The organism is Photorhabdus sp. P32 (assembly GCF_038085095.1).
Taxonomy (GTDB): domain Bacteria; phylum Pseudomonadota; class Gammaproteobacteria; order Enterobacterales; family Enterobacteriaceae; genus Photorhabdus; species Photorhabdus luminescens.
In genome coordinates, this window is the sequence record NZ_JAZGJN010000289.1 from 1 (window position 1) to 115,343 (window position 115,343).

At 40.5% G+C, this 115,343-nt stretch carries 94 protein-coding genes and 7 pseudogenes; 48 read left to right on the plus strand and 53 right to left on the minus strand.

Annotated features, from left to right (window positions below):
• Positions 1 to 449 precede the first annotated feature (449 nt).
• From V2H77_RS19435 to V2H77_RS19445, 3 genes and pseudogenes are all read left to right on the plus strand, one after another.
• A pseudogene (locus V2H77_RS19435) lies at positions 450 to 1,310 on the plus strand (AMP-binding protein); the annotation flags it as partial.
• 158 nt (positions 1,311 to 1,468) lie between these two features.
• A complete protein-coding gene (locus V2H77_RS19440) occupies positions 1,469 to 1,624 on the plus strand; it encodes a hypothetical protein (protein WP_341500125.1) in 156 nt (51 codons plus the stop codon).
• Between the two features lies 1 nt (position 1,625).
• Positions 1,626 to 2,414, plus strand: a complete 789-nt coding sequence (locus tag V2H77_RS19445) for an SDR family NAD(P)-dependent oxidoreductase (RefSeq protein WP_341500126.1) — start codon at positions 1,626 to 1,628, stop codon at positions 2,412 to 2,414.
• Positions 2,415 to 2,513: 99 nt separating this feature from the next.
• Here the strand turns inward: V2H77_RS19445 and V2H77_RS19450 are convergent, their stop codons facing one another.
• Complete coding sequence (locus V2H77_RS19450; RefSeq protein ID WP_341500127.1) at positions 2,514 to 4,274, minus strand: acyl-CoA dehydrogenase family protein; 1,761 nt, start codon at positions 4,272 to 4,274, stop codon at positions 2,514 to 2,516.
• Between the two features lie 439 nt (positions 4,275 to 4,713).
• Here V2H77_RS19450 and V2H77_RS19455 point away from each other — a divergent pair, with 439 nt between their 5' ends.
• Positions 4,714 to 4,899 (plus strand): Tc toxin subunit A-related protein, encoded by a 186-nt coding sequence (locus V2H77_RS19455; protein ID WP_341500210.1) that lies wholly within the window; start codon positions 4,714 to 4,716, stop codon positions 4,897 to 4,899.
• Positions 4,900 to 5,238: 339 nt separating this feature from the next.
• Positions 5,239 to 5,553 (plus strand): hypothetical protein, encoded by a 315-nt coding sequence (locus tag V2H77_RS19460; RefSeq protein ID WP_341500128.1) that lies wholly within the window; start codon positions 5,239 to 5,241, stop codon positions 5,551 to 5,553.
• Positions 5,554 to 5,708: 155 nt separating this feature from the next.
• Here the strand turns inward: V2H77_RS19460 and V2H77_RS19465 are convergent, their stop codons facing one another.
• The 8 genes and pseudogenes from V2H77_RS19465 to V2H77_RS19500 all read right to left on the minus strand — a co-directional run bounded on the left by V2H77_RS19465 (position 5,709) and on the right by V2H77_RS19500 (position 12,828).
• A complete protein-coding gene (locus V2H77_RS19465; protein WP_049581534.1) occupies positions 5,709 to 6,149 on the minus strand; it encodes an OsmC family protein in 441 nt (146 codons plus the stop codon).
• A gap of 158 nt (positions 6,150 to 6,307) precedes the next feature.
• Positions 6,308 to 6,583: a type II toxin-antitoxin system RelE/ParE family toxin gene (locus V2H77_RS19470; protein WP_265378873.1), complete on the minus strand. Its 276-nt coding sequence runs from the start codon at positions 6,581 to 6,583 to the stop codon at positions 6,308 to 6,310.
• A complete protein-coding gene (locus tag V2H77_RS19475) occupies positions 6,583 to 6,849 on the minus strand; it encodes a CopG family ribbon-helix-helix protein (RefSeq protein WP_265378874.1) in 267 nt (88 codons plus the stop codon). The genes V2H77_RS19470 and V2H77_RS19475 overlap by 1 nt, the downstream gene beginning before the upstream one ends.
• A gap of 123 nt (positions 6,850 to 6,972) precedes the next feature.
• A pseudogene (locus V2H77_RS19480) lies at positions 6,973 to 7,191 on the minus strand (zinc ribbon domain-containing protein); the annotation flags it as partial.
• 325 nt (positions 7,192 to 7,516) lie between these two features.
• Positions 7,517 to 7,951: a DUF29 domain-containing protein gene (locus V2H77_RS19485; protein WP_341500129.1), complete on the minus strand. Its 435-nt coding sequence runs from the start codon at positions 7,949 to 7,951 to the stop codon at positions 7,517 to 7,519.
• A 232-nt stretch (positions 7,952 to 8,183) separates the two neighbouring features.
• Complete coding sequence (gene tyrP, locus V2H77_RS19490) at positions 8,184 to 9,392, minus strand: tyrosine transporter TyrP (RefSeq protein ID WP_341500130.1); 1,209 nt, start codon at positions 9,390 to 9,392, stop codon at positions 8,184 to 8,186.
• Between the two features lie 45 nt (positions 9,393 to 9,437).
• A complete protein-coding gene (locus tag V2H77_RS19495) occupies positions 9,438 to 11,357 on the minus strand; it encodes a pyridoxal phosphate-dependent decarboxylase family protein (protein ID WP_445935600.1) in 1,920 nt (639 codons plus the stop codon).
• Between the two features lie 454 nt (positions 11,358 to 11,811).
• A complete protein-coding gene (locus tag V2H77_RS19500; protein WP_341500132.1) occupies positions 11,812 to 12,828 on the minus strand; it encodes an NAD(P)H-quinone oxidoreductase in 1,017 nt (338 codons plus the stop codon).
• A gap of 331 nt (positions 12,829 to 13,159) precedes the next feature.
• Between V2H77_RS19500 and V2H77_RS23700 the strand changes: the two genes are divergently transcribed.
• On the plus strand, positions 13,160 to 13,315 hold the full coding sequence (locus V2H77_RS23700) for a hypothetical protein (RefSeq protein WP_445935602.1): 156 nt from the start codon (positions 13,160 to 13,162) through the stop codon (positions 13,313 to 13,315).
• 281 nt (positions 13,316 to 13,596) lie between these two features.
• Positions 13,597 to 14,280, plus strand: a complete 684-nt coding sequence (locus V2H77_RS19510; protein WP_341500133.1) for a hypothetical protein — start codon at positions 13,597 to 13,599, stop codon at positions 14,278 to 14,280.
• 90 nt (positions 14,281 to 14,370) lie between these two features.
• Here the strand turns inward: V2H77_RS19510 and V2H77_RS19515 are convergent, their stop codons facing one another.
• On the minus strand, positions 14,371 to 15,141 hold the full coding sequence (locus V2H77_RS19515) for a glucose 1-dehydrogenase (RefSeq protein ID WP_341500134.1): 771 nt from the start codon (positions 15,139 to 15,141) through the stop codon (positions 14,371 to 14,373).
• 428 nt (positions 15,142 to 15,569) lie between these two features.
• Here V2H77_RS19515 and V2H77_RS23705 point away from each other — a divergent pair, with 428 nt between their 5' ends.
• Together V2H77_RS23705 and V2H77_RS19520 are read left to right on the plus strand one after the other, a co-directional pair.
• Positions 15,570 to 15,710 (plus strand): DUF6012 family protein, encoded by a 141-nt coding sequence (locus V2H77_RS23705; RefSeq protein ID WP_445935611.1) that lies wholly within the window; start codon positions 15,570 to 15,572, stop codon positions 15,708 to 15,710.
• Positions 15,711 to 15,720: 10 nt separating this feature from the next.
• Positions 15,721 to 18,789: a non-ribosomal peptide synthetase gene (locus V2H77_RS19520; protein ID WP_341500135.1), complete on the plus strand. Its 3,069-nt coding sequence runs from the start codon at positions 15,721 to 15,723 to the stop codon at positions 18,787 to 18,789.
• 124 nt (positions 18,790 to 18,913) lie between these two features.
• Here the strand turns inward: V2H77_RS19520 and V2H77_RS19525 are convergent.
• From V2H77_RS19525 to V2H77_RS19535, 3 genes and pseudogenes are all read right to left on the minus strand, one after another.
• A pseudogene (locus V2H77_RS19525) lies at positions 18,914 to 19,021 on the minus strand (hypothetical protein); the annotation flags it as partial.
• A 62-nt stretch (positions 19,022 to 19,083) separates the two neighbouring features.
• Complete coding sequence (locus tag V2H77_RS19530; protein WP_341500136.1) at positions 19,084 to 20,406, minus strand: M60 family metallopeptidase; 1,323 nt, start codon at positions 20,404 to 20,406, stop codon at positions 19,084 to 19,086.
• 403 nt (positions 20,407 to 20,809) lie between these two features.
• Positions 20,810 to 23,218, minus strand: coding sequence for a DMSO/selenate family reductase complex A subunit (locus V2H77_RS19535; protein ID WP_341500137.1), 2,409 nt, complete (start codon positions 23,216 to 23,218; stop codon positions 20,810 to 20,812).
• A 519-nt stretch (positions 23,219 to 23,737) separates the two neighbouring features.
• Here V2H77_RS19535 and V2H77_RS19540 point away from each other — a divergent pair.
• From V2H77_RS19540 to bla, 4 genes are all read left to right on the plus strand, one after another.
• A complete protein-coding gene (locus tag V2H77_RS19540) occupies positions 23,738 to 25,345 on the plus strand; it encodes an ABC transporter substrate-binding protein (RefSeq protein WP_341500138.1) in 1,608 nt (535 codons plus the stop codon).
• A gap of 566 nt (positions 25,346 to 25,911) precedes the next feature.
• A complete protein-coding gene (locus V2H77_RS19545; protein ID WP_341500139.1) occupies positions 25,912 to 26,514 on the plus strand; it encodes a lytic polysaccharide monooxygenase in 603 nt (200 codons plus the stop codon).
• 654 nt (positions 26,515 to 27,168) lie between these two features.
• Entirely contained in the window at positions 27,169 to 28,902 is a 1,734-nt protein-coding gene (locus tag V2H77_RS19550; RefSeq protein ID WP_341500140.1) for an amidohydrolase, read from the plus strand.
• Between the two features lie 401 nt (positions 28,903 to 29,303).
• Entirely contained in the window at positions 29,304 to 30,173 is an 870-nt protein-coding gene (gene bla / locus V2H77_RS19555; protein WP_341500141.1) for a class A beta-lactamase, read from the plus strand.
• A gap of 148 nt (positions 30,174 to 30,321) precedes the next feature.
• Here the strand turns inward: bla and V2H77_RS19560 are convergent, their stop codons facing one another.
• Positions 30,322 to 31,434, minus strand: a complete 1,113-nt coding sequence (locus tag V2H77_RS19560; protein WP_341500142.1) for a class II histone deacetylase — start codon at positions 31,432 to 31,434, stop codon at positions 30,322 to 30,324.
• Between the two features lie 279 nt (positions 31,435 to 31,713).
• Between V2H77_RS19560 and tus the strand changes: the two genes are divergently transcribed.
• Genes tus through V2H77_RS19575 form a run of 3 tightly spaced genes read left to right on the plus strand, consistent with a single transcriptional unit; the run spans position 31,714 to position 33,611 of the window.
• Positions 31,714 to 32,643 carry a DNA replication terminus site-binding protein gene (gene tus, locus V2H77_RS19565; RefSeq protein ID WP_341500143.1) on the plus strand — a complete coding sequence of 310 codons (930 nt, stop codon included), beginning with the start codon at positions 31,714 to 31,716 and terminating at the stop codon, positions 32,641 to 32,643.
• A gap of 54 nt (positions 32,644 to 32,697) precedes the next feature.
• Entirely contained in the window at positions 32,698 to 33,144 is a 447-nt protein-coding gene (gene xre / locus V2H77_RS19570) for a type II toxin-antitoxin system antitoxin Xre (RefSeq protein ID WP_265514071.1), read from the plus strand.
• Entirely contained in the window at positions 33,141 to 33,611 is a 471-nt protein-coding gene (locus V2H77_RS19575; RefSeq protein WP_341500144.1) for an RES family NAD+ phosphorylase, read from the plus strand. Before xre ends, V2H77_RS19575 begins: the two co-directional genes overlap by 4 nt.
• A gap of 191 nt (positions 33,612 to 33,802) precedes the next feature.
• Here the strand turns inward: V2H77_RS19575 and fumC are convergent, their stop codons facing one another.
• Entirely contained in the window at positions 33,803 to 35,197 is a 1,395-nt protein-coding gene (gene fumC, locus V2H77_RS19580) for a class II fumarate hydratase (protein WP_341500145.1), read from the minus strand.
• Positions 35,198 to 35,376: 179 nt separating this feature from the next.
• Here fumC and manA point away from each other — a divergent pair, with 179 nt between their 5' ends.
• The 4 genes from manA to V2H77_RS19600 all read left to right on the plus strand — a co-directional run bounded on the left by manA (position 35,377) and on the right by V2H77_RS19600 (position 39,873).
• Entirely contained in the window at positions 35,377 to 36,549 is a 1,173-nt protein-coding gene (manA, locus tag V2H77_RS19585) for a mannose-6-phosphate isomerase (RefSeq protein ID WP_341500146.1), read from the plus strand.
• 139 nt (positions 36,550 to 36,688) lie between these two features.
• On the plus strand, positions 36,689 to 38,239 hold the full coding sequence (locus tag V2H77_RS19590; protein WP_341500147.1) for a YdgA family protein: 1,551 nt from the start codon (positions 36,689 to 36,691) through the stop codon (positions 38,237 to 38,239).
• Positions 38,240 to 38,317: 78 nt separating this feature from the next.
• Positions 38,318 to 39,319: an adenosine deaminase gene (gene add, locus V2H77_RS19595; protein WP_341500148.1), complete on the plus strand. Its 1,002-nt coding sequence runs from the start codon at positions 38,318 to 38,320 to the stop codon at positions 39,317 to 39,319.
• 317 nt (positions 39,320 to 39,636) lie between these two features.
• Positions 39,637 to 39,873, plus strand: coding sequence for a hypothetical protein (locus V2H77_RS19600; protein ID WP_341500149.1), 237 nt, complete (start codon positions 39,637 to 39,639; stop codon positions 39,871 to 39,873).
• Between the two features lie 82 nt (positions 39,874 to 39,955).
• Here the strand turns inward: V2H77_RS19600 and V2H77_RS19605 are convergent, their stop codons facing one another.
• The 11 genes from V2H77_RS19605 to V2H77_RS19655 form a co-directional block, all read right to left on the minus strand.
• Entirely contained in the window at positions 39,956 to 40,813 is an 858-nt protein-coding gene (locus V2H77_RS19605; protein ID WP_341500150.1) for a glycosyltransferase family 2 protein, read from the minus strand.
• A 7-nt stretch (positions 40,814 to 40,820) separates the two neighbouring features.
• Positions 40,821 to 41,762 (minus strand): glycosyltransferase family A protein, encoded by a 942-nt coding sequence (locus tag V2H77_RS19610; protein WP_341500151.1) that lies wholly within the window; start codon positions 41,760 to 41,762, stop codon positions 40,821 to 40,823.
• A gap of 33 nt (positions 41,763 to 41,795) precedes the next feature.
• Positions 41,796 to 42,383, minus strand: coding sequence for a DegT/DnrJ/EryC1/StrS family aminotransferase (locus V2H77_RS19615; protein ID WP_341500152.1), 588 nt, complete (start codon positions 42,381 to 42,383; stop codon positions 41,796 to 41,798).
• Between the two features lie 8 nt (positions 42,384 to 42,391).
• Complete coding sequence (locus V2H77_RS19620) at positions 42,392 to 44,347, minus strand: carbamoyltransferase family protein (protein ID WP_049581502.1); 1,956 nt, start codon at positions 44,345 to 44,347, stop codon at positions 42,392 to 42,394.
• On the minus strand, positions 44,344 to 45,087 hold the full coding sequence (locus V2H77_RS19625) for a Gfo/Idh/MocA family oxidoreductase (RefSeq protein ID WP_341500153.1): 744 nt from the start codon (positions 45,085 to 45,087) through the stop codon (positions 44,344 to 44,346). Before V2H77_RS19625 ends, V2H77_RS19620 begins: the two co-directional genes overlap by 4 nt.
• Positions 45,088 to 45,156: 69 nt before the next feature.
• Positions 45,157 to 45,378, minus strand: a complete 222-nt coding sequence (locus V2H77_RS19630) for a galactosyltransferase-related protein (RefSeq protein WP_341500154.1) — start codon at positions 45,376 to 45,378, stop codon at positions 45,157 to 45,159.
• 136 nt (positions 45,379 to 45,514) lie between these two features.
• Positions 45,515 to 45,814, minus strand: coding sequence for a type II toxin-antitoxin system RelE/ParE family toxin (locus tag V2H77_RS19635; RefSeq protein ID WP_341500155.1), 300 nt, complete (start codon positions 45,812 to 45,814; stop codon positions 45,515 to 45,517).
• Complete coding sequence (locus tag V2H77_RS19640; protein WP_053093412.1) at positions 45,804 to 46,064, minus strand: type II toxin-antitoxin system ParD family antitoxin; 261 nt, start codon at positions 46,062 to 46,064, stop codon at positions 45,804 to 45,806. The genes V2H77_RS19635 and V2H77_RS19640 overlap by 11 nt, the downstream gene beginning before the upstream one ends.
• A gap of 525 nt (positions 46,065 to 46,589) precedes the next feature.
• A complete protein-coding gene (locus tag V2H77_RS19645; protein ID WP_445935604.1) occupies positions 46,590 to 46,760 on the minus strand; it encodes a hypothetical protein in 171 nt (56 codons plus the stop codon).
• 125 nt (positions 46,761 to 46,885) lie between these two features.
• Positions 46,886 to 47,863, minus strand: coding sequence for a bile acid:sodium symporter family protein (locus tag V2H77_RS19650; protein ID WP_341500156.1), 978 nt, complete (start codon positions 47,861 to 47,863; stop codon positions 46,886 to 46,888).
• Positions 47,864 to 47,924: 61 nt separating this feature from the next.
• Positions 47,925 to 48,962 (minus strand): oxidoreductase, encoded by a 1,038-nt coding sequence (locus V2H77_RS19655; RefSeq protein WP_341500157.1) that lies wholly within the window; start codon positions 48,960 to 48,962, stop codon positions 47,925 to 47,927.
• Positions 48,963 to 49,146: 184 nt separating this feature from the next.
• Here V2H77_RS19655 and V2H77_RS19660 point away from each other — a divergent pair, with 184 nt between their 5' ends.
• From V2H77_RS19660 to V2H77_RS19700, 9 genes are all read left to right on the plus strand, one after another.
• A complete protein-coding gene (locus tag V2H77_RS19660; RefSeq protein ID WP_341500158.1) occupies positions 49,147 to 49,587 on the plus strand; it encodes a DUF2569 domain-containing protein in 441 nt (146 codons plus the stop codon).
• A gap of 106 nt (positions 49,588 to 49,693) precedes the next feature.
• A complete protein-coding gene (rsxA, locus tag V2H77_RS19665; RefSeq protein WP_341500159.1) occupies positions 49,694 to 50,275 on the plus strand; it encodes an electron transport complex subunit RsxA in 582 nt (193 codons plus the stop codon).
• Positions 50,275 to 50,907, plus strand: coding sequence for an electron transport complex subunit RsxB (gene rsxB, locus V2H77_RS19670; RefSeq protein WP_341500160.1), 633 nt, complete (start codon positions 50,275 to 50,277; stop codon positions 50,905 to 50,907). Before rsxA ends, rsxB begins: the two co-directional genes overlap by 1 nt.
• Complete coding sequence (gene rsxC, locus V2H77_RS19675; RefSeq protein WP_341500161.1) at positions 50,900 to 53,125, plus strand: electron transport complex subunit RsxC; 2,226 nt, start codon at positions 50,900 to 50,902, stop codon at positions 53,123 to 53,125. Before rsxB ends, rsxC begins: the two co-directional genes overlap by 8 nt.
• Before the next feature lie 12 nt (positions 53,126 to 53,137).
• Complete coding sequence (gene rsxD, locus V2H77_RS19680) at positions 53,138 to 54,217, plus strand: electron transport complex subunit RsxD (protein WP_341500162.1); 1,080 nt, start codon at positions 53,138 to 53,140, stop codon at positions 54,215 to 54,217.
• A gap of 9 nt (positions 54,218 to 54,226) precedes the next feature.
• Positions 54,227 to 54,856 (plus strand): electron transport complex subunit RsxG, encoded by a 630-nt coding sequence (rsxG, locus tag V2H77_RS19685; RefSeq protein ID WP_341500163.1) that lies wholly within the window; start codon positions 54,227 to 54,229, stop codon positions 54,854 to 54,856.
• On the plus strand, positions 54,853 to 55,551 hold the full coding sequence (locus tag V2H77_RS19690; protein ID WP_341500164.1) for an electron transport complex subunit E: 699 nt from the start codon (positions 54,853 to 54,855) through the stop codon (positions 55,549 to 55,551). The genes rsxG and V2H77_RS19690 overlap by 4 nt, the downstream gene beginning before the upstream one ends.
• Position 55,552: 1 nt before the next feature.
• A complete protein-coding gene (gene nth / locus V2H77_RS19695; RefSeq protein WP_341500165.1) occupies positions 55,553 to 56,191 on the plus strand; it encodes an endonuclease III in 639 nt (212 codons plus the stop codon).
• A gap of 138 nt (positions 56,192 to 56,329) precedes the next feature.
• Complete coding sequence (locus V2H77_RS19700) at positions 56,330 to 58,273, plus strand: exoribonuclease II (protein WP_341500166.1); 1,944 nt, start codon at positions 56,330 to 56,332, stop codon at positions 58,271 to 58,273.
• A 224-nt stretch (positions 58,274 to 58,497) separates the two neighbouring features.
• Here the strand turns inward: V2H77_RS19700 and V2H77_RS19705 are convergent, their stop codons facing one another.
• From V2H77_RS19705 to V2H77_RS19715, 3 genes are all read right to left on the minus strand, one after another.
• Complete coding sequence (locus V2H77_RS19705) at positions 58,498 to 58,767, minus strand: AbrB/MazE/SpoVT family DNA-binding domain-containing protein (protein WP_341500167.1); 270 nt, start codon at positions 58,765 to 58,767, stop codon at positions 58,498 to 58,500.
• Positions 58,768 to 58,895: 128 nt separating this feature from the next.
• Positions 58,896 to 59,069, minus strand: coding sequence for a hypothetical protein (locus V2H77_RS19710; protein WP_341500168.1), 174 nt, complete (start codon positions 59,067 to 59,069; stop codon positions 58,896 to 58,898).
• 83 nt (positions 59,070 to 59,152) lie between these two features.
• Positions 59,153 to 61,156 carry an alkyl/aryl-sulfatase gene (locus V2H77_RS19715; protein WP_341500169.1) on the minus strand — a complete coding sequence of 668 codons (2,004 nt, stop codon included), beginning with the start codon at positions 61,154 to 61,156 and terminating at the stop codon, positions 59,153 to 59,155.
• A gap of 610 nt (positions 61,157 to 61,766) precedes the next feature.
• Between V2H77_RS19715 and V2H77_RS19720 the strand changes: the two are divergent.
• The 10 genes and pseudogenes from V2H77_RS19720 to V2H77_RS19765 all read left to right on the plus strand — a co-directional run.
• A pseudogene (locus tag V2H77_RS19720) lies at positions 61,767 to 61,919 on the plus strand (DUF4255 domain-containing protein); the annotation flags it as partial.
• 87 nt (positions 61,920 to 62,006) lie between these two features.
• The gene (locus V2H77_RS19725) at positions 62,007 to 62,132 is read left to right on the plus strand and encodes a hypothetical protein (protein WP_341500170.1); all 126 of its coding nucleotides are present in this window, start codon (positions 62,007 to 62,009) and stop codon (positions 62,130 to 62,132) included.
• A gap of 311 nt (positions 62,133 to 62,443) precedes the next feature.
• Positions 62,444 to 62,590: pseudogene (locus tag V2H77_RS19730) on the plus strand (IS1595 family transposase); the annotation flags it as partial.
• Between the two features lie 134 nt (positions 62,591 to 62,724).
• On the plus strand, positions 62,725 to 63,279 hold the full coding sequence (locus V2H77_RS19735) for a hypothetical protein (RefSeq protein WP_341500171.1): 555 nt from the start codon (positions 62,725 to 62,727) through the stop codon (positions 63,277 to 63,279).
• Positions 63,280 to 63,357: 78 nt separating this feature from the next.
• Positions 63,358 to 63,756 (plus strand): hypothetical protein, encoded by a 399-nt coding sequence (locus tag V2H77_RS19740; RefSeq protein ID WP_341500172.1) that lies wholly within the window; start codon positions 63,358 to 63,360, stop codon positions 63,754 to 63,756.
• 472 nt (positions 63,757 to 64,228) lie between these two features.
• The gene (locus V2H77_RS19745) at positions 64,229 to 67,021 is read left to right on the plus strand and encodes an RHS repeat-associated core domain-containing protein (RefSeq protein WP_341500173.1); all 2,793 of its coding nucleotides are present in this window, start codon (positions 64,229 to 64,231) and stop codon (positions 67,019 to 67,021) included.
• A gap of 959 nt (positions 67,022 to 67,980) precedes the next feature.
• On the plus strand, positions 67,981 to 72,876 hold the full coding sequence (locus tag V2H77_RS19750; protein WP_341500174.1) for a putative adhesin: 4,896 nt from the start codon (positions 67,981 to 67,983) through the stop codon (positions 72,874 to 72,876).
• 152 nt (positions 72,877 to 73,028) lie between these two features.
• Positions 73,029 to 73,292, plus strand: coding sequence for a type II toxin-antitoxin system CcdA family antitoxin (locus V2H77_RS19755; protein WP_341500211.1), 264 nt, complete (start codon positions 73,029 to 73,031; stop codon positions 73,290 to 73,292).
• Between the two features lie 459 nt (positions 73,293 to 73,751).
• Positions 73,752 to 73,940 carry a hypothetical protein gene (locus tag V2H77_RS19760; protein ID WP_254921166.1) on the plus strand — a complete coding sequence of 63 codons (189 nt, stop codon included), beginning with the start codon at positions 73,752 to 73,754 and terminating at the stop codon, positions 73,938 to 73,940.
• The gene (locus V2H77_RS19765) at positions 73,937 to 75,217 is read left to right on the plus strand and encodes a type II toxin-antitoxin system HipA family toxin (protein WP_341500175.1); all 1,281 of its coding nucleotides are present in this window, start codon (positions 73,937 to 73,939) and stop codon (positions 75,215 to 75,217) included. Before V2H77_RS19760 ends, V2H77_RS19765 begins: the two co-directional genes overlap by 4 nt.
• 88 nt (positions 75,218 to 75,305) lie before the next feature.
• Here V2H77_RS19765 and V2H77_RS19770 read toward each other — a convergent pair whose 3' ends face one another.
• The 7 genes from V2H77_RS19770 to pgpB form a co-directional block, all read right to left on the minus strand.
• Complete coding sequence (locus V2H77_RS19770) at positions 75,306 to 75,785, minus strand: nuclear transport factor 2 family protein (protein ID WP_341500176.1); 480 nt, start codon at positions 75,783 to 75,785, stop codon at positions 75,306 to 75,308.
• A gap of 34 nt (positions 75,786 to 75,819) precedes the next feature.
• Positions 75,820 to 76,425, minus strand: a complete 606-nt coding sequence (locus tag V2H77_RS19775; RefSeq protein ID WP_341500177.1) for a TetR/AcrR family transcriptional regulator — start codon at positions 76,423 to 76,425, stop codon at positions 75,820 to 75,822.
• Between the two features lie 398 nt (positions 76,426 to 76,823).
• Entirely contained in the window at positions 76,824 to 77,150 is a 327-nt protein-coding gene (gene yciH / locus V2H77_RS19780) for a stress response translation initiation inhibitor YciH (protein ID WP_265377630.1), read from the minus strand.
• On the minus strand, positions 77,140 to 77,886 hold the full coding sequence (pyrF, locus tag V2H77_RS19785; RefSeq protein ID WP_341500178.1) for an orotidine-5'-phosphate decarboxylase: 747 nt from the start codon (positions 77,884 to 77,886) through the stop codon (positions 77,140 to 77,142). The genes yciH and pyrF overlap by 11 nt, the downstream gene beginning before the upstream one ends.
• Before the next feature lie 44 nt (positions 77,887 to 77,930).
• On the minus strand, positions 77,931 to 79,100 hold the full coding sequence (gene lapB, locus V2H77_RS19790) for a lipopolysaccharide assembly protein LapB (RefSeq protein WP_341500179.1): 1,170 nt from the start codon (positions 79,098 to 79,100) through the stop codon (positions 77,931 to 77,933).
• A gap of 6 nt (positions 79,101 to 79,106) precedes the next feature.
• Entirely contained in the window at positions 79,107 to 79,418 is a 312-nt protein-coding gene (locus tag V2H77_RS19795) for a LapA family protein (protein WP_341500180.1), read from the minus strand.
• Positions 79,419 to 79,579: 161 nt separating this feature from the next.
• Positions 79,580 to 80,341, minus strand: coding sequence for a phosphatidylglycerophosphatase B (gene pgpB, locus V2H77_RS19800; RefSeq protein WP_341500181.1), 762 nt, complete (start codon positions 80,339 to 80,341; stop codon positions 79,580 to 79,582).
• Positions 80,342 to 80,551: 210 nt separating this feature from the next.
• Between pgpB and ribA the strand changes: the two genes are divergently transcribed.
• Positions 80,552 to 81,160: a GTP cyclohydrolase II gene (gene ribA / locus V2H77_RS19805; protein WP_341500182.1), complete on the plus strand. Its 609-nt coding sequence runs from the start codon at positions 80,552 to 80,554 to the stop codon at positions 81,158 to 81,160.
• Between the two features lie 71 nt (positions 81,161 to 81,231).
• Here ribA and acnA read toward each other — a convergent pair whose 3' ends face one another.
• Positions 81,232 to 83,907 carry an aconitate hydratase AcnA gene (gene acnA / locus V2H77_RS19810; RefSeq protein ID WP_341500183.1) on the minus strand — a complete coding sequence of 892 codons (2,676 nt, stop codon included), beginning with the start codon at positions 83,905 to 83,907 and terminating at the stop codon, positions 81,232 to 81,234.
• Positions 83,908 to 84,159: 252 nt separating this feature from the next.
• On the opposite strand from acnA, the gene V2H77_RS19815 reads away from it, so the two are divergent.
• On the plus strand, positions 84,160 to 84,993 hold the full coding sequence (locus tag V2H77_RS19815; RefSeq protein WP_341500184.1) for a hypothetical protein: 834 nt from the start codon (positions 84,160 to 84,162) through the stop codon (positions 84,991 to 84,993).
• A 42-nt stretch (positions 84,994 to 85,035) separates the two neighbouring features.
• Here V2H77_RS19815 and cysB read toward each other — a convergent pair whose 3' ends face one another.
• Positions 85,036 to 86,010, minus strand: coding sequence for an HTH-type transcriptional regulator CysB (cysB, locus tag V2H77_RS19820; RefSeq protein WP_139656613.1), 975 nt, complete (start codon positions 86,008 to 86,010; stop codon positions 85,036 to 85,038).
• Positions 86,011 to 86,332: 322 nt separating this feature from the next.
• The gene (gene topA, locus V2H77_RS19825; RefSeq protein WP_341500185.1) at positions 86,333 to 88,933 is read right to left on the minus strand and encodes a type I DNA topoisomerase; all 2,601 of its coding nucleotides are present in this window, start codon (positions 88,931 to 88,933) and stop codon (positions 86,333 to 86,335) included.
• 188 nt (positions 88,934 to 89,121) lie between these two features.
• Here topA and V2H77_RS19830 point away from each other — a divergent pair, with 188 nt between their 5' ends.
• Both V2H77_RS19830 and V2H77_RS19835 read left to right on the plus strand, forming a co-directional pair.
• Entirely contained in the window at positions 89,122 to 89,271 is a 150-nt protein-coding gene (locus tag V2H77_RS19830; protein WP_341500186.1) for a hypothetical protein, read from the plus strand.
• Between the two features lie 18 nt (positions 89,272 to 89,289).
• Positions 89,290 to 89,483 (plus strand): annotated as a pseudogene (locus V2H77_RS19835) (DUF2498 family protein).
• 105 nt (positions 89,484 to 89,588) lie between these two features.
• On the opposite strand, the gene V2H77_RS19840 reads toward V2H77_RS19835, so the two are convergent.
• Entirely contained in the window at positions 89,589 to 90,419 is an 831-nt protein-coding gene (locus V2H77_RS19840; RefSeq protein WP_341500187.1) for an alpha/beta fold hydrolase, read from the minus strand.
• Positions 90,420 to 90,527: 108 nt separating this feature from the next.
• Between V2H77_RS19840 and V2H77_RS19845 the strand changes: the two genes are divergently transcribed.
• The gene (locus tag V2H77_RS19845) at positions 90,528 to 90,659 is read left to right on the plus strand and encodes a hypothetical protein (RefSeq protein ID WP_341500188.1); all 132 of its coding nucleotides are present in this window, start codon (positions 90,528 to 90,530) and stop codon (positions 90,657 to 90,659) included.
• A 174-nt stretch (positions 90,660 to 90,833) separates the two neighbouring features.
• Here V2H77_RS19845 and sohB read toward each other — a convergent pair whose 3' ends face one another.
• The 5 genes from sohB to catA form a co-directional block, all read right to left on the minus strand.
• Complete coding sequence (gene sohB / locus V2H77_RS19850) at positions 90,834 to 91,880, minus strand: protease SohB (RefSeq protein WP_341500189.1); 1,047 nt, start codon at positions 91,878 to 91,880, stop codon at positions 90,834 to 90,836.
• A 266-nt stretch (positions 91,881 to 92,146) separates the two neighbouring features.
• Positions 92,147 to 93,043: a phage tail protein gene (locus tag V2H77_RS19855; protein WP_341500190.1), complete on the minus strand. Its 897-nt coding sequence runs from the start codon at positions 93,041 to 93,043 to the stop codon at positions 92,147 to 92,149.
• 316 nt (positions 93,044 to 93,359) lie between these two features.
• Positions 93,360 to 94,085, minus strand: coding sequence for a hypothetical protein (locus tag V2H77_RS19860; protein WP_341500191.1), 726 nt, complete (start codon positions 94,083 to 94,085; stop codon positions 93,360 to 93,362).
• 11 nt (positions 94,086 to 94,096) lie between these two features.
• On the minus strand, positions 94,097 to 94,447 hold the full coding sequence (locus tag V2H77_RS19865) for a hypothetical protein (protein WP_341500192.1): 351 nt from the start codon (positions 94,445 to 94,447) through the stop codon (positions 94,097 to 94,099).
• Positions 94,448 to 94,773: 326 nt separating this feature from the next.
• A complete protein-coding gene (catA, locus tag V2H77_RS19870) occupies positions 94,774 to 95,412 on the minus strand; it encodes a type A chloramphenicol O-acetyltransferase (protein WP_341500193.1) in 639 nt (212 codons plus the stop codon).
• A gap of 357 nt (positions 95,413 to 95,769) precedes the next feature.
• On the opposite strand from catA, the gene V2H77_RS19875 reads away from it, so the two are divergent.
• From V2H77_RS19875 to cobO, 3 genes are all read left to right on the plus strand, one after another.
• On the plus strand, positions 95,770 to 95,919 hold the full coding sequence (locus tag V2H77_RS19875) for a hypothetical protein (protein WP_341500194.1): 150 nt from the start codon (positions 95,770 to 95,772) through the stop codon (positions 95,917 to 95,919).
• 226 nt (positions 95,920 to 96,145) lie between these two features.
• Entirely contained in the window at positions 96,146 to 96,910 is a 765-nt protein-coding gene (locus V2H77_RS19880; RefSeq protein WP_341500195.1) for a YciK family oxidoreductase, read from the plus strand.
• Positions 96,910 to 97,506 carry a cob(I)yrinic acid a,c-diamide adenosyltransferase gene (cobO, locus tag V2H77_RS19885; protein WP_445935609.1) on the plus strand — a complete coding sequence of 199 codons (597 nt, stop codon included), beginning with the start codon at positions 96,910 to 96,912 and terminating at the stop codon, positions 97,504 to 97,506. The genes V2H77_RS19880 and cobO overlap by 1 nt, the downstream gene beginning before the upstream one ends.
• 33 nt (positions 97,507 to 97,539) lie before the next feature.
• On the opposite strand, the gene rluB is transcribed toward cobO, so the two are convergent.
• Positions 97,540 to 98,472 carry a 23S rRNA pseudouridine(2605) synthase RluB gene (gene rluB, locus V2H77_RS19890; protein ID WP_049581445.1) on the minus strand — a complete coding sequence of 311 codons (933 nt, stop codon included), beginning with the start codon at positions 98,470 to 98,472 and terminating at the stop codon, positions 97,540 to 97,542.
• Between the two features lie 689 nt (positions 98,473 to 99,161).
• Positions 99,162 to 101,006, minus strand: coding sequence for a hypothetical protein (locus V2H77_RS19895; protein ID WP_341500196.1), 1,845 nt, complete (start codon positions 101,004 to 101,006; stop codon positions 99,162 to 99,164).
• A 727-nt stretch (positions 101,007 to 101,733) separates the two neighbouring features.
• Between V2H77_RS19895 and V2H77_RS19900 the strand changes: the two are divergent.
• Positions 101,734 to 102,481 (plus strand): annotated as a pseudogene (locus V2H77_RS19900) (Tn3 family transposase); the annotation flags it as partial.
• A gap of 80 nt (positions 102,482 to 102,561) precedes the next feature.
• On the opposite strand, the gene V2H77_RS19905 reads toward V2H77_RS19900, so the two are convergent.
• The 6 genes from V2H77_RS19905 to V2H77_RS19930 form a co-directional block, all read right to left on the minus strand.
• Positions 102,562 to 103,710, minus strand: a complete 1,149-nt coding sequence (locus V2H77_RS19905) for a C2 family cysteine protease (RefSeq protein WP_341500198.1) — start codon at positions 103,708 to 103,710, stop codon at positions 102,562 to 102,564.
• A 318-nt stretch (positions 103,711 to 104,028) separates the two neighbouring features.
• Positions 104,029 to 104,649, minus strand: a complete 621-nt coding sequence (locus tag V2H77_RS19910) for an L-threonylcarbamoyladenylate synthase (protein WP_036805745.1) — start codon at positions 104,647 to 104,649, stop codon at positions 104,029 to 104,031.
• Between the two features lie 27 nt (positions 104,650 to 104,676).
• Positions 104,677 to 105,537, minus strand: a complete 861-nt coding sequence (gene rnm / locus V2H77_RS19915) for an RNase RNM (protein ID WP_341500199.1) — start codon at positions 105,535 to 105,537, stop codon at positions 104,677 to 104,679.
• 170 nt (positions 105,538 to 105,707) lie between these two features.
• Positions 105,708 to 107,600, minus strand: a complete 1,893-nt coding sequence (locus tag V2H77_RS19920) for a glycoside hydrolase family 18 protein (protein ID WP_341500200.1) — start codon at positions 107,598 to 107,600, stop codon at positions 105,708 to 105,710.
• A gap of 124 nt (positions 107,601 to 107,724) precedes the next feature.
• On the minus strand, positions 107,725 to 111,807 hold the full coding sequence (locus V2H77_RS19925; RefSeq protein WP_341500201.1) for a Tc toxin subunit A-related protein: 4,083 nt from the start codon (positions 111,805 to 111,807) through the stop codon (positions 107,725 to 107,727).
• Entirely contained in the window at positions 111,800 to 115,336 is a 3,537-nt protein-coding gene (locus tag V2H77_RS19930; protein WP_341500202.1) for a Tc toxin subunit A, read from the minus strand. Before V2H77_RS19930 ends, V2H77_RS19925 begins: the two co-directional genes overlap by 8 nt.
• Between the last annotated feature and the right edge of the window lie 7 nt (positions 115,337 to 115,343).

The following is a 115,343-nucleotide window of genomic DNA, read 5'->3' on the forward strand; positions in this document are numbered from 1 at the left end:
GTACAAATATATTTTTGGCTATTCACCGTCAATTTTAAGGTCATGGTTTAACCGCGATTAATATACATAATATAACCATTATTTATATATTTAAAATGGAAAGATCTATCCCTTTTTCTATTTTAAGGTGCAGTGCTTACGCTGTCTGGAAAAGTGATGAAACGAGAATTACATCCATTTAATCAATCAGTTAATGAAGGTGTTCTGACGATTTCAGCCTATCGTTTTCGTTCCACTAGTCCTCAAACTCTTTGAAAGCTTAAATATGTACAACACCTTACATATTCTTAAGTGTCATTCTAAATTAAAGAACATGGAATCATCAGCGCGGGCTTCACTACAAGGTTAATCAATGAACACCATTTGTCAAATGATTGAAAAAAGAGCATCGGAAAATGCCCACGAGTTAATTTTTTAGTTCCTTTCCGACGGAGAAAGATGAAGAAGAACAATTAAGCTGGAAGAATTTACATCGAGGTCAAAAAAGTATCGCTTATTATTTACAGCAATACTGTCAGCCTGGCGATCGGGTAATAGTTATGTTGCCTTCCGGTCTGCTCTTTGTTCAGACAATGGCCGCGTGCTTATACTCAAGTGTGGTCGCGGTACCAGTGAATAGCGCCCGCCCTGAGGGAAGAGGTTGGGATACTATTCTGAAAATTATAATGGATAGTGGCGCCCGATTAGTTATCACGACCTCAAAACAGAGTGAGAAAATAAAAGAAGTATTTGCAAAAGAAAGCGGCTTTAATGAAGTAAAGGTAATATCAGCAAATGAATTAATAGCGGCGCAGGAAGATGTATCTTACCGGGGCGGATCAGATCTGGCATTGCTCCAATATACCTCAGGTTCAACCGGTGAGCCTAAAGGCGTCATGGTTGGTTATGAAAATTTAATCAATAATCTGGAGGCGATAAAAAATAGGTTTTCATGTTCAGAAGATGCCTGTGGCGTCATTTGGCTTCCGCCCTATCATGATATGGGCTTATTAGGCGGTATACTCCAGCCTTTCTATAGCGGTGTTCCGGTTGTATTGATGCCGCCTACCGCAGTAATTCAGCAACCCGCACTGTGGTTAAAAGCCATTTCAAAATATAAAGCGACCATTTCCGGCGGACCTAACTTTATCTATGAACAAAGTGTTGAAAGAATAAGTGATAAGGATTTGGAGTCTATCGATCTTTCAAATTGGAAGAATGCATTTAGCGGAGCAGAGCCAATCAGAGCGGATATCCTGCAACGTTTTTCCGAACGATTTAGCTCTTACGGTTTTACAATAATAAATTTAATAAACTCAACCGGATTATAATAAAATTATCCGATGGTTTTCTGTCAAAAAAGAGATATGGTTTGATGTCAGCGATTAGAAGTGATATCAAATCTTTCCTACCCGGCATTAATGATGAAAACTTTTCTAAAAATAAGGCGTATTGTCACGAACGTAATAAAATCCAGCTTGAATGAAGCATGGTTTTACCGATTATTATCGGTGAGTTTTGTAAAAGAGGATTTTTCGAAACGAGTTATCAGGGATATCCGGAACTAAAAGCAGGTATTACTATCAGACCTGTGAAGGGTGTTAATGGTGTTTGGCGGTGTCTGGCTGATGATGAGGGAGTATAAAATGAATTTGGCAGGAAAAAACATCTGGGTCATTGGTGCATCTATGGGAATTGGGCATGCCTTAATTAAGGAGCTTAACTCTTATACGACAAACCTGGTCATTTCTAGCCGGAAAGAAGATTTACTGAAAAAATTGGCAACGGAAATTAATCTTCCGGAGGAAAATGTTATCCCTTTCGACATTACTCATCATGACGAAGCAAAAGAAGCGGTGCATAAAGTGCTTCAACTGATGGGGAATATTGACTGTATCATTTTTACTGCTGGCGTCAGTCAACGTTCTTTAATCACTGATACACAGCTCTTTGTCTATGACAAATTGATGAATTTAAATTTTTTATCTATTGTTAACATAGCATTAACGGTACTGCCTTCGATGATTGAGAAAAAGAGCGGACATTTTGTGGTTCTCTCCAGCGTGGCAGGTAAGTTTGGTACTCCGAATCACTCTGGCTATGCAGCATCGAAGAATGCATTGCATGGTTTTTTTGAATCTCTGCGTGCTGAACATACGAAAGACAATATTAATGTTACGCTTGTTTGCCCCGGTTTTATTAATACCGATATTACTATGAGATCCCTCACTGGAAATGGCGAACCTTATCAAAGCATTGATAGTGAACTGGAACACGGCATTCCAGTCGATTTATGCGCCAGAAAAATTATTAAGGCAATGATTAAAGAGAAAAGAGAGATATATCCCGGAGGTAATAGAGAAGTCATTGGGGTATACCTTAATCGATTTTTCCCACGATTATTACAGTCTATTGTTGCATTAAAAGAAAAATAATATAAATAATCACCATTTAATTAACGGTGACCTTTTAGCTGGTCACCGAACTTTTCTATATATTCACGACAATGTCTCGTATTTAGACTTGTTTTATGATTAATTAATTTTTATTTGATGGTGATTATCTGCATACCAGGAGATATAATCATTACTTGATATTGGCGTTTCAATTCCAGCCTTATCCATGTCAAAACTAGAAATATAATCATTTATTCTGTCTGCATGCTTACGTATATATTCGATGCGCCTCTCCTCTACTTTTTGAGATTGCTGTAAGTTAATCACTTCACTTCTCAGAAGGTTGCTCATAGTACGATGAACCCAATCGAGGAGATAACCTTCGATGATCATATCAAAATCATCATCAGTATGATGATACGTATCAATAGTTGTCGTCACCACGGATAAAACTGCATATGTCTGGCTTAGTTCTAGAAAGTCTCCACTATGCTTATTAAGCATATTAAGATTTGTTTTTTTATTGTCACTCGCCATGAATATGCTTAGTTTTCTATATAAGAAGTTCATATAGTCATTTAAAATGGAAAATAATTCATGTTGGGCAGATATTTTATGGGTGTTTTTTGTTTTATTGGCAATAATCATTCCGCCAGCTTTTAGTGATAACACAAGATTGTCCCCTTCTGAAGTAATCGCACCAAAATTAGATATTAAATAAGGAGATATCTTGTTAAGCGTAAATAAGCCCTGTGCGCCGCAGCGTTCACGACAATTGATTAATATTTCTTGTGTGCGCCATGTGCATAGGGACTTAGCGGTAATGATTTCAATAAGCAGTTCATCTTTAAATTTAAAGTTTTTAACTGATTCTGATAATATAATTGAAACTTTTCTTGTTAATTTTTTTAAGTATAACGCGTGAATAATCGTACTCAGAGTATCCCAGGCAATACCCTCTTTGAAATGAGGATAATTAATTATTGGCATGGCACCTGAATAACCGAATGTTTTTCGTTTATTTCCATATGTGCTGGTTATATGAAGAGCTGATTTGGCTGCTGCAACTGAGATTACTGCCATGCATAACTTACCTGAATGTATTTTATCTGTAATTAATGAGAATCTTTCTCTTAATTCTTTAATATGCAATGATATTTTACCATCTCTGGTCAGCGTTATCATATTGCCGGCAAGGAGTCCTTCAAAAGGAATTTCAACATTATCAAATGAAGTGATTGCGTTATCTAAATAAAATCCTGGCTTATCACCAAGTGGAGTAATTTTAACGCCAGGAGTTAATTTACCATTAACGGATAGCGGGAAAATAAAAGGGAAAATACCATATTTCTTTCCTGATACATTTAACTGGGCTAAAACTATAGCTACTTTTGGTAGTTCACAAAGTGTGGTATTAGGCATAAATTTATATGCATTGGGACCGGGTGAATTCAATATAAATACGCCTTTTTCCGGCAGATAATTAGCCTGTGTTTCGATTGCTATTAGATCATTCCCATGAGCCAGTTCAGTCGCCAGATAGACTCCAATAGCACGACCTGAACAAAGTTTTTGGTAGAGATCTTCCATATATGGCGTTTGCGCTCCTAAGTTAGCGATAGTACCTATGGTTAAATTAAAATGAATTGACATCATAGAAACTACAGCAGGATCATGTGGGGCTACAAGCTCATGAAGAGCGACTAACTCCTTAAATGATGCCATATGAATATGATTATTTTGAATATATCTAAGCAGTTCTATAAACTTTTTTACTGGTGATGGGTAACTACCACAACTATTTTTAAGTATTTCCAAAAGATTATCAGATATCCCTATATCTCCTATGGATAAATAAGATTTTAATTTTGACTCTGAATTGCATAATGATTTATTCATATATTGACGAAACCTTTACTAGAATAACAATATCTATGTTAACTATCTGCATATACCCAATGGATTTCAAGATGCATCGCGACGGCAAGGGAGCGAATCCCCGGGAGCATAGCTAACTCTGTGACCGGGGTGAGCAAGTGCAGCCAACAAAGAGGCAACTTGAAAGATAACGGGTATATTAGTTATCTAATAGTGTAATGGGATACGCTGTAAACATATACTTTTAATTTAAGAAAGTTATTAACGGAGGTGACTGTCAAAAACTTTCTTTATTAAATCCCATACTTTATAAACTAATAATAATGGTTACGTGTTACAGTTTAATGTGAAAATTACTACAGGTGTTCTGTTTTATTCAGACAAGGAGTAATAAAAATATCAAAACCAATTTACGTACACAGATGGTCGGGTAGCAACAGAAAATTGGCTATGCACTTTGATGTTTGATGATGGTTGTTATCTGCCGTTTGAAGGAACTGGCGCTATTTCGACTTGGAACCTAAAATTCCCTGATAAACAAGTTATCGATCAGGTGCTGAAAAACGCGGATGGTAGTTGGAAATTAAAGGATATTATTATTCATTTGCATTATACCGCGCTAGATGGTGGTAATCAGTTTCGCTGATAAATTAGCAGAATAGAAAAATAGATCTGCAATGTAATATTGATTTCTTAAACGTTTGAGTTATTAAACATTTTAGTTTAACAATAAAATCCTCTACTTTATTGTGGAGGATTTTTTATTAATTTGAATAATACGATTTATGTCATTATTGCTATCTTATTCTCTATAAAAAGAGAATTATCATAAAAACATAGCATTAATTTCTAGCATAAAAACATCCAGACATTATTTATCAGACAGAACACCTTTTATATTGACATGAAGTTGGTGCAAAGATTATTTTCATAATTTACACTTCAAATGCGTCAAATTTTCTTTATTATTAACTAGGAGTAGAACATGAAAAAATTGATATCTATGTTATTTATTTTCATTGGTATGATTAGCGCCCCTGCATTCTCAGCAGAAACGAATAGCGGCATTGTTAGAGTCGCAGAAATTAAAGCTGATTGGGACAATACTGCACATTATTTTTATACATTCAGCGGGAGCTTAGCCGGTAACTGTGGAAAGCCAGGTTATATTTGGTCAGGATCTAGCTCTGAAAATATTAATAGGCTATTAAGCCAAGCCTATGCACAGGGTTTGAATATTAAAGTTGGTATAGAAAACGTAAGTTGTAATATCACTACGGTTTACGTTATTAAACAATAGTCATTATTTCTTATGTTTTTATCAATGGGATAAAAGATAGATAAACATTGATTTTCCTAATTTTATAATAAAATCCTCTACTTCAATGTAGAGGATTTCTTAGATTGATTCAAACAACGTTTTCTTTATGAAATTATCTCGGTGCAATATCTATTTTATTCACAATATATTTCAGTGACAAAACTTGGCGCATTCTCAATGGTATCGTGAACTGGGCAGGTTTTATTAATAAAATCGACAAAGGCATGAATTTCTTCTTCACTATTATCAGCTTTAATATGAAATTTTGTCACTATTTTAGAGAAACCTAATTTCGCTTGTTTATTTCTACCAGTGAAACCATCAGTATCAAGCTCACCTTCCAGATCAACGTGAATATCAATTAAGTTAATTTTGTGCAGTTTAGCAAAAGCCTTTGCTACGATACATTTACAGGCACCGAGGGAACAGAGTAAAGCTTCAACTGGATTCATCCCCTGATCAGTGCCGCCTAAATTACGTGGTTCATCCAAATAAAAGGAGAAATCTCTTGAGGTACATTCAACTTTCAATCCAGCTACAGATTTTACTGTGGCAGTAAATAATTCTTTCGCCATGATTTAACTCCTTATAATTAATATTAGTTTTTTGTAGGGTTAGCAGAGATAGTTATCATAACTTTTAATTTTTCTCCATTTTGTTTTTAAAGTGCTTATCCTTTAATTGTTCTTTCCCGGCTTGTTCCTTATGTGACTTAGCTAATGTTTTCATAGAATTATCTATCTTCGCGGGTATGCCAAAGACGTAGTATGTATATGATTGAGCCTTGAATCTCGTAACGCATTTCATAGCCACCAACAAGCAACCGCCTGACTTCTCGTGGATCGAACGCATAAAGCTGTTCGCCCAGGCGTGGATTCGTCAATAAGACTGCCGGGGCTTTGGTCAGTGATTGAACTACTTGAGCAGAGGCTTGTTTGTTTATTGGGGCCATGAATTCATATAAGCGCTCCAAATCTGAAAGCGCCTTGCTTGTCCACTTCAGATCCATCAGCTAGGCACTCGTAGAGGCTTGTCAGTATCTAGACTTTCAGCCCACTTCAGTACTACCTGGTGATCAACTATGTTGCCGGCATCCACGTCAGCAAGAGCTTCACGAGTCAGTCTTTCGCGCTCTTCTTCTTGAGAAACCCATGCAGTAATCGCCTGTTTTATGATCCAGTTGCGTGAACGCTCCAGCCGTTCCGCGAGTTGATCAACTCTTTCGGCAAGAAGACACGGAACATGAGCTGTCAAAACTTTTGTTTGATTATTCATATAGATACCTTTGATTAATAACGATTCGGTTTGAATCATTATTAATCATATAGATTGAACCTGAATAAATCAATCCGGTCAGGCTTGCTTGATTTATTGACATGTGACTACTCCCCGTCCTACCTATCGGGCGAAGCTTCCTTGTTGCTCGTACTTGATGAGTCTGACACAAGCCTCTCCTCTGTGGGCAGAAATGGCAAGTCTTGCCGCCTTTAATTCGTCTATGCCCTGTTGTTTGACTTTAATGCTGCGTTGATATTTCTATCATGTTCAACACCACATTCAGGGCATTTCTGGCATTTTATAACCGCAACAATGACAGGTTTTCGAGCTGGCGTACCACTAGTTGAGTTTAACGATAGCGCGGTATTGTTATTGACGATTCTACGCTCGACTGTTAGGTAATTTTAGGTAGCCATTGTGGATGTTAGGGAGTGATTTTTTCTGGGTATTTTCATAGTCAGAATGCACGGTCAGTAACGATTCCAGCCATTGTCGCTCCGGAAAATGAATTTAGCATGACGGGGATATGCATATTTGGAGTTATAAATCGAAGCAGGAGGCACCACTATGTTCACGTCTCTATTGTTTCAAAGAGAACAAACCGTCACTGAATATCTCCCGCTCAGAAATGGACATATTAGTGACGGCTTAACCAGAACTCAGGTTAATCAGGATAAAACTCAGAAGACAAGATCTGAGACATACTCCAAATGCATACATCAGGAAATACGTCCAAACCGGTTTCATTCATTGCTGAGGCAACGGCTTTAGACCAGACAACATCAACCCAGTCTGAATCATTTAACTTTGTCTTTAAGCTCGGCGATTCTTTTAAACCATAAAGAATCTCTTTTCTTTGCGCTTTAATTGTTTTCTCCCAACTTGTTCCTCTATGGCTTGACTGGTATTGCCATTTTAATAAGTGAGCAATTAATACTGCCATGCTGCTAGCCAACTCACGCTGTTCACTCTTGCCTACGTCTTCAATCTCCTCAGCAATATTGGTTATATCAATCTCAGAGAATTTACCGGCACGTAATAACGCCGACTGCTCATTTGCCCAAGCGACCACATCAGTTTCGTAACGGGTATGATTCATAATTGCCTCCGCTAATAGGTCTATTATGCTATGCAGATAGTTTATATAGCAGTCTGTCAGAGAATCCCCTTTATACCCGTTATCTTTTAAGTTGCCTCTTTGTTGGCTGCGCTCACTCACCCCAGTCACATAGTTCTCTATGCTTCCGGGGATTCGCTCCCTTGCCGTCGCGATGCATCTTGAAATCCATTGGGTATAGGTCAAAGAAGAACTATCTTCGATAACCCAGTATTCACCCTACTTCCGGCAACATGCCGCTCACTATGCCAATCTGGATTGCTATTACTGCAATACCGCAGGCAAATACCAGCAATAGTACAGGTTTACCGCCAGGTACCCGATATCGACGTTCATTTTGCTGACGGGATTTATAGGCCAGAAGGCTAGGCAATACTAACGCCAAAATTGACAGTGCGACGGCGGCATATCCCAACGCCATCACAAATCCTTTTGGGTAAAATAGCGCGAAAATCAATGGCGGCACGAAAGTTAACAAACCCGTTTGCATACGCCCGGCTAAATTATCTTTGCGTTTAAACAGATCACCCAGAAAATCAAATAGGCCAAGTGTGACGCCGAGGAATGAGGTTGCGAGCGCCAGGTTGGCAAACATTTGTACTGAAAGTTCAGTTTTCGGTGAAGCGACAACTTCACGAATGCTGTGTAATAAGCCATTCAATCCTGCATTTTCAGCTAAGATATCGACAAATGTGTTGGAATGGATACTTCCTAATGTCGCCAATTGCCAGAAAATATAAGCAATTAGCGGAATTGCACTGCCGATAATAAATACCCAACGGAGTCGACGTATATCGCCATCCATATATTTCACAATACTGGGAACACTACCGTGAAAACCAAACGATGTGAATATCACAGGGATTGAAGATAATATTAACCCTTGTTCTAATGGTAATGTCAGTAGATTAATATGCTGGACATGCGGCATCATCAGCCCCAACATCAATACCAGGAAAATAATTTTTGCACTGAAAATAACTCGGTTAACCATATCGACTGAACTGGTGCCTATACAAACAATTCCTCCACCAATCACAGTAAACACGATAACACCCACTGAAGCTGGAAGGGATAGACTCAGCCATTTATTGAGGCTGACTGTCAGTAATTCCCCTGCGCCGCTAATATAGGCTGATGTTAACGCATACATCAGAAACATCATGCTGAAACCGGCTAACATTTTGCCGCCGCTGCCAAGATAACGTTGAGCAAGTGTCCCTAATCCCGTATCAGGAGACTCATATTGATAAGCTTCAACCAACAGTAATGCGGTGTAACTCATCAAAACCCATAAGCCAACCAACATGATCAAACTTACACCAAATCCTACACCGGCAGTAGCTAATGGCATGGCTAACATACCAGCGCCGATGGTTGTTCCGGCTATAATAAAAGTACTGCCAAAAGTACGGTTCTTCACGTTTTTTTCCCTTCGAATCAACAACAAATATTTAATATTAGAAAATCAGGCTACTTTCTTTTTTTCTTCTTCGTCGACAATCTGAGTCAGCTTGTGGATAAAAATTTTCTGGAGCCTTTCCCAATACTCGTCAAAATCATCAGCATTACGTAAACAATGAGTCATCACCGCAGCACGTAGGACATATAAACTGTGGACTTTCTGCCATTCTTCTTGTTCAAAACCGCAACTTTCAACGTAATGCCAAGGCGTATCGCCATACTCTCCATAACCAAGGGAGGTAGAAGAAGTCAAAAAATCATTGGTATAACTACGTCCAGAGGTATATGAACAAAGCTCGTACATCCGTTTATTAAGACGGTTGTGGTGACTTAAATTGTTATTTCCTTGCTCTTTAAAAGTAAAATTGACCATATGGAAATCAGGATTCGGCATGGTATGAATTTCAAACCGGCGTTTGCCAACAACCAATGGTTCTGTGGTTAAAAGTTTTTTAATCATCCAATTAGCCGTCACAATACCGGCAGCAATCACTTTTCCGTAGCCGCTGATATTAAGTGGAACCAATCGGTGTGCGGCCCAAATTGCCGCGGCGATAGCTCCGGCTTTAGATCCCTCCATAATAGAGGCGCCGAGTACGACATGCCGGTCAACGGCCTGTTCTGGTTGAGTATCAACATCTTCAAAAACATAAGCTGCACGGTAAGAAATGAGGTCAACAATACGTTTATCTTTCATGCATACCGCACCGGCGGCATATTGAATAAATCCAACTTTGTGAGGATCGACGGTGATTGAATCAGCCTGACACATGGCCCGGAAGCTTTGGTAAATTTCAGGTTTAGGCCAAATAATATCTTCGGGGATGATTGCTAATTCACGATAACGACGAATAAGTTCATCATATTCCATGAATTCTCCCCGTTCATTGAGGAACATTGCGCTGGCATAACCTGCATAAGCAGCATCGATATGCACATAAAATGAGACGCCATAACGCTCTTCACACTCTTTGCGCAATGCAATAACTTCATCAACTCGGTCAATGGCTCCTACTTCCGTCGTTCCAACTACGGTTACCATCGCCAGAATAGGCTCCCCCTGCTCTATCAAATCGAATGTAATTTCACGCATTTTTTCAACATCGGTACGATAATTCGCATCGACTGGCAATGGCACGATATGCTGTTGACCAATGCCTAGAATATCCATTGCTTTCATCCATGAATAATGTTTCGACTGTGGAACCAGCACTTTGCCAAACATCCCCTGCTTTATCCCGACGCCACGGCAGGAAAGTTCACGAACTTCTTCGAAAATGCCACGTTTTTTTAGTTCGTCCGTCAAATCCAGAATATCTGATGGCGACATATTCAACAGTTGTTGTTCTGATTTATTTGCGACCAGATCGCTAGATTGTGGGTGTTGTGCAATGGCAAGAGGCATGGTTTTTAAATTACGCGCAACCCATAGCCCTTCATAATTGGCGACGGTTCCTCCTGATGTAATATGTCCCCAGGCTCGGCGAGGGTCATAACCAAACATCCGGCATAGATCCAACCCGGCTTCAATTTCTAGCTCCGTTGTTGTCGGTGATGACTCGTGAGCACAATTGTTCGGGTTATACATCATCGCCATGACATAAGCGAGATTGGAAACCATCAGGGTATCGGCATTCATATGCCCCATATAGCGAGGAGAAAACCAGGGAATAGAGGTGTTTTTCAGTTTGGCGGATAGCTGGTTCAGAATACCTTCTGTCCGATAAAGTGTTTCTCTATAATCAGGCGCATAACGATCAACTGAGGTGACTAAGGCGGGATCTTCTGGGTGAAAATCAGAGCGCCAGTGCATGTGCTCACTTACGGCATATTCCATCATTTCTCTGAAAAAAACCGTATTTTCTGATTTAGGGCCTAAAAACAACGCATCAATGTTTAAGTGCGAAGTAAACTGCTTGGTCATAATCATATACCCTTTCAACTAACAAAAACGGCTGTCAGCAACAGAGAGATTATGAAATTCTTTATTTGTTAATGAAATCACTATCATTCTCTGATGGGGAGACAGAAAATTATATGCCACCTAACCTACTGATAGCTGGTAATACCTCATTTTTTTAGACATTAAGAAAAATCTATCAGGTGAGCTAGATTAGTCATTAACATATCTATAAATGAGCATTTGTTAATAGATATAGACTATATTTGTTAAAATATTAACAATGACGTTAAATATAAATTCTGATTTTGTGCGCGAGGGCAAATAACGAATAAAAACAGATCAAAAAATAGAGGGAAATGATGATTTATCAGTGATTAGGCTTATTAATTATAAGGGTTTATTTTAACGTGAAATGGTTAGTAGATGGAATGCAGGGCTACAAGTTAAAATAGCCCTGATTTAAACAGAAGTACTATTAAGATGATACATTTACCAGCATAACCTTGCCGATAACATCACCGGCTTCCATCATTCGATGTGCATCAGCCGCATCTTTCAGATCAAATACTTTACAAATTAATGGACTGACTTTTCCTGATTTCAATAATGGCCAAACGTGTTTTTCCAACTCCCTGGCTATTTCAGCTTTTTCCTCTACACTGCGAGAACGCAATGTAGAACCTGTATGGGTCAGACGTTTTAGCATTAAGGGCATCAGATTAAGATTTTCCGGGTTTCCTTTCATCATACCGATCTGAATAATTCTCCCGAATTTAGCAGCAACCTTATAGTTTTTATTGACATAATCACCACCGATTAAATCAACGACTATATCAACCCCATGATTACCAGTGATTTTCAATACCCGATCAACGAAATCTTCTTTACGGTAATTAATCACAAAGTCGGCACCTAAACTGTGTGCGACTTTAGCTTTCTCATCAGAGCCGACGGTAGTAATGACTTTAGCGCCAAAGGCTTTTGCTAACATAATAGTGATACTGCCTATTCCAGAAGTACCACCATGAATCAGCAAGTTTTCTCCTTGTTTCAACTTACCGGTCTGAAAAACGTTAGCCCAGACGGTAAAAAAGTTTTCTGGCAATGCGGCTGCCTGAACAAAATCCAAGCCATAGATGGGTAAAGCAACGGAATCATGTACCAGGCAATACTCAGCGTAACCGCCTCCGGCAACAAGGGCACAAACTTTATCGCCAAGATTCCAGCGTTCACAACCTTCACCTTTGGCAACCACCTCTCCTGCAATCTCCAAACCCGGTAATGGCGATGCATCAGGTGGTGGTGGATAAGAACCCATTCTCTGAAATATATCAGGCCGATTAACACCTGCCGCAGCTACTTTTACCAACAAATAACCTTTTCCTGGCCGTGGCAGTGGAACTTGGACCAGATGCAATTTCTCCGGTCCTCCGGGTTTGATGATACTGATCGCTGACATATATTGGGGTAACGAATTAATTTGGCTGTGCATATATACCTCTTATTTCTTTTGACGATCCTTTTTATTGGGTTACGTTTAATATGATAAGTGGAGATTTAAACAGGTTTTTCCATTCTGCTAGATAGCTTGGCGTTTTAAGGATCAGTTGTAACTTTGCCCAAGTCAACTAACATTCACCATTTTTGCGATTGAACCATCGGTAGATAATCTTGGTAAATTTCAACTTCCGGTATCCACATCCCCTTCGATTTTTCTTTCAATAGAAAATGAAATTCAAAGGTAGTCAATAAAATTATCGCTAGTTATAGTAAGATAATAATATTTGACCAGCATAATCTAGCTAAATTATCTGGAGGTTAGTATGGCCATACCGGCATATATGTGGTTACAAGATGATGGTGGTGCGGACATTAAGGATCTGTCTCATTTAGAATCCGATGAAATCAGATACGAGAAAATTACGTGGAAATACCTTGATGGTAATATCATTTACTTTGATTCGTGGAAAGAGCGCTAAGAAACGTTACACGCGCCAAAATTTGTACTCCCCGTAACGTCAACTCTACCGTATGCCATCAATGAGTTTGTACCGGGTACTATACTTTGAAACTTTTTCACAAACGATTAAAAATAGAGAAGTATCAAAGTGGTAAAAAGAAAACCGTACTGAGTTAGAAGAATTGAACCGCATCACCGACTAGTATGACTTCTTAGAAAGAGATTGGTGAAAAAGCTTTCCTATCTTACAATTTACTGTAAGGTAATTTTCCGAAATTGCAAAATACCATTGAGGCGCTAATGGAAATATCAGCAAAACAACCCGATGACTGGACAGGGAAATCGAAAAGCGGGTTTGATCAGTCTGAGCTGATCAAAGCACGCATTATCAATCTTGCTGAACACTTTATTAATGTGCTTAAAAACAAAGACTCGGAGAGTATTTCTCTGTTGTTAACTCTACCTGATGATGAATTTTGGGCCGAAGTCAAAGGGCGAGCTAACTATATTGAAATAGTGGAAAATATCACATCGGAAAAGAAAGAACATGAGGAATTTATCGAAAGCAGAAACGCTTTTCTTGCCCATCTTGGGGAATACGGTGGCGTTTATAAGTCCAGTAAGGTTGCTGATATATTAGGAGTGACCCGCCCAACAGTAAATAAATATGGTGAAAATCATAAACTCATTGTATTAAATTGGGGAGTAGAGAATTTATATCCTGTATTCCAGTTTTCGGTAAACAAAAAAACTAGCAATAAGGGATACTTAAAAGGTGTGCCAGAAATACTGGCTAATCTAGGTCCCGTCAGCGGTGTAAAAAAGTGCGGTTTTTTCCTCCATAAAATCAAAACATTGAATCTTGGTATCGATCTGGCTGAATCCTCGACGGTGCTGGATATCCTCAGAAATGGCGCCTCCAATGATGAAATTGCTCAATTGGTAAAACTGGCGAAAATGTTCAGTTCTGTTGATTCTATGTAAACAATTCCAGCATATAACTGAAAAACAGCTATTTTACCCTACTCTCCCTCGGAATATACCAACTGCCCTAAAATGCTTGCATGCTTGCTCTCACAGTACTGCTGTTTGTCCGCCATCGACTAGCAGTGATACGCCGGTTATAAACGATGCAAGATCCGATCCTAACCATACGACTGCATTTCCTACCTCTTCCGGCTCTCCCAATCTTCGGAGAGGCATTCTCTCCCGTAACCCATCAAACATTTTCGCGACTTCCGGCGAGGAAAGAGGAAGTGCGGTATTGATCAGTCCTGGGCATACTGCATTAACACGAATTCCCGACGGTCCGAAAGCATCGGCCAGTGCAGCCACCATCATGTTCACCCCTGCTTTGCTCGTGGAATAGGCGGTTGTAAGTTGGCCTGTCCTAATGGACCCCATACTTGACGTTGCCACAATACTTCCGCGTTTGCCCAGTTTTATCATTTGTTCAGCCGCCGCTTGTGCGCCAAATAAAACGCCATCAAGGTTGACTGTAAGCAGCTTGTGAAAATCATCGGCACTAATCTGTGGACCATCAGTAGCTAATGCAATTCCTGCATTGCAAGCCATCAGATCAACACCGCCGAACGGTGTAGCGACATCGACCAATGCATCCATATTGCTCCGTGAGGTGACATCACACTGGTGGAATATGGCTTTTGTACCAAGCGAATTAAGACGCTGGAGTACCGACGTTCCTCCTTCTCGGGGTTGATCAGTGATGTCACCAATAATTACGGTTGCTGCGCCGTGACGCGCCGCAGCTAAAGCAATACCTGCTCCGATGCCACTTGCGCCGCCAGTGACAATGACAACTTTACCTTCTAGCATACGGTCCATTTTGATGTTCCTCATTGTATTGCGTTATCACAGGCGCTATTTGAGACAGATCATACGGTGACGTTATCAATAATTGCTTAGTGAAACACAGAATATTTATAGAGGGTTATTCCAGGAGTGCTAGTTTAAGACATATCGGTAAAGTAATGTTGATTTTATGAATTATGTCCCATTTTTCCTAAACGCTTAACATATTCGGCTATTTTTGCCCATCCCCCGATAAAGGTTTGGTTATTATGATAAGAAAATATTGCTTACTGCCTTTTTAACCCTATTTTTAATTAGAAATAATCTAATTTACTTCATCAAAATTACGGGGAGTAAAATGTTATTGCATTTGACGCCGAGGTTTTATCTGTGCTAAAGCGGTGTTCAGGTTGATATCATTGATGTGTCCATTCCTGAGCTGGGATTAACCTTGAAAGGCAATTAACGGAATTTTCATAGAGACTGATAAGCGGTTGAATGATTTTACTGTGGTAACACGCTGGACGGTGAATGGTGACATTTCAGTACATAAAATTCACTATCATGTTATTAGTTACATCAATACATTATTGAAACAATAAGGATATAGGTATGATTGAAAAATATATAGAGACTATTTCTGACTCTCAATTCGTAGAGGAAAAACCAAAAGAATCTACTCACTCTGGTTTAATTGATATTTTTATACAGAAGGCTACGGAATATCCTGATCATCCAGCAATAACTACCACAGAATGTACGATAAATTATCGGGAATTAACTCAGAAAGCACAATCACTGGCAGTATATTTATATAAAATTGGCGTACAGCATGAAACGCCTGTAGCAATCTTATTGGAGCCCGGAATTGAGTATATCATTGCCCAAGTTGCTATTTTACTCGCAGGTGGAAGCTGCGTTCCCCTTGATCCTAGTATGCCTGATCAGCGGTTATGTTTTATGCTGCAAGATTTACAAATAAATCTGACATTAACCGATATTCAATCTAAAGAGCGCGCCTTATCGACAAATTTCGTCATTATGGATCAAGATGTGCCGGAAACTTCAGAGTTTGTTTATCTCTCTAATGTTCATAGTAGAAAAAATCATCGGACTCATATTCTTTTCACTTCAGGTACAACGGGAATACCTAAAGCAGTTGAAATTGAAGCTAAAAATATTATTCGCCTCGTAGTCAATCCAACTTATATTGACTTAAGAAATACTGATAGGATCGCCTGCATTGCTAATACTACATTTGATATTTCTTTATTTGAAATATGGGGAGCATTATTAAATGGAGCCTCGATAGTCATTATTCCGAGAAAGACAGTTGTCGAACCTTATCTTTTTAAAGCAACATTAGAACAATTCTCAGTGAGTTTGGTGGTAATTGCAACCGCTTTATTCAATTTAGTTGCTAATAGTTGTCCTCAGGCATTCCGTGGCCTACGTTATCTTATTGTCGGAGGAGAGTCCTTAAATCCTTATATCTTGCGTAAAGTTTTACAGTCATCTCCTCCACAACATTTAATGAACGGTTATGGGCCAACTGAAAGTACCGTCGTTGCTTTAATCTATGAGATCATGCCGGATCAATTGACAGAAGAAGACAATGTGCCAATTGGGAAACCAGTTGATAAAACTGAGATCTATATTTTGGATGACAATCAACAGCTTGTCGCCCCGGGTAAAATAGGCGAAATATGCATTGGCGGAGAGGGATTAGCTCGTGGTTATTGGAATCGCCCGGAAATTAATTCTCAGCGTTTTATGATGGTTGATATTAAAAAGAATAATGAATTTAAAAGAGTATACAGAACAGGTGATTTAGGCTGGCAGCGCCCTGATGGCATTTTTATGTATGCGGGGAGAGTCGATAATCAGATAAAAATACGTGGTCATCGTATCGAACTTGAAGAGATTGAAGCTCAACTGCTAAAAAGCCAACTATTGAAATCAACCGCTGTATCTGTGGTAAAAAAAGAGAATATAGAACCTTATCTCGTTGGGTTTATCGTTCCTAAAGATTCAAAGACCTTTTCGGAACAAACGCTACACCAATGGATTAATCTCTCTCTGCCTGATTATATGGTGCCTCGGCTCACTGTTGTCGAGCATATCCCTCTTACCAATAACGGTAAAATTGATAGATTACGCTTACTGACAGAATATTCAAAGTATCAGGAACAACAGCGGTTATCTCAATCCGATATAAAAATGAGTCAAGAAGAGTCCGTTGTTTTAGATATTTGGCAGAAAACCTTAGACAGGTATGATATTACGCTAGACAGTGATTTCTTCCAGCTAGGAGGGAGTTCATTACAGGCTTCCAGACTCATTATTGAAATCGCGCGCAAGATGCAGTATCACTTGCCAGTTCAGATTTTATATGATGCCCCCACACCGCGAAAATTAGTAAAAAACCTCCAACAAAATAAACAAGAATCCTCGGATTTACTTGCAATTATGCTTAAAGACAGTTTACTTCCTTCAGATATTCAGCCGCTGTCCCAACCACTCCAGCCGTGGTTGACACCAAAAACAGGGAGAGTACTCTTAACCGGCGCCACTGGATTTCTAGGTGTTTTCTTCTTACGTGATCTTTTAGCAAAAGCCGAAATTAATCAGGTTGTTTGCCTGGTACGTGCTCACAATAATGATTCAGCGTTAGCGCGGGTGAAAGATAACCTGAATCAATACGGCCTATGGAAAGAAGAATTCCTTTCTCGATTACACGTTATTGCCAGTGATCTCTCAAAACCTCTGTTGGCTCTGAACCAACAACTTTATGAACAGCTTTCTGTTGAATGTGATGTTATTTTTCATTTGGCGGCACATGTAAATTATATTCAGCCATACTCAGCACATTATTCTGGAAATATTTTAGGAACACTGAATGTACTGCGTTTCTCCGTCAGAAAGAAAGTAAAACCTTTGCACTATGTATCTACAGCGGCTGTTTTTGGCCCTGCTAAATTATTTTCATCTGTCACCAAAATTTATGAAGACGATGACATCATGCCTTATTTGAATGGGCTAAAATATGATTCAGGATATTCACAAAGCCAATGGGTTGCTGAACGGATAATATGGCAAGCCAGAGATAGGGGTATTCCTCTTTCGGTATATCGTCCCGGTTTTATTATGGGTGATAGTTTAACAGGAACCAGTAATCCGAAGGACTTTATTGCCCGATTGGTACAAGGTTGTATAAAGATAGATGCTTATCCATTATTAAATAATCAACGGAAAGAATTTGTTCCAGTCAATTATATCAGTCAAGCTTTGCTTAATATTTCTCAGGATAATAGTGGATTAGGAAAAGCATATCATCTGGCGACGCCTGATAATCAACAATCCATCGATATGATCCAATTTTTTGAATTACTTAATCAATGTGGTTATCCGCTTAAAGGATTGCATTATTCCGAATGGCTGGAGAAGTTGGAAACAGATCCTACTCTGGAAGATAATCCATTAATGCCATTATTACCTATGTTATCCGAAAAGGTTTATGGGGAACTCACCCGATGGGAATTGTATGAAAATATGCCTGTATATGATACAAAAAATACAGAATCGGCATTAAAAGGAAAGCATGAGTTCTATTCCCCTATGAACAATCAACTACTGGAACGTTATATCTCCTATTGGATACAAAATGGTTATCTGCCATAAGGTATCGTTTTTTAACTAAAAAAAACAGAAAGATACATTAAACGCATCTTTCTGTTGTTCTATACGCAATCAGACCTCCGGTTACCGTTAGAAAACGCCGGAGGTCCAATGTTTCACAAATAGCTTATTCTGAGCCTAGCCCGCGACCTGGCAATGTTTGGCATATTGCTCCGCTTGATAAAGGAGCTATTACTGGATATTTGTCATCAGGGGTAATGTAAACTCGTGTTGTCTCGTGTGGTTGCCTAATTCATTCTCAATATGTAGATAATTTAATAATATAGCTGGATAACTTTAAAAATATGATAATTTAAAATCATGAACCTTCATGTTGTAAATGGCATATTTGTCTCCAGCAAACCTGACTTCAATTTCAATTAGATCATCTAAAATGAAATGATGAGAAACTTTTACATTCAAGCCATTTTCATCTAAATTTGCATTGCAATTAAATGGTTTGCCATCTTTTATCTCTGCGAGATATTGATTGTTCTTTTTAATAACATATTGATATGGTGTGTACCAATCACGATCAATAGTGAATTCAAACTGACTTTCACTTAATGACGTTTTATTTATACTTTTCATAAAATAAGCTAATTCGGGAATATACTTTTCCTGTGGAATTTTTATTGTAATCAAATTTTTGTCATCATTTTCCCATATATTTTTCTCTAACGATGGCAGTGTTTTTAATATTTCTAATGTTTTCTCATTAGGTGTAATACCCCATTTATTAAAGAAAGTTGCCAGATTGATATTCGCCAATTGAGATGATGAGATTATAAGTTGTTGTTTTTTATCGCTATTGTTTATTGGTAGTGAATCCATCATTCTATAAACTTGATGGAGCTGAGGATAAAACCCGTTACCAAATGCTAATCTTAACTGCCATAACATTCCTAACTTTATATTAACATCCTGAGTGTCAAAATTCTTTTTCTCCGCAGTTAAATACTCTTTAATCTTCGGGTAATGTTTGTCTAGCTGACTTGCTCTACCATAAATCCCTTCTTGAACAGCTAAAGAGTACAAATTTACTGTAACCTCCATCATTCCTGTTCCATTGCTCCAACTATAAGGAAATTGTTGTCTTTGATGCCCACTTTCATGCCAGATCCCCCATCCATTATTGGTCGTTAATAATCGTTTCAAGGCCGCATCACCATTAAAACCCATATGCCCATGTGTAGAGAACATATAAAAGCGATCTGATTCTACATATAATGATTTATTTGGGTCTGCCTTATAATCTGCTTTCCCGTTTTCTAATACCCCTGATATGCGATCCTGAAAACGAATAAAGTCGTCATAATATTTCATTAATACATTGGGATCAGTAAGATATTTCTTAGCGCTCTGGTATCTTACAACAATTATGGCTCGTTCACTGCTAAGTTGAACGACAGGTGCGTCAGAATACAACCCCATCATATTTTCCCAATCTGTATTACTGGTTTCATTTAGTTTAAATGATGGGACTTGCTGTAATTCTGATTCAACAGTAATCTTTACATAACCATTATTATTATTGTTAGAAAAACAGAGTAAACCTTCATTTCTCGGTCTAAGTTTATTTAACCCTTTGGTTAGCAAATATTTCACAGGTTTATTCAATTCAGGAACGCCAATCGCGGCATTTACAGCACCACGTATTTCTCCTTCAATATTGATAATGAGTTCTTGTCCGGCCGTAATGTAAAACCCTGTACGATTATTTCTTTTTTATTCTCTCTCATTTTATCATTACCTTTTTATTTAGGATGGAAGCATTGAAATAATGCAGATTAACTGCATTACGTCGAATCTATAGAGTAATTTATGATTCATTTGAAATGATATCATTACTAACAAATTGCCCAACATCCATAATAAAATCATCTATCAAGAAATGATTTTATTTCTCCAAGAATATTTTCTAAATAAATTATTTCGGGATATACTTTACCTATTTCATATTTGTGAGTAATAAGGATAGAAATCTATTATTGTTGTCTTACTGATAACAGATTGAATTTACTCATGCTTTATTGACCTCGACCAGTAATGTTTGATGAGAATTTCCGTGTGCAAGCGGAGTTTTACGAGTTGATGTCAACACATTGACACAACCACCCCAATCAACACCATTCTTATCCGGTTGCCACCATGCGCCGGTCAGCATTGCCACCACGCCGGGGATAATACGTTGAGTCACTTCCGCCGGGATCATAGAAATACCTCGGTCATTAAATACCCGAACCAAATCCCCTTGTTTAATTTTGCGTTTCTGCGCATCCAGCGGATTAATCCACAACTTTTGCGTTTGTACTTCCTTTAACCCAGGATTTGAATATTGTGTTGAATTGGAGCGGTTTTTACCTTTCCAGGTAATTAGTTGCAGTGGATATTTTTCAGTTAATTGATCTTCTGGCCCTTCGAATGCTGGCACATAATGTGACAACGCCGGGATTTCTGGATGTTGCATGTCGTACAGGCGTTTAGAAAATATCTCTATTTTTCCTGAAGGCGTTGGGAATGGATGATTTTCTGGGTCACGAATATTTTCTTCAAAAGCGACATAAGGCGGTATTTTGAAAAGATGTTTGTGTGTTTGTTGTAATTCTTCAAAAGTGGGCAAGTTTTCTTTTGGCATAGTCTGACGATTAGATTCCATAATATGGGCTATCCACGCTTTTTCGTCACGGCCTTGGCTGAATTCCTGTTCAACGCCCAGTTTTGCTGCCACTTCGCGTATCCATTCATAATCAGAACGCCGTTCGAATTCAGGTTCGATCAATTTTGATGACAGAATGAAATAACTGCCGGTGCCCCAAGGATAGGCAATATTCCAGCGTTCCATAAAACTGGTTTCCGGTAATAAAATATCGGCATAGCGGGCGCTTGGTGTTAGATAAAGATCACTGGAAACAATGAATTCAATTTTAGATTCATCTGCTAATATTTTTACTGCTTGATTGATATCTGGGTTTTGATTTGCGAGGTAATTACCGGCCAGCGAGAATAGCATGCGGATATTGGTATTCAGCTTATCGGCGCCAACTAAACCGTCTGCCGGGGTGATTTTACTGGCATCATCGGCTGCCTGGACCCAGTTCATCACGGAGATTTTTTCTTTTACCGGGTTTTTACCAAGATCAAGTCCATAGAGGGATTTATTACCTGCGACACCACCGAAACCGGCGGCCCATCCTCCTTTTTTACCCACATTACCGGTTATTGTGGCTAAAATTGTTGAACCACGTGCAACACGCTCACCACAGATATGACGTTGTGGTCCCCATCCCTGAATCAGGGCTGCGGGTTTAGTACTGGCATATTCACGGGCAAGCTGACGAATAATATTCGCCGGCACTTTAGTGATTTTTTCGGCCCATTCCGCTGTTTTCACAATGCCATCTTTAATGCCTGTCAGGTAAGCAACTAGAGATTCATTGGCAGGAACGCCATCCGGCATATTGTCTTCATCAAAACCAATCGTATAACGATCGATAAATTCTTTATCGTGCAGGTTTTCACTGATAATCACATACATCATTGCATCCATTAATGCGTTATCAGTTGTTGGCAGCAAAGGAATCCATTGGTCAGCCAACGAGGAAGCAGAATCAGAATAACGAGGATCGACAACAATAAATTTGGCGCCATTCTTTTTCATCTTCTGGAAATAGTGGTTGGAGTGACCAAAAATAGTTTCAGCCGGATTATGGCCCCAAAGGATCACCAAAGGGGTATTTTCCAAGGTATCCAGCGTGCTACCCGAAGTTGCCACACCGTAGGTATAAGGTGTCGCTGCCGCTGTATTGCCCATACTTACGGAATGGTAAAATTGTAAATGCCCGCCGGTAATATTCAGTAAGCGACGTAACATTTTATCACCTGATGATACACCGCCGATTACTGCGGTATTAACGCTAACATAGCGGCAAGCCGGGCCATATTTTTCAGTAATGTGTTTCAGTTTATCCGCAATAATGGTTGTCGCTTCATCCCAGGAGATTCGCTCAAATTTCCCCTCTCCCCGCTTACCAACTCGTTTCATCGGATATTTTAAACGATCAGGATGATAAACAAATTTGCGATAACCCTTGCCGCGGATGCAAGCTCGCATGATCGGCATTGATTCATCAAGTTCATGATCAGGTCTGGTGGTGATGCGGGTAACAACACCTTCTCGAACATGAGCTCGGATATCGCATCTTCCTCCGCAATCAAATGTGCTACAGGTAGGTACGACTTTTGTTTCTCCCGCATCAATAACATGAATCGGTAGCGAGCCCTGATTTGTTTTCTCTTCGGTGGTTGCCTGGCGGGTAGAAATAAAAGGAATAGATATAAGCGCCGCACTCGCTTGAATAAAACGATGACGGCTGACGGTCAGGTTATCATTCTGTTTACTGGCTTCATGATTGATTTTGCTATATTTCATATTCGCCTCCACATTGCATCTCTTTCGTTGGATGTTATTTTTACCCGTTATCTTTCAAGTTGGCTCTTTGTTGGCTTCACTCACCCCGGTCACCTATGCTCCCGGGGATTCGCTCCCTTGCCTTCGCGATGCATCTTGAAATCCATTGGGTATAGATCACATTTTATTGAAAAGTTTTGCTAAATCTGGTTAACAATTAACAAATTGGTGCTGAAATGAATGTCTTAAAATAACTCATATCATGAGTGAATATTTCAGGATGTATATAAATTTACTATTTAGATTTCATGATATTGATGGAGTAGCGCTAAATATTTTATACTAATACTTAATGATAGTTATACCTCTCGCATGCAAAATAGGGTATTCAATAGAGTCATATAATTTTAACTTAACATCTGAAATAGTCATAAACATTCTGAAGTTTGGTTTGCAAGATTGCATAAAAACCTTAATTATCAAATAACTGGCTTCCCTGAAACAGATACCCCAAAATGAGATCTTCTTGGAGAACAAACGATGAATAAAACATTGAGGAATATATCCTTATTCACAGGCATTATATTTAGCAATCTGGCATTATCTCATGCTGCAATTATTCCGGCAGGTACATTATTGTCAGTTGATCAAGATATCGTTCGCAATAATGGTTCAGAACCTGTGTCTCTTGATGTTCATAAAGTTGAAAATGATGTGGAATTTAATATTGTTCATGATTTTTTCAGTGGATTAGTCAGCGCAGGCAGCGATGGAAAAATCAATCCTGATTTAGCCTTCAGTTGGGAAACCAAAGATAATAAAGTGTGGTTATTTCATCTAAGAAAAGGAATAAAGTGGTCTGATGGCTCCCCTATTACTGCTCATGATGTGGTTTTTAGCTGGCGGCGTTTAGTTGATCCCCAAATTGCGTCTCCGTATGGCAGTTATCTTGGAAACATGCACGTAGTCAATGCTAAAGATATTGTTTCTGGTAAGAAAAAAATCAATGAATTAGGTGTAAAAGCACTGGATAATTTGACTTTGCAAGTGACGTTAGAACAACCGGTATCCTATTTTTTACAGATGCTGGCGTATCCTGTCATGGTACCGATTAGCCAAAAAGCGGTTGAAAAATATGGCGAAAAATGGACTCGTCCCGATGTATTTGTTAGTAGTGGGCCATTTAAGTTGTCCGAATGGATTGTTAATGAGAAAGTTGTCGGCGTCAGGAATTCACAATATTGGGATAATGCCCACACTGTTATTAATAAAGTCACTTATCTTCCAATAGCATCAGAAACAGCAGATATAAATCGTTATTTGGCCGGAGAAATCGATATCACTAAGAATATTCCATCAGTTTTATTTAAATCCTTAAAGACTAAATTAGGTGATCAGGTTCATATTACGCCAGCATTAGGTGTTTATTATTATGATTTTAATAATCAAAAAGCGCCTTTTAATGATGTCAGAGTCAGACAGGCATTAAATCTGGCTTTGGATAAAGAGATCATCGCGAATAAAGTTTTAGGGCAAGGCCAAGAACCCGCTTATAATCATACGCCACCCAATACTGGAGGAATGGATTTAGGGCAACCTGATTATGCATCATGGACACAACAAGTAAGAATTGATAAAGCCAGGAAATTATTAAATGAAGCGGGTTATAATAAAAATAACCCATTGAAATTTAAACTTCTTTATAATACATCAGAAGAGCATAAACGGATTGCTATTGCGGCGACTTCAATGTGGAAAAAAAGTTTGGATGTAGATATTGTTTTGCAGAATCAAGAACGAAAAGCCATGTTGGATGTTATTCGTCAAGGTAATTTTGAGATGGTGAGATATGCTCGGATTGCTGATTATGATAATCCTGCTTCGTTTTTAAATAACTTTGTTACTGATAGTTCTAATAATACATTCTTATATAGCAATCTTGCTTATGATGATTTGATAAATAAAGCTAAAGCAACAAATGAAAGAAAATATTTTCAGCAAGCAGAAGATATTCTGGCAAAAGATGTACCGGCAATTCCTGTTTATTACTATATCGGCGTCAGATTAGTCAAACCTTATATTGGTGGGTATTATATGAGTCCATTGGGTTTTGTGTCGACAAAAGATCTTTATGTTATTAAGAATTAGTAGAATATTATTGTAGTATTTAGATAGATATTACGGTTTTGAACAGTTTGGTTGTTTTAAGCCGTAATATATTGGTGAATTATTATTTAATATAAAATCAGAGTTATGTAAAAGTCAATCATCAATATCAATATAAATATTGATGACGGATTATTTATTCCATTTTGTTATTGGTGATATTGTGTTATCCCTACCTAGCACGATACCGTTCCCATCATTTACTTTTCTACCATCCAAATATCGATAATTTTTTATTTGAATTACTTGCATAGGAATATATCACCATGACTATAAATAAGTATTTTTAAGATAACGGATGTTACCTAAGAAGCATCAATTGCCTATTATATGAGTTATGTCAAATAAATTAGGAAAATCATATCGTTTTATATTATAAAAAATAGTAACAGGCATATTTTAAACAAAACTTCAATAACTTAATATAATTAGATTATTAATCAATTTATGAAATGGATAATTATATTATATTTATCTAGAATTGATATTTAAGTCCTGGGGCTTTATTTGTCGTAGATAAATTATCCTGTAAAATGGAGGACACTATTATGTATAAACAACATAAAGTGAAAGTGATGACTTTAGCCGCTACGATGATTACAGCTTTATCTAATAGCGCATGGGCTCATGGTTATATTGATAGCCCAGGAAGTCGCGCATTCCTTTGTTCTGCACAGGGAAATGAACAAAATACGGATTGTGGGTTGGTCAAGTATGAGCCTCAATCTCTTGAAGCTAAGAAAGGCTTTCCGCAAGCTGGTCCGGAAGATGGCCATATTGCCAGCGCTGGTATTGGTCATTTTGGCGCATTGGATGTTCAAACCGAAGATCGCTGGAAAAAAATTCCTATTACTGCCGGTGATATTGAGTTCCAATGGGAAATTGTGATTCAACACAAAACCGCAAGTTGGGAATATTTTATTACTAAACCTGATTGGAATCCCAATAAACCTTTAACCAGAGAGCAATTTAATAGTACACCTTTCTGCTTTGAGGATTATCAGGAAAAAATGCCGGGCAGCAGAGTTATTAATAAATGTATTTTACCAGAGGGTTATCAAGGCTATCACGTTATACTGGGTGTTTGGACAATATCAGATACCCTAAATGCATTTTACCAAGTGATTGATACAACAATTAGCCCTGCTTGATATTTGGTATATCTTATAAAATAACTATTATCGGGAACAGCGTTATGCTGTTCCTGTTTATCGGATTTCTTGTTCCATCTATTGAACTAAGTTAATTCCGATGTAAACAAAGATGTTTATGAAAATAAAATTAAACCCATGCCTAAAACCTTTGAGCATGGTATCTAGGTTAATCTCTTTCCCTTCACTATTAGATGCTTACGACTTTCACATCCTTTGTTTTGTGACAGTAACGACAAGTTAGTCAATTTTAGTTATATCCGTGCTCAAAGATGCTTGATTTTTCCTGAAATCGGGATCATCCTAAATTAGGTATAAATAAGGTTTCATAATTCCGCCACACATGGTTTTCTTCAACTCATTGTTATACATAGGGTTTTTGGTAGATAAGGTGTAGCGCCATTTTGGAAAGTTATTTATAACATCCCAGCTAATAATAAAAAGGAGGAATTTTTTCAGTATTTAACAATTTAAATCAGTAAATTGACTGCATATCGTATTCTGGGCATTTTAAATAAACTCAAGAGGAAACTGATTATGTGCCAAGCTTGCGTAGGAAAATTACTGGGAACAATAAGCGCTTTGCATCTTAGCAAACCACAAAGACCGATAGATAAAGAAATCTCTGAGACATCTGCCACTGAGGCATCTACGATGATGCCGTGGCCTCCTCCTGACAAAAAAGCGGATATTATCTTCCACGCCGACCTTAAAGGTGGTAGCCGCATCATCACTATGGACGGGAGTTATAATCTATACGAGGCATTAGCGATCGCAGACGGAAAAATTCTGGCCGTTGGGACCTTTCATGATATAGAGAAATTTCAGTCATACAAAACACGGATGGTCTACCTGGAAGGGGGGCGCACGCTTCTCCCTGGTTTTATCGATCCACATCAACATACACTTACAGGTTCGGTAATAAAAAGATTCTTCGTCGATTGTGGCTATAACGACGAGCGCAAGACTAAAGAGGAAGTACTAAACTTCATACAAGAGAAGGCAAAGGCAAATAACGTGCAGAAGAACGATTGGCTATTGTTCTCGATATATGACAATCTTCGTCAGGGCGGTAACCTTACGATGTCGGAATTAGATAGTTGTGCGCCCGATAATCCGGTTTTTGTTTATTATATAAATATGCATACGGCGACAGCTAACCAGAAAGCATTTGACACAGCTAATATTAATAAAGACCCAAAATACTACGACAACAATAACATTTTTACAGATGGTAGTCATTTTGGTACAGAGGGCGATCCAGGAAGCAAAAAATATGACGGGATGATCTATGAGGAGGAGGCAATAGAACTTTTCATTGGCCCCGCGTTAAAGGGGCAATTAACTGAGTTCAGAGTAAAAGAAGCTATCATAGAATGGCTTGACGAAAACGCAAAACTTGGCAATACAACTATTCATGAGGCTGGCGTGGTAGTTCCGCCCAATATTACACTGCCTGATTTGCTCCGTGAGTACGCAGAAGTAGTCGAAGGGGGTAATTGCCGCGCCAGTGTTAGCTTGATGTATGCTGATTGCATGCAATCGGACGAGCTGGATTGTCTGTCTAAAAAATATGGTGTTGGCTCAGCCGCAATGCAGAAATTAGATGCTGCGATGACACTTTATGGGATGAAAATCGTAGGTGATGGCTCAAACCAAGCCAAGACAGCCGCTCAAACAGAGCTATATCTTAACAGTGATCACTCTGGGGAAACTAATTACCACAAAGGAAGACTTATCTCAATGGTCGACAATATTGCAACATACGGTTGGCCAGTTCTTATCCATTGTAATGGTGACAAGACTTTGGATGATGCCTTGGAGGCTATTCAGTTAGGTTATTCTACGCATCCTAGTAATGGTATTAACCGCATTGAGCATTGCACAATTACACGTCCTGATCAGCTTGATACAATGAAAAATCTTGGCGTTCAACCAAGCTTTCTGATGAACCACGTCTACTATTATGGATATGCATATCAAAATGACTTATTCGGGTTAGAACGCGCAAATCGGATGGACCCAACGCAAGAGTGTGTGGATAAAGGTATCCCTTTCTCGCTCCATACAGATGCACCCTGCTCTAACATAGGACCACTTCAATTGATACACACGGCAGTTAACAGAAAATGCGATGTGAATGGTTCTCCAGTCATTGGCCCAGAGCAAAGAATTCATCTGACTGAGGCATTACGTGCAGTTACCATTAACGCAGCTGCTCATATCGGAAGAGCCGAACAAATCGGTTCTTTGGAGGTCGGGAAATTCGCTGATCTGGTTATCCTTGAAAAAAATCCTTACGAGGTTGATTACGACAAGCTCATCAAGATTAAAGTCTGTGAGACCTGGATTGGTGGAAAGAAAACGCAGCCGCATTCTACCTGCTGAACAAAGAAACCGGTTATATTCTAACGTGTTAGATTGGGCACCAGCATATGTGCTGGTGCTCGTGATTATCGGAATTGCATGTGGCTAAAGCCTCATCAATGCTTGCTATATTATTCCTCGCAACAGCATCGTCATTAACGAGGTTTCGGGAGCAACGGAATAATAAACGACGTTAAGTGGTCATTTTAAATAGCTATATACATATACCCAATGGATTTCAAGATGCATCGCGACGGCAAGGGAGCGAATCCCCGGCAGCATAGATAACGATGTGGCCGAGGTGAGTGAGTGCAGCCAAACAGCAATGCGATTACTATTCTCTATTTTACTGCTACGTTATATATTTGCTGGCGCTCGTTTATGTCAGTCACTAAATTTTTACCTTATAAAGGATTATACTTATGTTTTCCCCTTCTAAATCAATCTGTTTTCTGCTGATGTTTATTTCAGCCAGTATCAACGCAATGCCCATTGACAGCGCCCGTTTGGCTACGGTGGTAAAACAGGAAGAACAGACGCTGAATGCCCGCATTGGAGTGGCCGTTATCGATACGGCGTCAGATAAAATGGTCAGCTATCGCGGCAACGAACGCTTTCCGCTGAATAGCACGTTTAAGGCGTTGCTATGCGGCGTACTACTCAGTGAAGTGGACAAGGGCAAGGTAACGCTTACAGACGCCATTCAGTTTAATAAGGCTGAGCTTGTGGAATATTCACCGGTGAGCGAGAAATTTGTCGCGCCCGCTTCGATGAACTGGCAACAACTGTGTAGCGCGGCGGTCAGCTACAGCGATAACACGGCCGCAAATTTGATAGCGAAAAAGGTAGGGGGACCAGTTGCAATGAACCTTTTCTTTTCTGGTTTAGGCGATAACGTCACACATCTTGACCGCTATGAGCCGGAATTAAACAGTGCCATACCCGGCGATAAGCGCGATACCACCACGCCCATAGCTGTCAGCCAGACATTACAGAAATTGACGCTGGGAGAGGTGTTGAAACCATCATCTCGTCAGCAGCTCGAAGAGTGGATGCGTGATGATAAGGTGGCGGATGCATTGCTGCGCTCCGTTTTGCCTGCCGGGTGGAAAATTGCCGATAAAACCGGGGCAGGCGGTTATGGTTCGCGGTCGATTATCAGCATCGTTTGGCCGAAAAATAACAGCCCACTGATCGTCGCTATTTATATTACACAAACTGAAGCGACCATTGCGCAGAGTAATGAGGCTATTGCTCGCATAGGTAAAATGTTGTTTTTGTCAGCGCGATAGTATTCAGGCAGAGGCTTTTCATTGCCTCTGCCATTTTCTCTTAAAGAATTGTGTCCAAGGAGCCCGGGGAAAGCATCAAATACAACACTAGTGGGCGTACAAAGCGTTTTCCCGCTGGGCTGGTAGATCCACACCTTCAAATCAAAGCTCAAAGACCGAATTTTTCTTTAAGTTTATCAAGCTGCTGCTGTTGAAATAACTCAAACTCCGCTCTTGGCTGTTGCAAGCGTATAGAATCTAACATTGGATCTTTGACTTCAGTACGAATGCCGCTCATCTGTTCAAGTACAGCCAATCCACAGAATGGTACATAAGACTCCGCATACCCGCCTTCATGTACAACGACTAGTTTTCCGTCGCATAAACTATCTGCTGCCTGTTGCACTAGCCGGGTCATCTCCCGGAAACTTTCACTATGAAGCTGCATTCTTGCCAAAGGGTCCACTGCATTCGCATCATAGCCACAGGCAACAATAATCAGCTCCGGTTTGAAGCGTTCAAGCGCAGGAAGGACTATCTGTGTCATTGCATAGATATAGCTATGATGTCCGGCTCCAGCAAGTAATGGGATATTCAGGTTATAACCAGTCCCTTCCCCTTCCCCGATATCATTTTCACCGCTGTATCCTGGAGGGAAGCAACCATCCTGATGTAGCGAGATGGTCAAAACATCAGAACGATCCCAATAAATATGCTGAGTGCCATTACCGTGATGAACATCCCAATCAATCACCGCAACTCGTTTTAAATCGAAACGTGCTTTTGCCTGTTCAATTGCCAATGGGATATTGGCTAGAAAACAAAATCCCATTGGCTTATCAGGTAAACAGTGATGACCTGGTGGTCGAGAAAGGCTGTAAGCATTATCAAGCTCACCGTTAAGCACGGCTTCTACCGCAGCACAAGCAAGGCCGGCTGAGAGCTTAGCAATTTCATAGCTTCCCGGTCCCAAAGGGGCTTCTATACCAAGCATTCCTCCACCGTTATCACTGACTTGCTTAAACCGTTTCAGGTATTCCTCCGGATGAATTTTACGTAATGTTTGTTCATCAATAGGCGATGCCGAAGAAAGGTGCAAAGAGTGGCTCAAGCCTGATATATCCATCAAATTTTTCAACCGTCTTTTTGTTTCTGGCGACTCAGCATGTGTCGCTCCAGATGAAGGCTGAACCCAACCTCCGACAGGCAGAGTCACTACATACGCGCCAGTACTATGCCAAAAACAATATTCATCAAAGAAAAACCCCGTCTTTCGTTTCATCACCTTTTCCTTTTACATTAAATTAATTAATCTATCATCAACATAATCAAAACACAAAAACGGATTAATAACGGGTTATGCCGAAGTTTCCCCAAAAGTGACGATCCTAAAAAAGGTTATAGACGGTTGAATTTACTGTTTTTAACTGATGATCAGTCAATATCACACTAACAGTTTCCTCTTTTTTACGTGGTTGGCATTAAATATGACTTGTGAGTTTGATGTTTGCACCTTTTGTTCTATAATTAATAGTATGTTGTAACTAAATGTGTTATTCAAATGAGTAAATATTTATCAATTGAAGATTTAACTAGTTGTTTTCAAAAGCAAGAAAATAAGTTGAAACAATTGTATGAACAATTAAGTAGCTATTTTTTATTAGCCGCTCATGTGTTCGTTTTGCCTGATGTAGAAAAAGGCAATGAACATGATGCTGTAACAGAAATAATTGTTAATGAAATGACAGGTAATGACGCACTAAATTTAGGATTAAGTCATTATCAGAAGCTATTTATATATCACAATAATCAAAACATCAGCAGTAAAGCTGCCGTTCGTCTTCCCGGTGTATTATGTTTTTCAGTGAATCAACAACAATATCACTCAGCCTTACTATTGATTGAAGAAATTAATAAATTAAAGGCAGAACTCGAACATATCGTAACTGTGCAATCAGGGGTGGATAAAGAGCAACGGTTTGAGTTTGTTCACAGTCAGTTACATGGGTTGATAACTTTAAATGCCTACAGAACTATCACTCCCCTTCTCAATCCTGATTCAGTTCGTTTTGGTTGGGCGAATAAAAATATCATCAATAAAGTGACAAAAGACCAAATTCTGCAACGTTTGGAAAAAAGTTATAACGCGGGTCGTGCCGTTCCCCCCTATTCTCGTGAACAATGGGTAGCATTGGTTGGCAAGGAAATCACCGATATAAAAAAATTACCTGATGATGTAGTTTTAAAAATCAAGCGACCGGTGAAAGTACAACCCATTGCACGAGTCTGGTATGCGGAACAACAAAAGCAAGTGCAATATGCTTGTCCCCTGCCAATAATCGCGTTTTATGTTAACTATGGCGATAATCAACCAAAGATAGGTAGACTTGCTAACTATGATGCCAATGCCATAGTGCATCGCTATAAACCCAAAGCCAAACCACTAGAATTAATTATTCCAAGACTACATTTATATCGTGAGATTTTTTGACCCAACATAGTCAATTGTCTATTATAATAATGACAAATGACCAAAGAGGTGCTTATGCGAGTTTTTACACCAAGCCACAAAATCCAGAGTAACCCACTTTGGCGAACAGTTGGTTTCCCATCAAACAGTGGGCCACATTTGAATGCAATATTAAATGAAGGGTTGCCAGTCACTATAGTCGATAAAATACAAAATTGGTCAACATTTGGTAAAGGGGATATTCTGCGGATTGCTGGTATACAAATACGCAACTATTCAAGACGCTGCACAGGTAAAGGTAAATTTACTGCTGATGAAAGTCAGCGTATTGCCCGGTTTATACGTGTCATGGACCATGCAGTAGATTTATTTAACGGTGACAAAGATAAAGCAGCTCAATGGATGAAACGCCCTATCCGGGGTTTAGGATACGTAACTCCTGAATCAATGCTCGACACAGAAAGCGGGGCGCTAGATGTAATGAATCTCATAGGCAGAATTGAGCACGGAATTGTATCGTGATCCTATACCGACTTACCCGTTCAAAATATGTCGAATCCGCATGGAGCGGCACAGGGGCAAAGTTATATGGAGGCCGCTGGCACAATATAGGAAGACCTGCGGTCTATGTAGCCACTTCTATTTCTCTTGCCGTGCTGGAAGTACTTGTTCATGTCGGAGACGATGAACTTCTCACTGATTTTGCTCTGTTAAGTATCGACATCCCTGAAAATCAAATTGATATTTTAAACATTGATACATTACCTCCTGATTGGAATGATCCCGTCCCCTCTGCTTGCACAATGGAAATAGGCAGTGAATGGTTCGAGGTTAGTCATTCTATTGGCCTGATGGTTCCTTCTGCCATCATCCCCTACGAAAATAATGTCATTCTGAATCCTATGGCGAAAAATTTTCATAAGTATATAAGCACGGTTAAGCGCCTGGATTTTGGCATTGATTCCCGTTTATCAAAAGCAAAAAAATAATTTAAAGATCGAGAAACAAAAACCGGAGCACTCGTCTCCGGTCAATTTTTCATGGCTATACCCTATGGATTTCAAGACGCATCGCGACGGCAAGGGAGCGAATCCCCGGGAGCATAGAGAACTATGTGACCGGGGTGAGCGAGTGCAGCCAACAAAGAGGCAACTTGAAAGATGACGGGTATAAATAACAATTACTTCAAGCTGCCAACCATATCTTCAGGACGAACCCACTCATCAAACTCAGCTTCTGTCAGATAACCCAGTTTCATCGCCGATTGTTTCAATGTCAGCCCTTCTTTATGGGCTTTCTTAGCAATTTCCGCGGCTTTGTCATAACCAATATGTGTGTTCAGCGCCGTCACCAGCATCAGAGATTCATTTAGCAACTGAGTAATGCGATCACGGTTAGGCTCAATACCAACAGCGCAATGTTCATTAAAGCTACGCATACCGTCAGCCAACAAGCGAATGGATTGCAGGAAGTTATTAATCACCATTGGGCGGAACACATTCAGCTCAAAATTACCTGATGCACCACCAATATTAATAGCGACATCATTACCCATCACCTGGGCGCAAAGCATCGTCACCGCTTCACACTGAGTTGGGTTAACTTTACCTGGCATGATTGAACTGCCCGGCTCATTTTCTGGAATTGAAATTTCGCCGATACCACAGCGAGGGCCGGAAGCCAACCAACGAACATCGTTTGCGATTTTCATCATGGATGCCGCCAGACCTTTTAATGCCCCATGAGAATGAACCAGCGCATCACAAGTCGCCAGTGCTTCAAATTTATTTGGCGCAGTAACAAACGGATGGCTAGTCAATTCAGCCAGCTTCTTGGCGACACGAACAGCATATTCAGGATGAGTATTTAAACCGGTGCCAACCGCAGTTCCCCCTAGCGCCAGTTCACAAACATGGGAAATACTGTTTTCAATGTGTTTCAGGTTATGCGTTAACATTGCAGCCCAACCAGAAATTTCCTGACCAAGGGTCAATGGCGTCGCATCTTGCAGGTGGGTACGACCAATTTTAACGATATCCTTATAAGCTTCAGCTTTATCAGCCAATGTTTTTTGTAATATTTTCAGCTCAGGGATAAGGTGCTCACGCAACGCGATAACAGCGGCAACATGCATTGCTGTTGGGAAAACATCGTTAGAACTCTGACTTTTATTGACATCATCGTTAGGATGGATAAGGCGCTCATTCCCCCTCACCCCGCCAAGGATCTCGCTACCACGGTTCGCCAACACTTCGTTCATGTTCATGTTACTTTGTGTTCCAGAACCGGTCTGCCAGATAGCAAGCGGAAATTCTGTCGGATGTTTACCTTCCAGCACTTCTTTCGCAGCAGCAATAATTGCTTCGCCACGTTCTTGCGGCAGGAGGCCCAAATCCATATTGACACTGGCCGCAGCCTGTTTGGTTAATGCCAGAGCATGAATCAATGCAACCGGCATTTTCTCCTGCGAAATGCGGAAATGCTCAAGTGAGCGTTGAGTTTGCGCTCCCCACAATTGGTCAGCAGGTACTTCGATAGGCCCCATTGAGTCTTTTTCAATGCGAGTGGCTGCCATTACTATCTCTCCTTAACACACAGAATAATCGAATATGCATAATCGGTCTTTGCAGATAAACTGATTAGCATTCTGTTATCATGCCACATATTAGTTCCTGATTATGCCAACCAAGTCGTATTTATCGTATTGTGGTAGAAAGGAAATAGATTGATTTTTTTAAAAAGAGAGTAACGGCCATGTTGAAGATGATAAATCAGATCCAGCACTATTCATGGGGAAGCAAAACCGCCCTGACGGATATTTATGGTGTTGAAAATCCAGATAATCTACCAATGGCTGAATTATGGATGGGCGCCCATCCTAAAAGCAGTTCACTTGTAGCCAATCCTGAAACCGGGAAACCAATTGCCTTAAATGAATTAATCGCCAGTGATCCGGAAAAATATCTAGGGAAGGAAGTTTCAGATAGATTTCACCGTTTGCCTTTCCTATTTAAGGTATTGTGCGCGGCTCAACCTCTTTCAATTCAGGTTCATCCTGATAAAAAATCCGCAGAAGAGGGTTTTGCTAAAGAAAATATCGCGGGTATTCCGTTAGATTCACCCGAAAGAAATTACAAAGATGATAACCATAAACCTGAACTGGTTTACGCTCTTACCCCTTTCCGAGCAATGAATGGATTCCGTTCATTAAACGAAATCGCGCAATTACTGGAATTTGTTACTGCGGCCCATCCCAAGATTCCATTCTTTATTCAAACACCAAATGAACAAAATCTTGCCTGCTTATTCTCCCAATTGCTTAATATGAGTGGTAAGCAAAAGCAGTTAGCTCTTGGTGTATTAAAATCGGCGTTAAATAGTCGACTCGGTGAACCTTGGGATTCTATCAGGAAAATGACAGCGTTTTACCCTGACGATAATGGCCTGTTTATTCCACTTTTACTTAATGTTATCGAGCTTGAGCCTGGTCAAGCCATGTTTCTATGTGCACGCACGCCTCACGCTTATCTGGAAGGGGTTGCTCTTGAAGTTATGGCAAATTCAGATAATGTCCTACGAGCAGGTTTGACCAACAAATATATTGATATCCCCGAGTTAATGGCAAACCTTGATTTTGTATCAAAACCGATAAACACTTTATTTGCGCTACCCAATCAGGAAAAAACAGCGAAAAATTTCCCTATTCCAGTGGATGATTTTGCATTTTCTATTTACTCTCTATCAAAACAGCCAATTACGCTGGATAACAACTCCGCATCGATTGTTTTTTGTGTTGAAGGTCAAACAGTTATACAATCTGGCGAACACCAATTAAGAATTTTCCCAGGTGAGTCAGTATTTATATCTGCTGCCGAAAAGGCTGTGATTATTCACGGTGAAGGTTTTACCGCCCAGGTTTTTAATTAATAATGCCAATCTGGGCCTAAAACTTATTCACAGGCCGTTAAGCACTGCTTAAATTCTAAGTTTGTGCTAACGGCCGTTTTTATACTAAGAGAGTGCATATTACCTAGCAAAATATGCACTAGAAGGATGGATTTGTATTATGAAAAAATCGTTAGTGGCAGTAGGCATTATTGTTGCCTTGGGAGCAGCCTGGACTGGAGCTTCATGGTATACCGGCAAACAGCTCGAACAACGTCTAGACCAATCAATTTCCCGCGCCAATGCTGAAATGAAAAAAGCATTCCCTGAAACAGGTCTGGTGTTACAGAGTAAAGATTTCCACCGTGGCGTGTTCAGTTCTGATGTCCGTATCATTCTGACCATTAAAGATGGCGTTAAAAACGCAGAAATCAAACCAGGTGAAGAGATTTCAATTAAATCTGTGATTGATCACGGCCCTTTCCCACTGGCGCAAGTGAAGAAATTAACCCTTATTCCTAGTCTGGCTTCCATTCATTCCGAACTGGAAAATAATGAAACGTTAAAACCGCTGTTTGAAATTACTAAAGGAAAATCGCTGCTCACTTCTGATTCACGCGTCAGTTATAGTGGTTCTGTTATTTCTGATGTTGATATCGTCCCCGTCGATTTTGAACAAAATGGCGCTAAGTTCAATTTTTCCGGCGCCAAACTCACTTCCGATCTCAGCCGTGATCTGAAAGAAATATCACTGGCGCTCAAGAGTGACCAGTTAACCATCAATAAAAACAACGAAAATTTCCTTGTCAAAGGTATTGATTTAAACCTGGCTAATAAGAAAGGCAAATTTGATATCTATATTGGCGATCAAAGCATTACAATTCAGGAAATCAGCCTAAAAGGCATCGGCAATGAAGATATGACGCTTTCCGGTGTTAAAATAGATTCAAATATCGGTGAAGATGAAACTAATCTGAAAGGGAAAATCACTTATAGTTTAGATGGCCTTAAACTGAAAAATATCGATTTTGGTTCTGGTAAATTTGAAATTACTGCGGATCGTCTGGATGGTGAAGCCGTGCGTAAGTTTACTCAAGCTTACAATGATGCCACAGCTAAATCGCTCTCTTCCGGCGATCTTTCTTCCGACGCGGCAAATACCGCTATTATTGACGCAGTAGCGTCTAACCTGCCTACTTTGCTGAAAAACAATCCACAATTTGGCATTGATCCAATAACCTGGAAGAATGCCAAAGGGGAAAGCACCATTAATTATCAGGTAAGTTTTAAGAACTTGCCAAAAGATAAAAGCAACTTCTATTCAATGAACACAGAGGAGCTTATCCGCGCTTTAATTCAGAACATGTCTCTGAATGTCACATTACCAAGACCTATGATGATTGAGTTCTCCGCTCAGTCAATGATAATGAATGGCATGGATAAAGCAAAAGCGGCAAAAGATGCTGAACAACAGATAAAACAGTTTGAACAATTGGGGCAACTGTTTAAAATTACCACGGTTGATAAAGATGCCATCAGCATTAAATTTAACTATGCAGATGGTAATGTAGAAATGAATGGTAAGAAAATGTCCTTACATCAATTCATGTCTGAATACGGTTTATCTGACCCTTCTGATGATAGTGAAGCGCCAGAGCAAATAGCGCCAGAAAGTGATACCCACGACAGTGGAAAGGTGAAAGAAGAAGGTACTGAGCAACCTGCACAATAAAACGCATCCATATAATGTTTTGTTAAATTGCCAGTCAATGCATGTGACTGGCATTTTTATATAAATAAGGACCGGAATATGATTGACACAAAACTCCCACTGACAGATTTACACCGCCATCTCGATGGAAATATTCGGCCGGAGACTATCTTAGATCTTGCCAACCAGCATAATATTCAGCTTCCAGCAAATGATCTGGAATCACTCCGCCCTCACGTACAAATTATTGAAAATGAACCGAGCTTGGTAAGATTTTTGCAAAAACTTGATTGGGGAGTGGCGGTACTCGCTGATTTGGACGCTTGTCGTCGTGTTGCTATTGAGAATGTTGAAGATGCCATCAATACTGGGCTCGACTATGCTGAATTACGTTTTTCCCCTTATTACATGGCGATGAACCACAAATTGCCAATTGAAGGGGTTGTTGAGGCGATTATTGATGGTATCCATTCTGCCCGTCAAAATAACGATATCGACATTCGTCTTATCGGCATTTTGAGCAGAACTTTTGGTGAACAAGCCTGTACTCAGGAATTAGCTAGCCTGCTAGCTCACCAACAACATATTACTGCTCTGGATCTCGCGGGTGACGAATTAGGTTTTCCCGGCCATCTTTTTCAATCTCATTTCACCAAAGCCCGTGATGCTGGATGGCACATAACCATCCATGCCGGCGAAGCCGCTGGCGCTGAAAGTATTTGGCAAGCAATTAGGGAATTAGGCGCTACCCGGATTGGTCATGGAGTAAAAGCCATTACCGATCCCGTATTGATAGATTATTTGGTTGAAAACCGTATCGGTATTGAAGCCTGTTTAACCTCAAACCTTCAAACCAGCACCGTTAATTCTTTATTGGACCATCCACTCAAACGATTCCTGGAAAAAGGTATTTTGGCTTCCATTAATACAGATGATCCAGCCGTTGAAGGCATCGACATCCGCCATGAATATGAAGTTGCCGCACCTGCCGCCGGTTTATCTATTGCCCAAATTCGCCAGGCTCAGATAAATGGGCTGGAAACCGCTTTTATCAGTGATGCAGAAAAACAAGCATTACGGGCGAAAGTAGCAAATCGTTAAATACAAATAGTTCAGGAATGGAGATTCCATTCCTGATTATGGTTATAAATAACGTTTCATAATTCTGCTACACATGACCTTATTCAACCCATTGTTATACATATAATTATGGGTGACATAAGATGTAGCGCTATTTTAGAATCTTATTTATATTTGGAATATAAAATACAATAGAATTGGATTCAATTTAAAAGATATATCTACTATTAATATTGTTACAATATGGCGGCGTAATAGGTTTTAGTCGATTTTGGTAGATTTTTTGGTGGTTTTGATCTTATGATTTACCTATCAAAACACATTAGGAATTCTGGAATATGTCCGTATTAGATGGAGTAACAGCAGTAATAATTTGGTTGTTTTTAATTTACGTATTGTATGTCGGTCATTTCTGGTATGTTTCTGCTCCGCTAGGATTATTTTTTATACTCATGGCAATTAAAACGGCTAAAACAGTAAAAATTAAAATTTTATGTACTGGATTAGCGTTGTTTTTCCTAATTGCGCCAATTACTGCATTGCTAAAATACAGGGAAATTTTTTATTTGGCGTAATTTTCTGCAATGAATTAATGTTATCCATGCACCAATGGAAATGTGGCGAGTTACCACTAGATCTGACACAATGTTAATCATATTAAGAATCCTTTTTATTAGTGTTTTTTGAAATTATTAAATCATTTAGTTTAAATATATTCTCTTCTTTTATAAGCCAATCTGTCATTTCATTACTATACTTCTCAGAAATATATTTTTTATTTTCTAAGTTAGTCTTATAGTTTACATCATCATCTTCTGGATGAGACAGATGTACACCTTCTATACCCTCAAATAAATGAAATTCAGAATTAGCTTTGTGAAGCCGGAAACCAAGATCAATATCTTCACCACCCCATGATTTAAAGTGTTCATCAAAACAGCCCACTTTTTCAAAGAGTTCTTTTTCTACACTAAATATTGTTCCCCATAAAAAAACCCAAGGTGCAGGCATGGAGCATAATTTATAGTTGAATCTCGCGTACGAGCTTTGACGAATATCTTTGCCAACATCAAATTCTTTCATCCTTTTAATTGTGCTATCTATATCATCCAGGTCAACTTTTAGATCCCACTTATTTTCAGAGTACAGACCGTATACATTTCCAATCGAAACTGATTGTGGGTTAGAGCTATGGAACCTAATCACTCTCTTAACGAAATAGCTCGGCAAAAGTACGTCAGCATCAACAAAAGCTAGTAGCTCCCCTTTTGCATTTTTAGCTCCAATATTTCTCGCTCGGGCTACACGAAAACCTTCGTCGGGTACATATATATACTTGAGTTTATAGTTGTAAACTCGTTTAGTAACAGCAAGACAAGTCTCATCGCTAGAACCATCATCTACAACTATTACTTCGAAGTCATTAAAGTCCGCACTTTGCTTGTTTAGTAAAGAGAGCAAAGACATTAGACTTTCTTTTTTGTTATAAGAAGGGATGATTATACTTAGAGTCATAAATTTCTTATTCCTTAATCTTACTTTTTATTCCAAGAAAAGAGGCTTTAAAATTATGCATATCTGATAGGGTGTAGTTTCCTTGCAGAGATAAGCAATTATTTAATCTATTTAGGAATTCCTCTATAACTTCATTAATATTGAAATAAGCACCAAACTTTTCAATATATAAATTCATTGAGATTATAAAGCCTTCAATATCGTTCTTATACTTCTCCGCTAAAAAGGTATCAGGACGATGTACAGAATCTCCTTTGAATCTATATTTAAATGGAATGTCTTCTAGTATTTTAATAAATGCTCCATCTGCAACCATATTCATCCAAGTGACATGATCTTCCGAAACTAAAAAGTCTGGAAATGGACATCTAAGCGCCAAGTCAACATTGACTGCCGTGCCTGACGTCGGAAATATGTACCCACAGCACCTAATCATATCTAGGTATTTATTGCTTCCTTCTGGAGTATACCGACTATGCTGAACAGCGACGTCGAACATATCACTCCTAAAGTTTTCGAGAGAAACCGAATTACTATTTCCATCAATTCCGGTAAAGGTTGTACTAATAATTAAGTCTGGTTGATTAATCTGTTCTACAGCACATAACGTTTTCTCTATACGATATGGATGAGCAATATCATCATCGTCCTGAAAAAAAATGATATTAGTACCGTGTTTGTGAGCATACTTAACCCCAATATTTCTTGCTGACGACACCCCACCACTCTTCTCGTTAACTATAAAATGAAATCTATTATCAATTATATCGCTCGGAAAATAGTCTTTTATTCTGACATTCAATCGATCATAGAAACTTGAATTATCATCCACTATTACAACATACCAATCTGGGGTTGACTGAGCATGTATTGAAAATAAGGTTTCAATCAAATAATCATTACCTCGCTTGCTCTTTGCATGATGAGGAATCACAAACCAATTTGACATTTATGTGCAACCTTATTTATTTCTTTTGCAAAATCAACTATCACTAGTAAGCAGTTTTGATTGCTGAGTAGAAAATACAGATATATCAAAAAAAGAACCAGCCTTCTTTGACTTCCACGTTGCCCCATGACTTTGTGAACAATCTTCAATAACTTTTAAACCATAATTACTTGCAATAGCACCAATTTTTTTCACATCTACCATGCTGCAATAAGCATGTACCAAAATAATGGCTTTGGTGTTTTGGGTAATATTCTCTCGTATTGCCTTCTCTGATATTTGTCCGGTTAAAGGATCAATATCAGTCAAAACAGGAATGGCACCTAGATTATACACAACTTGAGCAACTGCAACCCAAGTCATACCTGGTACTATAACTTCATCTCCAGGTAAGATACCTATCGCTTCAAGTGCGATGGACAACGCCGCTGTTCCAGAAGTGCATGGAATGGCGTGTTTAGTACCTATATAGTCTGCCCATTTTCTTGAGAAAAGAGTACTAAAGTGTGGCAATGTCTCAGACTGGCCTGACAATGTCCAACGCGTAGATCTAAGTGCTCCTTCTACATCAGTTAGCAGATCAACATCACACACCGGCCAATTCATCTCAAAAGGTTTCATACATCCTCCTATAACGCCAAATTTAATAGCCTCTTGCTTAACAACCGCTTGTAGGCGCTTATGATATCGCCTTCTCGAATACGTCCATCCAGTAGAAATTGACTAATTGTTTTAATACCATCGGCGGCATCAAAACAGGACAACTCTGTCTCTGTAACCCACTCGCTGTATGTTGCTGTATTGATGTAGTATGAACAAGATTCACTTGTAACTTTTTTGATAGTAGTTACAAACTCTTTTTTTATTGGCCGCAATAACTCGTATAGATTATCACCACGAATTCTTTTCTTAATAATGAAATCGCCGACAACCAGATAGTCCAAGTCTGTAAGTAGAAAGCACTGTATAGCATCATACGCGTCACATACAATTGGCTCCGCATTTACATTGAATGAGGTATTCAACAAAACAGGAACCCCTGTAATTTCTTTAAAATTCTTTATTAGCTGGTAGATATCCTTATTATATTCTCCAACAACTTGAACTCTCGCTGTGTTGTCTATATGTGTTATAGCTGCAAGTTTTTGTTGGTTTTTCTTAACAACTGGGAGATTAAATACCATATATTCCAAGTTCACTTTGCAATCTGGAACTAGGAACCAATCTGAAATTTCATCTACCAACACCATGGGTGCAAATGGACGATAGGATTCTCGTTGCTTAATAATTTGATTAGTTCTATATTTTGATTCAATAGGTCTGGGATCAGCTAGAATACTACGACTACCAAGAGCTCTTGGACCATATTCCATTCTACCTCTAGCCCATCCTATTATCTTGCCATTACTAATTTCATTCGCAAGAAATTGAAACTCATCTTCAGCATTAATAATTTCTATAATATCTTGGTTTCTATCTATTATTTCAAGCGCATATTTACTATTTATATCAGGTCCTAAGTAAACATTCTCGATCTTATTCCCATTAATCCTAGCGTTAGGATACATTGCGCACATGGCAGCACCGACAGCGCTTCCACCATCGTGTGAAGCAGGATGAACAAAAATGTTATCAAACAATTCGCTGAAGGCGAGCTTTCCATTCAATGTACAGTTTAGAGCTACTCCACCACTGAGACATAGGTTTCTCTGACTTAGCTTCTGTGACCAGAAAGATATTATATGGAATGCCATCTTTTCTAGGTACTTTTGTATGGAATGCGCAAAGTTTTGATGATTTTCTGAAATGTATTCATTTTCTCTCCTTGGCAAAATACCTCTATCTAAAAAGTAAGCAGGTATATTTGTATGATTAAATGAAACCTTTCCACCTTCTTCAAAATTTATAAGTTCTTCGAAAAGCTCATCAAATTGATTTTGTTTGCCATAAGAAGCCAATCCCATTACCTTATACTCATCAAATCGTTCATATCCTAGTAAAGATATACAATCGAGGTAATATCTTCCTAGTGATGAAGAAACTGGATATCTATATATACTTCTAACAACCCCATCGATATATGAATAGATTGATGTAGACTCATCTTCCCCATTTCCATCTATTACAATAACTAATGAACTATCGAAGCCAGAATTTTCAGCCGCCATGATAGCATGGGTGTCATGATGACGCACATATTCAATTGGGATATTTCTAACTTCTTCACCAAATTTACGCACAAGTATCTTGTTAATTAAACTTCTAGAAGTTTCAACCTCAAGATTTTTTCTTTCAATATATTGTAAGCCAAGTCCCGTGTCTGTATTTAACTCTTCAAAATAAAATGCAATTTTGTCAACATCAGTTATTTCAACTTGTGCGATTTTTAAGCACTCAACAATGGCATCAATAGGAAACTGATTAGAGTGTTTAATTCTATCCAGACGCTCTTGCTCCACAGCAGCAACAATCTTACCATCTTTGATGATCGCAGCTGAGGCATCATGACCAAACCAATTTGGTATATCCCCAATAACAGGTGTTTCAAATGTTTCGAAACTACCGCTAATCCCTAGAGTTATCATAAGAAGAACCTCCTTATCCTTGATGAAAATAATTCTATATCTAATAACGTCTCATTCATTTTAGTAAGCGGCCTAAATTTACTATTCGTCATTATTGTTTCTATGATATTGATGGACTCCAAAGACCGTTTAATATCAAGTAAAGGTTCTAATTTGTAATTTAGTGAAATGGCTAAATCTAAGACTCCAGTAGCTTGGTCAATAAAGTGGGTATCATCATATCTTCTGTCTATCTTGTGGGGGTGAAGCGTTTTTCTTAGCGAAAAGTGTTCTGGGGGGCGATCGATTTTATCTTCTTTATTCTTTCTTAAAATTATTGGATAATTCACCATCCATAAATCTTCAACTATTATTTCACCTTCATCTCCAATTATCCGAAAACTATGATCCTCACTTTCAACAATGCTAAGCTCAATTTTTGCTCTTCTACTATCACAATATTCCAAAGTGAGATCAATCCAATCAGGGGCAGGTGAATCTGTAACTTCTTTATCCGGGTAGATTAAGGCAGAGCTATAGCTCATGCTATCTGGCGTCCCCATTAAAGCCAAAATTAAATCAATCACATAAGAACCATGTTCAAAGCCACAACCAACTTCGAATTCATTCTTTGCCGGCCAAGGTGCGCCTGAAGGACTAATCCAACTACCAAAGTTCATTTTATGAACTGGTCTCTCATGAATCGCACTCTTAATTAAACATATTTCTCCAATTTCTCTAGAGCTCAATATCTCTAGCACGTATTAAATTAACTCCATTAGTCACCACTAGATCTGACACAACGTTAATTATATTAACAATCCTTTTTGTTAGTGTTTTTTGAAATTATTANNTTCTGGATGAGACAGATGTACACCTTCTATCCCTTCAAATAAATGAAATTTAGAATTAGATTTGTGAAGCCGGAAACCAAGATCAATATCCTCACCACCCCATGATATAAACTGCTCACCAAAACAGCCCACTTTTTCAAAAAGTTCTTTTTCTACGCTAAATATTGTTCCCCATAAAAAAAACCAAGGTGCAGGCATGGAGTATAATTTATAGTTAAATCTGGAGTACGAGCTTTGGCGAATATCTTTATCTACAACTATTACTTCGAAGTCATTAAAATCCGCGCTTTGCTTGTTTAGTAGGGGGCCGCTTGGAAAACGGACCCCCAGTACATCATTCGATGTGCCGTTGATAATCCATAGATTGGTGTAAGACTCTTACAATAGTGATCCCATTTGCCATTAAACGAAAAAAGATAATGTGTGAAGCAACCGGGAATGATTTTAGTCCAGGTCGAACATGGCTGTAATTCCGGGCCAGTTCGGGAGCTTCAGCAAGTGTATGAAAAGCCCAGTCGATATTCTTGATATATTGATACGCTCTTTCCAGGCCAAATTCTTGATAACTGTATTCAAAAATAGCCTCTAAATCCTGCTCAGCTTTAGGCTTTAGAAAAAATGTTTTACTGGACATTGGGTGTTTTATTTTTCATACGTGTAAGGAAAGTATTGAGATCCCACGCTACAACTTCTCCACTGTTATCACCTTCATCAATTAGCTGACGAAGTGCTTCAAGTTTAGACTCAGCTTGTTTTTCCTGTAATAACCGTAATCCCTCCCGAACGACTTCACTATTAGTTTTGTAATAACCTGATTTAACTAGGCTTTCTACAAAACCACGTAATTCTTCGCCGGTATCTACTGTCATTGTACGCGATACCATAGTACACCTCATTCAGATAATTAATTAACATTCCATAGTGTAAGACATATTCTTACACTACGAAAGTTTTGTCCAGATATACATCCAAGCATCTGTCAATTTTAATTTTAAATAGTTGTCTGATTGGATTTTTTAATCTATACCCGTCATCTTTCAAGTTGCCTCTTTGTTGGCTGCACTCACTCACCCCGGTCACATAGTTCTCTATGCTCCCGGGGATTCGCTCCCTTGCCGTCGCGATGCATCTTGAAATCCATTGGGTATATAGTTAATATATATACATTAACTATTAATGTGGTGTATTACGACATAATTAGCATAGGCGAAAAGCAGCTAATGTGGATGCTTGAGCTGATTCGCCTGTAAGAGGTTTTCCGACCATAGCCCCATTTGTTCCTTCGTTCCCTCCCAGCCCTTGCTACGTCTGGCTTTAAGAAGAAGAATTGATTTTAAGTCGGTCTATACGAAAGGGTAACTTACTGAATATAAAGATTTTAATTTTTAATCAAAATTCATGTTATCAATTTAACTATCTTCAGCATAATTTCTCTTTGTATTTTCTATTTTATCTATGCGATTCAATGTATCAATTAGTGTTGTTCTTTTTACGCCAAAATTACGACAAATTGCAGCTTTAGACATCCCACCTTCCAATGCTATAAGGATTGCATCCAATTTTTCACCCGTGATCGCCAAAGGCCGTCCACCTCATTTTTCTCTCCGGTTAGCTGCCTCCAGACCTGCAATAACGCGTCTTTTGTTAATGAGCGTTCGTCATCATTAATATATATTTACAACAATTTCCTATTATAGATTTATATCTATTTCTGTTTTAACCTCTTAGCATAACGTTGCGCCAATACTGCACACACCATCAACTGAATTTGATGAAAAATCATCAACGGCAACAACATTACGCCGACTGTCGCAGCAGGGAATAAAACATTTGCCATTGGCACGCCATTAGCCAGACTCTTTTTCGAACCGCAAAAAACAATCGTGATTTCGTCTTCTTTATTAAAACCCAACCAACGAGCAATATAGGTATTAATCATCAGTACAATCGCCAGCATAATGCAGCAAATAACCCCAATCATCAGTAGCGAATAACCATCAATCTTGTGCCAAATGCCTTCTACAACCGCCTCGCTAAAAGCCACATAAACCACCAAAAGAATTGATGACCGGTCAGTCATATTAACCAGTTTTTTATGTTTCTCTACCCAACCGGCAATTAATGGCCGTGACAGATGCCCGATAATAAAAGGAACCATCAATTGAAGAATTATGGATTTTATTGCCTCTAACGTATCAGGGCTACCCTCTCCCTGGATATGAATCATCAATCCAACTAATATTGGCGATAAAAATACGCCCAAAATACTGGATGCCGAAGCACTACAAATAGCAGCGGCAACATTACCACCAGCAACTGAGGTAAAAGCAATAGCTGACTGAACCGTAGCCGGTAACGCACAAAGATAAAGGAATCCCCAATAAACTGTTGGCGTCATGATTTCGGGCACTAGCAAATTCAACCCTAATCCAATAATCGGGAATAAGACAAAGGTACTGAGAAAGACCACCAAATGAAGTCGCCAATGTCCTATGCCGGCAATAATAGCTTGACGAGATAATTTGGCGCCATGCATAAAGAACAGCAGAGCAATAGCCGCTGTGGTTAATCGTTGAAATCCTACTTTTACTTCACCTTCACAAGGAAAGAATGTCGCAATAACAACTACCGTCACTAATACCATCAAAAAAGGATCTATTTTTAATCTTTGCCACCAAGTCATTTATCATTTTCCTTGCTTCGCAAATAATTAGCCCGGCAAACCAGGCTAATCAATAAATAGCTTAAATTGCTACTGTACGTTGTTGTTCTGCCGATTGAATACCGGCTTCAATTAATTTCATGATTTGAATTGCTTCATCTGCCGTCACTGGATTAGGTTTACCTAACGTAATCGCATCACGGATAGCAGCATAATAAGCAGAATAATTACCAGGCAAAGTCGGTACATGTTCAGTCACTAACTCCTCTCCACGTGACAGCGTCACAATACCATCACGAATATCATATCCCCAATCGGCATGCGGGGGCCTTTCCCCTGCTTTCAATCGCTCTTCCTGAGGATCAAGACCATATTTCACGTAACTGCCTTCCATACCATGCAACGTATAAACGGCAGATTCAGCCGCCGCCACTGTTGTTGCATGAAGAACCACTTTGATATCCGGATAATTCAACAACACGTGGAAATAATCTACCGCTTCCGCGTGTGGGCGGATCATCCCCAAATCAGCCGTAATAGATTGCGGTTTACCAAACAGTTGAACCGCTTGATCGAGTAAATGAGGGCCTAAATCATACCAAACCCCACTTCCTTGTCCCGCCGCTTCACGCCATCTTTGACGTATAACCGGACGATAACGATCAAAATGGGCGGCAAAATATTTTAATTTGCCCAGACGATTCTCTTTAATTAACGATTTTATGGTCAAAAAACCAGAATCCCAACGGCGGTTATGAAATACAGAAAGTAATAAATCCGCCTTTTCTGCCTGCTCTTTTAAAGATTCAGCTTGTTCAACTGTGATGGTAAATGGTTTATCCACCACAACATGCTTACCCGCTGCCAATGCCTTCTGCGCCAAAGGATAATGCGTATCGTTAGGTGTCGGAATAACGATTAAATCAATGCCGGGATCATTAAAAAGATCCTCAGGGCAGGATACCACCGGAATATTTGGCCAATCTGATTTCACTTTCTCCGCATCACTACTGGAAATAGCGGCCAATTTAACACCAGCAGCGCCAGCAATTAATGGCGCATGGAACGTTTTACTCGCATAACCATACCCCACCAATCCAACCTTCAACAGCTCACGCATAACAGCCCCTCAAACTCATTAATAATATGCAGCAATTTCAGCATCCGTAAAAAATATCATTGGTGATGACCGTTGCGCAAATTATCTCTGAATCCAGTTTTGAAGATCTTTCAATCAATCTATTTCCTAACCCATCAGAATCGCCTATTATTCTTTTTTCATATAGCTTCAAATGGAATGATTTATGTATCAAACCAATGATTACTACCGAATTAATGGTTGGGTTCTAGCTCCGGCGGCTTATCTGATTATGACCTTTCTCAGTGCAAGTGTAATGCTCGCCTTATATATCATGGCATTTTTTAGTCAAAACAATACACTGAGTGCCGGGAATAATCACTTTACTTTAATGTGGTTTCTTTCTGTCGCCATTACTGCGGTAATGTGGTGTTTCACCCTATGGGTATTGAAACTGCTTTTCACTCGATCAAAAAAATTCCCGCAAGCTTTTATTATTTGGCTTATTATTACCGTATTAATTGCATTGAAAACTTTCGCTTTCTCCCCTATTCCTGATCAAATGGCTTTACGTGCATTAGCATGGCCACTATTGGCAGCCGCTATTTTTGTCCCCTACATTAAACGCTCTCATCGAGTCAAAATGACTTTCACACAAGATCGATAACCTCAACTTTCTTTGGTTGTTATCATAACAATAGATTGCCCCTGGTAAGACAAGGGCATACTTATAATTTAATAAAAAGTCAACAAACCCATTTTCAGGCACAGCAATGACTGACTATTTTCTTTTATTTGTTGGAACCGTATTGGTTAACAATTTCGTCTTGGTGAAATTCCTCGGCTTATGCCCTTTTATGGGCGTCTCTAAAAAGCTGGAAACTGCTATCGGGATGGGATTTGCGACAACATTCGTTATGACACTGGCTTCTGTATGTTCATGGCTGGTGAATATCCTTATTTTGTTACCACTGGATTTAATCTATTTGCGTACTCTGAGCTTTATTCTTGTCATTGCAGTCGTAGTGCAATTCACCGAGCTTGTTGTACGCAAAACCAGCCCGACGTTATACCGGTTATTGGGTATTTTCCTGCCGTTGATTACGACTAACTGTGCTGTACTCGGTGTGGCGCTCCTGAATATCAATCAATCACACGATTTTTTACAATCCGCTATCTATGGTTTCGGTGCCGCCGCCGGTTTCTCCCTTGTTATGGTACTGTTTGCCGCTATTCGTGAACGTCTGGCTGTTGCTGATGTACCCGCCCCTTTCAAGGGGTCATCTATTGGTCTTATCACTGCGGGTTTAATGTCCTTGGCTTTCATGGGTTTTAGTGGTTTGGTGAAGTTCTGATGACATCATTATGGATTGCTATTGGCGCACTCAGTGCGCTAGGGTTAATTTTTGGGTTAATCCTGGGGTTTGCTGCCCGCCGTTTTCAGGTGGAAGAGGACCCCATTGTTGAAAACATTGATGATATTTTGCCGCAAAGCCAGTGTGGGCAATGTGGTTACCCTGGCTGTCGCCCTTATGCTGAAGCCATAGCGAATAATGGTGAGATGATTAACAAATGCGCACCCGGCGGCGAGCAAGCCATGCTGAAAATTTCAGAGCTGCTCGGTGTCGATCCGCAACCATTAGATGGTGATGCAAGCATACAAAACCCTGCTCGCAAAGTGGCATTTATTGATGAAGAGAATTGCATTGGCTGCACCAAATGTATTCAAGCCTGTCCGGTAGACGCTATTGTCGGTGCTACCCGAGCCATGCACACCGTGGTTGAAGATTTATGCACCGGTTGCGACCTGTGCGTTGCGCCTTGTCCGACAGACTGTATTACGATGATCCCTGTAGTCACAACCACTGCTAATTGGAAATGGGATTTAAAAGCTATTCCAGTCAAAAATATTCCTGTTCAGCCATCGTACTCCCTTTCCGCCAACAGTATCCCGGTTAAAAATATTGAGGCTGAACATCATGTTTAATCTATTCAATCTACTCAATAAAAACAAAATTTGGGATTTTGCCGGTGGTATTCATCCACCTGAAATGAAGCTGCAATCCAGCCAAGCGCCTTTACGCATTGCGCCGCTACCGGAAGAGTTAATCATCCCATTGCAACAACATTTGGGTATGGAAGGCGAGTTGCTGGTTAAAGTGGGTGATAAGGTGCTTAAAGGCCAACCTTTAACATTTGGCACTGGTCGTACTGTACCGGTTCATGCATCGACTTCCGGCACCATCATTGCTATTGAACCGTGTATTACCGCGCATCCATCCGGGTTGAAAGAGTTATGTGTTCGTTTACACCCGGATGGTGCAGATAAATGGTGTGAACGCATTCAGACACCCGATTATCAATCACTTGATGCAAATACAATTCTTAACCGAATCCATCAGGCAGGCATCGCAGGCTTAGGTGGAGCCGGTTTTCCTACCGCCGCCAAACTACAAAGCGGCCGTCATGGTCTTAAGACGCTGATCATTAACGCGGCAGAATGCGAACCTTATATTACCGCGGATGACCGCCTGATGCAGGAACATGCTGGCGAACTTATTGAGGGCATTCGTATTCTGGAACATCTGCTTAAACCAGAGCAGATCCTGATTGGTATCGAAGATAATAAGCCAGAAGCGATAAAAGCGCTTAAAACCGCGCTAAAAGGCGATAAATCGATTATCGTCCGGGTTATTCCAACCAAATATCCTTCCGGCGGCGCCAAACAACTGACCAAGATCCTGACAGGTAAAGAGGTCCCCTCCGGCGGCCGTTCCTCTTCTATCGGAGTGCTGATGCAAAACGTGGGGACAGTCGTTGCAATCAAACGCGCCATTATTGATGGAGAACCTTTGATTGAGCGAATCGTTACGCTTACTGGCGAGGCAGTCGCCTCACCGGGTAACTTCTTGGCGCGGCTCGGTACTCCGGTACAATTTCTTCTCCAGTTAGCCGGGTTTGAACCACAATCAGAACAGATGGTCATTATGGGGGGCCCTTTAATGGGATTCACTCTACCTGACCTCAACGTACCCATCGTTAAAATAAGTAACTGTATTCTGGCGCCATCTCATCAGGAAATGGATTCAAACATAGCGGAAGAGGCTTGTATCCGTTGTGGATTATGTGTGGAAGCCTGCCCTGCCCGTTTATTGCCGCAACAACTTTATTGGTTCAGTCGTGGTCAAGAACACGAAAAAGCCAGAGATCATAATCTGTTTGACTGTATTGAATGCGGCGCCTGTGCTTATGTCTGCCCAAGCAATATTCCTCTGGTGCAATATTATCGCCAGGAAAAAGCTGAAATTCGGGCTTTGGATCAGGAAAACCGCCGTTCAACCGAAGCCAAAATTCGTTTCGAAGCTAAACAGGCTCGTATGGAGCGGGAAAAACTGGCCCGTGAGGAACGACACAAAAAATCGGCTGTTCAAGTTGATGATAAAGATAAAAGCGCTGTACAAAATGCGCTTTCCCGCGTGAAAGAAAAACAGGCTAACGCTGGTAAAGTCGTCACTATAGAACCGGGACAAGTACCCGATAATTCCGCAGTAATAGCTGCTCGTCAGGCAAGAAAAGAGCAGCTTCGCGCTCGTCAGGCAGAAAAACAGGCGGCTGAAAATATTAATACTGCGCCATCTGAACCAACAAGTGCGGAAGATCCACGCAAAGCCGCATTAGCAGCAGCAATTGCCAGAGCTAAAGCGAAGAAAGCAGCTCAAAATCAGGAAGTAGCACCGTCACTAGAAACGAGAGAACCAGAAACTACTACTAGTGAAAAACAAGATCCTCGTAAAGATGCCGTCGCCGCTGCCATTGCCCGCGTTAAAGCCAAAAAAGCTCAGACACAGCAATTAACTGAAACTCCGGCAGCAACACCGTCAGCGGAAGAAACCGATCCGCGTAAAGCCGCCGTTGCCGCTGCCATTGCTCGCGTTAAAGCCAAAAAATCCCAGACACAGCAATTAACTGAAACTCCGGCAGCAACACCGCCAGCGGAAGAAGCCGATCCGCGCAAAACCGCCGTCGCCGCTGCTATTGCTCGCGTTAAAGCCAAACAAGCCCAAGCACAGCAATTAACTGAAACTCCGGCAGCAACACCGCTAGCGGAAGAAACCGATCCGCGTAAAGCCGCGATTGCTGCTGCCATTGCCAGGGTTAAGGCCAAAAAAGACGCTCAGGAACAACAGAAAATTTCAATAGAATAGTGATTGTTATAAATGAAATTCAGACCCGTTCAGACTGACAATAAAAAACTAAAAGTCGCAAGTTCGCCTTTTACACACAATCAGCAAAGTACCAGCCGCATCATGCTGTGGGTTGTGCTGGCAGCGATACCCGGTATTGCAGTACAAACTTACTTCTTTAGTTACGGTACCTTGTTCCAGATCCTGCTTGCAGTGATGACCGCCCTGCTTGCAGAATCATTTGCCCTATCTTTGCGTAAACAGGCAATTATGCCTCGTTTGCAGGATAATTCTGCATTACTGACAGGTTTACTTTTAGGGATCAGCCTTCCTCCGCTGGCTCCCTGGTGGCTAATTGTATTGGGGACTGCCTTTGCAGTAGTTATTGCCAAACACTTATATGGCGGTCTTGGTCAAAACCCATTCAATCCGGCAATGGTGGGTTATGTCGTACTGCTAATATCATTCCCAGTACAAATGACCAGTTGGCTGCCGCCTATAGATTTACTGGCAGCACAAATTACCCCACTAGACTGCCTGATGGTGATTTTCACCAGCCATACCCCCGATGGAACAACATTACAGCAATTGCAACAAGGCTTTGACGGGATTAGCCAGGCCACACCGCTGGATAGTTTCAAAACCGGTTTATTGACTCACAATATTGATGACGTTCTTCGCCAACCCATATTACAAGGATCTCTGGCTGGCATTGGCTGGCAATGGGTCAACATTGCTTATCTTGTTGGCGGGCTTATTCTGCTGAACAGAAAAGTGATAACCTGGCAAATTCCTGTGGCATTTATCCTGGCATTAGGTTTATGTGCACTCACAAGCTGGCTGATTGATCCATCTCGTTATTCGCCGCCATTATTACAACTGTTCTCCGGTGCAACCATGTTAGGCGCATTCTTTATTGCAACCGATCCAGTCAGTGCTTCCACGACACCTAAAGGTCGTTTGGTTTTTGGCGCCATGATTGGCTTGTTAGTCTGGGTGATCCGTGTTTATGGTGGTTATCCTGATGCCATAGCCTTTGCGGTCTTATTGGCGAATATCACCGTGCCGCTTATTGACCATTACACCCAACCCCGCGTTTACGGGCATAAATAAGGAGCCGTTATGTTAGAAACCATGCGACGTCACGGCATCACGTTAGCCATTTTTGCGGCCATTACCACCGGGCTGACGGCTATCGTGAATTCACTCACCAAAAGTACTATCGCAGAACAGGCCGCATTACAGCACAAATCGCTGCTCGATCAGGTTATTCCGCCTGCCCTGTACGACAACGATATACAAAGCGAATGCTATCTAGTCAATGCTGATGCTCTGGGCAATAATTTTCCTCATCGTCTCTATCTGGCCCGTAAAAATGGTCAGCCCGTAGCGGCAGCGTTGGAAAGTACGGCGCCGGATGGTTATTCCGGCGCCATTCAATTACTGGTTGGAGCAGATTTCTCAGGAAAAGTGCTCGGTGTACGGGTTACAGAACATCATGAAACCCCAGGACTGGGGGACAAAATTGAAACCCGGATTTCAGGCTGGATTAATGTATTCTCAGGGAAAACCATCACATCCAATCATGACCAGCACTGGGCGGTGAAAAAAGATGGCGGTGAGTTTGATCAATTTACCGGCGCCACTATTACCCCACGCGCCGTGGTAAACTCCGTCAAACGGACCGCGCTTTATTTGCAAACCCTACCTGAACATCTCTCTTCTCTAGAATCTTGTGGAGAAAAATCATGAGTGAAACCAAAAATTTATTTATCCAAGGGCTATGGAAAAATAACTCCGCTTTAGTACAACTGCTAGGATTGTGCCCACTGTTAGCGGTATCTTCCACTGCAACCAACGCCCTCGGCTTAGGGTTGGCAACGACACTGGTTCTAGTCTGTACCAACATTGCAGTTTCCAGCTTGCGTCGTTGGGTACCCAATGAGATCCGTATTCCAATTTATGTTATGATCATCGCTTCGGTTGTAAGTGCTGTCCAGATGTTGATTAACGCCTATGCTTTTGGCCTATATGAATCATTGGGGATTTTCATTCCACTGATTGTGACTAACTGTATTGTTATCGGTCGTGCTGAAGCCTACGCCGCGAAAAACCCGATCATGCCCTCTGCGATTGATGGCTTAGCTATGGGATTAGGAGCCACTTTTGCCCTGTTTGTTCTCGGTGCGATTAGAGAAGTTCTCGGTAATGGAACCCTCTTTGATGGCGCGGATTTACTTCTGGGTAATTGGGCTAAAGTATTACGAATAGAGATTGTTCATATGGATTCCCCTTTCCTGTTAGCGATCTTACCACCCGGCGCTTTTATCGGTTTGGGATTAATGCTGGCAGCGAAATATCTTATTGACGAAAAAATGAAAACCAGAGCAATAAAAGAAAAAAACGGTGCAATAACAATGTCACCAGGATCAGAGAGCTCCATTTGATATGAACAAACAGAAACGTATCGAAATTCTAACGCGTTTACGGGATAACAACCCAAAGCCAACAACTGAATTAGTTTTCACAACACCATTTGAGTTACTTATTTCAGTACTGCTTTCAGCGCAAGCAACAGATGTGAGTGTTAATAAAGCCACAGCGAAACTCTATCCGATTGCTAATACCCCGAAGGCAATACTTGACCTTGGTGTAGATGGGTTGAAAGAGTATATAAAAACTATCGGTCTTTATAACACCAAAGCGGAAAACACAATTAAAACCTGCCGAATATTGCTAGAAAAACATGCTGGCGAGGTTCCCGAAGATCGCGCTGCATTGGAAGCATTGCCAGGTGTCGGCCGCAAGACAGCCAATGTGGTGTTAAACACCGCTTTCGGCTGGCCGACTATTGCGGTCGATACTCATATTTTTCGCGTTTGCAACCGTACTCAATTCGCGCCCGGTAAAAATGTCGATGAAGTCGAAAATAAATTACTGCAAGTCGTCCCGGCCGAATTTAAAGTCGATTGTCATCATTGGCTTATTTTACACGGTCGTTATACTTGCATAGCCCGTAAACCTCGTTGTGGTTCTTGTATTATTGAAGATCTATGCGAATTTAAAGAAAAAATTTACCCTGAGTAACTATTGTAATTTTCAATGCAATTTCCATATTGTTTTATGCTATTTTGCAGATGTGGCTTGCTCGACATCGCCAATTCGCGTAAAACTGTTATTCCAAAAACTATCTGATAATAACCCTCAACTTTCTCCGCGGATATTATGTTTCAAAACAACCCGCTGCTTGCACAGCTAAAACAGCAACTTCATTCCCAAACACTTCGAGTAGAAGGTTTGGTCAAAGGTACCGAAAAAGGATTCGGATTCTTAGAAGTCGATGGGCAAAAAAGTTATTTCATTCCTCCTCCACACATGAAAAAAGTTATGCATGGCGATCGAGTAACTGCCGCTATTCATACTGACAAAGAAAGAGAAATCGCCGAACCAGAAACCTTGATTGAACCATTTCTAAATCGTTTCGTCGGCCGTATCCAGAAAAAAGAAAATGATAACCGTTTATGGATCGTTCCTGATCACCCACTGCTAAGAGATGCTATCCCTTGCCGGCCAGCCAATCAGGTTACTCATCCATTTCAGCATGGCGATTGGGCCGTCGCTGAAATGCGCCATCACCCATTGAAAGGCAGTCGTGGGTTTCATGCGGAAATTACCGGCTATATCACTGAAAGCAACGATCACTACGCTCCTTGGTGGGTAACACTTTCTCGTCATAATCTGGAACGTGATGCTCCCGCTATGACTGCCGATTGCCAGATGAACGATGGCGATCTTGAGCGCATTGACTTAACGTCACTGGATTTTGTTACTATCGACAGTGCAACCACGGAAGATATGGACGATGCTTTACATATCGCTAAGCAAGATGATGGCAGCCTGAAACTCAGTATCGCCATCGCTGATCCAACCGCTTATATTGCGGCTGACAGCGAACTGGACCAAATCGCCCACCAACGCGCTTTCACTAACTACCTACCCGGTTTTAACATCCCCATGTTGCCGCGCGACCTGTCAGAGAATTTATGCTCTCTGCGCCCTAACGCCCGCCGCCCAGCATTGGTTTGTCAGGTTTCGATTCTGGAAGATGGTCAACTGGGCGATGATATTGCGTTTTTCTCTACCTGGGTTGAATCAAAAGCTAAATTGGTTTACGACGAAGTTTCTGACTGGCTGGAAGAAACAGGAATTTGGGAACCTGCCTCTGAAGCGATTAAGACCCAAATCACTCTCCTGAAAGAAATGAGTGATCGCCGTAACCAATGGCGCCACCAAAATGCGCTTATTTTCAAAGATCGCCCTGATTATCGCTTCATCCTTGATGATAATGGTTACGTACTGGATATCGTGGTGGAACAACGCCGTACAGCCAACCGTATTGTTGAAGAAGCAATGATCACTTCCAACCTGTGCGCCGCAAAAATACTACGCGATAAGCTAGGTTTTGGTATTTACAATGTCCATATGGGCTTTGAGCCGCTGCAAATTGAACAAGTGGTTGAATTACTGCAAGAAAATGGTATCGATGCCAACACAGAAGAATTGTTGACCTTAAACGGCTTCTGCAAATTACGCCGTGAATTGGATAAACAACCCACCCAATTCCTTGATAGTCGTATTCGTCGTTTTCAGACTTTCGCAGAAATTAAACCTGAACCAGGTCCTCATTTTGGTCTCGGTTTTGATGCTTACGCCACCTGGACATCACCGATCCGTAAATATAGCGACATGATTAACCATCGTTTACTGAAAGCGATTATTCAAAAAACGGGCGTGGAACAACCCTCAGAAGAAACCTGTTTGCAACTGGCTGAACGTCGCAGATTGAATCGTATGGCCGAACGTGATGTAGGAGATTGGCTGTATGCACGCTTCCTGCAACCACATGCAGGAACCGAGCAACGATTTACCGCAGAAATCATTGACATTACCCGTGGTGGTTTACGTGTCCGGCTGGTCGATAACGGTGCGGTGGCCTTTATACCGGCGCCATTCCTACATGCCGTGCGTGATGAACTGCAATGTAGCCAAGAGACCGGCACTGTGATTATCAAAGGTGAAGTCGCTTACCAATTGAACGACATTATTGATGTTCGTATTGAGGAAGTCAGAATGGAAACTCGTAATATTGTCGCCCGCCCTGCGGCCTGATCTTTCCCATTACACCTTTCTGCGTCAAACTACAGCTCAATCGCTGTAGTTTGATATTAAAAATTTGCAATCAAGGCGAATGATTACATTAACCTCAGCTTCGTTTAAAAATAGCGATATCACAATCCCGTCAATTCAAGCTCGGTTTTTTAGGTTGGAATGTATACCCGACATCTTTCAAGTTGCCTCTTTGTTGGCTGCACTCACTCACCCCGGTCACATCGTTATCTATGCTCCCGGGGATTCTTTCCTTTCAATTCCTTACCAACTGGAGCACCAAAATCCATTTTTTCATGAATATTTTCGGGTGTAATTCCAGCTAATAGTGCGTCAAGAGAATACGCTTTCGCTTTGACCGGAATAATGATAATTCGACCATCTTCAACAGCAATATCAACCGTATCATCAACATTTAGTGAAGCAGCTTGCATAATAGCGACCGGAAGACGTACAGAAGGGCTATTTCCCCATTTTTTCACGACGACTTGTACCATATTTAAATCCTCATAGTATCAACAATGAAGATACTCTGTCAGTGTTCATTTTAAGTATTAACTTTGTTGATACTGCACTTGCGAACCCTATCGGGGAGTGGGCAAAAAATAACCAATTTCATTTGCAGTTATTGTAAGCCCGTTACGATGAAATGCGAGCCGAAAAAGATAAATGCAAGCTCATTTACAGTTAATGTGAGCCGGAGGGCATTTTCATTTGCAATTAACTGTTGATGCCAGAGAGGGATAAATTGTTGGCAAAAATCATCGACACAGCAGTAAAGTTCTTCTAAATTAGGCATGCCTGAGGATCTCCACAATTTTGTTTTCTTTGACAAAAACTTTGATCGTGCCTCAGGCACTGAGTTCCCTTCTTAAGCAAACCTCAGGTTACATTACCTTCTATTTCTGCGCGAGGCGTCACTATATCGAACCAGAATGGGAAATTGTCCAACAGACCGATAAATTCATCAAACTTAGCTCGGTCTCCCGTAATCTTCACATTCTGTTTTTGCACCTCACTGTCAAATTCATCTTCCCCCAACTGAATTTTCTCCAGAACAGCTTTCGTCAGTGTCAAGGTAACATCGGCCTGTACCGCCTGCTTCTCAGTATAATTCAGCACACCATTTTCTACCGTCAGCGTGTAATGCTTATTGAGATCAGTGAAATTAACATTCATCACTAACTTCTTACCGGCAGCTTTAGGCCCGTTTAACCGTACCGCCAAATAATCAAATAACATTTCCGGCGACATAGCACGAATAGTATCCGGGCTGGCAATATTCAAGTTATCGGATTTTGGTACGCCATAACGCAGTTCCGCAGCGCCCTGCAAATAAGCCGACCGCCAGGAATTCGATTCAGACTGGTAACCTAACTGTTCATAGGCTTTAGCTAACAATTTTTTTCCTGCCACACTATCAGGATTAGCAAAAACAACATGTTTGAGCACTTGCGCCACCCAACGATATTCCCCTTTATTAAAATCAGCTTGGGCGCGTTTTATCACCGCTGCCTCGCCCCCCATATATTCCACATATTTAATCGCAGAAGGTTGAGGCGGCAGGTTATTTAAATCAGAGGGGTTGCCGCTGTACCACCCCATATAGAATTGATAAACCGCGCGGGCATTATGACGCAACGCGCCATGATAACCACGATTTGGAAAATAACTCGCCAGCTCTGATGGCAAGTTTATCATCTCGGAAATCTCCTCACCGGTGTAACCTTTATTCATCAGATTCACCGTCTGGTCGTGGATATATTTGTACAAATCACGTTGTTTTTTAAAGTAATCCACCACCCGCTCTTTGCCCCACATTGGCCAGTTATGGCTCTGGAATTTCACTTCAACCTGATCGCCGTACAAATCGATGGTCTGATTAATATATTTTGACCAAGCTAAAGCATTACGCACCTGAGCTCCACGCAGCGATAAAATATTGTGCATGGAATTAGTCGTATTTTCTGACATCCACATTGCCTTCCATTGCGGAAACCAAGTATTCATTTCTGAAGGAGCTTCCGTGCCAGGCGTCATCTGGAACACCATCTCAACACCATCAATCGTCACTTTTTCGCCGGTTACTTTGATAGTCTGTGTTGGTGGGATCAATGTTACCGTTCCAGTCGGTACTGTTGCACTTAAGCCAGAATTGACACTGCCTTGAGGATTACGGGGCAATAAGGTACCAAACATATAAACAACCCGACGGCTCATCGCATTACCGGCAATGACATTTTCACTGGCCGCATGTTCCATAAAACCTTCTGGCGCAAGGATCTGAACTTTACCTGCTTTAACATCATCCTCATTGACAATGCCGCGCACACCGCCGTAATGGTCAACATGAGAATGGCTATAAACTACCCCCACTACCGGCTTTTTACCCAGATTTTCGCTGACTAAATCATAGGCTGCTTTGGCTGTTTCCGCGGACGTAGCCGGATCTAAAACAATCCACCCGGTATTTCCCGCAATAAAAGTAACATTAGATATGTCATAACCGCGCACTTGATAAATGTGATCACTCACTTTATAGAGCCCATACTCCATATTAAGCTGCGCATTACGCCACAAGCTCGGATTAACGGTATCTGGAGCCGGCGTTTTATCGGTAATAAATTGACGATATTGGTCAAGATCCAATACCACCTTACCGTTAGCATCACGAATAATCAGAGAATCAGGTCTGGCAATCAGACCGCGTTTAGCATCATCAAAATCAGATTTATCGTTGAAAGGTAAAGTGGATGCCATTTCAGCATTAACTTGTTTGGTTATCGTAGTCGCCGGAAGAGAACGATCAGAGTGACTCAATGCTGGCAGAGTAAAAAGGGTAAACGACACTGCTGTTGAAATGGTGAGTAAGTATTTATAATTCATAAGATAATATTCCTTTAGCAATATTTAACTATCAAATCAAATATAACTTTATCCATAAAACCAAAACGATATGAATCATAGCTGAGTAACGATAGATAACGAGATCCTCATTTCCTGAACCCCCCATTATTAAAACTAAACTCCCTACTGGATTAAATCCAAAAAAACAATACATAATCATTTGTTAATAAATAATTTTATTAACAAATCATCATCATCTTCATGTCAAAAGTTATAACACAATATTTATTCACGCCTTGATAAAAAAATATAACAATATGATTGAGAAACAATTTCAATATTAATTGTTTTTATAACCAATATTCACACATATTAACAATTGATATTTAAAACTAACAAACGTTGGTTATAATTTACCGTGATCATTAATGTGATCTTAGATTCACCAAATAACGTTCCTATGTAAAAAGCTCCTATATAAATAGTAACCAAGGAAAAACAGGTTAGCGCGGTAGCTATTGTCTATCGCTAAATGCTAAGAGAAATATATACCTAATAGATTTCAAGTTGCAGCGCGGCGGCAAGTGAACGAATCCCCAGGAGCATAGATAATTATGTGACTGGGGTGAGCGAGTGCAGCCAACAAAGAGGCAACTTTTGGCAAGCGCTCGGCAATCGCCCTCGCCTTTCTTTATTATATTCCATTACCGCACCGGTAAAACTGCAAAACAATAAAGACGATATAAAACCAATTAGCCAAATTTCCGCATCTGTAGAGCAAAAATCAACTCTGGATAACTCATAAATAAACCAAGCTTTATTTGATAAATTATGTGCCGATTTAGATTTCAATTAAATAAAAAATACAACCATAACGAGAGGTTTATAAATGTTTAAAAATGATATTCGTGAAAAAGCAATTAAGAAATTGCATCCCAAAGATAAACCAGATATCACTCGATTAGACGGATTACACTTGGAACTTCCTGATAATAAATCGGAAATATCAACCTAAAAAATACCACCATATCAAAAGATTTTATATTTCACTATTGTGATATGCAAAATGCATTACATCTCAGTCATTTTCATAAGTTAAACATTAAGTGAAAGTGATAGTATGCCAAACAATAAATACAGTAAAAATACTAGACATTGAAAAAATAGATAAAAATAAAAAATCTCTCAATAAAATCAAACCAGCCTACTGGATATGACAAAGCTAACATAGAAAGAGAATTAATAGATCTGAATATTTCACCAAAGAGGAAATAAAACTGTCATATGCATTTGATATGCTAAATGAGTCTATGATGGAACTAAGTCAAACGTCATATACGTAAATTTAATGAAATACCCAAGGCGCATTTTAAGTTCTTTCTCAAAGAATGGGGGGATAAGGGGAGATTTAACACACCAGAAGTCAAAAACCAATTACACATTTTGAAACAAATAGTTAAAGAAAAAATCTAATCGCTATCTGATATAACCCGCTAAAATACATATAATTATTCTGTAGGACAAAATTATTGCGTTAGATATGATCACTAAGCATACTGTTTATTTCAAAAGCATTTCTTACTTAAAACTAATAGGTAGGTGATAACATGGAACATGAATATAAAGAAAGGCAAAAAAGACGCTCATCACAGCCAAAGAATGCGACTCATCATGAAAGCGATTCATTAGAATTAGAACTCAATACGGCGCCAAACAACAATGGCTCAGGTCATATCATGGATGGACATACTTCCGTAAATCATAATGAATTACCTGCTGACACTCAGCTATCTCAAATAGCTATGTTAGGTAGCCATGATGCAGGTACCTATGCTTACAGTAGAAAAAGAAATGGAATATTCAGTAGTTTAGGAGCGGCATTGCCCTTTGCATTTAAAACCCAAAATAAGAGTTTGAGAGAACAAGCAGAGGCGGGGACAAAATACTTCGATGTTCGTGTAGCGCGGAACAAAAATGGCTCATTTAGCTTTTTTCATGGCCCTAGTGTTGCGGCCGGGGATGCCATTGCCGATGTTAAGGAATTATTGAGTCATGCAACAGGAGATACCGATAATTTTTATCTCATCAAATTTGTATTTAAAGGAGAAGGTAAAAAGAAAAACACCGCTTCTGGAACGTCGGATTCAGATATATTTTTGTAGAATGTACTCGAAGGTCATCGTGATAATCTTATTACCCGTAATGATACGCCGAGTTTAAGCGAAGCAACGGTTGATTTATTGGGTAAAGGAAAAAACATCGGAATTATGGTGCATGGTTATGACGGAGCTGAGCCACATTGGGCCTACAAAGAACAAGTTCACACAAAGTGGGCTAATCGAGCGAACGCAGGAGGTACAGCCAAGTTCCTTAGTGAATTTCACGCAAACCCTGCACCTGAAGGTAAACTTAATGTTATGCAAACAAATATCCCAGTGGCTTCTATTGGACGTAGACAATTTACTTCAGGGGTAAAAAGTTACCTATCTAGAAATAATGCCGTTTTGGCTGATGCTGTTGAGAAGATCTCTCATGCGGGAATAATTAGTGCGGATTATATAGATGACACTCATAGTGCAACCTCAAGATTTATAGAGACGATTGAAGCACATAATCGACGCCTAATGAAGACAGACTAATAAGGTAAGAAAATTGAGTATGAAAAAAGCAGCCTGATATATTTTCTTCCCCGCTCTCTATGCAGAGCGGGATATAAAATAAAAGGAGGATGCGAATATTAATGGATTTAAAAGAAAATATTTACATAAAATGTAATTTTTTAACGAAGACAAATAATTTAATCGAAATGAATTTGAACAAAGATTAGATTTACCTCCAATTGAACAAAATAATCCGGCTCGCGATGTTTTAAAGCTGGAAAATAAATATTAAACATCGAAGAATTTCTTTAACGAAACCGGCAGAAATAAGCTATTCCGTGCAATACAAATGATAACCGCTAATAAACGGGGTTTTGAGGGTATATACGCGCTTAATTAAAGCTGAAATCCCATGACTGTTTTAGCATCAACTAGATAAAGGAACGCAATCGAAAAAGATTTTACCTTTTCACCGATTAGGACAAACATCAAATCAAGGAGCATAAGTAAAATGACATCCACCTTCGATCCGGCCGTATATACCGGCACGCCTACCGTCAATATATTGGATAACCGAGGATTGACCGTAAGGGAAATTGCTTTCTATCGTGCCGAAGCGGACGACGATACCGATATACTTATTACTCGCCATCAATATGATTCACGCGGAAATCTGGCTCAAAGCATTGACCCACGTTTATATGATTTGATGCAAACAAACAATACGGTACAACCTAACTTTCACTGGCAGTATGACCTGACAGGCACGGTACTACGCACGATAAGCGCCGATGCCGGGTGTACCGTGACGCTAAGGGATATTGAAACTCGCCCGGTTTTTAATGTAAATGCAATAAGCACAGTGCAAACCTGGCAGTATGAAAATAATTCATTACCTGGCCGCTTGCTAGCAGTCAGCGAGCAATCCGTTGATGAAGAAATACCACAAGTTATCGAACGTTTTATTTGGGCCAGTAATTCCCCGGCAGAAAAAAATCTTAATCTGGCCGGTCAATATATGCGTCACTATGACACCGCAGGTCTGAATCAATACAATAGTTTTTCTCTGACCGGTGTACCCCAATCCCAATCACGACAACTGCTCAATGACGATCAAATACCGGACTGGAGCGGTGATAACAGGTCAGACTGGCAGAGCAAATTGGAAAATAAGATTTACACCACAACAAGTATCACCGATGCTACCGGAGCACCCCTGAAACAAATCGATGCCAAAGGAAATACGCAGCGTCTAGCGTACAATGTCGCCGGGCAACTACAAGGTCGTTGGTTAACGATCCAAGGGCAACCAGAACAGACAATAGTTAGTTCCCTCTCTTATTCAGCCGCAGGCCAAAAACTACGTGAAGAGCATGGCAACGGCATCATCACCAAATACTCTTATGAACCTGAGACCCAGAGATTAATCAATATTTCTACTCAACGTTCCAAAAAATATCTCCTTAATGAGAAATTATTACAATCTTTACGCTATGTGTATGACCCAGTAGGCAATGTGGTGAATATTCGCAATAGTGCAGAAGAAACCCGTTTCTGGCGCAATCAGAAAGTGTCCCCTCAAAACACCTATATCTATGATTCTCTGTATCAACTTATCGAATCTACTGGTCGTGAGATGGCGAACATCGGTCAGCAGAACAGCCGGCTTCCCAACCCTATCGTTCCCCTGCCCTCTGATGACAATACCTATACCAAATACATTCGTACCTACCGTTATGACCGAGGTCACAATTTGACGCAAATCCAACATAATGCCCCGGCAACTCGCAATATTTATACGACAGAAATCACCGTATCTCACCGCAGCAATCGAGCCATACTGAGTAAACACGGCGTGATGCCAGATGATGTCGATTTACAGTTTGATGCCGGCGGGCATCAGATGTCCCTACGAACAGGACAAAACTTTCATTGGAACCAGAGAGGCGAACTACAACAAGTCATTACGATCAACCGTGGCGATAATAATAGCGCAACGGATAAGGAATGGTACCGCTACAACGCAGACGCAATGCGGGTGCTGAAAGTGAGCGAACAGCAGACGAATAATAGTACGCAACAACGGCGGGTTGTTTATCTACTTGGACTAGAACTACAGGAAACAAAATCAGGCTCTGAGATCATCGAAAGCCTACAAGTCATTACCATTGGGCAAGCCGGTCAGGCACAAGTTCGGGTACTACACTGGGAAGCCATGAAGCCCAATGACATCAACAGAGATCAAATACGCTACAGTTATGACAATCTGATTGGCAGCAGCATGATGGAACTGGATGCCAAAGGTAAAATTATCAGCCAGGAAGAGTATTATCCTTACGGAGGCACAGCAATATGGACAGCCAAAAACCAAACTGAAGCCAGCTATAAAACCATCAGGTATTCAGGTAAAGAGCGAGACAAAACCGGGCTGTATTACTACCAATATCGTTACTATCAGCCGTGGATGGGAAGATGGTTAAGCGCCGATCCTGCGGGAACCGTAGACGGGTTGAACCTATACCGAATGGTCAAAAATAACCCGCTTCGTTTTCAAGATGAGTCTGGCGCCAATGCCCACGATAAAGCTCAAGCTACTTTTAAACAAGGTAAAAAAACAGCCATTAAACAACTCAAAATAGCCAGCAACTTTTTGAAAGAGAGCAAAAATGATGAAAGCGCTCTTGAAATCTACAGGATATTTTTCGGTAGTCATCAGGAGGCTGCTCAACTACCGCAATGGAAAAAACGTATTGACAGCGTTATTCATGGATTAGATAAGCTGAAAACCACAAAAAATATTAATTATCAACAGGATAAATCAGGTTCATCCAGTACCGTTGCCGACTTGGATGTTAATGAATATGAACAACGGTCAAAAGGCGATAAGAGCATTTATCTCAATGTGTATACTGATGCGCTGAAAAGAGTCTATGAAGATCCGCTATTAGGACGTGAACATGTTGCACATATTGCAATTCATGAGCTCTCACATGGCGTATTGCAGACCCAAGATCATAAATATATTGGCGTCCTTTCCAGCCCTGGCTCACACGATTTAACCGATTTACTCTATATTCTTATGCCACCGGCAAATGAGCAGGAACGAACAGAGAAACAACGTCGAGCTGCTGGCGCCAGAAAAGCGCTGGAAAATGCCGATTCATTTACCCTATCAGCACGATATTTGTACTATACCGCACAAGATCCAAATTTCTTATTATCCCTTCGCAAGGAATACAAAGAGTTCAATAGCAAAAAAATTGATCGACTGATTATCAAGCCCCCTGAATGGACTAAGAAGTAGTAAAGAAGAATAAATTACCATTAATCAAGTATACCCGTCATCTTCCAAGTTGCCTCTTTGTTGGCTGCACTCGCTCACCCCGGTCACATAGTTATCTATGCTCCCGGGGATTCGTTCCTTTGCCGTCGCGATGCATCTTGAAATCCATAGGGTATATAAAAATAGTACGTTATAAAAAAATCTCTGGCGAATATTGTCAGGGATTTTTTAATTTCAATAATCAAAAAATAACATCACAACTCAAGTGTTGCCGCCGTTCAGGCGGCGCCTGTTTTTCTCGATCTTGAAGCTACCGTTGCAAAAACAATCACATTAATTGAATCAGCAGCCAAACATGTGATTATGAAACAGGACTATTGCTGTGACAGCGAAGTCTGTATTGAAAAAGAGAGCATCTGTGAGCCATCAGAAAAAATGCCTACAGCAATTAATACCAATATTAAATAATAACGGATAAAATTAATATAAAATTTTATTTTAAATTTTGCAGCCGTAATTTAACTGAGTTAATCCCCTAATATACGGCTGCATTCTAATCAATCAAAACGTTTAATTATCATTATCTTCTCGTAGTGATAACATTTCACTTTCCATTTATTTACAAATATTTACTACTTCTACTATTTACTGCCCGCCATAGAGCGCCTTTAATAAACACCTCGTATTAACTACAAAAGCCTTTCAGTCCATTTCTCAACCGACATATTGGTTTATATTTAACCACATTATAAAAAACTATAAATAAATATTTATATATAGTTATACTAATTAATAATTTTATAATGTTATTAATTGATATTTGATATTACCCGAGATCAACTATAATCACCCTGCCTTACAATTGTGACTTTAAAATTAAAAAACAATATTTTTATATGAACAGTCATTTCTGTAAATCAGATGGACGCAGTAGCTACATAGCTAAATAAATAATAAATTTAATCAACTCGGAGGATTATATGTCACATTCTGAATATGATATCGTAGATAAAAACGATGCCAATCAGTCAACAGAAACGGAATATACCGTAGTCAATGGTAAATACTGGGAATATAAACAAGATGATAACAAAAATGATGAAAAACCATTTGTTTCATTGCTAAAAGGCAATCAAGATTATCCAACCTGGATAACCTCTGATATTAAAGATGTGGGTCTATACACCATAGAAAATTTATTTTCTTATAATAAATACTCAAATAAATTACAACAGACTTTGAAACAAGCTGTGGACGCTGTTTTCAATGGATATTCAGAAATAAAATATTCTGAGTTACTGCATAATATTAATAACATATTCAACCTTTTTTTTATAAAAAACTATAATAGTACGGACATCAATACAGCAATCAATATCTTAATATCAAAAATAGAAATTTACGATAAATTAGGAAAGATAAATAGGGATAAGGCCGAATCAGATCAAACTAAAATTGATATATGGCAGGAGCTGGGTATCAATGCCGAAGAACCTTTACTGAAAATATATCGTCAGGCATTCTCTACCGGAGATATCGATGATGAGGTCTATTCAGATGCATTGCTAACGTTTATGTCAGATGGCAATGTCGCGTTAAGTGATAAAGAAAAATCAGATTATAACCAACGAATCAAAGATAAAGAAGATCTTTTCAAAGCCTATAAAAAAGGCATTGAAAAGGTAAATAGTTTAATTGCCGCTAATAATATTCATCCAGGTATTCCAATTATTCACCCAGAAACCAACCAAAGTATCAGCATTGGAGATGACATATTATTAGCTCTACTAGCCAAAGAGGAAATAGCATTAAAAAAACAATATCGTACCGAGTATAGCCAGAAAGATATTCTCGAGCTGCAAACGCTACAAGCTGCTAAATATCATTTATTAGTCTTATCCTCATTAGGTACCCTATTATATCAAATTGCCCCCAAAGTCGAAAAAATAACTAAAAGTCATGGTGACTATCGCGATATCTTGTTTGCTCAAGATCAGGCTGAGTTATTATTTAAAAAACATAATATTCATTATGATACTGACCATGTTTTCTCCCAAGAATCCAAACATATTGAAATGGAAGGTTGTATTATTTTAACAGCGGCAATCATTTATCGAATGAGAAAAGAGAATGCTAATGTGGATCAGGCATTCAATTATTCCACATTAGAAACAATAAAGTTATTTGAAAATGATAAACAAAAACTTAATCCATTCAATAAAAATAACGTAAAACCAACAGGATATTTTTCTTTCATCGATTTCAAAAAGAGAGATAAATTTGATTCACAATACAATTTTAATGAGCAATTTAATGTTTATAAAAACAAATACAGTCATTATGAATCCATTTCACTTAGTAAATTAATACTTTCATCTCCGGCTGCAAAATTAACTGTCGAAGAAATTATTAATCCACCAGAAGAAGCCTTTCTCTATTCAGTCGAACAGGGAATGGGAAATGTCGCCATGATCAAAATGCATCAGGGTAATTGGCTGGTGATCTCAACAATACAAGGCGGAGTGAAAGCAAGAAAATATTCCCAACAACAAGTTGATAGCCAGCCCACCTTACGTGCGATGTCCAGACCCAATGCACTATTTTTAATTGAACGAAAAGTTATGATAGGCATCGGAATATTTATGGAAAATGAAATAGTCAATACAGGGAAAAGACTGTTTCCAATTGGCTATGAACGAGCTAAAACCCTGAGTGGTTTCTCAGAAACACGCAGATATAAATATTCTTACGACGCATTCTGGAACGATTATTATGGTATAACTTCAGGGATGAATGTAGGAATTAGCTTCACAGGCTCTCCTAAATTTAATTTTTATAAAGAAGAGAACTTACTTTCTGTTACCACAACGATAATTCAACAAGGTTTAAATGATATTGCAATAAAAAGTAAACAAGCGCTAGATATTACTTCTGGCTGGCATATAGCAGCAACTATTCTTATTCCTTTCTATAATGTTATCTATAAAGCAACAACCGATAGTGAATATAAATTAACTGGAGAAGATATTGGCTCAATTGTCTTTGATACAGCGAATGTGCTGTTAGTTGTTGCTACTCTGGGTATGTCATTGACTGAATCAATGGCTGCAAAAGTCACACAAACCACATTGCGCCTCAGACAAGCCGGTCTGACCGGAAGAGCATTAATTACCGCGGTTATCAGAACATTACCAGAACATGGCGTAATCACTTTACGCCAATCTTCCAGCATTCTGCTCGGCGGATTAATCGATTTAATCGAACCTTTACCCATTAGATCAACACTGACCTTAACTTACCGAGGAGTCGTCAGCGCAGTAGGTGCGATAAAAAATAGCATTAAACTTGAGAAAAGTTTCGCTGATATTTTTAGCAAAAGTACCAGAGGGCTTGGCAAACTTAAAAATGAATGGCAAGTCAGCAATATTTCACTCGATAGAATGGTACCTCATGCAAATGAGGGAATATATAAAGGGATTTATTCAATACGCCCTATTAATATGGAAACAGCAGTTAAACAGAACTACTATATCAAGGAATCTGGCGCTAATTATCAAGTCAAATGGGATGAAGCAAACCACACCTGGCGCGTAGCCAACCCGGCTTATCCGGAACAATTTAGTTATTGGTCTGCGGTGAAATTAGATAAAAATGGACATTGGGTTACTCATACCGATATATCTAATAAGTCTCTTATCCTGGAACAAAGTAGAAAAATAGATCAGGAACTTGAAGCAGCACGCGGTAATATTAATAGCGATAAAATATTGGATGCATTTATTCATATCAATACCGCATTCAAAAATTATGAAAAATATGATATCGATAAATTATCGGATATTACTGACACATTAACCCATTTCTTGGAAAAATCGCTAAAACTTGGCAATAAAGAAGCTCTACTCAACACGAAGGTAGCGAATATCCAACAAGCTTGGATACGTGAAGTCACCTTGCCATTACAGAATAATCTCAGTATTTCGGCTGAAAAAATTAATGCCATCAAAACCGAACTGCCTTATTTATTGAGGGAAATCTATCCGATTGAAAATCAATTACCTAATGCATCAGCAATCAATAAAATCGCCCTTGCCATTGAAGAAATACCTAGCACACCGATGCCAAAATATTCTTCGGGTAATATCCAAAAAACAATACAATATACATCCATAGGAGGTAACCGTGTAGATATCCCTCCTGTCGGGATCACAATAACAGGCAACGATCTATTTATTAATAAAGTCACTCACGTATTAGATAAAATAAGTGAAATCCCTTCCGGAAATATCGTTATTCAGGAACTTGAAAAACAGGGTTTAAATATCAAACCACCGACAATGGATGCCATTGTACGCGAAAAAGATGGTCAATTTTATGCCCGTAATAGTGCCGGTAGCAGTATTGCCTTTGATCCAGAAAATCACCTGATTGGTACAGAAGAAAAACTTGCCGAGGAGCCTTGGCGTTCCCGTGAACCGGCTATCGCTTTATATCATGAGATGCTACATATCTATTATAATCGTTACCCAACATGGTTTACTTCTATCGATAATAAAATAATTGATCAAAAAATCAGCGGCGGTTCTTCTTTGCTGGAAGAATCACGGATTGTGGGAACAAAATATTACGCCAACGATAAAAATACGTTATTTGATTTCAGTAATTCCGACTATTTATTGGAAAACAATTCGGCCTTATTGACTGAAAATAGATTCAGAGCAGAATATGCCCTATTCAAAGGTGAACGTGAGTATGTTATTCAACCTTATTATGGTAAAGGCGATAGCCAAATCCCATTGACAAGCATCAGAATAAGTACCAATGAATCACATCGCAATGTCATGGGTGTCGGTAGTGGAAAACCTGAAAAAATACCCGGTGAATCAGCTACTGATTACCGTAATAGAGTGAGGGAATGGCGAAAAACCAATAAAAAACCGGAAGAAGACATTGGAACGGGCGATCTTAGAAAAACAAAAGCACAATCCAGAATAGGGATTTTACAAAAAGAATATCCTCAATTTGAACCACAAAAAATTGAGCTTGGTGGTGCATTCGAATTATGGACAGTACCTAATGAACCTGCAAATAAATTAATGCTGAGTTCACATGGATATTTCTTCTCTGATAGTGCGGCGACGCAGGTCCCTGCGGGAAAAACGATTCAATTTTTTGGTCCCCACGGTCAGACATTATTAGAAGCGCCGGAAAATCCATTAAATTCCCCTTTCGATGTCACATTGGGTAATAGCGGCTTTACGATACAACCTTATGCAACGATAGAATCAGGCAATAAAGCAGGTTCAGCCAGTGTAAAAATAGGTGATAAAACATTTACCGTGAACGATATTCAGAATATGGCTGCCGATGATATTGAAAATTATCTGCTAGCCACTGGAGTAGAAGCCAATACAACCAATCATGGCAAGGTAAGAAATTACGGCATCAAATATTATGAGAAAATGCCGGATGAGGAAGTGAAGGCGGCAATATGGAAAAATAGAGCAGACAGTACGAATATCAATAAATATGATGCGCTATTAGTCAGCCCGGAAGCTGGAAATCGTAAAAAATTATCCGATATTTTTACACTGCTGAGAACCGACGAAAGGATGGCAAAATATGATGAAATAACCTTTGTCGCCTGTCGTGAAGAATTGAATAGAATAAACATGAAATCAGTACACGATACCGGCCTTGGCGGTGGTTATGAACCAAAACTACAACCAACGGTAATTCTTTCACGTTCAAAACGATCGGCTACGCTCACGCCCGACGGAGCAATAATTTATTCTGTTATTGCAGTAAATCTGCATTACAATCTCATAACGGAAAAAATCGTCGGTATAGCCCCTTTCCTATTTATGGATAATTAAAAGTTATAGTTAATTAAAAGGTCTCTTTGTATTACTTGAAACACTAAATTGAGGCGAGGAATTTTTTCTCGCCTTATTTATTTTAAACTGTACTCATTCTGCTTCTGGCAAAAATAACTGTACACTTCTGCCAGAAAACGCAGTACAAACGTATCCTAAGCACTGATCTCATTGAACAGGCTAAGGCGCTGGATTTGAATTTGTCCACAACGCTAAACAAGGCGTTGGAACAGATAGTTAAAGAGCGGCAACGCGAACGCCGGTTGGCCGAAAACCTTGCCGGTCTGGAAGCACTAAATGACTTCGTTGAAAAGAATGGTCTTTTTTCTGATCTCGCTCGACTTGACATGCCGGTTCAATCCAATGAACTTCTGCGTAAAACAATGCAAACTCCGGCACCTTGGGATAAAGCGTAAAGATTTCAATACCAGAACTTTTGAATATGTTTTTGCCGCAATATATCAGATCCTTTCCTAGTAGCCGTTCTTGATCGCCTTGATGTAGATAACTTAATTACAAGCAAGGAATTCACTAGCATTTATTCTATAAAGGTCTCATATAAAACCCTAAAGTATCAAAAATACATTTATGAGATTTATATAGAACGTTTAAATTTTTATCCTTTCATAATTAAGTTTTGGTAAAATAAGAGGTATTATAAAGCCTCTTAACTATCAAATTTAAACTTAGGAGATGCGTTTGTGGCTTTAATGATTTATACCGAATCGGAGTTGCTGGCAGAACTTGGGCATCGCCTCCGGGAACATCGGCTACGGCGTAACATGCTCCAGACAGAGCTAGCACTCAGGAGCGGTATTTCCGTCTCGGCGCTCAAAAAACTTGAAGGCAGCGGGCGGGGCACGCTTGAGAATTTTATGAAGGTCGTCTTTGCTCTACGGTTAGAAAACGAGATTAAGTCCTTGTTTATGCTACAACCGGCCAGCATTGCTCAACTCGAAGCCATGAAAGCGCCGGTTCGCCAGCGCGCCCGGCGAACCCAACGTTCATCCCGGAAACCCTCCGGCAACGGCCGCGCTCATCAATCAGGAGACGCAAAAAAATGACGACGCGAAACTTTCAGTACCAGTCACTGGACCGACTACAGGTGATCTACCACGGTCATGGAGAACAGTGGGTATTGGGTCATCTGGCCGAAAGTACTGTGCGCGGCCGCTATTTATTTGAATACACCGACAAAGCTCTTGATAGCGGCATCGAATTCTCGCCTCTGCAACTACCGCTTTCCTCTGATACTTACGCGAATTTTGAATACTTTCAGGACTGGCTCCCCGGCTTCATTGCAGATTCCCTGCCAGATGGGTGGGGACGGCTGATTATGGACCGGTTCCTTCGCCGTAATCATGTCGATCCTGGTCGGATTTCAGTCCTGGAACGCCTTGCATTGTTAGGCGATAACACGATGGGCGCTCTGACCTACCAACCTGCTCTGCCTTTACCTGACGACCAAGAAGACAAATATAGTATTCTGAACTTGACTGGGCTAGCTCAGCAGATTCGTCAGGAAGTAACTGGTCAGGACTCAGAGGCACTGCGTGAACTTTTCCTGCTTGGCGGCTCGCCTCACGGAGCCAGACCAAAAGCGCAAGTAGAATATAATCCATCTACCGGACAGATGAAAACGACTGCGTTCCCGGGGAGTGAGCCTTGGTTGGTCAAATTCCCCGCAGCACAGGAAAATCCTTGGGTCTGCGCTCTTGAAGAAGCATATGCCTGTACCGCTAGAATAGCGGGCATTGATTTCCCCACAAGTCGCTATTTCCGCCTTGAAGGGGAACTCGCTGCATTCGGTGTCCGGCGGTTTGATCGTGAGAATGGCATGCGAGTGCCGGTACTGAGTATGGCCGGCGCCCTACATGCCGACTTCCGCTTACCTTGTATGGATTACATAGATATCTTACGGGCGACTGGTTCCATCACGCGCTCTGTCATTGAGCGAGAAATCCAAGCCCGGCGTATGGTGTTCAACGTGTTGATGCATAATCGTGATGATCATGTGAAGAATTTTTCTTTCATTCTGAATGAAAGCAATGAATGGGTGGTATCCCCCGCCTATGATCTGACCTTTGCAGACGGACCCGGCGGACAACATCAAACCTCAGTGACCGGCCACGGAACAGATATCACCCGCACCATGTTGCTCAAGATTGCCAAAGATTCAGGCATCACGTCGGCCAGAATGAACAACATTATTGATGAAATAGCGGATGTCGCCGCTGACTTCGCTCATATTGCACAGAATGTAACTGATGATATTCCCACTGACGAACTCCATCAGGTCACAGACTGCATTAACCGAAATCTGTCCTGCCTCAAACGATAAATTCAGGGTGCGAGTCTTCCGAATTCTTCTGTTAAAAGGGTGCCACCGGAGTGGCAACCCAATTTACGGTTTTATATCTGCGATTAAATTATAATCCCAATTCAGATAATCCAGGATGATCATCAGGGCGGCGACCTAAAGGCCAATGAAATTTACGTTCAGACTCTTTTATCGGAAGGTCATTAATGCAAGCATAGCGGTTGTACATCAAGCCATCTTCGTTAAATTCCCAGTTCTCATTACCATACGAGCGAAACCAGTTACCGGAATCGTCATGCCATTCATAAGCATAACGAACCGCTATTCTATTATCAGTAAATGCCCAAAGTTCTTTAATTAAGCGATATTCATGTTCTTTCGCCCATTTTCTGGTTAATAAACCCTGAGCCTCTTTACGGCTATGCACAAATTCAGCGCGATTACGCCAATGGGTATCCAATGAATAGGCCAATGCAACCTTTTCTGGATCACGACTATTCCATCCATCTTCCGCTAAACGGACTTTCTGAATAGCAGTTTCCCGGGTAAATGGCGGCACCGGCTGGCGAATTTCTTTTGTATCAGACATATTGTCTCCTAATTAATTACAATTAAATTTTTCATTAACTCATATCGCATTTATTCAGCAATGCCCTGGCAATATTCATCGCCTCTAAAGCATAATGTGCATCATTCATCACATGCGCAGTCGTAATTGCGCCTTCTATTAAGAGTAGGAATTTCTTCGCTAAATCCACCGATGAATCTGGCGATATTTCTTCACAAATCGAAAGTACGTAAGTAAAAACTTTCTCTTTATGTTCCTTAGCAATTATTCTTACCGGATCATCAGGGTTAGGGCGTTCACCAGATGTATTAATAAATGCACATCCTCTAAAATCATCACTCGCGAACCATCTTTGTAATACCAGAAAAATATTCAGTAATTTTTCTCCTGGCGTTTTATATTCAGCTAGTGATGAGGTAAACCACCGCATCCAGCGTTCATCTCGCCGACGAAGAACTTCTTCAATCAACCCCTCTTTCGTACCAAAATAACGATAAATTGTCTTACGTGAGGAACCTGTCGTGCGCGTTATCAGATCGATACCTGTAGCCGCAATCCCTCTTGTGTAAATCAATTCCTCTACAACATCCAACATGTTTTCCCTGATATTGGGCGCTTGCTCACCTTCCATGTTTTTCATGGTAGAACGATCATTCTCCATAGTCAACCTCTTTACTAAAAAAATGGATTTAAATTGTTATCTATATGATTTAAAAAACAATTATTAATACTCGCTGCCTTTATCATCAAAATTACTCATTTCCACATGAGAACACCTTTTAATAATGATCTTATCAGAGAAATAAAGAAATAATATTAAATTTCCTATTACCGTTTCTTGCTTATTATATCAATTAAAAAATAGAAATTTATTTGTAAGAGGAAAAATAATATTACAAAATTATTTCAGTATAATATTTTCAAGAATATATCTTGCTTATTAATTGTGAATTAATTCTAATTAAATCATTTAGGAATATTATTAATGAATATATTAAAACACTACCAATAATTAAAATCAGGAATAAAATGAATGAAGGGCGAATATCCGCCCTTCTGTCAGCCGCCAGCTAATTTAACTGTCATGCCTTTGGCTTCAAGTAACTGTTTCAATAAATCTCTTTTATCGCCTTGAATTTCAATCTCACCTTCTTTCACTGAACCACCACAGCCGCATTTTTTCTTCAATTCAGCCGCCAGCTTAGCTAGCGTCTGATCATCAGCATCAATCCCGGTAATTACACAAACCCCTTTTCCTTTACGGCCACTGGTTTGACGCTGAATACGAACGATGCCATCCCCTTTTGGACGCTGAGGTTTAACTGTTTCTTCCTGAATGCGCCCTCTGTCTGTGGAATAGACTAACCGCGAATTATTATCTTGCATTAATAACTCCCGCAATAGATTGATTAATCTGGCGCAATGTTGCCGCAGGATCGGCGGCACGGGTAATCGGACGCCCAATAACCATATAATCAACGCCAGCCAATACCGCCTGTTCTGGGGTCATGATACGCCGCTGATCTCCCGCCTCACTGCCCGTCGGACGAATGCCGGGAGTAACTAATTGAAAATTCTGACCACAAACCTTTTTCAGTTGCTGAGCTTCATGCGCAGAACAAACCACACCATCCAGCCCACATGCCTGAGTCAGTTTTGCCAGCCTTTCGGCCTGTTGCGCTGGCGCCATATCAATACCAATACCTTGCAGATCCGATCGTTCCATGCTGGTTAATACCGTGACAGCAATTAGCAACGGCGCATTATGACCATAAGGTAGCAGCGCCTCTTTCGCCGCCATCATCATTCTGGCGCCGCCACTAGCATGTACATTTACCATCCAAACCCCCATCTCAGCAGCAGCGGCTACCGCTCTGGCGGTGGTATTAGGAATATCGTGGAATTTCAAATCCAAAAATACTTCAAAGCCACGTTGATGCAGCAACTTAACAAACTGCGGACCATGAAGGGTAAACATCTCTTTACCCACTTTCAGACGGCAATCCCGTGGATCAATGTTGTCGGCAAAAGCCAGCGCCGCATCCTGATTGTCATAATCTAAAGCAACAATAACAGGCGAGCTAATCTGTCTACCGAACGATGTTAAGGTATGAGATGTCATTTTTTAACCTTTTTGACTAACAAAGCAACATTACGATGACACTGTCACTGACCATCTAATCCACGGATCGGTTTAATTGAATCCCACGAACGACATGATGGACAGTGCCAATAAAGTGAATGAGAAGTAAAGCCGCATTTATGGCAGCGATAATTAGGTTTAGTCCGAATTTGCTCACCAACCATGTCCCGCAACAAGATAATACTTTCTTTCGCCCGCCCCTCTTCCGCCTCAGCTAAATGGTAATCCATCAGGCGATAAAACAGGCGCATGGTCGGATGACGCTCTAATCGATGGTTGATATAAATTTGCGCGACTTCATGTCCTTTTTGCTGCTCGATAATATCCGCCAACAAAAGCTCGGCCGTAGCCCCACAATCTTCCTCTACACAACGTCTCAGGAAATCTTCCCATTCATCAATCTGATTCAGATGCTGGTAACACTCCTGGAGAATAGGCAACACCTCGCTAACCAATTGTTTATCTTGCTCAAGAACAGATTTTAAAGCATCCGCCGCTTTGGTGTACTCTTGTCGGGCCATAAACAGGCGCCCCAACATGATAGAAACTCTGGCGCAATTTTTATCTGCCTGAACCGCTTTATTGAGATAACCGATGGCCTCATCAAGATCATCGCCACTCATCTCTTGTAAAGCGAGCTCACAATAAAAATGGGCAATTTTCTCCCGTAAATCATGTTTGCCGGATTTGACTAATTTCTCGGCGATATCAATGGCTTTTTTCCAATCACTGGTTGCTTGATAAATAGTTAGCAGCGATTGAAGCGCATTTTGCCGAAAATCTTTTTCATTCACCAACTGAGCAAACATATTTTCAGCACGATCATACAAACCCGCAGACATATAATCGCGGCCCAATTGTTGCGTCGCAAGCAAACGCTGATCAAATGTCAGAGAAGCGCTTTCCATGAGAGATTGATGAATACGGATAGCCCGCTCGACTTCCCCTCTGGAACGGAATAGATTCCCCAAAGTCAAATGCGCTTCAAAAGCGGAACTATCCTCTTTAAGCATTTCAAGAAACAGATCCACCGCTTTATCTTGCTGGTTTGAAAGGAGGAAGTTAACTCCGGCAACATATTCTCGTGATAAGCGATCAGCATTTTGTTGCTTATCCTGTTGAGCACTCCTGCGCCCCATATACCAGCCATAAGCAGCGGCCACAGGAAGCAACAGAAACAGCAGCTCTAACATAGGAGTTTATTCCTTGCTAAGTGCAAGCGATGAATGAGTAACCGAAGGCTCAGCAGGTTGCTCCAGTTGCGCTTCGAGTCGCTTAATCTTTCGTTCAGCTCTGCCTAATGACAAACGAGCACGAAGATAAAATAATCCACAAATAACCCAACCTAACACGAAACCGCTAGCAAATAATACAGCTAAAAGTGTAGATACAGAGTAATTCCCTTTAGCAATCAGATAGTTAAATGTAACAACCTGATCGTTATTCGATCCAAGCGTCACCGAAATGACAAAGATCGCCAACACCAGTAATAAAATCAGAAAATATTTCACATTTTTTCCTGTTATCTAATTGTTGCTTGGACATTATGCTGGATAACGGCTCATTAAATTAGCATTTCCAGTCTGGATATAGGAAGCAATTTATCATGATAAATGCGTCTTTTAGCTTTTTTACGATATCTTCCCATCGATTAAGTGTAAATAAGAAGCAATTATACCGCCAAATCCTTTTTGCCGTTAATCAACCGCCACTTTTCTGTGAGATAACAAATAACCATCACTAATACCGCACTAATTAACGTTGATGTGATAATATCCTGCGGCCAGTGCATACCTAATGCCATTCTGCTAATCAAAACACTCATTGCCCATATCGTCACAATTATAGATAAAATATAGCGACGACGCGGCCATAAAAAACCGACTAAAAGTAGTGACAAACTGGCAGCAAACAAGGTATGTCCAGAAGGAAAAGCATATCCCGTCTCTCTTTTCCAATGAGTAAGTTGCCACTGTGGAATACGGTCATCAGCTTTTAAATAGCGCTGCAACAACTCGGCCCGCTGTTTTCGCTGATACTGATAAAACTCATCTGTCGGCGCCCGATAGTTTTTTTCTAACCAAACAACATAAGGGCGAGGCTCTTTAGTGGTATTTTTTACCAAAACCTTTATGCCTTGCCCTGTTAAAAGAAGCCCCAGAACAATAGCAACCAATATTCCTCCCTGTCTGACCGAAGTAGCAAACAGCAACAGTAGCCCTAAAATAAAAAACAGAAAAACCAGATAACACCACGGCTCACCAGAAGTATTCGTAATCCAATACAGTATTTCAAGCCATAAATATTCTCCCATAGGCTGCCATTGCCAACCTGCCGTCAATACGGCTACAGGCGGTAGCAATAAAATCAAAGTTGCGATAATAATAGGTTTGATAAATTGATTCATATCTGATACCGGACTATTTTTATACATATTTTAAAAACCTGTTCAGCGTTAACATGTTAGTGCCATAGCTGCCATTTATATATGATTATTTGAAAGTTTTTGACAGATAATTTGCAGTAAATATGGCAAAATATCGTCACATTATGATCAGAGAAAATCTTTTACGCAGTGTCCACTGATTTCCCAGACCGGTATTGTTTTTCGCATCTATGTCTTGTAACGAGTCTGAATCAACATATGAACAATAAAATGCAGTTAAAACGAGTCGCTGAGGCCAAGTTACCCACTCCCTGGGGCGATTTTTTAATGGTTGGCTTTGAAGAAGTCGCCACAGGTCAAGATCATGTCGCATTAGTATACGGTACTATTTCTGGCAATGAGCCTGTTCTTTCCAGAATCCATTCAGAATGTCTGACCGGTGACGCCCTGTTTAGTCTACGTTGTGATTGCGGCTTTCAACTTGAAGCCGCCCTTGCTCAGATTGCTAAAGAAGGACGAGGCGTATTACTTTACCATCGGCAAGAAGGTCGTAATATTGGCCTACTCAACAAAATTCGTGCTTACGCATTACAGGATAACGGTATCGATACCGTAGAAGCTAACCATCAGTTAGGTTTTGCCGCTGATGAGCGTGATTTTACCTTATGTGCAGATATGTATAAATTACTCGGCGTTCAAGCTATTCGCCTGCTGACAAATAATCCTAAAAAAGTGGAAATTATGGCCGAAGCCGGGATTAATATTGTAGAACGTGTTCCATTAATTACCGGCCGTAATCCTAAAAATGCTTATTATTTAGATACCAAAGCCAGAAAAATGGGTCATTTGTTACCTGAGCAGAATTAGTTTTTCAGTAAGCTAGCGGGGAAAGACGGCGCTTAAATAATCAGTGCCGCCTTTAGTATATGCTGTAAAGACTATTTCAACATGTGGCGAATAACGTAATGCAAAATACCGCCGTGATGGAAATAATCCAATTCAGTTCCGGTATCAATACGACACCGAGCATTGATGATTTCCTTACGCCCATCCACATAAGTCAGTTTCACCGGTATAATCTGCCCTGGCTTGAGGTTATTCATCCCTTCAATATCAATTGTCTCCTCGCCTCGCAAATTTAGCGTCTTACGATTTACGCCTTCAGGGAATTCCAGTGGTAATACCCCCATGCCAATCAGGTTCGAACGGTGAATACGCTCAAATGATTCCGCAATCACCACTCTAACGCCCAATAACCGAGTCCCTTTCGCTGCCCAGTCGCGGCTCGAACCGGAACCATATTCTTTACCTGCAATGATAGCTAACGGTGTTTTTTCTTCCTGATAACGCATAGCCGCATCATAAATCGCTAATTGTGTTTGTGACGGAATATGACGGGTATATCCTCCTTCTACACCAGAAATCATCTCATTACGGATACGGATATTAGCAAATGTTCCACGCATCATGACTTCATGATTACCGCGCCTTGAGCCGTAGGAGTTAAAATCTTTCGGTTCAACGCCATGTTCCTGAAGATAACGCCCTGCCGGACTGTCAGCCTTGATATTCCCCGCCGGAGAAATATGGTCTGTGGTTACAGAATCCCCAAGAATAGCCAATATATTCGCACCGTGAATATCCGTTATCGCTTCCGGCTCTGCTGTCATCTCATTAAAGAATGGCGGGTGGCGAATATAAGTAGAATCAGGCTGGAAGTGATAAGTTGCCGAGCTCGCAACGTCCAGCGATTGCCATGTTTCATCACCATCAAAGACTTCCGCATACTCTTTATGAAACATATCAGCCTTAATTTGCTCAACAGCTTCAGCAATTTCTTTGCTATCAGGCCATATATCCTTCAAATAGATATTATTGCCGTGTTGATCTTGACCAAGAGGATCTTTAGTTAAATCCTTTTTCATGCTGCCAGATAGAGCATACGCTACAACTAACGGCGGCGACGCTAGCCAGTTAGTTTTTATCTGAGGATGGATACGACCTTCAAAGTTTCGGTTGCCAGAAAGGACTGCGCCGACGGTAAGATCAGTTTGTTTAATCGCCATTTCAATAGCTTCAGGCAGCGGCCCAGAGTTGCCAATGCAAGTTGTGCAACCATAACCAACCAGATTGAAGCCCAATTGCTCCAGATATGGCATCAAGCCTGCCAGTTCAAGGTAATCCGTCACCACTTTCGAGCCGGGCGCCAGTGAGGTTTTCACCCACGGTTGGCGTTTAAGCCCCTTCTCAACCGCTTTCTTCGCCAACAAACCCGCAGCCATCAGTACGCTGGGATTAGATGTGTTGGTACAGGAAGTAATCGCAGCAATGACGACAGCACCTTCTTCTAACTCGTACTTTTGGTTACCCAAATTCACTGGCGCTGAGACGGCTTTCCCCTGGGATTTATTCATTTCCAAATCAACGGCTGATTGAAATACTTGAGGGACTCGTGCTAAAGCCACTCTGTCTTGTGGACGTTTCGGCCCAGCGAGGCTCGCTTCCACCGTTGACATGTCCAGCTCAAGACTGCTGGTAAATACCGGTTCATCACCGGGATTTCGCCATAATCCCTGGACCTTACAATAGGCTTCCACCAGCGCAATCTGCTGTTCTGTACGCCCTGTCAACCGCATATAGCTCAGGGTAATATCATCTATCGGGAAGAAACCGCAAGTTGCGCCATATTCCGGCGACATATTGGCAATGGTTGCCCTGTCCGCCAGCGGCAAGTCAGCTAACCCATCCCCATAAAATTCTACAAATTTCCCGACCACGCCATGTTTACGCAGCATTTGAGTCACTGTTAGCACAAGGTCTGTTGCGGTAATCCCTTCGCATAACTTGCCAGTAAGTTTAAAACCCACCACATCAGGAATAAGCATGGAAATAGGTTGTCCTAACATAGCTGCTTCAGCTTCAATACCACCTACACCCCATCCTAAAACACCGAGGCCATTGATCATGGTGGTATGAGAATCGGTACCAACCAAGGTATCAGGATAAGCCAGCTCCCGTCCGTTATGCATTTCATGCCAAACCGTTTTACCCAGGTATTCTAGGTTTACCTGATGGCAAATTCCCGTTCCTGGCGGGACAACACGAAAACGGTTAAAAGCTTTTTGCCCCCAACGCAGAAAGAGATAACGTTCATAGTTGCGTTCCATTTCTAGTTGAACATTTTGTTCAAAGGCTTTTTCCGTGCCAAATTTATCCACCATAACTGAATGGTCAATAACCAAATCAACAGGGGATAGCGGATTTACCTGTTCAACATCGCCACCAAGACGCCGAACCGCTTCTCTCATAGCCGCTAAATCAACAACGGCAGGAACACCGGTGAAATCCTGCATCAATACACGTGCTGGCTGGTAAGCAATTTCTCTGTCTGCATGGCCGGTATTTTGCCAATCAACAATCGCTTTCAAATCATCATCCACAACAGAATTGCCATCAATATTGCGAAGAAGATTTTCCAGAAGAACTTTCATGGATTTGGGTAAACGGGAAATATCCCCCAAATGTTTAGCAACCAGTGGTAAGCTGTAATAATCATATTGTTTACTTGCAGCGGAAAGTGTTGAAACACAAACCTTTTTCAAATCAAACGACATAACTCCTCCTTCTTCTTATATTGGCATAACTCAAAACTACCTTAATGATAATGGCACAAATTAAACATAACATATAAGTAAATATTTGTTTTTTATTACCGCACAATGGGTCAATTCAGTGTATCTATCAGAATTTCAGTAATAAATTTTGATAATTTAGTCGGGTAAACAATCGAATGATAATCAGATAGAATTAACTCGCTAACAATTCAATTGGATTTAAATTATCAATAAAAAAACAAGGAAAAAATAATGGATATAAAAAACGCAATTACGAATAACCAGGAACATATCGCAAAAATCAATGAAGCTAATACGTTCTTTCATATCGATGACGCTCATTTTAGTATAGAAAATACCAATAAATATAACGAGAAAGATGGTTTAGTTCAGTTCATTATAGCCAAACAATTATCTGATAAACCAGAAGTTATAGAGAAAACTAATAAATTAAGTCAAACATTAATTGCACTTTCCTCCATCGCCACTAATTATGTCAATAAATACGCGGAAAAGTATGGAGAGCAATATAAAACAGACATGGACTTTTGGACTAAAGTCGTTAACAAATTACCTCTAATGGGTACCAGCAAAGTTGAATCTAAAAATTACACTGATTCATTAAATGGTTTAAGCATCTCAAAAAGTTTCCTTAATTTCATTATGAATGTAGTTGTATTCGAAAATACAGATATGTTGCCAGATTTCGCTAAGTTTCTTACTAAACAAGGGGAAACAATCCGCTTAGGTATACGGAAAAATAAAGGCTTCTATTCTACTGTGACACTGACGATTGCTATTGATACCTTGATTGTAGGAGATAAGACACTATATATTCCGAAACTAAAACTCTATCGAGTTAATTTTGATAGCACTAATTCAAACTTTTTATCAAGTTGTGCTTCTAATGAAAATGTCAACATTGATTTTGCGTATTCATCCTTAATATCGGTCTTAGACTATGAAGCGCTCGACAATCCTGAGATTAAAGCCAGTTTTGATAGTTTCATTAACAAACAAAGAAAAACATCAATAGAAGATTCTGATGATTTCTTCAGTGGTGAGTTTGAACCATCTGATAAGTAAAATTAGGGAGCCAATAGTAATATTGGCTCCCTAATTATTTCATTATACAATTGGTAATTTGATATCTTTAAACATAGCTTCGATATCTTCATTCGAGCGTAAAGCAACAGCCTGATCAATAACATCACGCGTCAGGTGAGGCGCAAAACGCCACATAAAGTCATACATGTAGCTGCGTAAAAAACTACTGCGACGAAAACCAATCTTAGTTGTGCTATAGCCGAATTTATCACGCATATCAATGCAAACCAGATCTTTATCCTGTACCGGATCAACCGCCATGTTGGCAATAACCCCCACACCTAACCCCAACCGGACATAGGTTTTAATAACATCAGCATCCGTCGCAGTGAAAACAATTTTAGGTTTTAAGCCCACTTTATCGAATGCAATATCTAACTCAGAACGACCAGTAAAGCCAAATGTATAAGTGACCAGTTGATATTCAGCCAATTCTTCAATTGAAACGCTTTCTTTACCGGCCAGCGGGTGATCCGATGTCACCACCAACGTCCTGTTCCAATGGTAACAAGGCAACATTATCAAATCTTCATATAAATGCAGCGCCTCAGTTGCAATAGCAAAATCAGCACTACCTTTACTCACAGCTTCAGCAATTTGTGTTGGCGACCCCTGATGCATGTGTAAAGAAACCTGCGGATAACGTTCAATAAAGCCTTTAATCACAGGAGGTAATGCATAACGGGCCTGTGTGTGGGTAGTAGCAATATATAGCGAACCACGATTCGGATAAGTATGTTCACTAGCAACTGACCGTATTGCATCAATCTTAGATAATACTTCACGAGAAATTCGGACAACCTCTTCACCTGCGGGAGTAACATGCGTCAGGTGTTTACCACTACGGGAAAAAATCTGAATACCTAATTCATCTTCAAGCATTCTGACCTGCTTACTGATCCCGGGTTGAGATGTATACAATCCTTCTGCCGTAGATGAAACATTAAGGTTGTGGTTTACCACCTCCACGATGTAACGAAGCTGTTGCAATTTCATATAAACACCATCCCAAAATAAACGCTGTGAACAATTATGACTTAGAAACTTGGTATGACTTAGAAACCTGGACTGATATTGCTGTTTGCTATTTATTATAACGAATAGAAATAATATTATTGTCGCATATAACCACTATAACACGATTATATATTTATATAACGAATAATCGAAAATTCATAATGAATGTTTAGCGCGATTCTAATTCATATATTTTAAGATACTGCCTATAGACGAAAAAAGCCAACCTATAAGGTTGGCTTAATAGAAGAAAATAATCCCTTTCCTGAGAAAAAGAGAGTGTTAATTCTGTCAAAAATTACTACTTTTTATCTTTCTCAACCCATTTTCCATCAACATAAAACACACTCCAACCCGTTGCCTTGCCATTTTTCTCCGAAGAAGCATATTGCTGTTTAGTTTTACGGCTAAAACGGATAACTGTTTTATTGCCTTCAGCATCTGCCGCAGGAGCATCAGCCAAATAGCGTAATTTCTCCGGCAGACGCTCTTTAAAACGCGCTAGTTCTTCTACCAACGGCGCTCTGGTTTCTCTAGATTTAGGGAAGGTATTCGCCGCTAAAAATACACCAGCGGCGCCATCGCGCAATACAAAATAGGCATCAGATTTTTCACAAGGAAGCTCTGGCAACGGAACCGGATCTTCTTTTGGCGGCGCTACTTCGCCGCTACGCAAGATTTTACGGGTATTTTTACAAGTTTCATCGGTACAGCCCATGTATTTACCGAAACGCCCCATTTTCAGGTGCATTTCAGCGCCACATTTATCACATTCGATAACCGGACCGTCATATCCCTTAATGCGAAATTCGCCCTCTTCCACTTCGTAACCATCACAAGCAGGGTTATTACCACAAACATGTAGTTTACGTTGGTTATCAATAAGGTAACTGTCCATCGCTGTACCACATTTTTTACAGCGACGACGGGCGCGCAACGCATTTGTTTCCGCCTCATCTCCTTCCAAGACATTAAGAATTTCATTCTCAGGGATAAGGTTTATCGTCTGTTTACAGCGCTCTTTAGGTGATAACGCATAACCAGAACAACCCAGGAAAACGCCAGTGGTTGCCGTCCGAATGCCCATAGAACGCTGGCAGGTCGGGCATTCAATAGAAGTAATAACCATCGGATTGGGCCGCATACCACCCTCTTCCGGCTCTTTATTGGCGACGTCTAGCTGTTCGCTAAAATCAGTGAAAAACTCATCCAGAACCCCTTTCCACTCGGCTTTGTTAGTTGCGACCTGATCAAGCTGATCTTCCATGCGCGCAGTAAAATCATAACTCATCAGCTCGTTGAAATTCTCTTCCAGACGATCAGTCACAATCTCTCCCATTTTCTCTGAGTAGAAACGGCGACTCTCTACTCGGACATAACCACGCTCCTGAATCGTGGAGATAATGGAAGCATAGGTGGATGGACGACCAATACTGCGTTTCTCCAGTTCTTTAACCAGAGATGCTTCACTATAGCGTGCCGGCGGTTTAGTGAAGTGCTGGCTTGGGAGCAGTTGTTGCAAATCAAGTTCCGTACCAATTTCAACAACCGGCAACGTGTGGTCTTCGTCGCCTTTGCGCAATACAGGCATCACTTTTGTCCAGCCATCAAAACGCAGTGTACGACCTTTGGCACGCAATTCAAAATCACCTGCCTGTACAGTCAATGTTGTGGAATCGTATTTCGCTGGCGTCATCTGACAAGCCACAAACTGACGCCAAATTAGCTGATACAGCTTCTGTGCATCCGCATCCATATCTTTCAGTTGTTCTGCCATGATATCAACACTGGAAGGACGAATCGCTTCATGCGCTTCCTGTGAATTCTCTTTACTGCTGTAAGTATTGGCTGTTTTTGGCAGGTAGTTATCGCCAAAATTATCATTGATATAACCACGAACCATATCCAGCGCATCCTGACTCAGGTTCGTTGAATCAGTACGCATATATGTAATATATCCGGCTTCATACAAACGCTGAGCCATCATCATGGTCTTTTTAACGCCAAACCCTAAGCGCGTGCTGGCTGCCTGTTGCAATGTAGATGTGATAAACGGCGCACTCGGTTTACTGGATGTCGGACGATCTTCACGATCGATCACTTTGTAACGGGCTTTTTCTAGTAAAGAGACAGCGGCTTGGGTTTGTTCACTATTAACCGGCTTAAACGGTTTACCCTGCTGATGGGTCACTTCCATATGCAGTGAAATTTCGCCTTTCGCCAGCAAATCAGCATGTAATTGCCAATATTCTACCGGTACAAACGCTTTAATTTCACGTTCCCTCTCTACTACAAGGCGTACTGCTACCGATTGCACACGACCGGCTGAGAGCCCTCTGGCAACCTTTTTCCACAGTAGCGGAGAAACCATATACCCCACGACGCGATCCATAAAACGGCGAGCTTGTTGAGCATTTATCCGATGAATATTTAATTCACCCGGATTATCAAATGCCTGTTTGATGGCATTTTTAGTGATTTCATTAAAAACAACCCGACTAAAACGATCGCCATCACCACCAATCACTTCCCGCAAGTGCCATGCAATGGCTTCTCCCTCGCGGTCAAGATCCGTTGCGAGATAAACATGATCAACTTTTTCAGCCAGTGATTTTAGCTCTGCCACGACCTTCTCTTTGCCCGGCAAAATCTGATAATTCGCTTCCCAACCACGGTATGGATCAACCCCCATACGGTTGACTAATGCAGCTTTCTCATCTTTTTTAACCTTCTTCTTAGACTTATCAGTAGATGAGCTCGAACTCTTTTGGCTGGCTGAGCCGCTGGTCGGCAAATCACGGATATGACCAACGCTGGATTTCACCACGTAGTCACTCCCCAAATATTTGTTGATTGTTTTGGCCTTTGCCGGGGACTCCACTATTACAAGAGCTTTACCCATAGTTATCTTTACCTAATTATCTTTTCAGATGGTGGAATTCACTGCGCCATATCACGGTATTTAAAACCTCTTTTTATATTGCGATAGATTCTCAATATATCAACTTATTTTTATTCAGTTGATTTCCCCAAACTCGAAACATATTGAATTATCTAAGGTATTTTAGATACCGCCCATGAGCTATGCAAATGGATGAAGTGATCACCGTAAACAAAATCTTCCATCTGCACGATGAAAAATTCACACTCTACCTGATAAAAAATGATGCGCAACAAATTATTTTTGATAAGGATACAAAAAGACAAAACGGAACAACACCGATTAAAGGTAAACAATGACTAAAAAAAACCAACCATATTATCCGCTAACATGAAGATTTTATTCATGACATGTATATAAATAGCGTAGAACAAAAAGGAGATGTATTAGTATTAATGGTGAATCTTTTCTAAGCGAAAATGGTCCACCTACAGTCAAAAGTACTGCTATTTTCAATATGTTCGAACAACTGACGCATATCCTATCGAAGCAATATTATCTCGGAAATTAATAACAAAAATTTATTGAGCAATGAATAGGCAGATATATGAAAAAGATATAAAAATATATCTGCCGGGTATATAAAGCACTTCTGACGATAAACTACAGGTATCAATTATGCTTCCAAGGTGAGATCAGAAAAAAAACCTGCCATCAAAGGGTTAAACAGCTCTGGCGCTTCCCAGAATGGCCCATGCCCCAAGTTGAGCAAGTTGTACACCTGACCAGTCCAGAGATTTTTATAGGTTATCCCGTTAATGTAATCAATATTAACGAATAAATCTTCTACACCATTAACGATAGCTAGTGGCGTTGGGTTTGTTTCAACCAATAACCGTTGATCCATAACGTCCGGTGAAACCGACGCTTCAGACATATATTGCCGCGCCAAACCATCGGTCCGCGCTACAGCGGCTCTTAAAAATGGCTCACAAAGTGCGTTTTCTCCATACAAAGCCAGGGTATAATCCGTAATCTCCTCTTCTGTCAGCGAAGCCTTACCCGATATTGCCATAAACCGGCTCGGTTTAAATCCAAGACGGACATTCTCTGCACCTGGGCTAACCGGCGGCGTGCCGCAAATCATTATTCCGACAATCCCTGGGAATCGAGAGATAAGCTCCAAACCGATATGCCCTCCCAGTGACCATCCGAAAACAGCAACTTTATCGATGCCCAATTTTTCCAGTACTTCGATGATGCAAAGGGCATAACCAGATATCGAATAGGTTCGGCGAGGGTCCACTGCATTTGATGAAGCACCATGCCCTGGTAAATCAATAGCTAAAATCCGGTATTCGTCACCAAAACAGTGAATCTGATGGCGAAAAATTTCTTTACAACTTGAATTACCGTGTATAAGGAGGACCGGTAACCCATCACCTCCCGTATCAGAAACAGAGATGACAGCATGACTGGTATGAATATCGTATTGTGAAATAGCCATAATACTTTATTTCCTTATGAATATTATTGTAAGTTGCCATTCTTCGAGGATTTGCATGAATGCGTTTAAAGACGCCAATAGCGCTGTGCAAAAGTGACTTGAACATGTTTGAAGACCAGCCAGGCAGAGACAGATAAACGCAAAGCCAGAGTATCAACTATTGATGTAGAAAAGCCTGCGGCTCATCACAAGCAGGAAGGGGTAGGTAAAGCAAATTATGTAACACCTGTAATATTTTAACAGGATCAAAACACTTTTTTTCAGGGGCAAAACATCATGATAATCAACGTCAGAATAAACGTCGCTCTGTTCAATTGCACATTACAATTAAGCAATATATCAAGGCGCCCCTGAACGTCGAAATAGAACGTCTTAGGATACGCCAAGATAATTAATTCAAAGTACGGAATTTAATTAAAGCAGAGGCTTCTCCCCTCTTTGCCACCAGCGCAATAGAAGTTTATCAATACTTTCCATTGCACTGCCGGTGAAACGCTCTACCATGCGTTTACGGCGTGTATAACTGACACCAATAACTTCACAATTATCTATTTGAGCAATCAGCAGATCATCGCTGACGCCAATTTCGTCAATCAATCCCTTCTCTTTCGCTTGTAAGCCATACCAATATTCGCCTGTTGCCACACTTTCTACATTAAGCGATGGACGATGTGTATGGATAAACGCTTTGAATAGTTCGTGAGTCTGATTCAAATCTTCCTGAAATTTCTTCCGACCCTGCTCTGTATTTTCCCCCAACACAGTCAGTGTACGTTTATATTCACCAGCCGTATGAAGTTCTACATCGATATCATTCTTCTTCAATAGTTTATGAATGTTAGGAATCTGAGCGACCACGCCAATAGAACCAATAATGGCAAAAGGCGCAGCAACAATGCGATCAGCAACACAAGCCATCATATAACCGCCACTGGCAGCAACTTTATCTACAACGATAGTTAAACGAATGCCTTTCTGGCGCAAACGGACAAGCTGAGAGGCCGCCAATCCATAGCCATGCACCATTCCTCCAGGGCTTTCAAGACGTAACAACACTTCATCTTTTGCATCTGCCACGGCCAGAATTGCGCTAATCTCTTCACGTAATGAATCGACTTCATGTGCATCCATACTCCCTTTAAAATCCAGTACATAAAGACAAGGTTTCTGTAACCCTTTATGACCAGCCTTAGCGTCACTTTTCTTCTGCTTGGATTCGAGCTTTTGTTGCTTATTAAACTCTTTCTGCCAAACTTTTCCTTCCGCTTCTGTCATGCGCGCCCGCTGCATTTGACGCTGCTTATCCCGATATGACTCACCGAGATCGGTAAGTTTTAATTCTCCTTTTAGCGAAGATTTCCGCATTCCCATGCCAATACCAAACACAGCCAAAGCAATAACCGCCAATACCAGAGTAACTACTTTGGCTAAAAACAACCCGTAAAGAGATAAATACTCCACAAAATTCACCTTTTTCTGCTTAACCTGAATAACTAAAATAAATACATTTAGGTTTTTTCATTTAAAAACAATGTTTTATAATTGATTGACATTTAAAAAAACAAATTATGCACACAACTATGTACAAATGAAAACGTTCAGTATATCGGTCTCAGTAGCCAATTCTACACCATTAGAGGGGGAAATGGGGATCAGTTCAAAAATGATGAAACAATAGGAAAATAAGCTGTATGGTTGTGAGCAATAAGGGCCAAACGGCCCTATCATTATGCGGCCTTTACAATGTAGCTAAATGCAATATTGCGAGGGCGATTCTCTGAGGCTACAGGAACAACCCTTGACGCCAGGAATCCAAAGCCGTATGGAGTATCCGTGTTAGAAACATTTAGCGATTTGAAACTGCCATCTGTCGCTATTCCAAGAACTTGACTAGCATAAATAGCACCTCTTGTTGCCAAATGATAGTTTGGCGCTATCATGCCGGGAAATGAGCCTTCGATATTTCTGATAGCATCCCCCTGAGGAGTTAAAATTCTACGGCCGCTATCAACACCTCGGCTATCATCCCAGCCTCGAATAAATTCCCCTCTTAAATCGGGTAATCTACCGTCAGGATAAGCTTCCGCTAATTTCGGGTACTGTAATTTATCAAAAGCGGAACCGTTACAAGTGAAATAGCCAGTCGGTGGATGAGGCAATGGCCAAGGAATAGGAGAACCAACAGGAACTTCACTGACTGTTTTAATTCGATCATCTGTATATTCACGTAATGAATTTGCTATTTCCTGAGCAAGCTTTTGTGTAACTGCCAATGTGTCACTATTGCCAATCACATTTGTAAGCTGAACAGCACCTTTTTGTGTTAATGAAGCGCAGGGAATGTCTGTTGTAATTTTTTGTTCTAATGCTCGATTTAATTGCGAGGTAAGTTTGGCAATGTCTCCATTATCCAAAACGTCAGCGCCAGACTGTTCTGCAATAAAACTAGCCATAACGGATGATATTGTTGAAGATTGACGTAATACCTTATTTAATACATGAGTAGAAACATTATCGGGTGGAAATCCTGCCTGTAAACTCTGGCTTTCTTCATATTTTTCTTGACTTACTGCATTAGCATCATCACTAATAGAAAAGGCTTTAAAATCATTTCGTTGGTTCATATACCTTCCTCAAATTAAATAATATTATTTCGTAATCAATATATTTAAATCATTGTAAAAATAGCATTCCTACAACTCATACCAATCAAAGTCTAGTATTAGAAAAATAATCATGCGTTGTTTTTATTCCTTATAAGGTTAATTATTTTTATATAATTGGTTATAATAGATGATTCAATATCAAAAATTTACCATTCATTCCCCAAAAATGATGAAATGGCATATTTAATTAATGACATATCACCACCTATGGTCATTTTAGATACAAAAAAACCGCAATTAAGCGGTATGTATGAAAAAATTCACCAAAGCGGATTTAGTTATATAATTTATCTTTGCTTATAATGTTAACGATATGATTGCAGCAATCATGAGATATCGAGTTCGGTTCCCACCGAGAAAGCTCACTCATAGAAAGATGTGTAACACTCCAGGGCCTAACACCATTAATCCCAATTCCACCCTCTGTCAGCACATCAACAAATTTATGCCGTATGGTGTCATACACCCTAACATCAGCTAATGCTATTATTCCGCTCGCCCACAATGTACCACCAGCAACACTTTGAATATTATCGCAAATAATATGATTGTGCTTTAAGACCAGCCTTCTGTATATTGAACGCCCCAGACCTGCTGCCTGATAATCTGGCGAAATAAATGCCCCCTTTATCTGTTTGCCTGTCTTTTTTATACCACAATCATAGAAATTAAAATCACTGTATGCAATACGACCTATTAACTCATCCTCATCAGGATTATGCATATCAAGATCTATTAGATGCTGAATAATTTCTTGTTCATTATAACCACTATCAAGCATCTCAAGAGACTGCAACCTATAATAATCCTCAGTGAAGCATCCTAACCGTATGATTCCTACGTAGTAATGATACTCGCCACCACTTAAGAGGTACTCAGTTACCTCTAATAAATCACCATCTTTTGATAAGTGATAGAACTTTTCTACAATCTCTTCTTTTATACAGTCAGGTTTTTTACTTAAATCTTTAATATACGAATCGTTCAGATCAGGGGCCATCTTTATCTCAACTACACACTAGCAACAGGATTATGTTTCTGAATAAAATCACAAACCGTTTTTTCAATATTGGTATTTATTGAAGACAATCTATCTTCCAGTTCAGGATACTGATATGCCGGATTCACAAGATACCTTATCTTGTCTTTACAAACAGTAAGTTCAGCATATGGGATCACTCTGAACTTGTTTGAGTTGTCTACGCTTTCAACAGTAACGATAAACAATTGACGCTTAATATTAACTCTACAGCTTAAGCGCCTAACAGAAAACATCCTCTGTGATGGTTCATCAAAAAAAGAATCAATAACTTCTGTTGAGTGGCTAATAGTCTGTATAGATCTGGTATGTTCAGTTCTCATATAGCCCTCTAATGTTATGAAATTGAAGTGAGTAGCGCTTAACATGATACAAATTTATATCACTTAACGTGATAATAGTCGTATTGAACCTCTAGTTCAACAAATTTAACAACCAGCTGCCTGTACAACAATGTCCAGTCGTAATCATGATCCCGGCCAGCTTCAGTTACCTAAGTTTCCGATTACGACATTGCTTCAATAACGAGGCTAGCTGATATGCCAGTATCTTAATGCTTCGTGAAAACCACCAGTGTTAACTGATGGTTATTAGTATATTTCCGATATAGCCTTATATTGAGGCCATAAATAATTCAGGTTGGCTTTAACTAAATAAAACCGTTACATAGCTCTTGTAATTTATCAATAATACGCCCCACATGAAAACCGTCACAAGTAGCATGATGCACCTGAATTGCCAAAGGCAACTGAGTTTGATTTCCATTTTTATAAAATTTCCCCATTGTAAATATGGGTGGAAAATAATCCGTAAAATTCGCAACGTTTAAGTTAAATCCATCAAAACTCACCCACGGCACTAACGATATATGAAAATGGTTTTCAGGTAATGCTGGTTTAGAAAAAAAGCAAAGATCATCTTTATAGGTTTCATAATCAGCAGAATAGTTTTTCATAAACTCTGGCAGATCAGAATTGAACTCAGTCCAAATCGCTGAGAATGTTTCTGTTTCCTTGTGAAAGATTGTATATGCAGGATTTACATCATCCCATACAATTAATTCTTCATCTTTTATAGCCATTCTGAACTCAGAGTAAGAGTTCACAATTTTTGATATTAAGTAAATCATGGTTGGATAGAATTTATATTGTTTTTCTACTAACGAAGATAACAAATAGGTAATATCAATTTTCGTTGTTAGACTAAATCCGCATTGCACAACATTACGATAATGAAAGAAATGCTCTTTCCTATCCCAGCGATCTATATCAATCTTTGAGTAATTCATATTTTTCCCTTCTAATGTGAAATTTAACAAATTGATTAAATTAGAAGGGCTGCTCTTTCTGTTTGTATTGGACTCATAATCACTCCGGTATGAAATTGGATTAAATACTCACTCTCTGGCGAAGAAAAATTATACATTAGCTAAAAACAAATAACTACCAACACAGCACTCCACCGTTAACATTTGCTCACTCAACTCCAAAGAACGGGAAAGAGTAGTTTGGAAAACAGAAAATAATGCTGTCCATGTTCAACATTGATCTTGATAATATAACAAATGCGTTACAGTCTTATAATTATAACGAATAAGTTATGAGACCGGTATGTGGGAAGTTATAACTACAATGGAGAAATAATTATGGCTAATTACAGAGAATTGTTAGCACAAGAAAGCCCGGAAATGCAGGCTCGTGTTGAAAAGCGAGTTGAACAAGCGAGTATCAAATTGGCTCTTAGTCCTATGATTCAGAAGGTCAAAAAAGACTTATCGCAGGCGGTATACACATAACGGCAATTTCACTGTCACTTAAAGTGAGCATGGCAAGCCTCTACCCTTAGAGGCCCCTTCGCCTTATTGTAAACAAAGTAAAGCTAACGACGCCTGCAATGTTTTCCGTTTATCTCCTGAGCAACCAATCTTGGCAAATTTGACTCAATATATAACTTTCTGTTTTGATAGCCCGAACGGCCTCCGACGGTAACAAATCGCGCCGTCAACAACAGGGAATCTTCAAATGTTACATTACCAACCAAAACATGACCTCCTACAGCAACGTATTATTTTGGTGACCGGAGCTGGAGAGGGTATTGGTCGTGAAGCGGCTTTGACCTATGCACGCCACGGTGCACAGGTGATCTTACTTGGCAGAACAACACACAAACTGGAAGCTGTCCAAAAAGAGATTAAACAAGCAGGCAATGCCCCTGCAACTATTTACACAATGGATCTACTTACCGTCACAACCGAAGAATGCCAGGCATTCGCCGACAATTTAGCGCAACATTATCTACGCCTGGATGGTGTATTACATAATGCAGGATTACTTGGCGCTGTCGCACCGATGGCAGAGCAGCCAGTGCAATTATGGCATGATGTTATGCAAGTCAATGTCAATGCGACTTTTATGCTAACTCAAGCGTTGCTGCCACTACTATTGAAGTCCCCTGACGGATCATTAATCTTTACCAGTTCGAGCGTTGGCCGCGAAGGTCGTTGTGGTTGGGGAGCCTATTCTGCCTCTAAATTTGCCACCGAAGGCATGATGCAAGTTTTAGCCAAAGAATATAAACACACTTCTCTACGCGTTAACTGTATTAATCCCGGCGGTACACGCACAAATATGCGCGCCCGTGCATTCCCTAACGAAAATTCTGCTAAACTGAAAACACCGGCAGATATTATGCCGCTGTATCTTTACCTTATGGGCAGCGATAGTCTGCATAAAACAGGCATCAGTTTTGATGCACAACCTGGACGCAAAACAGGACCAGCCGAATAATGACAATCAATGACAACCAGCATCAAAAAAGGCAACAACGTCTAAAAGAAAAAGTGGATTCCCGTATTGAAGCAGCCCAGTTAGAACGGGGTATTCTTATCGTTTTTACCGGCAATGGCAAAGGCAAAACCACCGCTGCATTTGGCACAGTGACCCGTGCGATAGGTCATGGATTTCGGGCCGGCGTGATCCAGTTTATCAAGGGTAAATGGGAGAATGGCGAGAAAAATCTGCTAGAACAGCATGGAGTGAATTTCCATGTTATGGCGACAGGTTTTACCTGGGAAACTCAAAGCCGGGAAACGGACACTGTAGCCTGCCATCAGGTATGGCGCCATGCGTTAGAGATGTTATCTGATCCCAATCTGGATCTGGTTGTCCTGGATGAACTGACTTATATGGTGAGTTATGGCTATCTTCCGCTGGAAGAAGTTGTTACTGCGCTCAACCGCCGACCGGAGCACCAATCCGTTATTATCACCGGTCGCGGTTGTCATCGTGAATTATTGGAAATGGCAGATACCGTCACAGAAATGCGCCCGGTAAAACATGCCTTTGACGCCGGCATTAAGGCACAAAAAGGGATAGATTGGTAAAAAGGCCCCGCTATGACACGAGGCCCAGAAAACTTAACGGCCTTTTGGTGCGGTCGTTCGCCCCGCCTTCTGGCGTGAACTGCCTGGACGTTTTCCTGCCGATGGACGCGATGCGACTTGAGCATGGCGTTTAACCGCTCGGCGGATCTGGTTAGCTTTAAGACGACGTTGATCAGGTCCCACTGCCACTTTAGAAACCGTCTCTTCATTCAAACCCACTAATTGACGCAAGTAGTTGATTTGCTCCAGACCCAACTCTGTCCACCCCCCGCGTGGTAAACCTTTTGGCAAGCCAATATCGCCATAACGCACACGAATAAGGCGGCTCACCTGTACATCAACCGCTTCCCAAAGACGACGAACCTCCCGATTCCGTCCTTCTGTCAGCGTGACGTTATACCATTGATTCATCCCCTCGCCGCCTTTAAACGCGATAGTGCGGAATGAAGCGGGACCATCTTCCAGTTGAATCCCCTTAGCCAGTTGCCTCACTTTAGCATCATCAACTTCACCAAAGACACGGACAGCATATTCGCGTTCAACTTCACGGCTTGGGTGCATCAAGCGATTAGCCAGCTCCCCGTCCGTGGTAAACAGCAACAAACCACAGGTATTCACATCCAGACGCCCGACCGCTATCCAGCGGGAACCTAGCAATTTAGGCAGACGATCAAAAACGGTTGGCCGCCCTTCTGGATCATGGCGAGTACAAAGCTCACCCTCTGGTTTGTAATAAGCCAGAACACGGCAAACCGCTTTTTGTAATTCTTTGATATTTAATATCCGTCCATCAAGGCGGATTTTCGTGGCGGGCTGAACTTCAAGGCGATCGCCTAAAGTGGCAATCTTACCGTCAACACTGACGCGCCCCTGTTGAATATAACCTTCTATTTCGCGGCGGGAACCGTGGCCGGAACGCGCGAGGATTTTCTGTAACTTTTCAGATTTCTGTGTCTTACCGCTCATTGAGCAACCTCTGTTGTCGCCTTCACAGGCGTCGTTTTATATGTCAGTCAATACGTTATGATGGAATTCATCTATAACAAACTGATTTTAATACATTTAATAGCATAGAATGTCAGAAAATACACCATACATTCTAATTCCGTAGTTACGCATTCTACACGAATTTTAAAATCAATGATGCTAATAAATGTATCTATTTATCACTCAACATTGAATTTGCTCAGAAAAAGACAGAGATATTACTGCACCAATTGGACTAAAATATAGCTACAGAAAATAAGCGGCTCTAATCCTCAAAAGATCAAAAAAAAACCCAAATATAATAAAGTCATTAATCCCAAGGAATAGTAAGATTTTTATAATTATTTAACTCACCCATTCTTCCAATTATCAAATAATTAATAAGATATAATTTTGAATAATATAAAAATGGCCATAAATTATAAATTTCAGGCCGCCATTTCATTAAATTTTATTTAAATTACCATTAATAGGACCAGCGGGAGCATTTGAGCAGAAACTTACGGTTGCGAAGTCATTGAACCATAACTTCCTAGATAGGGGGCTCGTGGCGGCCCCCTGAAAATGACGAATAGTGGTAACATACCCAGAGTTTTCAAGGGGCTTTATATCGAAGCCAAATGCCTGAAGCCCCACTAAACCACGGGTCTCACAGTTTTTATCCTTACTTACTCATCCATAACGATGTTTGATTCGCTGATCACGTTTTTCCCCTTTGACGGAAAAGCCTCCAGTACGGTATGCCGAAGCCTGTTTTGACAAAAAATCAGGGTGGCATTACCGGTTACGGAAAAAGCAATGAAATCCAGTATGCAACTATCCAGCAGCAGATTGACCAGCGCGACATCCCCCGGGGCAGACACCTCTATATGACCCGCCTGCAAACGGGAAGTCTGGAGAGACAGATGTTGCGAAGAAAAACGTGCCGGTTGCTGATTCTCCCCGCCCCAAAACTCACAACGGGTAAAGTTCAGGCGGTTTCCTTCCAAGGTATGGCCATTGATTCCCCAGAATACCGTGTCATAAAAATTGACTGGTGTGGTAACGCTGTTGTCTGTCAGCGCACTGCCATCATCCGGCAGGGTGAAACCACACCCGGTAATCAGATTCGGTCGCGCTGAACGCGATGAACTCTGTGTAATACGAAGCACGCCATTACTGGTACAACCGGACATCTGCAGGCCATCAGCATTCACCCAGAGCATGCCTGAGCCGGCGATACAGGGATTCGCCAGCACGGTCACATCCTCAAGTGTCAACTCACTGACACCAGCTCGCGCAACAAACCAGGGGCAAACATGCTTACTGACATGGATACGCCGTGCGGCATTGCCCCATGTGGCCCCGGAGTTGGCAAACGTCATCAGACCTGAGTTACAGGCATAGGTAAGGTCATGCTCATACTGTCCATGGGTAACAAAAGGGCCTTTTTCCGCACTCTGGCCATCAGCATGGCAATTTTCGACCCGACAGTAAGCCGATGCAGTAAAATCATTCAGGTGGCGGGCATTTGATACCCGGCAATCACTGACATGACCGTACAGACAGTATATTTGTTGGGTCAGATAACCTGCACCGCCCGTCGCCGTATCCGGGGGATTCACCAGCGAACACTGTTGGGTACGGTAATGTGTGTTCCAGCGCCGCATAATGGCCGGCCAGAATGAACCGGTGGCGTGAATGCCTTCAACGTTGGCCCGTACCGCATATTCAAACGCCAGCGGATGGCTGCCGGTAACCGGATCGGCGCCTGCGCCAGTAAACCGCATGTTTTTAACCGCGATATCCTGTACCGGCACAATGTGTTGCCAGGTTATCTGCCGGCCAGGTAATAATGCCCAACCAGTGAAATAGCCGACCTGAATATGGGTGGCGTCCACAATGTTGGTAACCTGAACCAGTTTCTGCAATTCACGGGCGGCACTGCCGGCGGTCGCATCCACCTGTACGGTGTACCACTCCCCCACATGAAAACGGTGGCTGTCAGTCACCGGAAACACATCGGTTTGCTCCGGCAACAATTCAGTCAGCACCTCGTCCCAGGAATCCCCTTCCGGTGCTCCCTGAAAGAACAGCACTGCGGCAAAGGGGGCATTGCTTCCTGCCGGTTCAATACCCTGGGTGGAAAGATGAAAAGACTGAAAGTCCAGCGTAATACCGGAACGACTGAAGCGATGCCGACGCTGAAACCACAGGTTGCTGAAAGCATTAACCGTCACGATACCTGGGTCATTTACCAAGGCATCCAGAGCATCATCCGCCGGTTTGTTGTCATCCAGTATGCCGAACATCCTGAAATCACCGATGCCCCGATGCTGAAGATGCCAGCGGCCCTGAGAGGTTATCCCGGAGGCAATGACGGTACCGCTGTTGTCTTCCGCCTGGCTTTTGGCATGCCAGACATAGTGACCGCCGCCGCCATCACCGCACCGGTAATAGCCGCTGACATAAACGGCGCTGTCGCCGCTAGGTGGGTAGCGTTTCAAGGTGGAAATGGCATCAATCGTGTTCATGGCTGTTCCTCATCAAATGTCATGGTGTAGCATTAACCCATGCCGTCGTAATACCTTTCCGGGATGCCGGCTGGAGCATTAGCCAGTAACGGTCTACGCTTTGATAATTAAAACATAAATCTGAGTTATTTTCTGGCCTGCCAGTACCGTCTTTCGTCCTGGCGCACGGCGGGGATAACCGTCCTTCTTTCACTGGGGCTCGCGCTGGGACAATTATCCATCATGGGAATGATTAATACCGGCGTGCAACGCATTTATGGGCTGGGCACCCTCTTTGTCTGGGATATGGCCGCCATTTCCGTGGCAGAGAACCGCTATTTATTGCCCCTTATCTGCCGAAGGTAACGACGGAGACGCCGGTTTTAGCTGACCTGAAGGAAAAATATACGCCGCGGGTGAACACCCCAGTACACGAAACAGCCGAAATAGTCCTGTACTTCAAACCGCAATCTGTTTTCCATTTTTTCTCACCTGCCTGCTGATTTTTTTTTATCGAAACCCGTTGAGAGCATAGGGAATTAAGAACAGAGTTTCAAGAATAGGTTTCGAGAATCGCTAAGCCCTGAAACTACGTCATATAAAAAACAATAGATTCGATTCTCACAAACCAGGATTTTCTTTACAGCGAAAGATTCCTGACTCAGCGGCAACGTTACCAGCCGGTTACGTTGCCACAGGATTTCTCTGACGAGGAAATGGCACGGGACTGGACGTTAACCACATCTGATCATCTGATCAACAGAAAATTGGTCGCTACCGTGCTCGTTCCCGTCTGTTTATCGCCAATGGTTATTACGAAAAGGCGATTGGGATATATACGCACGTATCCGATCAATATTCTGTGTACAGCACTAAAGCGATTTCCTGTAATCCAAGATCGGGTTGACCGCACAGTTAATTATGGTGTTTTCACACCATTACTGAATAAAACGGCAGATTTGGACATTATTGAGGAACAATGGGATGCGATGATTCATATATCGCAATCTCTCAAAGAGCGTACAGTACCGGCCCATGTCATCGTAGAGCGGCTCACCAACAGTTTTCCATCTGATCGTCTTTCTAAGGCGTTTACCAATCTGGGTCGACTGATTAAGACGGAATATATTCTGCGCTATATGACCGATCAGGATTTACGTCGTACAGTTCAGCTTCAGCTCAATAAAGGCGAATACCGGCATAAGTTACCCAGATGGATATTTTTTGCAAACCAGGGCGAATTCACGACCGGTGATTACGAAGAGATCATGAATAAGGCCAGCGCCCTGAGTCTGGTATCCAATGCAATCCTGTACTGGAACACATCAAAAATAAGCAACATTGTTAATGGGTTACGTGAAAATGGTGATGTCATAGATGATAACGTATTAGCCCATATCTCTTTACTACCCTATAAACACGTATTACCCAATGGCACTTATTTTGTTGATGGAGAACCTTACGGTACTGAGCCTACCGAAAGGGCAAAACCGTAAGTTTCTGTTCAAATGCTCCCGCTGGTCCTAATATTAAATTAATGGATTAAAAGTCAACCTTAGTAAAGAGCGATATCCTATCACTCTTGAATTGGTGATGGATTTGCAATACTTTTCAGTGAATCAGGAAGTGTTTCACTAAGATACATATCACTAATTTTTGGCAAATTTTTAACATAGAGATCATATGGCATCCAGAATGATTTCCCCTCAAATCGGTTATTCTGGAATATATCATTTTGTATTTCTTCTGGAATATTATCCCATTCAGCAGAACCGGGAGAATATGGACCTTTGTATTTAACGACATTCCACGGATTATGCAATCGTACCAATTTAATATCATTCCATTGCTGAGCATCTAATATTAAATAGGCATGACCTGATACCAAATCCGTAGACGAGCCGGTTCCTTGATAAGTCACATGATGTTTTACTGTAAAGATATCGATAAATTTCTCATCCCAAATACGATCTTTATTATCCTGATTAATACTGGTATTTGCTGTTGATTCTATACCAAAATAGATTTCATTACCGCCGCCTAAATTCTCATAGCTTCCATGCAATTTCGCAAATGCTTTTTCAATCAGGTAATACCAAAACTCATTTTTATCTTCCATAGCAGAAAAACTGACTCGTGGCAGATCATCATCAATCAATAAATAACCAATCATCGATTGATTGATGATTCTGATCGAATAAACACCCGTTGGATTATAAACCGGCGGATAGATAGCAGAAAATAACACATTATGCCCTTCAGGATGGGATACAATTGCCCCAATGGTGCTAACAAAGCCGCAATTACCAAGATAAAGCTGGCCCATATCGATCATCTCTATCCCTTTAATAAACATGCTAGGGGATTCAATAAAATCTTTAATACGCTTATGTTTGTCAACTCCCCCACTTTGCCATTGCTCAGGAAGATATGAATCATCGATTAAATAGGCACTCTTCGCTGATAACGATTTAATTAAGGCCAATACCGGATCTTTTGCATATAAAGTGACGCCTTTAAAGTCAAAAGGTTCACAGGTAGCCAAAATATCATTTAACTCACTTAATTTTACCGCTTTATCAGGATCTCCGCTCAATGCTTCTTGCACTGATTTTTCAGTATATGCGTCACGTCCACATGCGATTAAATCCCTATCCGGTGATTTCGGCCATGTATGAACATTAGCGACATAAACTGGTTTATCGGAGAAATTAACAACTGACATTTTCAATATCCCTTGATCTTATAATAAATGGATAACCTTACGCTGTTATTTATATTAAATAACCAGCCCAAAGTTTTATACCTAATAGTATGATTAAATAATTAGCAAATAAACTTATCTTAGGTGCGGTAAATATTTCCTTATTACGTTATTAAAATCAACTTAATTATTGAATAGATAATGATTTTATTTTATTGAGTCAGTATTAATAATTCGAAATAATAATAACCGTTCCAATTCAATTAAAAAATCAAAAATATAAAGCCTGCGTATAATACACAGGCTTTATATAGATTCTGAAAATAATTACGACATAGCTTATAAGAATGGTGTGATATTGCCAGCACCTTCCCGTATTACAACCGGCGTATCCTCAGTTAAATCAATTACGGTTGTCGGTTGTTGCCCTAAATAACCCCCGTGAATAATCAGATCAACCAATTTTCCCAAATTATCTTTAATTTCTTCAGGATCAGACTCAGCAAAATCATTGCCTGGCAAAATCAGGCTAGTGGACATCAATGGCTCACCCACTTGTTCAAGCAGCGCCAAGGCAATTGGATTGGATGGAACACGTAACCCGATAGTTTTCCGCTTATCATTCATCAAACGACGAGGGACTTCTTTCGTCGCACGCAAAATAAACGTGTAATTGCCCGGTGTATTATTCTTAATCAGACGAAAAGCCGAATTATCGACATAAGCATAGGTCGATATCTCCGACAAATCTCGGCACATTAAGGTGAAATTATGATGACTGTCTAACTGGCGAATACGACATATCCGAGTCATCGAATCTTTATCTTCCAGATGGCAACCAATCGCATAACCGGAATCAGTAGGGTAAACAACCACCCCACCCTTTTTAAGCACATCCACACTTTGCCCTATTAAACGCGGCTGCGGATTATCAGGATGAATATAAAAAAACTGGCTCATAAATTACCTCTTAATTTTATGCAGCCCCTACAGTGACCAGTTACGCCATATTGGTACCACATCACCGGGCAACCACAATTTACGCCCTAGCTCTATCCATGAACAAGGCTGGTGAAAATCAGAACCTAACGAAGCCATCAAATCATATTCCCGCGATAATTGACCGAGATATTGCCGCTCGTTAGGCGCCTGCTGGCACTGTGCAACTTCCATTGCATCACCACCATGTTGTTTAAACCAGACAATCAGACGCTTCAACCATTTGGTCGATAAATCATATCGTCCCGGATGAGCGATGACTGCTTGACCACCTGATTGATGAATGGCATCAATAGCTTGTTCAATTGTACACCATTGCGGTGGGACGTATCCGATTTTTCCCTTTGCCAGATACTTTTTAAATATTTTCGCCACTGTTGGCTCCCTGCCTATTTCAATTAAATAACGGGCAAAATGGCCTCGTGTCACTTGTCCACCATTCGCTAACCGATTAGCCGCCTCCCAAGCATCGGGAATACCCACCTTTGCCAATTTGCGACCTATCTCAATGCCTCTCTCTTTTCTGAGCTCAGTTTGTTTTCTGAGTAATGTGACCATTGCATTTGATTGAATATCAATATTCAAACCAACAATGTGAATCTCCATATTTTCCCACAGAGTGGATATTTCAACCCCCGATATGAGCTTTAATGGCAAATCATGTTGGTTGATATATTCATGGGCTGGCAAAATAGCGTCCGTCGTATCGTGATCAGTCACAGCCAAGACATTAACGCCCATCGCCACCGCTCGTTCGGCCAACTCTGATGGTGAAAGTAAGCCATCCGATGCGGTCGTATGGTTATGAAGATCGTAAATTGTCACCCATTCAGTGACTGAATTTGTCATTATTCTTTTCTCTGCCCAAATACGCGATGGGATAGCTTAACGGTAAATGGGGGAGTTTTACAGAAAGAACGATGTTCAGCCCTAAAATGTCAGGCTGAACATGATTATTTTAAGAATGAAAAAATTGACGGATAAGAAAAATGATATCCCTTTTTACTGGCAAAGAAGAATTAATCAGCGTTTTTCTTCATCTCGCCAATAGATTTCAAATAATAGGGCTTACCCGGATTATAAAGTGGCCCCATGTCGATGGTCTCATCATTAGATTTGGCAATATAGCCCATCCCTTCTCTGGCTGCATTCGCCAACAAGCCGCAATCCTGATCGCCTGACCAAGAAAATATGCCGCCCAATTTATTCTTAGCGACGTATTCCGCTTTCTGCTTCACCGTGCGAGGGGTATCTAATGAAATAAAGTGTCCCTCTTTTTCACTAAACAAGAAATCGGCATCAGCATTGGTATCCGTCATTAACACAAAACCATTTTTCCCGGTAGCGAGAGTGTGTTCACTATCCAGATAATTATTAACAATATCAAAGAATTCAGGCGAGCCTTTTTCCATTGTTCCTAACGCATCGCCAGGTTGATTATATCCGCGCGTTTCAAGATTTGCCCCTTTCCCTGCACGACCATAGTTAGCATAGCCTAAATGAATTTTCTCCAAAGGTACGCCAAGCTCCTGATGTAAGTAATTAATAGCAACTTCCGCGGATAAATCAGACTCACCTGACGGATCAGGATCTTTTGGCGAATAGAGATTCGTATGATGACCGATATAAGGCGCCCACCCGGTACCAAAATAGTCGTAACTCATTAAGAAAATATTATCCAGACCATTCTTAACTAATTCGGCAATATTGGATGTTGCTAATTTCGTTTTTACACCACTACAAGCAATGGAGATCTCTTTTCTATCCTCTCGCCCAAATCGACTATCCAAAGACTGACGTAATTCTTTAATTAACAGAGCGTAATGTTCTCCATCTTTTTCCGGATCATAAATATTACCCTCCTCACCTGGGCTGCCGGGATATTCCCAGTCAATATCGACACAACTGAACATAGGAAAGCGCTCAAAAAAATCAACAATACTGTCAACAAAAACACCACGTTTTGTCTCATCAGCCGCCATCACGGAGAAATAACCGGACATACTCCAGCCGCCAATACTAAAAGCTAATTCAAGTTTATGGCCAGATAAACGCGCCGTTTTTTGCAATTCGCGTAACCCACCTAATAAACCCGAAGCTCTCTTTTGTTGATAATAAGGCAAAAATGTTCCTGGCCCGATATCAGTATTCGCACTTTCTTTCGGTAATCCCACATTACGGGCAGTCCCTAAATCACCATAAGGATCAAGTGGAACAATATGGCCTTCCGTAATTTTTATTTCACTCTGGCTATTCCAACCCTCCGCCACTTCTTTGATCTTATCTCCTTTTACGCCAGTATCACCGTAAATACCCAAAAAGCTGAATATTAATTTATCATAGGCAGTCACATTGATAGTACTTAAATCAAATCCTCTGCCCCGATAATCCGCCCCTTTATCCTCACCATCTAAACGCGCATCATATTGGCACCAATCAGTAATATAAGCAGAAAGTTTCGGTCTGGATTTATCGCTTTCATATTCATTAAACATCGGGCGGCAAACACGCGTCGCAGTATAAGAAAGGTTGCCCGCTGAACCATCCGGTTTAAAATTAACATCCGGTCTTTGATAGGTTTGTTCTGTAATAGCATCCGGTTGTAAAACCGGTGAAGGAATATCTTCGGTTGGGTCAACACGCCCATCGGTAGGATTCCCATGTTGTTTTATCTCTTCGTCCGTCGCCTGACGAATATATTTCCAGGCATTATGCGGTGTTCCCTCTTTAGCCTCAGGATCGGGAATATGCCAGCGCTCAACCCAATAGGTATTGGTATAAACACCACTATTAAAAATAACATTATAAACTTGGCCCCCTGCCTGATTATTCCATGCGGTTAATGGTTCACCAATAATATCACTTATGTCGGACATGGATTTCGATGAGGTATAAGTATATTTGTTTACCATTTATAAACTCCAATGCGATTTATATTTAGCCTCCACATAAATAGAAGAGGCTAATTTGAATGTTAATGATAACGAGTAAGAACTTTAAATTCAGATGACTGATTCATTTAATTCTTAATTCTCGTCATGCCAAATCTGGGTTTTCCTTGTTCAATAATGCTTTAACAGCCGTGCCAAATGATGCAGACCCTTCCTGCGCGGTATATCGAATATGAAGAATAACATCGGTCAAACTTTCTAAATCCTGCGAGGTATTGGTAAATTGGAAATTCCAACTCGATCCTACCCCTACGCCTTCAAAGGGTAAGAAACGTTCATCATCGAAATTAAGCGTAAACATTCCGCTATCATTAATACCCGTAGATAAAGCGATTTGTTGATTAGGTTGTATGCTGCGGACCGTATAAGGCGTTTCCGCCCGAATTCCTTCTTTTAACATCTTTTCAACAGTTTTGAGATCCGCTTTTGTCGTATAACTGCTCACACCCGACAAACTTAATTTGGCGCAGATATCTTCATAAGGCCCAATTAACATAGGCAATGTCACTGAAACAGATTTAATCCGCCGATTAAATAACCCCGGATAATCTGCACCAAATTGTTTTAATTCATCCAAATTAAAGGTAATTGCATTATGCGCTTTTAAAGCTCTGAGATTATCTTCCCAAGACTCATCCAATAAAGATTTAAGCGAAATCGTTTTGATAATTTCCAATTTACGTGAATTTTGCTCAACATAAGTGCGTTCCATACGTTGCAGAGCCAATTTCAAATTCTCACCGACCAACAACCCTTGATAAAGGTCATTCCAACTCGCGCCATCAATAAAATTCTGCTCTCCTAATCCAAGCTCATACTGTAAAGAGGCTTGTGCGGATAAACACAGCGATGAAACAGCATCATAAGCCTGTAAATAAAGGCTTGAAATCTGGCTAATCATCCAAGTATATAAACTTTCATTAGTAAAACGGCTGGAGAAATAAGCCAACAGTGCCTGAGATTGTTGTTGTTGCGCTTCAACTTGCGCCAAACGCTTACGTGCGGCGCTGACCTGCAACTGCTGAATATTAATCTGCTGATCAATAGATTTTGCTTCCCATTCAGCCTGTTTATATTGCAGCTCCCACTCCTGCCGGCGACGGCGATAAGATTCAGAAACACTGAGGCTGTCAGCTTTAGTGCTATCAGATTGATGTTTCAAAGTTGCTATTTCAGCAACCGCATTTAAAGCTGCCCCCCAATGTGACCCCCCAACGGCCAATCCATAAATATTGGGAACTAAATCCAGGGCCGCCGCCGCCGTTCTTGAGACTTGCGAAGCCAATAAGGCAGAAGATGCCTGAGATTGCAATTCAATAACCTGCTGCTCCGTTGACGAAATATTTTCATCATAAAGACTTTTATAATGTTCGTACCGCTCCTGAGCAGATTGTTTGCTCACCTGCAACGCATCAAGACTGGCCTGATTAATATTGATATCTTGTTGCTGGAGGTCAACAGCAAAACGGTAGAGATCATTATTCTGAACCATCTGAAATGATTCAAAACTCAAATTATCTTTCCGCTCTAATAGGCTTAACAACGTGCTGCCAAATTGTATCAATGTATCAACGCCCGATTTCGCCCGCGCTAACATCGGCTCAAAACGATAATTTGGCACTCTGAAATTCATTCTGCTGGCATTTCTGGCAGCAACAACCCGCTGATAACGCTGATTCATTAATCCACGAGGAGAAATTTTCGAATCATAAAGATCCATAGAAATTTCTTTACCATCTAGGGTTAAATTATGGCGTAAATTATAAATCCGGTTCTCTATTTTATCCCACAGGGCCGTTAACTCTTCATTAATAGGTTTCATAAAGAGATCATTATCCAGCGCATGAATCGTTTTATCATGAACCACCGGGGCATAAGGCAAAGGATAACTGATCATTTCCAATGCACGTACTGCGCTACTCTTCTTATAGGATGCATCCTCAAGGGTTATCGGCTGCCAGGAACTGGCTAATTGGAGATCAGGACGCGCGCCTAATAATGAACTTGCCGTTGCATAGCTCAGACGTGCCAGCGTTCTGGCAGTAGGCTGTAATTTGCGATATTCCATATCGCCCTGATCGATAACATTCTTAACGTAGAAGTTAAAAATAGCTTTACGATAATGAATAGGTTCACTGGCAGAAATTGCATCAGGATCAGCCGGCTCTATCAGACTACGTAATCTCTTGGGCTCATCAATTATCGGACGACTATTCCAATAACGCGGCTTATCTTGTTCCAACGCCGGTTCATCATTACTTTCAAAAGGATTAAAAATAAACTTTATCCAGCGACTGGCTTCTTCATAACGTTGTTCGACATTAAACCGCCAAGCCACCATAAATGGCATATGGAAGAATAATTCCCAGAAATAAATACCATTTGCCCCTTTAAGGTCGATAGGTTTTGAAACATTGCCGGTAATCGGCTCTTCATGAATATTTTGAGTTTCCCAACTGAGAACTTTGTCCAGTTTTTGACTCGCCTTACTAATTAATTCTTTTGCAAAAAGGGTATTTAAACGAATCGCTTTGTCAGAGTACCAACTTTCTGGTTGCTCTTCTTTTGGAAATTGTAAATATTGAGTTTGTTTAGTCTGTTTAATCTGAACCTTAGCACGAAGCGATTTACCTACACTCAGTTTAGTCTTAATTCTGCCGGCAATATCAGCTCCAGTTTCTGACGGCAGACTAAAGCCTGTAACAACCATCACATCATTTCGATCACACCGCTTCAATGCCACACTTAATTTTGGATTATAATCTTCTGGAGTCAGTATTTTATAATCAAGCCAACAGCGTTCACCGTTGCTATCTTCCAGCCAAATACAATAAAGGATATTTTTACTTATGCTAAAATCATATTGATACGTTGAAGTGGACGTCAAATACATATTCAATGTCCCATCAACATAAGTCGCATCCAACTTGAAATCGTCTATTTTACCTAATTGTCCTTCAAATGTTGGTGGTTCGGCTATCGGCCACTGCATATTATTATTTACGGGATAAAGAACTAATTGCTTATATTCCTCTGGCCCGCCATTCGAAGGTTCCCGAAAATAGAACCAAACTAAAGCAGCACCATATGCATCCAGATCAGATAACCTTGAAGTGGATTTAGGCAAATCCGTTGCTTCCATTAATAAGTTGTCACAAACATAAGTGAAAACTTCATCATAATCATACGGCGTTCCCTGATCCGTACCTTTTAAGCGCACAAATGCGACCAACGCTAAACGTTCAACGTCTCCGGTACGATCGAGAACCGCAATCAACTCTTTCATTGAATGGTCAAGTAAATCTTCACGAACGGTAGTGCCGGTACTCCAGGTACCATCAAATGCCAAATGGGCCAAATTAAGTTTGGTACGATATTTAATACTATTATCTTTATCTTGTTTTTCTTCAGAAACTTCAAACCAACTAATATATAATCGGTTATTTAGAATAATCGGACGAATAACACTATTATACGCATTTTCTAAAGGAACATTAATCAGCTTCCACTCACCCCAAGCGGTAGGATAGAGTTCGTCAGTCAGATTATTACGCTGTTGGGCATCTAAAGTTCGCCAAAAATAACGGTAAGGTTGAGTTCGGGTCTTGGCAATGAAATAGATCTTATCATCGGCAATATCAATCCCATCTTCGTAACCAGCAATAACTTCTAAATTACTCACCTCTTCAAAATTATTCAAATATCCCAATATCGCTTTCTGAGCAACATCATCGGTAAGCTTGCCTTGATTAAGCGCGCTTTCAAGTTGGAAGAAGAATTCTGTTTTAGTTAAACGTAATGTGGGATCAACATAAACTTCTGGGTAAATAGCCAGTTGTTGATTAGCCGCCCAATAACCGTAACGATTAGCAAACTCCTGCCAATTGTCTGCCTCTTCCTGAGTCATGGATAAACCTGACTCTAAATTCAAAACAATACGGTTAATATATTGTTGTACCGATTGGGTAACATGCGCGACACGGGCTGTTTTTACTTTGGAAGAAACCTGTGTGTCTAATAATAGAAAATCATACAAGTCATCAACATTTTTAATTTTTTCACGTTGAGATTGAAAAGCGGTATCATGCGGAACAATCTGACCAAGATAATAGTCAACCAATGCATCACGCAAATTTTCCTGTAATTTTGCTTCAATTAAATTAGACATTCTCATCATCTCCTTGCGCTTTTAATGCAGCCATTACCGCTTCACCGATGTTTTGGAAAGCTTCAAAACTTGAATTAACATCAAGTGCGCCAGCACCTAATAAAGGCTCAACGGATAAATTGGTTTTCACAGAAAATTGTTGTAGCCGTCGTATCCAATCTATTTGAGATAAAGTCATGGCACGTTTTCTTTCTAATCCTTCTTTTTCACAAGCAAGATAAATTTCATCAGGGTCCCAATCTAATATTTCAGCCAGTAATTGCGCACATTTATAATTGTCATCATCCTCTTCTGTTTTCGGTACAATCTCACTGTTAGCGAAAGTAAAATACTCCTGAATTTTATCTTCATTTTGTTTCGCATTTTCCAGTAAATCTTGATAGCGATTCAACAAAAAAATTTCATCTAGTGACAGTGATATTTCTGTTGTTTCATCTAGGTTTAGCCCAAGCCATTTAGGATTTGTCAGGCGCAATAACAATAAATTATTACTTATGCTCAACGCATTAATTAATTGAGTATAAACTAACAGACTATAAGTCAAGTCCAGAAACTCTTTTTTAATATCTTCAACTTTTTCTGGTGTATTCTCTAACACCATTTTCAAAACTAAATAAACACTACTTCCTAACCAACGCAATTGTAGTGGAACGATATCTCTTGATACCCCATATTCACCCGCAATAGCGCTAGACAATAGACTCTCCTGTGCGGTTTTAGCTTGCAATATGATCTGCACGACAATATTAATTTGATTATTATCTGGGTTTATCTCTTTTTCTTTTACAATATCTTCAATCTCCTTTCTTAGAGATTCTTCATCTGTTTTTCCCCATATCAATGGAATATCTTTGACTAAACCGTTATCCTTATCGAAAACGCCATGTTCATCTGATAGAACGGTCCACCAATCTATATTATTTATTTCCTGCCGATTAAAATCAGATTCTTGTAAACGTACATTATCAGTGAGACCATCAGAAATTCCCTTATAAAAGGTTAACATGCCACTTGTTGGCACTACTGGAAGCTGAGTTTTACCTAATAATAAGGAAAGTTTGATCGGTGTCAGTTTTGTTTTAGCGAGCCAGGAAGTTAAAACCTCCATTTGAGCAATAGTACTGAGGATGTCATTTTTGTCTCCTAAAGCCGGTATATTTGCCAGATATTCGCTTTTATCGGTTAAAATATCCGCCAGAATTAATCCATCTTCCGCAGAAAAACCGAATAATCGTGGAATCGTCACCAAGCGATAAAGCCTAGACATGACATCAAGATTACGCGCCAATTTGCCAGAAGAGAATTTCAGTGCCTTCTCAACAATAGGGGCAATCACTTGAAACGTGGATAAAGAAATAGCTAACCCTGCACACAATTGTTTAACTGTTTTTGCTCCATCGCCTTGATTTTCTGTATAATTAAATTCTTTTCCATCCAGAATTAAAGGCTGGTCAAAAAGTTTAGATTGATTAAAAAGCTGATCAAAAAATGGAATATTATTACTAATAGCAAATGGCGTAATTTGATATATCCATCCAGCAAACGTTTCCGGCAATACTTTATATTGTGTCGATAAATGGCGGAATAAACCCAATGCTCTCAATGTATTATTAGAAATAGCCAGATCGGTATTATTGGATTCAGCTTTTATTGCTGAAGTTACCAGTAAATCAAGCTGATGATAAGGTAACCCCAACCAACGCTGTAAACGGATAAAGCGGTTCATTCGATCATAACGAAAATCAGAAACTGCATCTATTTCGCGTCCAGAGTCGGTTCTCACAATGCTTAATGCATCCAATTGCCCCGCATTTATATAAACACCACCATAATGGTAAGGTGCTGGAAAGTGTTCTGATGTTTGACCACTACTAAAAATAGGGTTAGAAAATACCACATTTGGCGAAACTAAAGGCCGAAAATCACCACTATTAAACAAGTGTTCGAGATCTGTCACTTTCGATCCTGTTTGTTGACCAAAAGATAGAACCTCTTTTAATTTCACGCTGTCATCCGCAGAAACACCATAATTATCCTGGAAAAATTGTTCAGCTTCCGGTAATAATTCTGATTGTGAAGTACCTTGTTTAGCAATCGCAAAACGGTAAGTCATGGTCAAGAAGTTAATACCTTCAATGTTTACCGAACTATTATTTGTGTTCTCTTTTGGTACCGCAGCATAAACTGTCATTTCACCAAAGAAAGGACCATTATCTAAATTACCAATATCACTATTATCACTTTCTACATAAGTCAATTTTAACTGTCGGCTGAATGGCGATGAATTATTAAAAGGTTCCATCCTCGCTTTTACACGATTATAAGTCAGAACATTTTCGCCACGAAGTTTAACTTTGATCGTCTCTTTAGCTTTATTTTCACAAGTGATGACAATCTCATCATAGGCTTTATCAACATTATCACTCAACAATGTCGGGCCTGTGATATTTTCATCAGCATGAATAATATAAGCATGTTTTGCAACATCATGCTCAGGTAATACTTCTGTTGTGCTGGCACTGAAATAGCTGTTAATAAGTTGCTCACGTGACAAAAAGTTTTGTGCAAATGGACTTTTCTCTGTCAGTAAAGTCATTTGTTCCTGACTTAATTGAGTATAGGCAAGCAAAGCCTGATCACGCTTTTCAGTTAAAATATGCCAAGGAAATTGTTGATCTACTTGCTGAATAATCGTGCCTAATTCAGTCTCTTTTTCAGCCAAACCTTTATTGATCTGTTGAGAAGGCAAACTATAAGGTAATGTAAATGGAAAACGAGTCTCTCCCAAAACCTGATTAACCGGTTTATCTGCATGGCCTGTCTGATCAATATATTCCCTGGCGCTCTTCGACAACACATCATTCACAATAGATATTGCCGTAATCTCTTTATAAAGATTATCACTATTCAGTAATAAATCAGGAATATCAGCACGCCTTTGCTCCAATCCCACCGCATTATTGGAACCATCTAACTCTATTTGTTGTACAAATTTATAAAGATCAAGCAGGTAATTTACCGGACTATCAAGAGCCTCAATAGCATTTGGCTGACAGAAATCATCCCAAGGTTCAGGAAATAAGTTGCTATAATCAGGTAATTTTTCTTTATCATCAGTGTTGTCACTAATATAAGTAGAATATCTTGCCTGATGACTCGCTTTTTTTAATGATGCGCCATCGTAATCTCTCAATTGTCTTTGCCGATAACTTTGTACCAATTGATTAGCCGCACTCGCTGCTTTATCAAAAATCACCTCTGCATGACCCGATAAAGATTCATTATGGCGTTTAATAAATCGCTGTTTTGATACTTCAATAATGTCAAAAATTGAGTTATAACCCAGACGCTGGAGTGTATTAACCAGAGTAACCGTGGAATTATCTTCCTTCTGCTCTGAGTTTGACAACATATAACTTGTCGGCAATATTGGCGCTGCTGATGGTTTTATTTCTGCCGCCGCAGCCAATAACGGTGATACTTTTGTTATACTTTGTTTGTCACGAGAAATGCTTTTATATTTATCCATTGTATTA

Coding starts and splice junctions, on each gene's coding strand:
- V2H77_RS19770 (WP_341500176.1), bottom strand. CDS start 75,785: ATGTCTGATACAAAAGAAATTCGCCAGCCGGTGCCGCCATTTACCCGG.
- V2H77_RS19880 (WP_341500195.1), top strand. CDS start 96,146: ATGTTACATTACCAACCAAAACATGACCTCCTACAGCAACGTATTATT.
- V2H77_RS19705 (WP_341500167.1), bottom strand. CDS start 58,767: ATGGTACAAGTCGTCGTGAAAAAATGGGGAAATAGCCCTTCTGTACGT.
- pyrF (WP_341500178.1), bottom strand. CDS start 77,886: ATGACATCTCATACCTTAACATCGTTCGGTAGACAGATTAGCTCGCCT.
- V2H77_RS19600 (WP_341500149.1), top strand. CDS start 39,637: ATGTCCGTATTAGATGGAGTAACAGCAGTAATAATTTGGTTGTTTTTA.
- V2H77_RS19865 (WP_341500192.1), bottom strand. CDS start 94,447: ATGAGAACTGAACATACCAGATCTATACAGACTATTAGCCACTCAACA.
- catA (WP_341500193.1), bottom strand. CDS start 95,412: ATGAATTACTCAAAGATTGATATAGATCGCTGGGATAGGAAAGAGCAT.
- V2H77_RS19440 (WP_341500125.1), top strand. CDS start 1,469: ATGGTTTTACCGATTATTATCGGTGAGTTTTGTAAAAGAGGATTTTTC.
- V2H77_RS19535 (WP_341500137.1), bottom strand. CDS start 23,218: ATGAAATATAGCAAAATCAATCATGAAGCCAGTAAACAGAATGATAAC.
- V2H77_RS19840 (WP_341500187.1), bottom strand. CDS start 90,419: ATGGCTATTTCACAATACGATATTCATACCAGTCATGCTGTCATCTCT.
- V2H77_RS19815 (WP_341500184.1), top strand. CDS start 84,160: ATGGATATAAAAAACGCAATTACGAATAACCAGGAACATATCGCAAAA.
- V2H77_RS19615 (WP_341500152.1), bottom strand. CDS start 42,383: ATGAAACCTTTTGAGATGAATTGGCCGGTGTGTGATGTTGATCTGCTA.
- V2H77_RS19635 (WP_341500155.1), bottom strand. CDS start 45,814: ATGTCCAGTAAAACATTTTTTCTAAAGCCTAAAGCTGAGCAGGATTTA.
- rsxA (WP_341500159.1), top strand. CDS start 49,694: ATGACTGACTATTTTCTTTTATTTGTTGGAACCGTATTGGTTAACAAT.
- V2H77_RS19920 (WP_341500200.1), bottom strand. CDS start 107,600: ATGGTAAACAAATATACTTATACCTCATCGAAATCCATGTCCGACATA.
- V2H77_RS19700 (WP_341500166.1), top strand. CDS start 56,330: ATGTTTCAAAACAACCCGCTGCTTGCACAGCTAAAACAGCAACTTCAT.
- cysB (WP_139656613.1), bottom strand. CDS start 86,010: ATGAAATTGCAACAGCTTCGTTACATCGTGGAGGTGGTAAACCACAAC.
- topA (WP_341500185.1), bottom strand. CDS start 88,933: ATGGGTAAAGCTCTTGTAATAGTGGAGTCCCCGGCAAAGGCCAAAACA.
- rsxD (WP_341500162.1), top strand. CDS start 53,138: ATGAAATTCAGACCCGTTCAGACTGACAATAAAAAACTAAAAGTCGCA.
- V2H77_RS19660 (WP_341500158.1), top strand. CDS start 49,147: ATGTATCAAACCAATGATTACTACCGAATTAATGGTTGGGTTCTAGCT.
- nth (WP_341500165.1), top strand. CDS start 55,553: ATGAACAAACAGAAACGTATCGAAATTCTAACGCGTTTACGGGATAAC.
- V2H77_RS19560 (WP_341500142.1), bottom strand. CDS start 31,434: ATGAAACGAAAGACGGGGTTTTTCTTTGATGAATATTGTTTTTGGCAT.
- V2H77_RS19725 (WP_341500170.1), top strand. CDS start 62,007: ATGTTTAAAAATGATATTCGTGAAAAAGCAATTAAGAAATTGCATCCC.
- V2H77_RS19510 (WP_341500133.1), top strand. CDS start 13,597: ATGGAAATATCAGCAAAACAACCCGATGACTGGACAGGGAAATCGAAA.
- rsxB (WP_341500160.1), top strand. CDS start 50,275: ATGACATCATTATGGATTGCTATTGGCGCACTCAGTGCGCTAGGGTTA.
- V2H77_RS19925 (WP_341500201.1), bottom strand. CDS start 111,807: ATGTCTAATTTAATTGAAGCAAAATTACAGGAAAATTTGCGTGATGCA.
- V2H77_RS19655 (WP_341500157.1), bottom strand. CDS start 48,962: ATGCGTGAGCTGTTGAAGGTTGGATTGGTGGGGTATGGTTATGCGAGT.
- V2H77_RS19465 (WP_049581534.1), bottom strand. CDS start 6,149: ATGGCGAAAGAATTATTTACTGCCACAGTAAAATCTGTAGCTGGATTG.
- V2H77_RS19855 (WP_341500190.1), bottom strand. CDS start 93,043: ATGAACCAACGAAATGATTTTAAAGCCTTTTCTATTAGTGATGATGCT.
- V2H77_RS19830 (WP_341500186.1), top strand. CDS start 89,122: ATGGATGAAGTGATCACCGTAAACAAAATCTTCCATCTGCACGATGAA.
- V2H77_RS19860 (WP_341500191.1), bottom strand. CDS start 94,085: ATGGCCCCTGATCTGAACGATTCGTATATTAAAGATTTAAGTAAAAAA.
- V2H77_RS19735 (WP_341500171.1), top strand. CDS start 62,725: ATGGAACATGAATATAAAGAAAGGCAAAAAAGACGCTCATCACAGCCA.
- V2H77_RS19620 (WP_049581502.1), bottom strand. CDS start 44,347: ATGATAACTCTAGGGATTAGCGGTAGTTTCGAAACATTTGAAACACCT.
- fumC (WP_341500145.1), bottom strand. CDS start 35,197: ATGGCAGCCACTCGCATTGAAAAAGACTCAATGGGGCCTATCGAAGTA.
- V2H77_RS19545 (WP_341500139.1), top strand. CDS start 25,912: ATGTATAAACAACATAAAGTGAAAGTGATGACTTTAGCCGCTACGATG.
- V2H77_RS19875 (WP_341500194.1), top strand. CDS start 95,770: ATGGCTAATTACAGAGAATTGTTAGCACAAGAAAGCCCGGAAATGCAG.
- V2H77_RS19515 (WP_341500134.1), bottom strand. CDS start 15,141: ATGGACCGTATGCTAGAAGGTAAAGTTGTCATTGTCACTGGCGGCGCA.
- V2H77_RS19895 (WP_341500196.1), bottom strand. CDS start 101,006: ATGAACACGATTGATGCCATTTCCACCTTGAAACGCTACCCACCTAGC.
- V2H77_RS19745 (WP_341500173.1), top strand. CDS start 64,229: ATGACATCCACCTTCGATCCGGCCGTATATACCGGCACGCCTACCGTC.
- V2H77_RS19590 (WP_341500147.1), top strand. CDS start 36,689: ATGAAAAAATCGTTAGTGGCAGTAGGCATTATTGTTGCCTTGGGAGCA.
- rsxC (WP_341500161.1), top strand. CDS start 50,900: ATGTTTAATCTATTCAATCTACTCAATAAAAACAAAATTTGGGATTTT.
- V2H77_RS19760 (WP_254921166.1), top strand. CDS start 73,752: ATGAAGGTCGTCTTTGCTCTACGGTTAGAAAACGAGATTAAGTCCTTG.
- xre (WP_265514071.1), top strand. CDS start 32,698: ATGCGAGTTTTTACACCAAGCCACAAAATCCAGAGTAACCCACTTTGG.
- ribA (WP_341500182.1), top strand. CDS start 80,552: ATGAACAATAAAATGCAGTTAAAACGAGTCGCTGAGGCCAAGTTACCC.
- acnA (WP_341500183.1), bottom strand. CDS start 83,907: ATGTCGTTTGATTTGAAAAAGGTTTGTGTTTCAACACTTTCCGCTGCA.
- manA (WP_341500146.1), top strand. CDS start 35,377: ATGTTGAAGATGATAAATCAGATCCAGCACTATTCATGGGGAAGCAAA.
- V2H77_RS19650 (WP_341500156.1), bottom strand. CDS start 47,863: ATGACTTGGTGGCAAAGATTAAAAATAGATCCTTTTTTGATGGTATTA.
- rsxG (WP_341500163.1), top strand. CDS start 54,227: ATGTTAGAAACCATGCGACGTCACGGCATCACGTTAGCCATTTTTGCG.
- V2H77_RS19905 (WP_341500198.1), bottom strand. CDS start 103,710: ATGTCAGTTGTTAATTTCTCCGATAAACCAGTTTATGTCGCTAATGTT.
- V2H77_RS19930 (WP_341500202.1), bottom strand. CDS start 115,336: ATGGATAAATATAAAAGCATTTCTCGTGACAAACAAAGTATAACAAAA.
- V2H77_RS23700 (WP_445935602.1), top strand. CDS start 13,160: ATGGCCATACCGGCATATATGTGGTTACAAGATGATGGTGGTGCGGAC.
- V2H77_RS19750 (WP_341500174.1), top strand. CDS start 67,981: ATGTCACATTCTGAATATGATATCGTAGATAAAAACGATGCCAATCAG.
- V2H77_RS19470 (WP_265378873.1), bottom strand. CDS start 6,583: ATGGATCTGAAGTGGACAAGCAAGGCGCTTTCAGATTTGGAGCGCTTA.
- V2H77_RS19610 (WP_341500151.1), bottom strand. CDS start 41,762: ATGTCAAATTGGTTTGTGATTCCTCATCATGCAAAGAGCAAGCGAGGT.
- V2H77_RS19540 (WP_341500138.1), top strand. CDS start 23,738: ATGAATAAAACATTGAGGAATATATCCTTATTCACAGGCATTATATTT.
- V2H77_RS19520 (WP_341500135.1), top strand. CDS start 15,721: ATGATTGAAAAATATATAGAGACTATTTCTGACTCTCAATTCGTAGAG.
- V2H77_RS19495 (WP_445935600.1), bottom strand. CDS start 11,357: ATGACCAAGCAGTTTACTTCGCACTTAAACATTGATGCGTTGTTTTTA.
- add (WP_341500148.1), top strand. CDS start 38,318: ATGATTGACACAAAACTCCCACTGACAGATTTACACCGCCATCTCGAT.
- V2H77_RS19485 (WP_341500129.1), bottom strand. CDS start 7,951: ATGAATCATACCCGTTACGAAACTGATGTGGTCGCTTGGGCAAATGAG.
- lapB (WP_341500179.1), bottom strand. CDS start 79,100: ATGTTAGAGCTGCTGTTTCTGTTGCTTCCTGTGGCCGCTGCTTATGGC.
- V2H77_RS19445 (WP_341500126.1), top strand. CDS start 1,626: ATGAATTTGGCAGGAAAAAACATCTGGGTCATTGGTGCATCTATGGGA.
- V2H77_RS19710 (WP_341500168.1), bottom strand. CDS start 59,069: ATGCCTAATTTAGAAGAACTTTACTGCTGTGTCGATGATTTTTGCCAA.
- V2H77_RS19690 (WP_341500164.1), top strand. CDS start 54,853: ATGAGTGAAACCAAAAATTTATTTATCCAAGGGCTATGGAAAAATAAC.
- V2H77_RS19715 (WP_341500169.1), bottom strand. CDS start 61,156: ATGAATTATAAATACTTACTCACCATTTCAACAGCAGTGTCGTTTACC.
- rnm (WP_341500199.1), bottom strand. CDS start 105,537: ATGACAAATTCAGTCACTGAATGGGTGACAATTTACGATCTTCATAAC.
- V2H77_RS19605 (WP_341500150.1), bottom strand. CDS start 40,813: ATGACTCTAAGTATAATCATCCCTTCTTATAACAAAAAAGAAAGTCTA.
- bla (WP_341500141.1), top strand. CDS start 29,304: ATGTTTTCCCCTTCTAAATCAATCTGTTTTCTGCTGATGTTTATTTCA.
- cobO (WP_445935609.1), top strand. CDS start 96,910: ATGACAATCAATGACAACCAGCATCAAAAAAGGCAACAACGTCTAAAA.
- V2H77_RS19765 (WP_341500175.1), top strand. CDS start 73,937: ATGACGACGCGAAACTTTCAGTACCAGTCACTGGACCGACTACAGGTG.
- V2H77_RS19455 (WP_341500210.1), top strand. CDS start 4,714: ATGTTTGATGATGGTTGTTATCTGCCGTTTGAAGGAACTGGCGCTATT.
- V2H77_RS19450 (WP_341500127.1), bottom strand. CDS start 4,274: ATGAATAAATCATTATGCAATTCAGAGTCAAAATTAAAATCTTATTTA.
- rluB (WP_049581445.1), bottom strand. CDS start 98,472: ATGAGCGGTAAGACACAGAAATCTGAAAAGTTACAGAAAATCCTCGCG.
- pgpB (WP_341500181.1), bottom strand. CDS start 80,341: ATGTATAAAAATAGTCCGGTATCAGATATGAATCAATTTATCAAACCT.
- V2H77_RS19475 (WP_265378874.1), bottom strand. CDS start 6,849: ATGAATAATCAAACAAAAGTTTTGACAGCTCATGTTCCGTGTCTTCTT.
- V2H77_RS19500 (WP_341500132.1), bottom strand. CDS start 12,828: ATGCACAGCCAAATTAATTCGTTACCCCAATATATGTCAGCGATCAGT.
- tus (WP_341500143.1), top strand. CDS start 31,714: ATGAGTAAATATTTATCAATTGAAGATTTAACTAGTTGTTTTCAAAAG.
- V2H77_RS19460 (WP_341500128.1), top strand. CDS start 5,239: ATGAAAAAATTGATATCTATGTTATTTATTTTCATTGGTATGATTAGC.
- V2H77_RS19775 (WP_341500177.1), bottom strand. CDS start 76,425: ATGGAGAATGATCGTTCTACCATGAAAAACATGGAAGGTGAGCAAGCG.
- V2H77_RS19910 (WP_036805745.1), bottom strand. CDS start 104,649: ATGAGCCAGTTTTTTTATATTCATCCTGATAATCCGCAGCCGCGTTTA.
- V2H77_RS19640 (WP_053093412.1), bottom strand. CDS start 46,064: ATGGTATCGCGTACAATGACAGTAGATACCGGCGAAGAATTACGTGGT.
- V2H77_RS19550 (WP_341500140.1), top strand. CDS start 27,169: ATGATGCCGTGGCCTCCTCCTGACAAAAAAGCGGATATTATCTTCCAC.
- yciH (WP_265377630.1), bottom strand. CDS start 77,150: ATGCAAGATAATAATTCGCGGTTAGTCTATTCCACAGACAGAGGGCGC.